The following is a 115,343-nucleotide window of genomic DNA, read 5'->3' as shown; positions in this document are numbered from 1 at the left end:
TTTGCCCCCGCTTTGCCAATGGCAACTGTTGCAGTCGGGACGCCGCCGGGCATTTGAACAATCGATAAGAGTGAATCGACTCCTTGCAGGGCTTTGCTTTCAACAGGGACGCCAATAACCGGCAGCGTTGTCTGTGAAGCAACCATTCCTGGCAGATGTGCTGCCCCGCCTGCACCGGCAATAATGACCTTCAGCCCTTTTTCCCGCGCGCCTTGAGCGTAGGTAAACATATCACCTGGCGTACGGTGGGCGGAAATAACTTCTTTTTCATAGCTGATATTTAGCGTTTCAAGTTCTTTGCAGGTATGCTGCATGGTTTCCCAATCGGATATACTTCCCATAATGACACCAACTTGAGCCATCAAATCCCTCTTTCTTAATTTTTATTGTTTTTACGGATTTTAAAAGATAGTTTTTAAGATAATGTTCGGATTTTGGTTGAAATAATGAAATATTGAGTTATAATTTCCCGCTGCAGAAATACACTACGCTTTCCCGCAGGAGTCTCCGTGAATTTCTTCTGCTAGCTATGCTTTTACATCTCAAACTCCCTAAAACTTCTGAAAAACAAACTAAAATATGCTCTTAAAAACCTTACTGCATCAATAAAATATAAACCATTAAAAAAGTCCATTCACCTTCCATAAGGGAAGATGAATAGACTTAGGTTAAAAGTTGTTCAAAGCGTAGTTAACTGGACTTTTGAACACCCTTATTATAAGCATCATTCAACGTCCGCTGTTTTTTAAACAACGGCTCATCCTCCCTCATAGTCCGGTCATTTACGGTGCCGGGTAGAAACTTTTGAGCCATATTCTCAAGTATATATGAGGCATTTTTCAATTGTTGGCTTTAGCATACCAAAAAAAAATGAAAAATGCAAGATAATGTCGAACAATTTTAGCTTTACATGAAATTAATGTTCGGTTTTTGAAGATTGTTCTTTTGACTGGCTTTCATTTTGTGTCTGTTCTTTATTTTTATTATTATTCTCTTTACGCATTAATTTTCCTTTACGAACCTGCTTTACCCAGAATCCGCCGTGAATTCGTTTTGGTTCATAAGAAATAATAAATGCTTTCGGATCAATTTCGTGAATGGTTTCATATAATCTCAATTCATACTTTCTCGGTGTTAAAATTTGAACGGAAAGTCTGTCTCCATCCATTCCATAGGAGGACCAGCTTGTTACGCCATATCCCTTTTCACGAAGACGCTGTGTGAAATTTAAATCTGGATTAGCAGAGACGACATTTACGGTAATGTAGCCGAGGGCAAGCTTTTCTTCAATTTTGGAACCAATGATTAACCCTGTTGCGAAACCTACTGCATAAGCAATCACATTTTGAAATTGGTTGAGATTATCTAATACGAGCATCAGCCCAACAACATACATAACCATTTCAAATATACTCACAAATGCGGCAATATAGGTTCTTCCCTTTAGTGTTAAAATCATACGAACCGTCATAATTGATACGTATAGCACATTCACTATAAATATAATGGCCACCATAATAAGCGCATTCTCTAACATATTGATTCCCCCTCTTTACCTCATATTAAGTGAAAATTTATTCAGTGAAGGTTGAGTATATCCCTCCCTAAATAAGGAACAAAGATTACGATCACAGCTTTCTGGTCGTCATCTCTTTGTGAATTACAGCCAGTTACACTGTGGTAGAATATCCTTACAAACAGAAGAAAATACATTCAAATAAATTACAGACCTTGTGAATATTTCCCTTTATTTCCTAAAATAAAACACATTGATTTTAAGTGAAACAGGGTTACTTTAATTTACCATAATTATAAATCATTACGCTACAGATTTTTGATAAAATAAAACTTTGATCAACGGGAATTTTATGAGCGCTTCTCCGTGATAAAAGTTCTTACTCATATTATGATATTTTATAAATACGTAGACCAAGTTCATCCTTTCTTTCAAAAGTTTCTTTTTGTATATTTGGAAGTAGCTTATCCCACAATCTCCATACAAGGGAAGTGTGTTATTTTGTTAAAAAATATAGCGTATCTGGAATTCGGAAACGAAAAACAGAAAAGAGCGTATAACGTGATTCATCAATTAAATATAATGAAAGATTTAAAATCATACTCTCCAATATTATGCGGAACTATACCGCATGGGAATCGACACAGCAAGCTCTGATTTAGATATGATTATGGAAGTGCACCACCTGCAGGACTTTGCAAAGATTATACATAATTATTATGGCTCTTACTCAGGGTTCCGGTTAAAGAATAAAACAATCCGGGGAAAACCCATCGTAAAAGCAAATTTCACTTATCAGGAATTTGAATTTGAACTATTTGGTCAACCCCAGCCTGTCGCAGAGCAGTATGCTTATCTGCATATGATTATTGAAAAATACCTGCTGGATGAACATCCATTGTGGAAAAGTAAGATTTTTGCGTTAAAAGAAGAAGGGCTTAAAACGGAGCAGGCATTTTGCGCTATGCTTGGGTTAACTGGAGATCCTTATGAAGCCTTAATAGATTACGGGCGTAAAAGACAGATAATCTGAAGTATTTTGATTTCCCCTTCTCAATAAGCATGAAAAAAAGGAGATTTCCCTCCTTTTTTTCATTACATAGCTATTCTTTTACGCACTAATCTTGTAAGACCAAAAGTAACTGCCAATGATGTTACAGCAATAATGAATGGGGAAGCAGCACTTGCTTTTATAAGTGCCGTCTCCGAAGATAAAGCACCTGCCTGCTGCCAGGCCGCACTGATATCAGGAGTATAAAGCAGCGTCCATATCATCCCTGCAGCAACTTGAAGTACTAAAAAAGAAACACAGAAAATCCCTGCAAAAACCAGATATTTTTTCATGAATATTTTCCTCCCTTTATCTGCCTTACGATTTAACAAGGCTTAAAGATTCAAATTTTCATTAGAAATCTATCTTCCTAGAATCCTCTCAATCTCTTTCGCAATGTCTTCCTCCAAATAATTCCTAAATCTGTACAATGAAATAGTTTATCCGCACTCCATAAATTTTCACGGTCTAAATACATGACCTCATTACAAGCTGCAATTGACCACTGGGGATTGGGACGTTCTATCAGTTGTAAATCTTTCTTCGGCTGGATTTTACCTGCTTCCAGCACGCGAAAATACCATCCTGTTTTTAAGCCGTTTTCCATTTCCTTCTGCGATACGATGCCAGGCTGAGATACTTGAATCGTTGCTTCCCCTAACTGATAAATATCGCCAATAAAAACCGTATGCTCATCCATTTCCAGCACAGAGAAATTTTCTTTCTTCTCGCCTGCACGTTCTGTAAATAATTTCTTTATACCCGGTTCATTATAATGCTTCACTGGAAAAGCAAAAATACTTTTATCAAAGATAGCTTTCTTTTTTTCCGGATTCTCTTTGGCAAATCCTAATCTAGATAAATACATAATATTTATTATCTCTTTCTGTTTACTAGTAAGAATCCTATGTACAAATGGTTCTTCCATGATGTCACCTTATTTCTAAAAATACTTAAATTATGTTATATTAATTCCATTCTACAAATTATCGTGACTTTTGAAAAGCCTCAAGGAGGAAGGTAACATGACAATACAAAAAGCAACGTTTGGCGGAGGCTGCTTCTGGTGTATGGTGAAGCCCTTCGACCAATGGGACGGCGTACACCAAGTGATATCCGGTTACACAGGGGGACATATCGATAACCCTTCTTATGAGCAAGTCAAGCAGGGAAATACGGGACATTATGAAGCGGTAGAGATTACGTATGATGATTCCTTCATCGATTATCAAACAATCCTCGATCTATACTGGCCGCAAATCGACCCGACTGATCCGGACGGGCAATTTCAGGATAGAGGCGAGCAATATCGAACAGCTATCTTTTATCATAATGAAGTCCAAAAAGAATTGGCTGAAAAATCAAAGCAGCAGCTTGCTGAGAGCGGCAGGTTTGCCAAGCCGATTGTAACAGAAATCAAAGCAGCAGCACCCTTTTATCCTGCAGAAGATTACCATCAGGATTTTTATAAAAAAAGTAAAAAAGAATATGAAGAAGACCGCGCTAAATCAGGCAGGGATGAATTTATCGCTAAAAATTGGCAAGCATCATCCTGAACAAACTTATTTGGAGGAATTTCAGTGGAAAAACAACTTATTGTCACCGAAGAAATAACCATTCATGCATCCTTAGAGAAGGTTTGGGAAGTATTAACACTTCCAAAATATGTAGCACAATGGGATGAGCTGCCAGAGGACTATCCTTCTGAACCAATGACGGAAGGCAGCAAAGTAGTCTGGGACCTGCCAAATGGAGAACAGTCTATTACTACGATTATAAAAGCAGAAAAAGAAAGAGAGCTTATCATCGATTTACACGGAACTGGCTGGAAATTCAAGCCCGAACCAGGAGAGGTTGCTTACCGTTATTTATTAGAACCTGCGGGCAACCACACAAAATTAGTTATCGAAATTGGTGACTTCTCTCTTTTAGATCAAGGGAAGGATTATTATGACGCTTCCGTTGATTTTGCAAAAGAATCCTCTAACGTGATAAAAGCTTTAGCCGAAAATGAATCGAAATAGCATGGATGAAGAGACTTGATAACGAATAGGTTAGATGGTCTCTTTTTGCATGTAATCCATCAACCTACCTTTCTTTACACGCTTCAATAAACCCCTTATAAATTGACAGAGACGGGTCATTCTCAAGATGAATCATGCCTTCTGGATGCCACTGCACCCCTAAAACAAAGCGATGTATTTTACTTTCAAAGGCTTCCATCACACCATCTCCTGCCACAGCCGAAATCATAAAATCCTTCCCCAGAGAGCGGTTTGCCTGATGATGATAGCTGTTCACCTTGATTTCCGATGCCTGCACCAGCTTTTCCAATAAAGAAGCTGGAGTTATCTTGACAGCATGCGACCGGTGATGAAAATCTGCTTTTTGAGTATGCTGTATCAACTGTTTTGGATATTGCGAATCTAAATCCTGATACATGCTTCCGCCAGTAACAACATTTAAAATTTGGCATCCTCTGCAAACGCCCAATACCGGCTTATCCTTCTCTAAAAAATAAGGGATAATCTTCCTTTCCACGCGGTCTCTTTCAGGAATGATCGTACCCAGTGCAGGATTCGGCTCCTCTTGAAATAAAGAAGGATCAATATCATAGCCCCCAGGAAGATAGAGTCCGTCTAATTTATCAAGCAATGCTGCAATCTCCTGATAATCGCTGTAATACGGCAGAATAACAGGGATACCGCCGGCTTTTTCGATAGCTCTTACATTTCGCAGGTTCATTTTATATTCCATGCCGTCTATTTCCATCGATGCGGTTAACCCAATGATTGGTTTCATTTGTACATTACCTCCTTGTATATTTTATATGATTTGCATTTGGTGTATTCTATACATGCGAAGTGTATTCTGTGAATCTATTGAATACTATTTTTCTCAATGGATTAATTTCCAGTATACAACAAAGGGAGAGTGCTATCATAACGCACTCTCCCTATATATTTCAGTTTTATTTTTACGTCAAAAAGATAAAATACAATGCAAAAATAACAAACAAGACATACATAATCGGATGAATTTCTTTCGCCCGTCCTTTAACAAGCATGGTGATCGGATAGAATATGAATCCAATCGCAATCCCCGATGCGATGCTGGCCGTCACCGGCATCATCAGTACAGTAAAGAAAGCCGGTACAGCAATCTCAAATTTATCCCAAGGGATATCCTTCAAGCTGCTTGCCATTAACACACCGACAATAATTAATGCCGGAGCAGTCACTTCATTCGTTACCACACTTAATAATGGAGAGAAAAATAAAGCTAACAGGAAGAACAAGCCTGTGACAACCGCTGTAAAACCGGAACGTCCGCCTACGCTTACGCCGGATGTAGACTCTACAAAAGAAGTAGTTGTAGATGTACCGACAGCAGCCCCAACAACACTTGCAGACGCATCTGCAAAAAGTGCTTTCCCTGCTCTTGGCAGCTTATTGTCCTTCATCAATCCTGCTTTTGTTGCAACGGCAACAAGCGTCCCTGCCGTATCAAAGAAATTAACAAACAAAAACGTTAAAATAACAATCAGCATTTGCATGGTAAAAATCTGATCAAAATGAATGAATGCCTGTCCAAATGTCGGCGCTAGGCTTGGCGCACTGCTGACGATTCCGCTGAGACCAGAAGGCACGGGAATCAATCCAAAAATCATCCCAACAATCGAGCTGATAATCATCCCGTAAAAAATACCTGCTTTAACACCAACCGTAATTAAAATAACTGAAACAGCAATCCCAAAGATAGCTAATAATACCGTCGGCGAGGATAAATCACCGAGTGCAATAATGGTTGACGGATCAGCCTGAACAATTTCTGCATTCTTTAAGCCGATAAATGCAATAAACAAGCCAATCCCAGCTCCTACCGCCTGTTTTAAACTTGGCGGGATAGCATTAATAATAATTTCACGAATTCCGGTTAAGGTTAAACCAATAAATATAATTCCTGAAGCTAACACACCTGCAAGTGCTGTTTCCCAAGGGACACCAAAGCCAATTACGACGGTATACGTAAAAAATGCGTTCAGTCCCATCCCAGGCGCAAGTGCTACTGGATATTTAGCGAGAACTCCCATAACAATGGAACCAAATGCAGCCGCGATTGCTGTTGCAGCAAACACTGCTTCATGGTCCATTCCCGCTTCTCCTAAAATACTCGGATTAACAAATAAAATATAAGCCATTGCTAAAAAGGTCGTTAAACCCGCGATAAACTCTGTTCGAAAATTCGTACCCAGTTTTTCAAACTCAAAAAATTTACTCATGAACTTTTTTCCTCCATTTTTTATCGGAATTTATATTCATCCCTTAGATAGAAAAGTTCCAAAAATGCTATGTATTCAGCACGATCATGTTTTGTAAACAGTGCTTATTAAAAAAACTCTTAATCAAATTAAGAGTTTCCATAGGAACAGCAGATAATAATCTAAAATAAAATTATTTCCGCTGCGTAGTCAGACCATTTACGGCAGTCTGGTAGAAACTCTGGGCCATATCCCCGAAATTATACGCATTTCTATTAAGTTCACATCATTATATTACTAATGCACCTCCTATTTGTCAATAAAACACGAACAAAAACATTCTTTTTCATCTTAACATTCGTCGATAGACTTTCCCACGTAACATAAAGCCGCTATTTTATACATTAAAAACATAGAAATGCTGTAATGACAGCTTTTCTATGTTTTTTCTAACACGTCTAATTAATCGCACGATACATTTTACGTATATTGTCGTATTTCAGGCGGTACGTAACTGGAAATAAACGCTTCAATTTCTTCCAGAGAATCAGAGAATAAAATGCGTTCTCTGTCCTGCATGGATAAAAAGCCGTTTTCCACCATTTCATCGTAAACCCTTGCTAAACTGTCATAATACCCATTCTGGTTAAAGAGAATGCACGGGTTATTATTCTGCCCCACTCTTGACCAGGATATCACTTCAGCTATTTCTTCCAGCGTTCCCGGCCCGCCTGGAAGGGCTATGTAGCAATCACCCAATGATATCATTTTATTCTTTCGTACAGTCATTGAATCAACAATTTCTAATGTCGTTAACTTTGGATGACTTAGCTCTCTTTCCACTAAGAAGTCAGGAATAACTCCAATCGCTTCTCCTTTGTTCGCCAATACCTCATCCGCAACGACACCCATTAAACCAGCTTTTCCGCCGCCGTAAACCAACGTGTGCTTCTTTTCAGCAATCCACTTTCCAACCCGCTTAGCCGCTTTCTGATAGGCTGGATCTGTACCAAGACTTGCCCCGCAATACACAGCAATATGCATATAAATCCCCCTTTTAATCCATCTCTTTTTTCTAGTAAACATAACTTATTTTACAATGTAACCCTGACTTGATTCAATATGCTGTATACTAATAATCAAAATCATTAGAAGGGTGATAAAAACATGAACTGTATATTCGTCCATGGTCTTGGTCAAAATGCTGCCAGCTGGCAAAGAATTATTGATTATATAGAAACAGGCTCTCACCAAATAGCTTCTCCTGACCTATTTCTATCTCTTGAAGAAGGGAAAGTCGATTATCATCATCTATACCAGCGTTTTTACGATTATTGTGAACGTCTTAAGGGCCCGGTTCACCTGTGCGGTCTTTCCTTAGGGGCCATCCTTTCTTTAAATTATGCAATCGATCGCCCGGAGAAGGTCCAATCTCTTATTTTAATAAATGCACAGTATAAAATGCCCCGCTTTCTTCTCTCACTTCAAAATGTCGTTTTTCGGATGCTCCCCAGCCCGGTTTTTCAAAAAATGGGGCTGCCTAAAAAGGATGTGATTCAATTAACTACATCCATGAAGCAATTAGATTTCAGCAGGGAATTAGCAGATATATCATGTCCAACGCTTATTCTGTGCGGGGAAAAAGATAAGCCCAATAAAAAAGCTGCGGAACAGCTAAGCAGCCTGATAAATGGTGCAAGCTTAAAAATAATCAGGAAAGCCGGACATGAAGCTAACACAGATAATCCGAAAGAGCTTGCAGAAATAATAAATGATTTCTGGAATACCTCCGTATCATATCCGTCTAAACATGAAAGTGTGTAAAAAACTGCATACAGCAGAAGCGCCCAAGCTTCCTGTTGTATGCAGTCTTTTATTTTGAAACATGTCATTATCGCAAGGCCTGCTTCACCTGCCGGATATAGTAGAAACGAACAATAAAGAAATACACGATTTGAATAGCTAAAAACATTCCGAGTACCATTGCCGATTCCTTTACCAGACTGTAGAAGAACATATTGGAAAGCGCCGTTAATGCGACAGCTCCATGAACCAGCGCAACAGCAATCGGCGCAAAGAAAAGAAGCGCGGTTTGTCTGTTCAATACTTTTTTCAATTCCTTCTCGGTTAATCCCATTTTCGTGATTGCCTGGAATTTCTTTTTATCTTCATCTAAATCAGAGTAGAGTCGGAAATAGAGAAAGCTTCCAGCCGATACGAAAAAGACGATTCCGATAAATAAGCCGACGAACAGGATGGGTCCATACATTTTATTGATAACATATTCTTCATACTCACCAATCCGGATTCCCTCTGTAGATAACGCATCATCTAATTTTTCTGCTACGCCTAAAGGAATTTCTTTATCCTCTGTCTCCTGCCAAGCATAGTAGTTTTCCTCCATAGCAGGCTCAGGCAGGCTCTCGAAATCATGATCGGAAACAACATAATATTTTTGGGTAGCAGGCAGTATACTAGATTCTACCAGCTGTACTGGCTCTAAAACAGTGTTTCCCAGCTCCAGCTCCGCATCCTTTAATATTTCCGCTTCCTCTTTATTCGAATTATCCCCGCCGATATTAAGAAAAATAACTTCAGGTCCCATCAAAGCCGGAGCACCGTCTTCTATCTGAACCGTTTCATTATCACTTAATTCCGCAATTCGGTTATAATCTGACTCCTTTGTAACCATAACCTGCGATTCATCAGGCAGCTCATAATAATGGAGCGTTACCTGCTCTTTATCCACGTCAACATTTGCTTCCCGCAGCGTTTCATCAATATACGAAACATTCGCTTCCTCATTTCCTGTATCATAGTCCTGATAAGAAATCGTAGTTTGGTTCATCTGCTTGATTCCTGCAGTGATATACGATTGAAACCCATACAGCGATCCAATCGCACTAAAAGCGACGGTTGAAATAATCGCTACTAAGAAAAATGATCTTGCATTGTCCTTCATCCTAAACGATAGATCGGATAAAAGAATCATATTTGTTTTATACCAGAATACATTCTCTTTCTTTTTTAACCGCCGGATGATAAATACACTTAATTGGGTGAACAGAAGATAGGTGCCAATAATCACGACAATAACAACTGGAACCAGTGCGGCAATCACCTTTAATCCATCGACTGTTACAGCAACCACATATCCTGTTCCGAGCAAAAGCACTGCCAGAATGGTTAAAAATAAGTTTGCTTTCGGCTCCCCTTTTGACTTTTTATCGCCCTTGATTAAATCAATCAATTTCCGGCTTCGTAAAATATATGATACAAATAAAGAAATCAGGAAAAATAGCACCATAAAGCAGCCAAAGGTAATCAAAATAGGCTGTGTTGGAAAATAAAATGGCAGTTCATTATCAATAATGAGTACATTTTCAGCAATCAATAAGATACCTTTAGAAAAAACCAGTCCTAATCCAATACCGCCAATCGTAGCCAGCAAACCGATAAACATATTTTCCAGGAAAACCATCGAGCGGATTTGTTTCATGCTCATTCCTTGAATCATCAATAAGCCGAATTCTCTTTTCCTTGATTGCAGGAAAGAACTCATCGAGTAAAGCACAAAGAAAAAAGAAAATACATAGATAATCCCTGCGGCAACATTCATTCCAAAGCTGACATAGGAATCCATATTATTTCCTGTCAGCTGCGGATGAGAAGCAAAAATAGAAAAGGTAAAGAAAACCATCACGGTAAAAAGGCTGGTTAGAAAATACGCAGCATAAAGCCGTTTATTCCGGACGACATTATTAAACGCGAACTGACGAAAAGTCATTGGAATCCCCTCCCATTAATGAGAGTGTGTCGATAATCTTTTGGAAAAACGCCTGCCGGTTATCGCCGCGGTGAATTTCGGAATAAAACTTTCCGTCCCGGATAAATACCACACGATTACAATAACTCGCAGCCTGCGGATCATGCGTAACCAAAAGCATTGTTGTCTTTTCCTTTTCATTAATGGATTCCAGCAATTCCATCACATCTTTAGAGGACTTGGAATCCAGGTTTCCCGTCGGTTCATCTGCCAAGAGCAGCTTTGGCGTATGAATCATTGCCCGGGCAACAGCTGCCCTCTGCGCCTGCCCGCCGGAAATTTCATAGGTTCGTTTATTCATGATTTCCGTTATCCCCAGCTTCGCAGCAATTTCCTTTGCCTTTTTCTTCATTTCACTTACCTTTTTGCCATCAAGAGTTAACGGCAGCACCATATTCTCTTCCACGGTCAGTGTGTGGAGCAGGTTAAAATCCTGAAAGACAAACCCTAATTCCCGTCTGCGGAATTGAGCAAGCTTTTCTTTTTTGAGACGATGCGGGTCCTTCCCGTTAATTAAGATTTCCCCTGTCGTCGGTTCGTCAATCGTAGCAATCATATTTAACAACGTTGTCTTACCGCTTCCAGACGGCCCCATAATTCCTACAAATTCATTATCCTCTACGGTCAAATCAATATCTGACAAAGCACGGTAGGAGACTTTGCCTTCATAAACTTTACTGACTTGTCTTACTTTCAACATATAAATCCTTCCTTCCTTATCATTTCATTTAACCATAGTATATCGCTGCTCTTAAGGAAGAAACTATCGAAATTTCTTTCAATTACCTTACAGCATTGTAAGATAAGTATCTATTGTTTTAAAGAGATTTTCCTCCGTGCATCATCTTAATTCGTCTTTTCAATTACCAAAATCTATTTTTTACCTTTTGATTTCCCAATCTTCTGATTATTTTTTACTAATAATGCATATTGAAACAAGCAATATTCATAACATTATTAAGGTAGATTATATTTTCACAAGGAGGAACTAATGAGCGATAACAATCATAATCCGCAACAAGGAAAACGTCATCCTGTTCCAAAAACAGAAGCAGCAGATAACAAGCACGCGACACGCCAACATAACTCATCCAACACTTCCGGCCCGATGCACTCCCAAACGGTTGGTAAAGATGGTCCGATATTGGAACAGGATAACATTTTGCATGAAACACTGGAAACCTTCATTCACGAGAAGATTATCGAACGTCCTTTACATGTGAAAGGGTATGGTGCATTTGGGTATTTCGAAACACTGAACAGCATGAGTAAATACACAAAGCTTCCTTTTCTTCAGCATGCTGGCCAAACCGTTCCTGTCGCGGTTCGTTTTTCACTTGGAGCGAGCAATAAAGGCACCCCGGATACCTCGCGAAACATACGTGGATTTTCAACGAAGTTCTATACAGACGACGGGATTTTTGACCTTATTTGTAATGATATCCCCGTCTTTTTATTGCGTGATCCGATGCGTTTCCCAGAAAGTATCAAAGCTCTTTCCCCATCACCTAAGAACAACCTGATGGATCCGAATTCGCTTTGGGAATTTGTCGCCAGGCACCCGGAGTCCACCCATTTTATCGTCCGTCTCTTTTCTAACCAGGGCACAGCTAAAAGTTTTCGGCGAATCCCCGCTAACAGCGTCAGTACGTACGTGTGGCGAAACGCAGAAGGAAAACGGCATTATATTAAATACCAGTGGATTCCATTTGAGGGTGTACAATTCATTACAAGCAGCGAGGCAGATAAAATTGCAGCGGCCAATCCGGATTATTCCGGAGAAGATCTCTACAACACGATTGCAGACGGGAGCTTAGTAGAATACGGACTGTATGTACAAATGATGAATCCTAAAGATGCGGGGCAGCTTCCGTTCGATCCGCTTGATGATACGAAAGTATGGGATCCAAAGATGTTTCCTTTTCACCCTGTCGGAAAGATGGTGCTTAATCGCAATCCAGACGATTATATGGAGCAGGTGGAAAAGCTTGCGTTCTCCCCGTCAAACTTGCTGGACGGAGCAGAATTGTCCGATGATAAAATCGTACAAGGGCGGGCGAATGTATATTGGGATTCGCAGCGCTATCGTATCGGACCGCGGTTCCGAGATGTGCCGGTAAATGATCAGAAGCATTGGAAGCCAAGCAATTTACAGACGAGCGGAGAAGACAGGTATGTGGAAGGCGAGCTCATACGCTCGGATATTGTAAAGCAGGATGATTTTACCCAGGCAGGGGAATACTATCAATCTTTATCGCAAACAGGAAAAACGCAGCTTGTCTCGAATCTGGTTACTGGACTGACAGGAGTACGGCGAGACTTGCAGGCAAAGGCAATAGAGTATTTTTCGCTTGCTTCTCCTCAGCTTGGCGAACGCGTAGAGGATGGATTACGATCCTAACACATAGCATGACATCTGCCACAGCAGCATCATTGCGGCAGATGTCATTTCTTTTATATACTATTTTACTTTATATTCATCGCTTTTGCGTTTCCGAAAAAAGAATCCGGAACGTGGTGCCCTCTCCCACCCTTGACTCAAATTCAATCCGATGATGGAGATACTCCACGGATTCTTTGATTAAATACAATCCCATTCCGGTAGATTCTCTAAATTTCCTGCCGTTCTCACCAGTATAAAAAGCATCAAAAATACGTCTCTTATCCGCTTCCGGAATCCCGACACCAAAATCCTTCACTTCCAACACAGCTTCTTTCTCCCTTTCATAAATAGAGATAAGAATGGAATTGCTTTTGTCTGCGGAGTACTTTACAGCATTTAAAACAAGCTGGGTCAGGATAAAGTAAAGCCACTTTTCATCTGACTGTACTGTCAACCCTTCCGTTCGTTCTTCCACTTTAGGATAAACCTTATTGCGTATGTAGAATCGTTTGTTTTCACCGTTTACCTCATGGACCAATGATTTCAAATGTATCGGCTTGATATGAAAATCCTGCTCAATTGTCCGCAGCCTTGCCATATAAAGAATTGTATTTAATCCCGATTTCATCCGCTCCGTTTCCTCTCGAATACTGGAGGAGTCTGGCTCATCCAGATTCTGTGCGGTAAGCTCAATGACAGAGATAGGTGTTTTCATTTGATGCACCCACTGATCCATCAGCTTAAGATGCTCCTCCCTTTCCTTTTCAATGGTATTGATCTGCTGCTGATACTGTTTATACTGACTTCTCAACAAATCGTTCATTGCTTCGGAAACAGGATGCGGACTGCTTTTCTGCAAGGATTCATCTAAGGTTTCCATCGGATGGCTTAAACGGTGATAAAATGTCCGGCGGCTGAAATACTGATAAAAAAGATAGCAGACAAGAAAAAAGAATCCAATAAAAATCGCGTACAATGCCGGCAGTAAATTCCGGTAGCCATCCAGCCAGTAAATAAGCAGGATAGCCGTAAACTGCACGATATTAAGTAAAATCAATAAAGCATGTTCCTTTAAAAATAACTTCATTTTCAACCTCCTTTAAGAGGATGTTCAAAATGCCCAATGAAAATGACTTTTTGAACACGCATGGTAAACATCTGCTTCAAACTTCACGACTGAGAAAAACAAGCCTTTCTATTTCTTTAAAGCCATTTCTTTTATAAAATGCTTCTGCCGGTATTCCCCGGTCCGTCAAAAGAGAAATAGCAGTAATTTCATTTGAATCTATCACTTTCTCCAAATGAGTAAGGAGCTCCTTCCCTATTCCTTTATTTTGTCTGTCCGTATCTACACACATTTCATTGATAAAAAACTCATCGCCATTCCACCAAGCCCGGCGTGTCCCAAAAATAAATCCAATAATCTCTTCATTTTCTATCGCTGACACACCAAAAAATCCAGGAGTCCGGTAAAAATCTGCCAGATACTGTTTGGCTTTTTCTAACGTCCATTTATCATTCCATGGTTCCCCATTAAAAACGGTTAAAAATAATTTACTGCATGAAATCAAATCTGCTTCCACAACGGATTTAAATTGCATAGGAATCCTCCCCATTTACATTATTCTTCTTTCAACAGGCTTTTTAAGCGGTAGCCGACTCCTCTAACCGTCTCCACTCCATCTGCAATCCCGACAGACTGCAGCTTTTTCCGCACTCTTGTTATATTGACGTTCAATGTGTTTTCATCCACATAGGTCTGGTCGTCCCAAAGCTTCTCCAGCAAATCTTCCCTGCCGGCAACACGCGGATAACGATTCATTAAGGTTTCCATAATATCCGCTTCTTTTTTTGATAAAAACGTATCCTCTCCGGCGAAGGTTAATTCCAGCCGTTCCGGGGAAAGCTTTAACCCTTCCACCTCTAAGAAACGCTCCTTTGCGTCCTGAGCATACGCTCCATATGCCCGGCGCAGCTGACTGCGTATTTTTGCCATCACGATTTCCGCACTGAACGGTTTTGTGATAAAATCATCGCCTCCGTTTTCCAGCGCCATTACCTGGTCCATCTCTCCTGTGCGGGCAGAAATAAAAATGACCGGACAGGTAGACAGCTGGCGAATTTGCCTGCACCAATAAAAACCATCATAGCTTGGTAAATTAATATCCAGAAGCACTAAGTCAGGCTTTTCCTCTTGAAATACTTCCATGATCCGTTCAAAATCCATGATAAAAGACACCCGATAACCATATTTTTCAATATAATCCTGCAGATGCTTTGCAATCTTCGGGTCATCTTCTACAATCATAATGGTTTGCATCCGTATCCCCCCTCCCCGTTTTTAACTAATTATGGCACAGATTGGATGGAACCACAAAAATAGAGAAAGCATTTTCACCTTACAATTCTGTAAGCTAATTGTAAGAGAAAGCGATTTTTTCAATCTGCCTCCTTCTTTACAATAAAGATTAGAATAAAGCACGTAAAAAAGGAGTGTCATGATATGAAAAAAGCAGTACAAAGTATTGATTGGAATACTCATTCTCTTCACCCTCGCCGCTGTTGCCATCCAAAAGACGACAGCCGGCATCATTCCATTAACAGACTGGTTGTTACAGCATCCGGTAGAAACCTATTATGCAGAAACAGCTGATGATAATTACGAAAAGCTGTGGACCGGCAATTACAAGTATGTCTTTTCAGGGTATAACGCGGATGGCAAAGAACAGCAAATCACAAAAGTAATCGATAGAGAGCTCCGGCCAGGTGCTTTTCTGCGCATTGATGCATCGGGCAGCTATGGAAAAGGCTGGACAGAGGTAAGAGAAGAGGATGTTTCAGAAGAAGCGCTGCTGCAGTTAAATTAAGAACTGGAAGTTTCCAATGCTATATCGGAATATTTTACTTTCAAAAAACAGGAGTAGTTCCATGACAATTGGAAATTACTCCTGTTTCGATATCATATTTATTTGTGTTTATTACTCTTCCGTTTCCTCCAATGAATCCGGAGACTCATCTGCACCAAGCTCTGGTTCAAGTTCTTCCAGTCCATCAGCTCCGCCTGCTCCGGGCTCCGGATAAATATCTTCCGGTCCTTCATCAAATGCCGGCGGATTTGGCGGTGCAGAAGCATTATTGCTAATTCGGACCTCCACCGTATACGTCATGGGCACAAATTCATTAAATACCCCCATATCCACGACGGTTCCCTTTACTTCCGGGGAATCAACATACTTTACAATATAGTTGATGTCCGCACCCTTTGATTGATATTCCTCATAAAACAGTCTTGGCAAATCCCCTTCTGTCTGTCCTCGGAAATCATGCAAATATGGTCTGCCCTGAGAGTACGTTACGGTAACATCCTTGTCATCTTTATTTGTCAGCTTTGTATCTGCTTCAACAGATTGTGAAATCAGCGTTCCATAGGCAACGTCTGCATGAAAAGCATGTTTTACGGTGACATTTAAATCTGGATAATTCATCGCTGCTTCTTCCGCAGTTACCCCTCCAAAATTCGGAACGACCACTGCTTTACCGGCTGATACAACCACTTCCATCTCGTCTCTTTTCGCGATTTTCTCATCCGCCGGTTCACTTTGACTGATAATATTTCCTTCTTCGACGCTGTCCGAATCAGCCTCTTCATAGGTCATCTCAATTTCATTGGTCTCTGCCCATTTTTCCACTTCTTCTTTGGCAGCTCCGGTAAAATCAGGGATAGTAATATTCTTTTCGAAAACTTCTTCCCCTCTTGAATAATAGACAGCAGCACTATCCTTCCGTTTGTATTCCGATTCATCAATACTGCTATCCTTGATGGAAAACTGAATAAAGCCCCCCGCTTCGATATCATCACTATATTCTGTGACCAGCTGCAGGTTTTCTGCTTTATTTTCTTCAATCCAGATTTGTGCTTCTTCTTGGGACATCTCTGAAAAATCAACCAGCGGAATAACTTCTTCTGGATCAGCACCTAAACTGCTGGTTAATTGCAGCGTTTTTCCTTTTTTAATCTTGTCCCCTTCAGAAACACTTTGTGAAATAACATGGTTCGCATCATGCTCCATGCTGTATTCCTGTTCTAATTCGATTTCCACATCGTTCTCCTCAGCCCAGGCCCGCACATCTGCCACAGGCTGACCCTCAAAATTTTCTACCTTCACATGAACAAGCAGATAATAAATGAAGAAAATCAGGATACAAGCCAAAACGGCTCCAGAAATAAGCAGCCACATCCGGCGTTTTTTCTTCCTCCGGTAATCTAAGTCAATTTCCACTTCTTCTTCTGCATCTTGACGGCGGCCGCTTCTGGAGGAAAGAGAGGAAGAAGCAGGGACGGGCTCATGCTTTTTATATACGGGCTCTTCCTTTTCCACAGCAGAAGCCTGTTCCTCGTGCTTCTGCTGCGGTACTTTTTCTTCCTGTTTCTGTTCTTTCTTATTGTCACTGCTCTTTATTTCCTTGTCTTCTTTTTCATTTACCAGATCATCATATTTATCTTTATTAAACTTGGATAAAAAATCACTCATAGGAAGACAGAACACCCTTCCTTAATTGGAAAGCCTGATCAGACTGTTCGGCAATTTCATTGGAGTGAGTTACCACAATGACACATTTCCCATGCTCATCAATTTTTTAAAGATATCAATGATTTCCTGCTCCATCTCTTCATCAAGATTTCCAGTAGGTTCATCGGCAAGAATTAATTCCACGTTCGTTGCCAGCGCACGGGCAATGGCAACACGCTGCTGCTCTCCCCCGGACAGCTGATTAACCAGACGGTCTGCTTTATTTTTTACAATCCCGATATAATCCAGCAAATTATACGCTACGGTTTTGGTATCATCCGGAATTTCATTTTCCGTGATTGACATCGGGACCAGTACGTTTTCAATAGCTGTAAAAGTCGGAATTAAATTATAGCTTTGAAAAATAATCCCTACATTATTGCGGCGGTATTTTTCATATCCAATTTTCTTAATATTCTCCTCGTTAAATAACACTTCTCCGCTATGCGGTGAATCCAACGCACTGAGCAAGGATAACAAGGTTGTCTTTCCTGAGCCGGACTGCCCTAAAATCGTATAAAACTTCCCCTTCTCAAAAGAGATAGATGTATCCTTTAAAATATAACGGCGCTGTTCGCCGTCCTGATAATAATAATTTAAATCCTTTGCTTCTAATATCATCTTCTCACCTCACCATCACATCAGTATTTTCTTTGGATTCAACCGGACAATATAAATCAGCGGGATAATCGTTGAAATCAAAATCGTTAACAGACCGATTCCATAAAAACCGAGCACATAGCTGGAATTAAGACTGACCTCATATGAATCTATCACATCTTCTGCCGTCAAATTGGTTTCTATCCCTTCATAATAAATAACACCTTCATAGCTTTCTTCTTGCGTATCATCTGCTTTCATCATCGTATCTGATACTTGCCCTGCTAAGAGATTTCCAGTAAATAATGATAATGTAATACCAACAAAGGCAACGACGATTACTTCAATTAAAATCTGTCCGACAACCTTACCCCGCTTCTCACCTAAGGATAAGTAAATCCCTAATTCACGCTTGCGGTCCCGCAAAAATAGTAAAACGACTAATCCAGTAATGAGTACGGTCGCAATCACAGCCACTAATAAAACATATTTTGACAGCGTGGACATGGATTCCATCGGTCCTGAAATATCATCATATTGGTCACTTGCGCTAATTACCGTATAAAGCTCCGGCAATAACGGCGCCACCTCTTCTTCAAATGGCTCTATGTCCTCTGGATTATTTAAGTAATAGATTGGCGTATAGTATTCCATCGACTCTTCTTCCAGCATTTCAGCAATTTCTGGATCGTCTTCAGCATATACCTCCCAGTAATACTGTTCTTCGGCAGATATAATGGCATTAGGAACATATACGGTATTCTGATAGTCGATATCCTCCATCAGGAACATATCGCTATCTTCCTCTTTACTCTCTGTCTCTTCCTTTCCAGATTGCGGATCGAATAATCCAATCACTTCTAAAACAATATCTCTGGAATCCAATACGGTCTCTTCACCCGTCTCTTCCGAGTAATCATACACAGCACTTAATAATGTAAATGTATCTCCTACCTCTAAATTATTTTGCTCTGCCAGTTTTTGAGAAATGATTGCCACGGACGTGCCATTCTTAATCTCTTCCTCTGTAAACACCCGTCCGTCTGCTAACTCCCCTTTTCCTTCTTCAAAATCAATAACTGGAGCGTAATTGATCCCTTTCAGGCTAAAAGGGATATTATCTTCATCCCCATACATAACATCCTCTTCCAGTTCTTCTTGATAAGGTTCTATACTCTCTGACCCCATCCAGGTGGTCATGCTGTAATCATAGTATTTCACATAAGGAAGCTCGCCAATCTGCTTAATCAGATCAACGCCCAGCTCTTCCATCTCCAAGGTTTCCAGTTCTTCCTCAGACATGGACTCCCATGCTTTATAATCCATGTCAACCGTTGCTGCAGTACCCAGTCTCTCTTTAATGGTGGTCTCTACATTGCCGGTTGCCTGCTGAATCGCAATAGCTCCAGAAATCAAATTTCCTAAAATAAAAATAACTGCAAGTAAAATTAAAGACTTTCCTTTTTTTCTAGTAATCCCTAAAAAAGCCCGTTTCATAAAATTCATAACTAACCCCCTCAACAACTTCTAACAATAAATTCTTTTTAAGTATAAATATTACAATTATACTAAAGTAACTATCCAAGCTACTACTTGAATATAACCCCTCACCTCGTTCTAATGATGTATTTTTGTCATACTGTATTAATACACTAAGACACATATTTAAATGTATTATATTCTTAATACAGAAGAAAAACAATAACTTTTTTTAAAATATACAAAATTTTCTTTTCCTTAGGATGGAACGGAAATGATTTTTCGTAAATACGCGTACAATGATTTTTCGTAAATACGCGTACATCGGAAATTAACATGTGCTTTTGCATTAATAGAGTGGGCTCTTTAACGTAAGAAAACTTTTTGGTAGAGTTAAAGAATGAATATAAACGAAATTGATTAAATCATTTAAAGGAGAGAAAGATTTTGAAGAAGGTTCTAGTATTTATACTTTGTGCTTTTTTTCTTTTGGCAGCCTTATCCGCTTGTCAAAAAGAATATACCGGCGAATACACCGAGTGGGGAGAAAAGACAAACAGCAATGCTACGGAATTGTTAGAAAACCATGATATACCTTACGAAATAAGAAATGAAATCATCTATATTCCGGAAGATGCTTTTGATGCAGCTATTTATTGTTGTTCTTAGAAAAAATGAAACTAATCATATTGAGGTGATAAAGTTGTTTATAAAGGGAGTAAATCATTTTTTATTTTCTGTTTCTGATTTGGAAAAGTCCATACGTTTTTACCAGAATGTGTTTGATGCTAAATTACTGGTCAAGGGAAGAAGCACAGCTTATTTTGATTTAAATGGCATGTGGCTGGCTCTTAATTTGGAGAAGGACATACCCCGGAATGAAATAAGCCAATCCTATACACATATTGCTTTTTCCATTGAAGAAGCTGATTTTGACAGCATATATAACAAATTAGAGGAATTAGACGTAAATATGTTAACGGGCCGTCCCAGGGATGAAAAAGATAAGAAATCGATCTATTTTACAGACCCTGATGGTCATAAGTTTGAATTTCATACTGGCACGTTACAGGACAGAATGAATTATTATAAGCAGGAAAAGCCTCATATGGAGTTTTATATTTAAACGGATAGCGTTGTTTGTTTCGCTGCTTCTCCTATTCGAAACATGTTCATCTATGGATCTTTTTCACTATTAGCACGAACAGCCACGTTATGATAATTTTAAAGCCCAGCATTCTAAATAACAAAAAAACAAGCTATCTCAGATATTCCCACCCGAGATAGCTTGTTATGTTGCTCTAAATATTTTCCTGTCTTAACGTCTCCACAATACTATCCTTCTTCAATTTCGACATCGAGTATAGCATGGCTGCTCCAACAATCAGGAATACAGCTAGAATCGCTATTCCAATATACATCCATGGAATGTTGAAGCTGTAATCAAAGGCGTATTGCGTCTGCCAGTAAATAATATACATTACCACGAAACTGATTGGCAGCCCATACAGCAAGGATTTTATTCCATAAAACAGGCTCTCAAAATAAATCATTTTACGAAAAGCTTTTGGCGTCATGCCGATCGATTTCATCGTTGCAAATTCTCTTCTCCGCAGAGCAATACTTGTTGAAATGGTATTAAAGATATTAGCAACGGAAATCAATGTAATCAGGATGATAAACCCGTAAACAAAAATAGACAGCACCCGTGCGAATTGTTCATTATCCTGCCTGACTTCATACTGATTGTAAATAGATACCTCATCCGCAATCCCCAGCGCTTCTATATCCTCTTGCGCCTGGTCCGGATCATCAGAGGTGACATATATCTCGGATAAACTTGTTCTTTCATTTGGAAATGATTCCATTGTATTCTCAAGCACTTGCTCCGGTACAATAAGATAAATAGTGTTCGAATCGGCATAGGAATTTCCAACGGGATATTGATTCGTCAGACCAAGCAGCTCGATGTCTTCTCCCTGTTCGAAGTTCCAATCGTCTCTTTCTTCATTGTAGCTGTTCACTTGAAGCGGCAGCATATCACCCGTATCCACTTTTAACATATCTGTTTCGATGTATTGCGTGCCATCATTATAGGTGACATGGTTTACTAAAACACCGCGAAAATCACTTTCTGTCCTATCTGTTATATCATTATCGGCTAGATATTGTTCCCAATCCGCATCAGATAAGCCCACTAATTCCAGGTAATACGGGAGACCTTCTGCTGTTTCAGGAGTTCCATCCCTATTTTCATAGTTCTCTCCAGCCATTTGCTCTGGAAAATACGCCTGAAGCTGGGCTGTTTTGTAAATGAAACTTTCCTCCACACTATCTAAATCTTGTATGTCTTGATAGATTTCCCACAAAGGATTGGAATCATCTATTTCTCCCGTGCCGCTAATGGAAATATCATATTCCAGTTCCTCCGACAGTACTTCATATGATTTTGTCAGCGAATTGGTATAGAACCCTACAGTTAAGAACAGAATAACGCTGATCATGAGTGAAAAAACAGTCACCTGGTAACGTTTCTTATGTCTCTTTAAATTCTTCAAAGCAATTTCCGCTTCATAGCCAAAGAGTTTACGGACGATACGGTTTGTTTTCACTTTCTTTTTCGTTAATTTGACATCCTTCGCCTGACGGATAGCATCTATTGCAGTTACTTTAGATGCTCTGACTGCAGGTATCCATGCAGAAATCAAAATGGTCATCAAAGAAACACCGACAGCTATCCCGATTAAAGGAAGAGTAACAGCCAACCGGAAATCTGTCTCAAGCCCTACATTTTGTAAAATCTGATTCACATAATGCAACGTGATGCCAATGCCGGCAAAACCAGCTCCAATTCCAATAGGGATACTGATCAATCCGATTAAGAGCCCTTCAAATAATACGGAATTTCTCTTTTGCCGTTTCGTTGCACCAGTACTGGAAAGCATCCCTAAATACCGTGATCTTTCTGATACAGAGATAGCAAATGCATTATAAATTAAAGCCATTGAACCAATCACGATAATCAGCATAATAACCGTTAATAATCCGGACAAAGTAGAAACCGTCCCACTGTTCAAGGAAACAAGGTACGTATTCAATAAAGTCGTGTTAAAATTATACGCATCGGACGCTACATCCAATTCTTGCGCCAGCAAATCTACATCATCGAAAAGGGTTATCCCTAAATCATTCACTTTTACAAAAGCACGGTCCACCACAGATGACGCTTGTGCATCCGTATAAGCTAACACGGTATATCCTGGAGACCACGGCTCGTCCCATATCGGTTCTTCGATTTCACCAACAATGGTAAAGCTGTATTCGGTTTGCTCACGTAATTCTTCATCTAATTGTCCTTCAATAACCAAAAGAGAATCATTTTGGTCTAACGCACGATTTTCCATACCTTCCGTTCCTGTATAACGTCTTTCTCCTATGTCTAACTCAATCGTATCTCCAATTTGGTAATCAAAATCCTGTCTCTTTAATTCCTCAGAGATCACTACCTCCTTTTCACTTGCCGGGAGCCGGCCTTTCGTCAGATTCACTTGCATCTGCTCCAGAGCCGCTTCATCCATGCCCCGGACATACAGGTATCTTTTCAATAATTGGTCATTCAACGGTGCATACCCATATTCCTTCATCACACCGACAGAATCAGTATTGGCATCGGTTTGAATTTTTTCCAGCTGCTCTGAATCAAGCTGATCCATGCTGTAATGCCAATTCCCCTCATTAGCAATCGCATCCCGCTGCTGCATATCTATAAAAGAAATTCCCAGGGAAGCTACTCCTGTAATCATCGCAACAGAAATAATGACACCAATGATAGTAATAAGCGTTCTTCGTTTATTTTCTTTTAAATGCCTTAACGTAACTTTATTGACAATATTCATTGGCGAATCACCTCGTCCTTGGCGATCACACCATCCTCAATGGAAATAATCCGATCAGCCTGAAGGGCAATTCGTTCATCATGGGTAATGACGACCAATGTCTGGTGATATGATTTATTAAATAGTTTTAATAAATCAATGATTTCTTTACTATTCTTACTGTCTAAATTCCCCGTCGGCTCATCCGCAAGAATAATAGACGGATTACTGATTAGAGCTCTGCCAATGGATACACGCTGCTGCTGGCCCCCAGATAGCTGATTCGGTAAATAATCTAATCGGTCTTTAAGCCCAAGAATCTCTATCAATTCCTTAAAGTGCTTTTTTTCCACCTGATGAGAATCTAACAGCATTGGCAACGTAATATTTTCCTCAACAGTTAAAATTGGCAGGAGATTGTAAAACTGATAAATTAAGCCAATCTGTCTCCTGCGAAAAACAGCTAACTGTGTTTCATTTAATTCATAGATATCTGTATTCTCTATAAATACCTTGCCATCCGTCGGCCGGTCCACACCACCCAGCAAATGAAGCAGTGTCGATTTCCCGGAACCAGACGGTCCAATAATTGCTACAAACTCCCCCTGCTCCACGGAAAATGATACATTATCCAATGCTTTTACTGCCGTGTCACCTTTTCCGTACACTTTAGACAAATTTTCAACCCGCATTAATTCCACTACAATTTCCTCCTTATTTTCCTTTATTCCCAACTTTACCTGTCTAAGGTGACGGGATGGTGACAATAACAGTGACAATATTGTCACTTATGATGACATAACCTGCTGATAAAGTGAAACTTCATTTAGCGAGCTGCTTCTCCCTGATAGAATTTAATTAAAAAAGTGGTTCCTTTTCCAGATTCACTTATTACTTCAATATCTCCCTGCTGATTAGCAACAATCGAATAAGCCATCGCCAAACCAATACCAACACTGCCATCAGCCGCCTGACTTCCTTTATAAAAACGTTTAAAAATATGTGGAAGCTCTGCTTTCTCGATACCTTTGCCATTATCATTAATTCGTATTTCTGTAAAAATAGCATTTTCCTCATAAGAGATGGAGACTTTTCCGCCATGCGGGGTGTGTTCTATTGCATTCTTTAAAATATTAATACAAGCCTCTTTCGTCCAATTTTTATCGCCTATAAAAGTCACCCCCGGCTTTTCTTCTATCTCCAGCTCTATCTCCTTCAGCTCCACAGGAATCTCCATTGGTGCAACAACTTCTTGTATAAGCTGGTCCACTTCAACCTTTTCCTTGCTGAATAAAGTAGTTCCCGCATCGATTTTGGAAAGCTTTAATAACGAGGATACAAGCCATTCCATCCGTTCTAATTGCCTGCGAATATGATATGTAAATTCATGCCGCTTTTCCGTCTCGATATTCGGATTGCTTAATAAATCAGCCATTACGGTCATCGAAGTCAGCGGCGTTTTGATTTGATGAGAAATATCGGAGATTGCATCCGTGAGTTTTTCTTTATCCTTCTGCAGCCCTTCCTGCTGTTCAGATAGCATCCGGGTCATTTTATAGATTTCATTTTTTAATATACTGAGGTCCCCTTCTCTATTATCCCGGACATCGAGCGCGGTATCTCCTGCCATAATTTTTCGTAAATAACCGGATAACTGGATAATCCGCTGATAGCGCCAGGCCATCCATACCATATAGCAACTCGCCAGGCTCCCGCCCACAATCACAATATAGACAGCTGTGACAGGAGAATGCATATATCCTAATAGCATGCCGATTCCTAAAATCAATACCGTGGAAGTGAGAAAAAAACAGATTTCTTTATTTCGTAACATCTTCTGCCGCCATTCTGTATCCCAGCCCTCTGACTGTTTCTATGATTGCCGGCTGCTGCGGATTATCTTCAATTTTCTTTCGAAGCCGTTTAATATACACCGTAAGCGTATTATCGTTGACAAACTCGCCAGCCACATCCCATATCTGTTCCAGCAGCTGTTCCCGAGACAATATCTGCCCGCGGTGGTTGATAAAAATCATCAACAGCCTATATTCCAGTGCGGTTAATGCAAGTTCTATATTTGCTTTATATACTTTTCCTTCTAACGGAAATACCTCCAGCGAATCAAGGTGGACAGAATCCTTCTCCTGCGTGTTATTTTTTTGATAACGCCTGAGCACGGTTTTAATCCGTGCACTTAATTCACGTATACGAAATGGCTTGGTAATATAATCATCTGCCCCTATATCCAGTCCCATTACCACGTTCACTTCATCATCGGCAACGGTTAGAAATATAACCGGGACATCTGCACTTTCTTTGACACGCCGGCATAAATCATAGCCGCTGCCATCAGGCAAAGATAAATCAAATAAGCATAGAGAAATGCTGTCTATCTCTGTGTCTATCCTTTCCTCTGCTCCTTGCGCATGATGACAGACGATTACTTCATAGCCTTCTTGGCTTAGGGAATACTCCAAGCCGGAAGCAATTGTTTTATCGTCTTCTACAATGAGTAATTTCATAGCTGTCCCTCCATTTATCTGTTTCATTGCTGTTAACTGATATCTATGGTCATTATACAAATGAATTTCAAGAATTTATAGGATTAATATATATTTTCCACTTTTCTTTTAATATGTTCTATGAACGATGAGACTGTTTTTGATTCGTTTGTTTATCATTTAGAGACCTATTATTCTCCCGATACAGCTGTGTTCCCTCTATTTAGACCTGCTGCTCATTGTTTACAGAAGAAGGTAAATAGCAGAAAATAATAGAGTTGGAAAAAAATATTGTAACGAATCAGTAAATTCTTGGATATATAGATGATTAAACATTTAACAATCATTAATCAGATTACCATTGAGAGGAGGTAAAACGTGAACACAGAGGAGGTTTATCAGGAATATGGAGACTTTATTTTTAAATACTTATTAACACTGACCAATAATAGTCAGACGGCTGAAGAACTGACGCAAGAAACATTCTATCAGGCTATTAAATCCATCGATAACTTTCATAACAATGGAAGAGCTAAATTTTCTACCTGGCTGTGTGCTATAGCAAAAAATGTCTGGTTACAAGAACTGCATAAGGAAAAGAAAAGGAAACAATTAGAAGAATCGCTCCAGAATGAGGATACGCTATCTTATCATTTGGAGGAAGAATATTTTAAGAAGGAAAATAAAATCAATTTTTTCAAGCAAGCCCATCAGCTTGATGAGAAAAAGCGTGAAATTATTTATCTCAGGCTGCTGGGGGATTTATCTTTCAAAGAAATAGGATTGATTTTCGGAGAATCAGAAAACTGGGCCCGGGTAACATTTTATCGAGCTAAACAACAATTACGAAAGGGTGGCCAAAAGGAATGAACCATAGTGTCTTCAAAGATTTAGTACCTAGTTATATTGAAAACCTGACAAGTGATGAAACAAATAAACAGATGGAAGAACATATGGAACAATGTGCGGAGTGCCGGGAATACTTTAAAGAAATGCAAGAGGATTTGATAGCAGAACACACCCATGAGCAAAAAGATGAGAAAAGAAATATTGATTATCTGAAAAAGGTTCGGTCAAAAAACAGAAGAAAGATTTTCATGATAACAGGATCGCTGCTGGCACTATTTCTTCTTCTATCTATTGGTTATTATTTCCTTTTTGTCCATATGTGGATAGCAGATGAAAATAATGTGGAAACAACCATTCAGCAGCAGAATCAAACAACTACGCTGACTTTTCAATCAAAAAATGATAACCGCTACCTTTTAGCCATGCTGCAGCCAGGAGATAAAGAGTATATTGATACAATTATTATCTATGAAAATTGGAATATCCTTGCAGATACGAAATTAAATTATTTTTCAGAAGTGGCAAGTGATCACCAAAATGGAAGTGAGATTACGTATACATTTTTAGATGAAAATACGTTATTGCTACCTGATGGAACAGAAAAGAAATTGACAGAGGAAGATATAATACACATTCAATATAAAGACCGTACGAAAGAAATACAATTAAAGGATTTATACAACGCAGAAAATAATAATTAATTGGAGAGAATCGTCATCAGATAACCTTTCACCTAAAAATAATAAAATTTCAAAATATCATTTTTAAAATTATTTTAAAACTCTGGTTGTTTTTCATTTTAAAGGGACTTATGATGTTCATAGACGCCGGCGTACTTATATTTTTAGGAGAATGTTTATTATGAAATTAGAACAAATTTCAGATCTGCCAATTGTCTATATGCGGAGAACTGGTGCATACGGAGAGGAAAATAATCAGCTAATGGCTAGATTTAAGCATTGGATGACCTATAACAATGTTTCAAAGGGTAATTTATTGACAGATAATGCAGTTGTATTAGGTATTATTTGGGACAATCCAGCACATGTTCCTCCCGAGGCGTGCAGATACGATACAGCGCTTGTATTGTCTGCCCAACAGGAAATAACTGATGAATGTGTCCAACAGGCTATTTTACAAGGCGGCAGCTATGCTGTTTTCACTATTGAACATACTCAGGAAGCAATGAACAGAGCATGGCAGGTTATTTTTTCTGAATTAGCTGGTGCTGGCTATCAGTTAGATGAGACAAGACCGATTTTGGAGCGGTATATGCCTTTCATGCTTGAAAAACATGTTTGTGAAATTTGCTTGCCTATCCAGAATAGAATCTAAAAGAAGAGGCTTTTTAATGTGTGAATACTGGCTTTACTATAACTAAATTTGATATAGAAGTATAATTATTCTCTAGAATTAAGGATTAAATTAAATTTCATTCCTCAGTAGTTTCCCTCTGTCCTTATACATAGCCTTGTTACTGCTTTTGAATATAAGGAGAGGTTCTCCTGAGGATTTATTACATTTCCACATTTCATTGTCACCCATTTTAAAATAATGGTTGACAATTAAGTATATATTCCCTTATTCTATTAATATCAAAACTAGAAAGCGTGGGAATAAAATTGAAATTAAGAGATATGATGTTTATGTCGCTATTCGCAGCAATCGTGGGGGTTCTGGCTATTTTCCCTCCTATTCCCGTTCCTTTTATTCCTGTACCGATTGTGGTACAGACGCTTGGCATCATGCTTGCAGGCGGAATATTAGGAGCAAAACGAGGCGGACTCAGTGTCTTGCTTTTTGTTTTTCTCGTTGCGGTAGGAGTCCCCTTATTAACCGGCGGACGCGGCGGTTTAGGCGTGCTTATCGGGCCGACGGGAGGATATATTATATCCTGGCCGATCGCAGCATGGATTATCGGGTACTTAACAGAAAAAAGTTTTCGTCACCTGACCTATTGGAAGCTCGTATTAATTACAACCTTTGGCGGGGTTATCATTGTAAATATTATCGGTGTTACCTATTTATCTATTTTATCTGACCTTCCATGGGGACCGACCGCTATTTCTGCCTTGGTCTTTTTACCAGGAGACATTTTAAAAGCACTGATTGCCAGCGCCGTTATTATAAAAATCACTCAGGTGTATCCTCTGATTGATAGGAAAAAGCGTGTTACATATTAAGGTGAAAAATACTTGGACAATAAACGATTAGAAATAGCATCTTTTAGGCAGAAAACAAAATTAAATTAGAAAACCTGACGCAGGAAGATATTGGACTAGAAGAACCTCATCTGCAAATATCAATAGATAGCTCCAATATCTTCCCAAATCAATTTTCCCCTTCAAATGATTCCAAATAACGATAAAGCGTTGACTTACTTATCCCTGTTTCATTTTTAATATCAAATAATTTAAAGCCATCCTGATACATCGCAATCGCCTTTTTAATATTTTCATCCGATTTCTTAGGACGCCCAATGGTTTTCCCCTGCTGCTTCGCCTCATACATCCCTTGCGTTGTAGATTGTTTAATACTGTCTGATTGGAATTGCAGAATATATGCCATCATGTCCTGTAAATGAATGTTTAGCAGCGTATCACTTTGAATATCCTCATTCAGAAAATGGATTTTCACATTATCTTTTTCACATACTTTTAATACTTCCATCAAGTGGTGAAAGGTATCCGCTAAGGCAATCATTTTTTCTACAAGGATACTGTCTCCTGATTGCATCTCCATCAATAGATTCTCCAGCTGGATTCGTTTTTTCGGCGTTCCATGTGCTTCTTGAAAAATCCGGTCACATTTTCCCTTTAAAGATACTAGTTGATTTTGAGAATGTTTATCGTTATATAACGGTCTTGTATAGCCATATATCATATTATCCGCTCCTATTTATTTCCCTGAAGGGTTCCTTTTTGGGAAAGTTAGTGCTACAATGTGAAAAGAATTTTAGAAAAGGAGTTTATCATGCAAACTTTAAAACAACAATGGTTCGGTAATATCCGGGCTGACATCTTATCCGGCATTGTCGTTGCGCTCGCTCTTATTCCGGAAGCAATAGCTTTCTCCATCATAGCAGGTGTTGATCCAATGGTCGGATTATATACCTCATTTATTATTGCTGTAGTCATTTCTTTTGCCGGCGGCCGGCCGGGAATGATTTCCGCAGCTACCGGAGCAATGGCATTACTTATGGTTCCACTGGTCAGAGATTATGGTCTCGACTATCTTTTGGCAGCCACCATTTTAACAGGTATTATTCAGCTTATCTTTGGTATTTGCAAGGTTGCTAAAGTCATGAAATTTGTTCCAAATGCCGTCATGATTGGCTTTGTCAATGCATTAGCTATTTTGATTTTTATGGCCCAGCTGGAGCATTTTATCGGTATATCGACCATGACTTATCTATTTGTGGGGATTACGTTAATCCTAGTATATACTTTACCACGGTTTATCAAAGTAATTCCAGCTCCATTGATTGCTATTGTCGCATTAACATCCATTGCCATATTCAGCGGCGTCAACCTTAATACAGTAGGGGATCTTGGAACAATCACTCAGACACTTCCGTCTTTTTTTATTCCGAATGTACCGTGGACATTTGAAACGCTGCAAATTATATTTCCATATGCGTTATCCATGGCGATTGTCGGGTTGCTGGAAACCCTGCTTACCTCACAGATTGTCGATGATATGACTGGAACGGAAAGCAATAAAAACGGGGAAGCGCGCGGGCAAGGAATAGCCAATTTTATTACCGGATTCTTTGGCGGAATGGCCGGCTGTGCGATGATCGGCCAGTCGGTGATTAATGTAAAATCTGGCGGGCGCGGACGTTTATCTACGTTCATTGCCGGTATTTTTTTAATGTTTCTCATTATTGTACTGGGTGATCTGGTTGTTCAAATCCCCATGCCTGTTTTAGTCGGCATTATGATTATGGTAAGTATCGGAACATTTGATTGGAGCTCCTTTAACTATTTAATAAAGGCTCCACGTACAGATGCCATCGTGATGTTAACTACTGTTATCATCGTCGTCTACACCCATGATTTATCCAAAGGAGTTCTTGCCGGAGTGCTGTTAAGTGCTATTTTCTTTGTAATAAAAATTTCAACTGTTAAAATTTCCAAAGACGGTAATCGTTACAGCATTCATGGGCAGCTCTTTTTCGCTTCCATCGATGGATTTGTTGATTACTTTAAAAAAGCGAATATCCAGAGTAAAAAAATCCAGATTGATTTCTCTGACAGCCGCGTTTGGGATGATTCTGGTGTCGGCGCCATTTTAAAAGTATCGGAACTGTTAAAATCCAAAGGAATTCAGGTGGAGCTTGTCGAACTGGATAGTTCAAGTAAAAAAATAATGGATAAATTAAATGGGGTTCTATCCTCACATTAAAAGGAGAGATATTTCATGTATAAACATATCTTACTTGCTTCAGATGGTTCAGAAAACGCGGTGCGTGCTGCTCAAGAAGCGGTTAAAGTGGCTTCATTTGATAAAGAATCCGTTATTGACGTGGTGTATGTCATTGATATTGAAAAATCAAAGTCAGATGTTCTCCATGCAAATTCCAGTGAAGCCGTTGACTTAGAACGCCGTAAAAAGAATTCGAAAGTCATCCAGGTTCTAAACCAGGCAAATGCAGCCTATCAAACAACGATTCTGCGTGGAAAGCCCGGTCCCGAAATTGTTCAGTACGCCAATCAGCAAAAAGTAGATATGGTTATCATCGGCAGCCGCGGTTTAAATACGCTTCAGGAGATGGTTTTAGGAAGTGTCAGCCATAAAGTGATGAAGCGGGTGAACTGCCCGGCGCTGATAGTAAAGTAATCTAATACAGCAGCTGATGTTTTCAACTATGCCACTATGACCAAGGGTTAACAAATAATGAATTGTAGGATATAGTTATTTTTCGATATTTAATTAGCAAAAGAATTAATTTTCAAACAAAGGATGGAATTGGATGAAAAAAAGATTTTTTTACGGTCTGATAATTATTTTATTTGTTATCCTTGCCGGGTGCAGCGATTCAGAGGAGCAGTCGGATAAAACTGCTGACAAAGCTTCTGATGACGAAATAAAAGAAACCACAGAAGACAATAGTGAATTAACAGAACAACTGAAGAAAGAACTGGATGAATTAGATGATGGGCTGCCGAGGGACGCAGCGGAATTCTTACTGGAGGAATTCGGAGAAACTGCCAACGTGGATTCCACACTCGTTTCAGATGATTTTTATATACTGGATAAACGAGAAGCTGATGGTAAGTTAATGCGATTTTATGAGGAACCGCGTCATTTAGTGTCTGAGATTGCCCAATATGATGATGACGGAGGAGAGACAAACGGGCTGTCTGTAAACATGCTGGGAGATATCGAAGCAGATTCGGAAACAACTTATATAGAACGTTTAAAGGATACGAAAAAAATACTTGATTTTTTATTTGCCTATAGTGATCAGGAATATGATATTCATACAGTGATATGGTCCTATCCGATAAAAGGTCATGCCGCTATGGAGCAATATGGAAGTATCAGCAGCACCATCATAGCCGAGAGAATAACAAGAGAGCAATATGAAAATGAATGGGAATCCGTTGATTTTGATCATATAACGATGGATGAGATACGTGATATGGAAAATACACCGATTGTCGATAATAGTCTGCTCTACCCTTTTACAGACCGGCTTGACCGGCACGATGTTCTCGGGCAGACATATGAAGTTAATGATTTAAGTGTTACGCTGGAAGAAGCAGAAAGATTAGATGAATATGACGGTGTATCTATTGATGAATTTTGTGCTGCAGAAGATGAAGATCGTAGCTGCAATTCTTTTATAAAAGCAAACTTTGTCATTAAAAATGACCGTGATTATGATATGGCTGGTTTTTCAACATTTTTGTTTGGTTTGAGCTGGACAATGGATGATGGTCAGATCCAAGAGACCTCTCCCTTAACTGATACAGCGAATGGATTTGATTTCCCCAATTTGGAGTATGATATTTTTCTACCTTCCGGTGAGGAGAGAGCGTTTGAGGTAGTCTTTGCTGACTATAATGATGTTGAGCACGTAACCATCAACTTTAACAACTATGTATTTGATGAGGTTAATAACACCAGCAATGATTCGATGGGGCCGATGGATCAAGACCTTAATTTGTCCTGGCTGCTGGAAGAAATTTTATAAAACATATAAGGATAGGTTTCACTTTTCTCCTCGTTTAAGTGTAAATCTATCCTTTTTTTGATAAAATGAAAGTCTGTATTTTTAATAGTTTGTATAAGTTACATTTCAGTTAATTAAAATAAAGGAGATCACCATGACACCTACGCTTATACTTGCACTTATTATTTTTTTCATCACACTTATTTTCGTCATTTGGCAGCCTAAAGATTTAAATATTGGCTGGTCTGCAACAGGCGGAGCAATTCTTGCCATTGTATTTGGAGTTGTCGAATGGAAGGATGTTCTGGAAGTAGTTGGCATTACCTGGAATGCTACCTTAGCCTTTGTGGCCATTATTTTAATCTCCTTAGTTTTAGATGAGATTGGCTTATTTGAATGGGCTGCACTGCATATGGCGAAAGCAGCCAAAGGAAACGGCCTGAAAATGTTTATTTACGTCGGTACATTAGGCGCAATCGTAGCCGCGTTATTTGCCAACGACGGAGCAGCCCTTATCCTGACACCAATCGTACTGGCTATGGTTCAGCACCTGCATTTTAAAGCACATATGATTTTTCCGTTTATTATCGCCGGAGGATTTATTGCTGATACAACCTCCCTCCCTTTTATCATTAGCAATCTGCTGACAACTCCCACAGCTAAAGCAGTGGGGTTCTAAGGTACTCATACACTTCTTAACAGTGCCCTGATCTTTCTATAAAAAAGAGTTTCCACTGAAATACTGATGTATATTCTCTTAAAACATTTACGGACGTATTGCGAGGTTGCAAGGCACTTCACCAAGTCAGCCTGAAAAGACCTCTTGTGTGCTTGTCGTTCCGCTTCTCTTGGACGTTGTCATGACCAATCAGGTTTGTTTTTTAAGCGATAAACGAAAGTATTGTTTTACTTCCCTTCTGTTTTAACCGTTCTATTTCAGAATGATGCAGTTCTATAAAACGATTCCATTTAGCATGGCATAAATCGATATCAACAGCATCAAGGGTTTCATTTGTATTAGCTATTAAAAAGGCGCTATATAAATCACGTTGTATACGAAATTCTCCAAAATCATTCCAACGTTCTGAAAGTTGTTTCTTCTCGTATTTTCCTGTTACATGATTAAACTGACTAGCTTTGATCGCATAAGTATCTACCTTCTTCATCTCAATTTTCCGATAATTCAATTTTCGTTCTATAATAGTGAGCAGCATTGCGGGGGCGCGCTTAGCAATGGATTTTCCAAACCGTTTTTTTTGATTAATCTTTCCGTTCGTGTTATTTCGTGTCGTATTTTTCGCGCGTTTTTGTAATGATTGAAATCGCATGGTTTCTACTCGAATATCGGAACCAAGAGAAAGTATATCGTTTGCTAGTTTCTCATGAGACATTTTTCGCCTGCCAGCAGCTTTGCGATAGTGTTCTTTCTGTTTTTCACGCAGCCTTTCATATCTTTTGGAGTAATTCCAAGTTAATCTGCCTTTTTTGATGGTTCCATTTTCATGAAAGTTGTTCGGATTGGTGCTTCGTTTAGACCTATCCATTTTGCGTTGGATTCTTCTTAGTTCTTTTTCATCATGGTGACACGCTGGAGCAAGTTCACGAAGTTCGACTTGGTTGTCACTGCTAATCGCAATCGTAGATGTACCAATGTCTAATCCAATACGTTTTGTTTCGTCATTAGCAACTTTTCTATTTCTTTTGGCTGGTGGATAACCTTCTTGAATAAGTTGAACAAAATAGCGTGTTTTTCCACGGATTTCTCTTTTTAGAATACGCACATATTTTGTTCTGTCCTTAAGAGCTAAATGGGCATATTCATCATCATCCTTAGGAGAAACCGGCATGCACAGCCAATTTTTTGGTTTAGGTATTCTCTTGGTTGGTTTATCGCCCCAAAGAATTTCTCCTTCTCTATATCTCAATCCAGTTTGGTTTGATTTGTTTTCTATAGAAATATCATCGTTTGCATGTTTGAAATGTACTTTTTTGGCTTTTCCAAAATGAAGCTTTTCAACAGTTTGAAAAGCCCTTGTTGCTAGTTTCTGAGCCTCCAAACTGCCAATGTGTTCTTTGAATTTATGTTGGGCTTTCTTTATAAAATGATGGATTCCATATGCAGAAAAGCCATATTCTAAACGGATATCCGCTAATTTCTTTTGACGTTCTTTCGATTTAGGTTCATTCAGCAATGCGCGATAACGCTTATCACTTTTCACTGTTTTATGTCGTTTCAGAGCTTCCCCCAGACAAGCATTATAGAGCATTCTTGCGATGTTGAATTTCTTTTCCAATCGATGCTGTTGCCAAAGGGGTATATGCAAAGGAAATTCAATCGTATAACTTGGTGTATGCTTTCTTGTCATAGGTCCCACTCCCCTCTCGTTTCGTTATTTCGGTTTCGTCTTCATACGAACTGTCGTTCCGTTCATTGTATCAAACAAACGTTCTTATTAAAAGCTATTTTCTATAAAAAAGGAATTCATTTTATTTAAATTTTAAGATCATCTCTCTATCATCCCACCTCTAAAGTAAAAAGATATGATTTATCCAAATTAAAGGAACCAGCGGAAGCAATCAAGGATAGGTAGCTCTTTCGTTTATCCTGGTATGTTCTTGGCTTATTAATTATTGGATACTTTACAAGTGAATGGATACATATTCCTGTTTCCATCATTGCCGGCTTGATTGCAATGATTTTTATACTTTTAGCAAGACGCAGTCCGGCTGTCCATGCAAAGAATGTAATTACAAACGCTCCATGGAATATCGTTATCTTTTCTATTGGTATGTATGTCAATCTTAAAGTACTCTCCCCATAGTATTTTTATCCCTTTTTGTGACAGCACATGCAGCCAGACCAAGGTAGCGAGCGAGCCTATCGGCGTAATTTTCGGCCCTAAATCAGATCCGATGACATTTGCATAAATAAGTGCCTCTCTTAGAATCCCCGTTGTATTTGTTTCCGCTATAGCAAGCGCATCAATCATCACCGTAGGCAAATTATTCATTACAGATGACAGGACTGCTGCGAGAAAGCCCATGGCAAACGTGGCAGCGAATAATCCTTGATCAGCAGCAGCCTGAATCAGGACGGCAAGGGCGGAGGTGAGGCCAGCGTTTCCCAATCCATATACATTGGTATTATTTTAACTTTCCCTATTCTCTTTATTACGCTGCTCGGACTGTATCTGACTCTGGTTATTTTTTAAAAAATCCGCTAATAAGAAATCCAAACACCTTCAAAAAAGTGTTTGGATTTCTTATTAGATTCAACAATTTCTTTTCAAAAGAGCAGCTTTTTTGATGAATCAATTTCATATTTTCATTTACACTACAATTTAAAAATAATCCCCATCAACGAATAAATAATCACGGTTGAAAAAACAACCGTCATATGAATCAAGGAATAAATAAACATTGATTTTGCCCATTTTTCTGAGTCCATTCGCTGATAGCCAAAAACACTCAACATAAGCCAGCCGAGACTCATTATAAGAGATACAAGCATCAGCCCGACACTTAATGAGCTCAATAAAAAGCTGATACCAAACATCACGATTAAATAAATATTCGTCTGGATATAAGTCCGTCTGACTCCTTTTACAACAGGAAGCATCGGAATTCCAGCTGCTTGATACTCCTCATGTCTTCGAATTGCGATCGAATAAAAATGCGGCATTTGCCAAATAACTGCAATAACAAAAAGACCTAAAATCGCCGGATGCGTAATATCCGGATACATCGCAGCCCACCCGATTAAAGGAGGCATCGCTCCAGAGATACTGCCGATTTCTGTATTATATACGGTTCTCCGCTTACTCCACATCGTATATGGGAAAACATAAAAAAACAGTCCCAGAAAGCCTAATAGCCCTGCCAGCGGTGTTGTCAAACAAAGCAGGATAATTCCAGCTACAGCCATGATGATACCGAGCCATAGCACTGTTCCAGGCTTGATTTCCCCTGTAACTGTCGGCCGGCCTTGTGTTCTTTTCATAATTGCATCGATTTCCCGATCGTATAAATTATTGAAAGCTCCAGCTGCTCCTATCACGAAAATAGAACCTAAAAACGCAAATAAGATTTCCAAGAGCTTGTCTGTAATACTAATCTGGTACGTGTATAAAGACAATGTTAATCCTGCAAACATCGGAACCAGGTTGGAGCGTATAATACCTGTCTTCACTGTTTGCGAAAGTATCTTTAATAATGGCGTTTTTTGATTTTGTCCATTGATTGTTTCTGCCATTTCGAATCTAATCCCCTTTTAACTATCTATCTGAAATGAATACCTTTGCTTTAAATAAGGATAAAGCAAGAAGTAATAAATTTTAAGCACTATGAAAAATATATACCATACACCATTTTAATTCCAGTGAATTTGTTTGTATAGCAGGTTTTATTAAACAAATTTGTGAACATTAGACGAACGCGTTTTTATAATGTTCTCATTTTTGTTAATGAAATCCTGCCATAGTGGGTTTTATTATTTCCGGAAATACATTAAGAAGAGCAAATACCACTATCTGATATTTGCCCTTCTTTACTCTTCACCCTATAACATTCCCTGCTTTTCGATGCTTTACCACCGTGACTATACCAGCAATAAGATAACCAATACTGCCTAAGATTCCAATAATTCCTAGAACTAACGTCAAAAGAACACTTAATCCTCCTAGCACAATCAGCAGAATCCCTGTAAGCTTGACTCTTATTTTTTTCGTTAAAAAAACGGCAGCGACAATGCCTAACAAGGCATAGATAATCGAAATAATAATCACAAATGTTATGATGCTGCTAAAAATTTCTATCTGTTCTTCCAGTGTTATTCCTCCAAGATCATCTCCAGCCGCTTGCAGATTTTCCTCAATATATTCCCGGAATTCTCCGTCAGATTCTATGTTGCCAAGCATACTGTAGGAATTCATTGCCAAAAGAGCATATGATAGAATAGCAATGATAATAAACACAATACTGACATTATATTTTACTTCTCCAGTTCTCAAAATTTGCACCCCCTGTTTGTACATATTATAAATTATGTAAGTTTCATTTCAGCTCCTTCCTCTATATTAAATCATATACTGGAGGTTTGAAAAGAATGTAGCGAGGGTTATGTGTTTTTTCTTCCTTTAGATTATTCGGGTGTGAAAATGAAAAACCTTATACGAATGAATCTGCGAATTAGCCGATTCTTTTCGTATAAGGCTTTCCTCTTTTATTGAATTATTTTTAGTTTGCCTCTAAATCCTCAATCGAATCAATATCCATGTATTCAGGAACGACAAGACCAATTTTAGCGCCTTCTAAATTAGGTCCTAAATCTTCAAAGTTGTCCTGATTCGCTTCATAGAATTCACTATGTGTTAATGGTAACCAGGCAGCTAAAGTAGCATCGACATCGCCAGAAGCAACCGATTCAAAAACAACCGCTACATCTACCTCCGTTACGGTCACTTCAAAACCATGCTGTTCCATTGCCGCTTTTACGACGTTGGAAGAAGCACGCTCTGAATCCCATGGTGTAGACGCAAGCTCTATTTCAGCACCGTTTCCTTCATTGACTCCTTCTGCCCATGCATCTACTCTGTCTTGATTATCCTCTACCCATTGTACCGCTACATCTTCAATATCTTCACCAGTTTCTTCTGCTTCATACATAATTTCTTCCATATCCTCTACTTCCCATTCAAACTGGTCAATAAATTGATAAGCATCTGGATTATCGTCTTCCAATCCCAGTCTTGCTAAAGAATTAAGCGTTTCTTCTCCCCCATAAATCTCTTGAGGATCTTCCAGGTACTTCATATCTGGATAAAGCGCAAACATCCAATGCGGATTCCATCCAGTAATAACGATTGGTTCTTCATTCTCAATAGCTGTTCCTAACTCAGACATCATTGCTCCGGTAGATGACATCTCCACGTCCCAGCCATCTAAATTCTCATATTCTTCTAGAGCATTTTCCGTAGCTACAGAAATCCCGGCTCCGGGTTCAATACCAATAATCGTATAATCTACCGCTTCACTGTAATTTGTTTCGCCGTCCTCTCCAGTAGATTCATCATCAGAACCTCCACAAGCCGCAAGTAAGAATACAGCTAAAATAGAAAGAATAAATCCAAGTCCCTTTACTTTCTTCATCATAACCATTGCTCCCCTTTCTAAAGTATGTAAAATAAGCCTATATCCTCTTTTAAAAGGAATTTTTTCATGACAAATTACATTCTACCTTTCTATCACAACTCCTTCAAATGGCGTAAGCCGGCAAATAATCGGATAAATCAGCAAATAGTTGAATCTTTTATACCTCATCATACAAAAGCATACGTTTAGTACTTATATCTTATATTTGAATCTTTTTATTTAACTCACAAAAAATTCAGCCTTTTAATCATTTCAAGAGTGCAGCGCTTATTTCTTAAAATCTCTTAGAAACCTTAGCTTACATTATTCCTCTGGACGAAAGCCTTTGTTGTATTTATTAGGAAACTAGGAAAATCTAATAACTATCCTAGCTAACTAAAAACAGCAGATAACTCATCTGCTGTTTTAATGGATTTACTTTCCTAGTTAAAATGCTGCTTTTTATACCAGGTTATAAACACTACTATTCCCACTGCCATCCAAATCACTGGTACCGTTAAATAACAAAGAAACGGCTCCTTGTTATAGATCTGGTCAATTCCATAATGAATATGATAATTTGGAAAAATAGCTAACCAGGGCATCCCCTCCCGGCTGCTATTCATCAAAAGACCTTCCAAGAAAAAATAGAATATCATGATTGGCGATCCATAAAGACTGACTTCAATTGTGTTCTTTGTTTTTATTCCTAAAAAAGTACCTGCGACTAACATTATCATTATAATAGGCAAAACAAGTATAAATAGTTGCAAATGAAACAGCATATGATTTCCATAAAGTACAAAGAAAAGAATCAATATGAGGACCGTTGTCATAAATGTTATCATCATTTTAGAAAACAGAATTTCTTTTAGCGAGAATCCAGCCTGCTTCAAACGCCGGATGGTTCCTTGCTCCTTTTCTTCTACTACTAAATTCCCCTGCATCAGCAATGTCAGCATCCCAAAAACAAATGCAAACACAAACGAAATCGGAATTTCCCCGTGTGGGAGCAAGGCAAACAACGAAATCAAAATAGCACCTGTAATCAGGTTAAAGAGCACCTGCCCATTCCAGCGCAAATCACAAATGTCCTTATAAAGCAATGCTCTGAAGCGATACAAATACCCCATTTTTTCATTTTTCATCATAAATGGATCAACTCTTTCAGCTTACTATAGTTTCCTTTTGATAATGGAATGGTGCTTTTCGATGGATTATCCAGACTGAGACTATAGCTGTTTTTGCTCCAAATAATAATTTCCCGTACCCGCTGCAGGTTAACCAGATAGGATCGGTGACAGCGAAAAAATCCCAAAGGCTGCAGCCGATCTTCTAAACTTTTTATTGTATTGGACGAAGCAAATTCCTCATTATTCACAAAAAGATATGTCTGCCCATCACGTGCCTCTATATAATCAATTTCAAGCGGATTAAAGAGAATAATTTTATCCTCTATTTTTGCACTGATTTTATCCAATTGCACCTGCATTCTTGTTGTTTCTTCCTCAGGTTCTTCTTCCGCCGTATTTTCAGCATCTTCTATATCCTGCTCCAGCTGCTGAACGCCCCGTTCGGAATATCGATAAACCGAGCTGCCAAGTCGAATGGCTTCTTCCAAGGTCGGCGTAAACAATACTACTGCTGCACCTTTATCCGCTAAATGAAACAGCAGATTATGAAGCACATGCTTGGATTGAAGGTCCAATCCAAGAGAAGGATCTTCAAAAATATATACTTCCGCCCGCTGAATCAATGCGGAAGCAAATAACAAACGCTGCTGTTCAGACAATGTCAGCTGTTTTGTTTTCTTCGCTGCACAATGCTGCAATTCACATACATTTAAAACGAATTCTAAATCTGCCTGATGCTGATATAATTTGCACCAAAATAGAAGCATCTGCTTCACGCTTAACCGTTTATATAAACCGTCCGTCTGCTGAAACAAATACACATTTTGAAATCCGCCTTCCGGTAAGGTAACCGCTTCTTTTTTGATATGATCCGGATGATTTAATACAGAAAACAAGCGTCCAATATATTCGTTTTCACACTGAACAGCAATGATATCCCCTTGTTGAACAGTCAAGCTCAACTCCGGCAGCAGGACTGTATTTTGTTCAATTTTTCTTAGCTTGTTAAAAGACATTACCATCCAAACGACTCCTTTGTTCGATCCGTTATCTTAGTTTCAATATTATAGGAAACATCCTCATTTAACCATTATTTTAATACTTGCCCGAATCTCCGTTTGAGCTTAAAGAGGCTAACAAAAACGAAAGAGCAACAATCAGAGCAATGCTGATAAAGCCGGCAGGAATAAACCACCCGGGAGCTTCATACTTTGGCAAGGCGGGAATAGCCTGGGACAAAGGCTCATAGATAACCAGAAATGGAATAACCGCAAACAAAATCATCAGTACAGCTACACCTGTCTGTTTTATTTTTTTCATCATGTATCTTCTCCTTTTTAAAATTTGAAATAGATGAAGGAATATCTAAATATTTCTGTTTCTAACCAAATTCAACGGTCTTTCCACTTTAACTTTAAGAAAATGGATTCAAGTTAGGAAGATATTCCAAAAGATTGACACCATAATGAAAAGCTGCCCCCAATGCAACAGACCATGCTCCTATACCGATTGTCTGCCAAATACTCACATATGATTTTTTTGCTCCTGACGCAATAGATATTGCTGCACATACGTGATAACAAATAATCGGACCAGCAAAGGATAAACCTGCAACTCCATATTTATTGAATATATTTTGTGCACGGTTTTTCCGTTTACTTCCTTTATTTTTCTTTCCAGCTATTTTCTTCCGCAAACCAGAAATAAGCCAAATAAACACCATGACAGACAACCAATTGCCAAATGCACCAATCAGGACAACCTGCATACTTGGAAAACCAAATACAATCCCAATTGGAATGGCTACATAGGATTCAAAAAAAGGCACAATAGAGATAAGAAACACACTTACATACTGCACCCATGTTTCTGCTTCCATCAGCTTAACTAGTAAGTCTTGAAAAAACTCCATAAAATAATTCACTCCTCATTTGTTTGTTGTTTCAAGCATATGGGAGAAGTAGTGTTGCAGCATTAAATTCCGGATGAAGAGAGGGAAAACAGGACGGAGCGGAAGCTGGATTAAGATGAATGGTACTCGTTTTTTTATGAAAGGCGGTTGGGTGACTCCATTCTCTGTAAGAAGGCAGTACAAAATAAAATACTAATAAAGCTAAATCAAATAGGATTAGCAATCCCTTTATGAAATATGTAATAAGTGCCGTTCTGGTAAATTTCAAATTCATCCAATAAATTCACAAAAATAAAAGAGAGACTGATATCAATCATCAATCTCCCTTTATATAATAATTAAGATATTTCTTTTTGCAGCAATTCTACTTCACTTTTAGGAACTTTTAAGAAGATGCTTAAACCGACACATAACATAAAGTTAACAGCTAATCCCCATAAGCCGCTAGCAATACCTAAAGGCTGCTGACCAGTAAATGCCATAACCGATGCGATAATCGTCCCTGCAAGCATACCTATAAACAATGCATGACGATGAAGCTGTTTCCAGTAAAGCCCTAAAAGGAAGGCAGGAGCAATTTGAATCAACAATTCAAATTTCAGAATAAAGATACGATACAAGGTTGCCGGCGGATACCAGGCAATCAAAAGTAAAATAATAACAAGGACAACGCCCGTTAATTTACCGACTAAAATTTGTTTCTTATCACTGGCACTTTTATTGATATAGCGTGCATAAATATCTTTAGAAATAACCGATGACAAGGTAAGTAATACCGAATCCGCAGTAGAAATAATCGCAGCTACAATTCCGCCAAATAACAGAACCATCGCCCAATAAAAGAAAGGATTTTGCATCGCGATATGGTTAGCCATCATTCCCACTAATTGTTCCGAATCTCCCTCACTCAAGCCCGGAAAAGCTTGAATACCGATAATTCCAATGATAAAAACAAAACCGGAAGTAACAAAAGGCATCCACGCCATCCAGGATAATGATTTCTTTAATGATTTTTCACTTTTGGCAGCAAAAATTCTCTGGATTGCATGGGGATAAATGGCCGCTCCGATCATAACGAGAATCAGCATACTGAACCAGCTTACAAGCCCATTGCTATCCGGCACACCAAGTTTCTCCGGTGAAATCGTTGCAGCATATTCTGTTGCAGAAGGCAAACCGCCAAAGTAAATCATGGAGCCAATCAGCAGCACGGCCACCCCAAATAGCAAGGCAATTCCCTGCATCGTATCCGTATAAGCTACAGAGCGCATTCCCCCAAGCCAGCCATAGATAATCATTACAGTAACGAAAAATACCACAGCAGCCTGATAGGGAATGGTTCCTCCGGTCAATCCGCTGACGCCATGTCCAATAGCAATAATCTGCTCTAATAAATAATTGCATAATCCATATAGCATTAATAAGGAGGCGAGCAGTGTAACTGCTTTTGATTTAAATCGCTTATCAATATAATCTGACGGAGTAATAAATTGATGTTTTTTACTCAGTGCATAGAGCCTCGGAGCAAACATTAAATACCCCACTACGATTAAAATAAAAAAAGTAATGGACTGCATCCACATAAAACCCATCCGATAGGCAGTCGGCGCATAGCCAACCACTGTATTTCCGCTATACTGCGTTGCAAAAAATGTAAAAAACAATACAAAGACGCTAAGGTTCCCGCCGCCTAAATAAAACTCTTTATTCGATTGATGAAGCCCTCTGTTTCTCCAATATGTAATAAAACCGATAAAAAGCATGAGAAAACCATAGAAAAGCATAATAATAATACCAGAAGTTCCTGAAAATGCGAGATCGCTCATTGTTTCTCTTCCTCCTCCTGCATTTCTTCCTCATCGGTCATGTACCAGCAGTGCTTTAAAATAAGCGTTAAAACAATGGATATGATAAGAGAAACTCCCAATATAATCCAAGCCCAATAAGGCAACCCTAAAATAAACGGTTCATAAGACCCTGTTGGCAAATACCATGGCACACTAAAAATAAGCAAAACAATTAAAATAACCCAAATTTTCCAATTTTTAATCGGTTCCTTTTTTTGCGTCATTCTTTTCCCTCCTATTCTTCTAATTTAGCAAAATAAATTTTTTCACAATTAGAACATTTCAAAGATAGTTAAATTTAACTTTATAAAAATCCATTCATTATGTCAATCTGAATCGAGTATTTTTTATGAATTATGAAAATTTATTTTCCAGTTAATTCCTTGGACATTCTTTTTACTAGAATTAACTTCTAGCACACTACCTAAATAATCTTTGGCTAAATGATTTAAATCGGCTCTTTCGGAACTATACAATCGTATTATGTATAAATTGTTCAAGAAGACCCGGCTATTCACTAAAAAAGGAACCCCCTCACAGAGATTCCTTTTGTATTTTATCCATCAAAAACCGCATCCCCCTGCTAAACGCAGCAGGCACAATAGACATATGGTTCTCCCCTTCCGGTGCAAAAAAAGCTGTTTTTAAATCTTTATTGTACTCAGAAAGATTTTCATACATGGCAAGACCGTTTGCATACATTTGCTTGTTTTCAACAGGCTCTGCAGCAATAAACAATCCCTTGACATATTTATCATTGATATTTGTTTCATAGGGTAGAATCGCCTGCTTATTCCACCATATGGAAGGACTGCAAGCGAAATAATGGCTGAAAAGGCGGGAACGCTGAAATAATGTATATAAAACAAATAAACCGCCAAGTGAATGTCCAAAGATTGTTTGCTTCTGCTGATTGGTTTTATATTTTTTATCGATAAATGGGATTAATTCCGCTTCTAGAAAATCCATGAATTTCTCTGCTCCGCCATGCTCCGGCCAAGAAGACCCGTCTGGCCTTGCCGGCAGCTCTAACTCTGCAGCAGGTGGAGTAAAATCATATACCCGATTAGAATGAAACGGCTCCCCGCCCTCATATTCTATACTAACTAACAGCATCGGCTCGATCCCTGTCTTCTCTGAGCGCCTGCTTTGCAGCTTTATCATTTCACTGAAAAGCGTGCCATAAGCATTTCCATCCAAAATATACAACACAGAAAATCCGTTGTTTGGAACCGGCTGCTCCGGGATGAAAACATTTATAATATAAGGGTAATGCTTTCCAGAAAACTGAAATCTTTCGTTGCGATACATGGAATGACTACCTCCTGTGATGAGTTAGTAAAGCTTTCTTATTGAAGAAATCCTTCTTCAAAAATGTCCAATAAATACTCCAGTGTTGCCGGGTCGCTGTAGCTTGCCTCTTGTGTATCAATTTCGATTACCTGATTATTTTCCACTGCCGGAATTGACTGCCATGTTTCACTTTTTGTAAATTCATTCTCTCCGCCCATACTGCTTAAAACGATAAAATCTCCAGCATATTCTGGCAGTGTCTCCTGCGATAAGTTGTAATAGCCATCAGCAAGCGCATCCTCCTGCACTTTTTCAGGCATCTCCAGCTCCATTGTCTGGTATAATATTTCTGTCCCGCGGGCCCAATTATCTCCAAAGACAGCGAAATTTTTAGAATCTGTTTCAAATACAGATACGGAAACATCTTCCCCGTGCTTTTCCTTTATCTTGTCACCGACTGCTTTCGCACGTTTAGTGAAGTCATCCACCCATTCCTGTGCTTCTTCCTCTTTATTTAGAAGCTTACCAATCTCTATTTGCTGCTCCAGATAATCCAGCTTTCCCCATGTATAAATAACAGTCGGAGCAATCTTTTCTAACTCATCCAGATTCTCCATATGTGATCCAGCGATAATTAAATCCGGTTCCAGCGCCAAAATACCTTCTGGATCATTTTCCGAAACTATTTCTATATTTGCCATCTCTTCTTCAAAAAGCGGACTCGCTTTTGTCCATTCATCGACCCCTACTAAATTTCCGTCTAAAGCGAAGATATTCGGTCCATTTGAAAGTGCAACAATTCGCTGCGGTTCAGCAGGTATTTCCACCGGACCTGTTTCTGATTCATACGTAACGGTTTCATTTGATGCTTCTTCTTTCCCGTCATTTTGTTTACCGTCTGACTGATTGCTGCAGCCTGTAATAACTAGACAAAGTAAACATCCAAAAAGAAATAGTAACTTTTTCATTTGTTTTCCCTCATTCTATTTTTATTATTTTAAATTATTAATCTTTCAGTCTCGCTAATAAATATAAAAAGTATGGTGCTCCAATTACAGCGACGATAATCCCAGCCGGTACTTCCGGCTGTTTAATGAATCCGCCGATCATATCTGCTAAGAGCAGTAGCAATGCCCCCATGAATCCTGACACCGGAATTACATACTCATGCTTGTCTCCAACCAGCTGTCTGCTGAGATGCGGAGCAATTAGTCCAATAAATCCGATGCCACCGCTGACAGAAACGCTCGCTGCTGCAAGACCGACAGCGGAAGCCAGTAACACACGCCGCTCTTTTTCTAAATTTGCTCCTAACCCAATGGACGTTTCTTCCCCTAAGTGGAGAATATTCAGAACCGTTGCTTTGGAATAAACAAACGGTATCAGGATAACAAGCCACGGAAGTAATGCTAGAACAAACTGCCAATTAGAGCCCCATATGCTTCCCGCAAGCCAGGTTGCTAGAAATTGATAGGTTTCTGGGTTCAATCGCAGTGTTAATACAATCATTAACGCATTGATACCGGCTGCAACTGCAATTCCTGTCAATACCAGCCGCATCGGCGAAATTCCCTCAGACCGCTTGTAAGAAAGCAAGTAGATGATAAGGGCAGCACCTGCTGCTCCAAAGAAAGCTAAAAACGGCATCAGAAAGACAGATATTGTTGTTGTTACTGCAAAGAAGGATAAAAAAAGCATAATGGATAAACCTGCTCCAGCATTAATCCCAATAATTCCGGGATCTGCCAATGGGTTCCGAACAATCCCCTGCAGCACGGTTCCTGAGATTGCAAGTCCCATTCCTACCAGCAAAGCAATAATCATACGCGGCAAGCGAAAATCAAATAAAATAAGCGCCTGCTGCTCTGTACCTTGTCCAAATAAAGTAAAAATAACCTCTTTCGGTGTTAAGTAAATGCTCCCTGTATTTAAGCTGATAAAAAATATGATAATAATCAGAAAGACTAAGATAACACTGACCAGCCCTGCTCTTCTCGCTTTTCTGACTTGGCTATGCTGTTTGTTTTTCTGTGATGTCATACCAATCCCCCGCCCTTTCTTGCTAAGTATAAAAAGAAAGGTACGCCCAATAAGGCAATTAAGGCACCAACCGGCATTTCATGAGGAGGGCTGATGATACGTGCTGCTAAATCCGCTAACACAACCAGTAACGCACCATAAATGACCGTTCCGGGAATAATCCAGCGGTAATCGTACCCAAACAGCCAGCGGACCATATGCGGTACAATCAATCCCACAAAACTCACCGCGCCGACGACAGAAACAGCCAGACCAGCTAATACAACAATAATCAAGGCAGCAGTTAATTTAATGCGTCCAGTTTTCGTACCCAGCCCAACCGCAACTTCTTCTCCCAGGCTCAATAATGTAATTGAGCGGGATATTATCACTGCAGCGATAACTGCCAGCAGCAGCCAAGGTGTAATGATTTGCAAATGGCCCCAGCTTGTACCGGAAATACCGCCTGCATACCAGAATGCTAAATCCTGCCCAATTTCATAATAAAGCGCGATTCCTTCACTTAATGCTCCCAAAAGGGCACTGACTGCTGCACCAGCCAACACTAAACGGATTGGTGTCAGACCATTTTTTGATAAAGAACCGATGCCATATACAATTCCAGCACCAAGTGCAGCACCGAGGAATGAAAATAAAATTATATATACATACGAAAGATGCGGAAAAAATGCAAAACAGCATGCGAGCATAAATACGGCTCCGGCATTTAGTCCGAGCAATCCGGAATCAGCAAGCGGGTTACGAGTCATCCCTTGCATTAATGCTCCAGAAACGGCAAAACAGCTGCCGACAATAGCTGCTCCAAGAATACGCGGAAAGCGTATTTCCCTGATAATTTGATGCTGCTGCAAGTCCGGATCAAATTGAAATATGGCCTGCCAGACTGTTTTCAATGGCATATCCGCAGCGCCAAGGGATACAGCCAGCAGCAAAGATAATAGTAAAAGGAAGCTCCCCGCCGCTAAAACAAGCACATTCCGGACAGGCCGCACGGTTTCTTTGACTTTTTTTAAATCTTCTAGTTCATTCATTGTTTAGTACCTTTCATTGTTTACTTTTACTATTTATCATAAATGCTTAACCTGACACCTTTTGATGGCATGGTTTAGATGAAGCGCATGCCGATTCCGCCTGACATAACTGATACGATAAGCAAATCGGATTCGCACTATGCGGACACCTTGCTATATGTGCATCAATTTGAAAAACCTGCTGCAGATTACCACAGGTCATCACATTCTCTGGCGTACCGTCTGTCACAACCTCTCCATCACGCATCGCAATCATATAATGCGAGAAGCGGGAAGCATGGTTTAAATCGTGCAGAACCATAATAATGGTACGTCCTTCTTCTTTATTAAGGCGCTCCAATAATAGTAAAATATCTAATTGATGTGCCAAATCTAAATAAGTAGTCGGTTCATCCAGCACAAGGATATCAGTTCCCTGCGCCAAAGCCATTGCAATCCACACCCGCTGTCTCTGACCGCCGGATAAAGCACTGATTGCCCGCTCCTGAACTTCCGCTAACCCTGTCACCTCAATTGCCCAGTCAATATATTCGTAATCTTCCTTTCTTAGAGAACCCATCCCTTTTTTATAAGGAAAGCGCCCATAAGAAATTAATTCATATACAGTCAATCCGCCAGGCGCTTCAGCAGTTTGAGGCAGGATAGCCATGCGTTTTGCAATCTCTCTTGTATCGACCTTATGAATCGCCTCGCCCTCTAAAAATACCGCACCGCTTTTCACACTTAAAATGCGGGCAATTGTTTTGATGAGCGTTGACTTCCCACACCCATTCGGGCCGATAATCGTTGTGATTTTATTGGCCGGGATCGAAATGCTGAGGTCTTTGATAATTAACTCATTCGCATAACCGACATCAATTTCATTTATTTCAATTGCTTTCATTGATTCGCCTCCTTTTTTATGACATTTTATTTTCTGATAATGATAATCATTATCATTGATAACGATTATCATTATTGATTAAAAAGATGAACTTGTCAAGATAAATTTTTAATACTCTAACAGCCTTGAATTATCTCTAAACCATCTAAAGCTATTATTATCAATAATTTACACCTAGATTTTATAGAAGGTCCTGAATAAATATGGTAAAATCGTTATAGATTATATGAAAATTGTATTTAAATTAACGGGTAAAAACAATTAGGAATGGATGAGATGGTGATGCAATATGAAAAAACATACGAAGCTTGGGAAGTCAATTTTTTGGTTAGGTTTTCTATTCTTTATGACAGGAATGATGTTTAATGAAAGGATAGGTACGATAACGGACGGTCCAGAGGTCTTCTCTACTTTTTTCTTGCCATTACTTATAACAGGAATAATTATAGTCCTCTTTTCTAATTTCTTTACAAACAAGAAGGTGTAGCTTCTTATTATTGGTTTCATTCCAAACAATCTATTATAAATTTAAGAAAACGAATTGTTCGCACCTTCAGCGAATAATTCGTTTTCTATGTATTAAATGCTCATCGTCTATACACAGGATATCTCGTCAACTGTCAGGCATCATTCATATCTTGACTATTTTTAATAGACAGGTTTCCTTTCCAATATAAAATTATGTCTACCTATCCATTGACACTTTGTCAGTCATCTGTATATACTATCTTCAAAGGAGGTATATAACATGAGAGATGTGAAATTGCCTGAAGTTCGAAAAGCAGAAATCCTGGATGCTTCGATGAAGCTGTTTACAGAAAAAGGCTACCTGCAGACAACTACACAGGATATTATCAACCAAGTAGGAATTTCACGCGGACTGCTTTACTATCACTTTAAAAATAAAGAAGAAATTCTTTATATCCTGGTTGAAAAATCTGTTAAGCCGCTTATCCTGCAGATGGAAAAAATCGTTAACGAGACTTCATTGAGCCCGGCAGAGAAATTAAAACAATTTTTACAAACAACGATTATTCAAGAAGATTCGGTTACAGAGGAAAAAGTCACCCTGCAGGAAACCGTTCAGCTGGAGGAAAACAGATATATGATGGACCGTTTTTATCATAAATTTATTGAAAAGCTGCTCCCTTTATTTACAAAAGTGATAGAGGAAGGAAAAGAACAGAATGTTTTTCAAGTAGCTTACCCTTATGAGACTGCCCATTTTTTAGTAACAGGATATGTTTTTGTTTCGAATGATATCAAGCTAAAAAAACTGGGAATAGAAGAAATGGAAATTTATTTAGAAGCTTTTAAAGGGGTTTTAGCAAAAACGCTGGGGATTGAAGAATCGATTTTAAATTGGTAACCAATGTACCTTACTTCATTGGTTTCTTTTATCACTACGACTGACACTTTGTCAATAGGAGGGAATTTATGTTAAAAGCGAATCACGTCTCAAAAATATACGAAGATGGCACGAAGGCGATTACGGATATCAACCTTCACGTTCAAAGCGGCGATATTTACGGATTTATTGGAGCGAATGGAGCCGGCAAATCCACGTTGATCAAATCAATTGTTGGCATTCACCCATTTAACGAGGGAGAAATCTCGATTGATGGCTATTCTATGAAAAATGACCCTGTTCTTTGTAAGAAAAGAATGGCTTATATCCCAGATACTCCAGACCTTTATGAGCATTTAACCGGCATGCAGTATATCAACTTTATAGCCGACATTTTTGAGGTTAATCTTACGGAAAGAGAATCATCTATCGAAAAATACAGCAGTCTGTTCGAAATGACTGGCAAGCTCCATCACAGCATCGCTTCCTACTCTCATGGAATGAAGCAGCGGATTGCAATCATTGCTGCTCTGGTACATCAGCCATCCCTGTTTATCTTGGATGAACCATTTGTCGGCCTGGATCCAACTGCTTCCTTTCAGTTAAAAAGTCTGATGCAGAAGCATGCAGATAATGGCGGTGCCGTGTTCTTTTCTACGCACGTCTTAGAAGTTGCCCAGAAGCTTTGTAATAAGGTAGCCATTATTCACAATGGAAAGCTTGTCAAAAACGGCTTAATGGAAGAGGTAGCCGGCTCAAAAACCTTAGAAGACATTTTCATGGAGGTTCGCAATGAATCAAAAAATATGGATATTATTTAAAAATAACCTTGCCAACAGCATTCATTTCCATGATTTATTTCGTTCCGGCAAGCAAGGAAATGGAGGAAAAATAACAGCTGTTATTCTGCTGCTTATGGGAATACTGCTGCTTACGTATAATATACTGACAGCCAAAACATTGGTCAGTATTGGCCAGACAGCTATGATTCCGGGATACATGCTTTCCGTTTCCAGCATGATGATGGTTTTCTTATCATTGTTACGAGCGAATGGAACAATCTTTGGCAGCAGCGACTTTAAACAGCTGGCTGCTTATCCCGTCAGTGAAAAAGAAATTTTTATCAGCAAGCTGCTTCACCTCTATTTTTTCAATTTACTGATTGGTCTGTTATTCAACCTGCCAGCTTTACTCGTCTGGGCAGCAAATACTCTTGTCTCACCGGTTTTAATTATGCTGTTTTGCATCACAGCGCTGGCCTCCCCTGTGATTCCAATTTGTATCGGTGTCATTTTTGGAAGTCTCGTTTATCGGATGGCGGCTTATTTTCGGCAAATGAATCTGATTGCTGTCTGTTTATCTCTTTTTCTACTCGGTGCTTTCGGCTATTTTATCATGACGCAATCTAACCAAACAGATAGCATGCAAGATATCGGAACTGCTGTATATAGTCAGATGACAACTATGTATCTGCCTTCCGTCTTATTTCAATTTAACAGTTTGGCAGACAGCTTTTTTATTCTAATTTTTCTCTTTATCAGCGGTTTATTATTTTTAGTGCTTACCTTTTTCGGCAGCAGATACTATCGCAGATTGAACCTGCGCCTTCTTGCTTTAAAAAGCACAAATCATATGAAACCGCGAACCATCAAACAGCGACGTATCTTCGTTGCTTTATGGAAAAAAGAAATAACTGCTTTATTCAGCTCTTACAACTACTTGCTGAACTCGATATTAGGCACCGTGCTGTTAGTTTTTATTAGTATGGCATTACTTCTGTTTGGATTTGAAAAATTAACAACGTTTATTCCGCTTCCTGTTTCTATAGAAACCGTTACCAATCTATTTCCCATGGTTGTTGCAGCAATGCTGTTAATCAGTAATCCGGCAGCTGCTGCACTCTCCATGGAAGGGAATAAAGTTTGGATTTTAAAAACACTGCCCATTGAGCAAAAAAGGGTGGTTCATGCTAAATTAGCCTGTACCTTTTCCCTGCATTTTATTGGTTTTGCTATTAGCATCCTAGCTTATATTATCCGTTTATCTCCAACGATAGAGCAGCTGATCTGGGCCATCCTTATTCCAGTAAGCTATTCCGCTTTTATCACGACATTTGGATTGATGCTGAATTATTTCTATCCACATTTCAGCTGGAAAAACGATATGTATATTGTTAAACAAAGCCCGCCTGTTTTGATAGCAGCATTTACCGGGATGGCATTGATGATCGTGCCGCTAGTGCTTATTTTATTTCAGATACTTCCTTTATTTGTGATTTATCTGGCTCTTGCAGTTTTATTGATTGGTCTTGCTATGCTTTTTTATCAGCGGACCTGCAGGATAAAATTTATCTAAGGAGAATGATGATGAAAAAGGATATCACTGTATTTTTAATCATGTTCGTTATTTTGTTTGGCATTATTCTATTTTTGCCTGATTCCATTCCAATTCATTTTAATTGGCGGGGAGAAGCAGATATTGTAGTTCATAAATTTTTTCTTTTGATCGGGGTGATTATTCCTTACTCTGTTTACTGGCAATTTTTTAGAGAAAAGAGAGATTAATATCTCTATACGAAAAAAGTCTTTCCCTAAAAAATCGGAAAAGACTTTTTTCGTATAGCTATGCTTTCTCATTAGCAGTATTGTTATCTGGCGATGTAAAACTCTCTTCATCCGCCTGCTTCTTATAATAGCGGCGTTCCAGTTTCTTGCTTCGGAAGGTCTTCTGCCCAGGGTGATGAGCTTCTGCAAAGCTGCCGCCGGTCACGTCCTTCACCGTATGCACAACCGTGAATGCATTTTCGTCAATGCTGCTGACCAGCTTTTTCAGGTAGAATAACCGCTGCTTCGGGATGGCGACGTAAATCAGATTTTCCTCGACGCCATCTGCATTTTTCTCTGCTTTTAATACGGTCGTATGCGTACCCAGACTTGTTTGCAATGCATTTTCCACTTCTTTTGTTTTATTGGAAAAAATATGCACCACTCTTTTTGCTTCAAAACCTTCTAATACATAGTCCGTTACCCTTTTTCCAATAAATAGTGCAAGCACCGTATACATGGTGTACACGGGTCCAATCACAAAAATCCCGGCAACGACAACAGACGCATCCAAAACAAAATTGGTTCCTGTCAATTCCCAGCCGAATTTATAGTTTAACATGCGGGCGATGGTCGATGTCCCTCCGGTCGTGCTCCCTGAACGGAAAATAAGTCCAAAGCCGACACCGGTAAATACGCCTGCAAAGATTGCTGCCAGAAGGGGGTCTGGTATACCTGTAGCCAGGTCTTCGAGGATATAAATAAATAATGAAAATAGCGGGATGGTCACAAGCGATTTGATAATCATGTCCTTTGGCAAGTAACGAAAGCCGATCAGAAGAATAACTGCATTCAGAATAAATGTCGTCATGGCAGGCGATATATCTGTTTCATGGTAGATCAGCAGAGCCAGCCCCGGCACGCCTCCCTCTGCTAAAGAATTCGGCATCGCAAAGACTGCTACGGAAGCAGCAAAGAAAAATGTACCGGCAATTAAAAATACATAGTTCTTCATCGTATATTCCTCCTCTTATTTAGTTGTGTGAAGTTCATTTTGAACGGTTATCCTATTTTTATCCTTTAAAAACAGTATCATACCTCAAAAAGATATACCTCTATCGTATCGATAAATGAATTATCTCAGTTAAACAAAATAACCACCCGAAAAAAACCTTTCCCTAAATGCATTAGGAAAAGATTTAAAAAAATGGGCAGAACCCACTCATCAATTAAAACAGACGGCACGTAATTCTGCACTTTAACTGAGATAATCTTCTTATACTGGTTACTTTAACGTACTAAACACTTCTTTTCAACAGCTAAATGGAATTATTTCATTACTTCAGCATGTCTTAAAAAATAGTACTAAACAAAAAAGGAAGGAGAACGCCATTTCTACGCCCTCCTTCTGCATGGTACATATATTAATCGCCTAAATTCACGAGCACTCTTCCCAAATGATTACTTTCTAATACAGACGGCAGCAGCTCTGTTAATTCCTCTAATCCAGCTTCCTTATATACCATATCTTCAAGGTTATCTAATTTTAAATCAGAGGCTAAACGCTCCCAGATATGCTTCCGTTCTGCCATCGGGCAATATACCGAATCAATCCCAAGAAGGGAAACACCCCGTAAAATAAATGGAAAAACAGATGACGGTACATTGACACCAGCTGCCATTCCGCTGACGGCAACACTGCCCCGGTACTGAATTTGCGCCAATAATGCTGCTAACGGCTTCCCGCCTGCTGCATCGATTGCTCCTGCCCATTTCTGCTTATCCATCTTTTTCAGTTCTCCATTATAAACTTCTTTTCTGTTAATAACTTCATCTGCACCTAATTGTTTCAGATAAGCAGCCTCCTCGGTTTTTCCTGTACTGGCTGCTACCTGATACCCTTTCTTTTTCAAGAGGGAAATAGCAATACTTCCGACGCCGCCTGTTGCTCCAGTGACAAGAACAGGGCCATTTTCCGGCTTCAGTCCATTCTCTTCTAATCGCTGGACAGATAAAGCAGCTGTAAAACCGGCTGTTCCTAATATCATGCTTTCTTTTAAGCTCAACCCTTTTGGAAGAGGCACAACCCATTCTGCGGGAACACGTGCATATTCACTATAGCCGCCAAAATGGGAGACACCTAATTCGTAGCTGGTAACAATAACTTTATCGCCTGCTTTATAGCGTTCATCCTTGGAATCAATTACTTCACCGGCTAAATCAATTCCCGGAATAAACGGATATTCCTTTACAATATTTCCATTTGGATGAGCAGCAAGCCCGTCTTTATAGTTGATCCCGCTGTACTTTACATCGACTAGAACATCGCCCTCAGGCAAATCAGAAGGTTCGATTTCTTTTACATTCAAATTTAACTTTTCATTTTCTTTTTCTACGACGAGTGCTTTAAATGTGTTTGCCATGATATAACCTCCATCTAACTATATATTCTAATTGATTTTTCCCTGAATTTAGGTGCTTCAATCCTGTATTGATTTGCTATTTTTATGTGACAGCTTTTCATCTTCACAATGGTATAAAATAGCTTGATGAATAAATTCATTCAATGTATCGTTTCCGAATTGATTGATATATGCTTTAAAGCTTTTATCTTCCTTATACGTATAAGCAATACATTGCAGGATTTCTGTATCACCTATCATAAACTGTTCGAGATAACTTTTCCATTCTAGAACGATTTGCTGTACTTTTTCAGAAGCAGGTGATTCCTCTGAGAGCTTGGCAAACTGCATGAATACATCCTGCATATTCTGATCAAAAGCTTCAAATACAGCAGCTCTTTCTTCTTCGGGAATTTGTTTGATATTTTTTTCATATTCTTGATACTTATCTGTATCCCCATATACATATTTAGCTTCCATTTGATACTGTTCTTTTAATGGCAGCACGCTGCCTTCCTGAAAAATATCCAAGTTAGAGATATCTTTTCCAGAAATAAAATCATTTAAATTGGCTAATGTCCGCTCGAGGTTTTGCTTTTTTATTTGCATCGCTTCATAATGTCCGGCTAAAATCGTCCTTTGCTCTTGTTTTGGCAACTGTATAATCGCCGCTATTTCTTTCAAGGGCAAATCTAGTTCCTTTAACAGCAAAATGGTCCGCAATTTTTTGAGATCCTCCTGGTTATACAGCCGGTAGCCTTTATCTGAATAGCTATAAGGCTTTAATAAATGGATTTCATCATAATAATGCAGTGTTCTTTTCGTTACACCTGTAATGGTAATCATATCTTTAACGGTGTAGTATGGTTTCTTCATCCCAATATGCTTCCACCTCGCTTAATATCTCCTGAGCCGGGAGTGTCGTTGCTTCCACAATGGATTTCCCTGTTTTTTGCAGATAATACTTCACTAAATAATAACCGCATGCATACCCGGCACTATGTGGCACTCCTCCAGCAACCGGTAACCCCTGTAATTTAGCAACTTCATCTCCATAAAGATACGCCATGATTTGCTGTAATCCTGTGATTTCTAAATGCTCTCTCAATACCGGTTTGATAATATGATTCAATGTATCAGCATCTGTTTTGCTGACCCAAGGTCCGATTAAATCTTCCCCATATAAAGAAGTCGCAAAGTTTTCTGCCAGTCCTTCACTGACAATCAATTCCCCAAGATTAATTTTATCATCCCATTTAATAAATTGATAACGGACATTATGATTACATTCATGTGCTAAAGCAGGTTTTAATCTTTTTAACGTATACTCATTTGGAAGCAAGCTTAGAATAATATAGCCGGGAATCCCTCCTTCCCCACTATATCCTTCACTTAGCTGCAAGATTTTGCTGTCCGGACTGCCTAACAAAATCGTAAATAAATATTCAGACACAGGTAAATGGATCTCATGCTGTGTAAATTGGTTTAAGCAGTGTTCCAATGTTTGCTTTAATTCACCCCATAACGCATCAGAGGAAATCTGTTTCATGTCTGATTCAACTTCAGTTGTTATCATCTCCGGTGACAGATGTGCCATATTATTTATTGTCATCACATCAAATCCATTTTCCTCCTCCGCATGGAATGGAATCTGCTGTATTTCCCACTTTTTCTTGTAAGGACCAAGCATCTCCCGTCGATACAACTCTGTTTTTTCTTCTGGTGGACTAGCTATGACCTTCTTATAAATCTTATCCGAACGTAATATGTTGATATTCATTTTATCACACCTTTTCAAAGTTTATTTTTAACTTACAGTATGACGTAACGTGAAGGTCAATATGAAAAGATGAAATAATCTGCTGCATACACATGAAAAATCTCAGCAATAGAAATTACTGAGATTTTTCTTAATTTATAAGACCAAAGTTATTACTTTTGCTATAGGAGCATTTTTTTAAACATCACTTCATCTGCTGCTCCAGCTTACTTATTTTTTCTTCCAGCATTGCAGCTCTTTCATCCAAGCGTTTCACATCGATCAGCCGCTGCACTTTCTCCTCCAGACGGTCTATCTTTGCCTCTAACCTGCTGATGCTGTCCGTTTCATATGAAAATGATTCTAAACGGGTAGTAGAAAAAATAGAGTCAGCATCCTTCTCCTCTACTGCAAAGCAGATAATATAATCTTATCCCGTTACTTCTTTTACAGCCTCCCCAATCCGTTCACTATATTGAGTCTCCAGCCAATCAATCGTAAATTCATTCGCTGCAAATACTGTTAATTCATCTTCGTCCCATTCCACTGTTGTGTTTTTCAGCCATGTATCAAAACTTGGTTTAGATAAGTCACTGCTTAATTTTTCTAAAACTTTTCCCCATATATCCATATTGTCTTCCTCCCTCTATATAATTAAAATAAGACAACTTCTTTCTTTTCATTGCGCTGGTTATAATAGAACTCTGAAATCCTCTCATCTACAAATACCTTATACATCTCCATAAAATCAGGCGCTAATGGATAATCCGGCAATGCAGCTTTATCAATCCAAAAAACCTCTCCTTCATCCGAACTCTTTAATTCACCGGAAAAAGAATTTGTTTTATAAAGTAAAACGACATACCTTTCATCCTGGTTCGTCTGGAATTGCTTCGTTCCGCACAGCACTGGTTGTTTTATATGTAGGCCTGTCTCTTCCTCTACCTCCCGGACTACTGCATCATGGAATGACTCCTTTTTTTCAATATGCCCTCCGGGGAAAGTGATTCCCGGCCAGTTTTTATTTTGTCTGTCTTGAACCAGAATCTGTCCCTTTCCATTTTCAATCATGCACATATTGGTGAAAATTGCTGCTTCCGATCGCCCCATGCTGACTCCCCTTTTTCGTCTATATTTCCTTACTGTCTAGTATACCATTCTACAAATATCGTGAAAGAAAAATATGTTATGATGGAAAAAATGCAACAATAGAACGATAATGTAAAAGAGGCTAAGGAAAGAAGGTATAAAATGAAAATAGACATTCCAAAAATTTCTCCTGTATTAACTGAAAAAAGATTTACCGATATTTTTTTCGAAGAGGATCCGTTACTGGAAATGTGCGAAATCACTGGAGCAGAGTTTACCAATGAAGTGGTGGAGCGTGTACGGATTTATGATGCGGTCATCAAAAATTGCCAATTCAATCAGACAGACTTTGAAAATATAGAGCTGACAGATGTCCGATTTGAAAATTGTGATCTATCCAATGTAAATTTGACGAAATCTTCTATCCACCGCGTGGAGTTTATTCATTGCAAATTAGTCGGCTGTGAATTCCCGGAGTCATCCATCGGCAATGTCCGCTTTGATGATTCCACCTTAAATCTGGCTGCTTTTGGAAATGCCAAGCTCGAAAAGGTTATATTTAACGAATCCGTATTAACCAATGTCGATTTCTACAATTGTAAATTCAAAAAAATTGAATTTAACCGCTGCGATTTAAATGAAGCGAATTTTGAACAGACTACGCTGAAAGGAATCGATATCAGCTCTTCCAGCTTTGAAACATTGACCGTTTCATTAGAAAGTTTAAAAGGCTGTAAAGTTTCCTCTTATCAAGCGATTCAATTTGCTTCTCTGATTGGATTAGTTGTTAAAGAGTAAAAGAAAAAAGATACATTTGTTAGGATCAACACCGAAATCTATGGTTGGAAAATATAATTAAATATGATAAAAGCAACTAGCTAGCGGAGGAAATACACGGAGACTCCTGGTCGGCTAAGAACGGTCACGTCCTGTGACCAACGACCGACACTAGGACGTCCTGTCCGTCGTGGGAAAGCGCCATGGTCTTCGGCGGGGCGAGTAATCGCAGTCCCAGTCCCAGGGTGAAGACCCCGCAGAAAAAAAGCGTACTTCTTTTTTTCTACCCGCGGGGCATAAGTGCGACTTTGCTTCTGTCTGCGCCTGTCGGCTTGCCAATCAGCAAGTCTTCTTTTCACCCGCAGGGCATAAGTGCGACTATGCTTCTGTCTGCGCCTGTCGGCTTGCCAATCAGCAAGTCTTCTTTAAAGGAGATGAGCTCGGGGCCCATGGAAAGCGTAGTGTATTTCCGTAGTGGTCGCTTACAGCAACTTTATATCTACTATGTCACCCATAGATTTTGGTGAAGAGCCATTTGTTAATCTATGTTTAACTATCCTATTTTGTGGTATATTCATAATAGAGTAAATCAATCGGAAAAGGAGTTTTATAATGGTTAAACATGTAAATTTAGGTAAATCAGATGTTTCTGTACATCCTATCGGCTTAGGAACCAATGCAGTAGGAGGCCATAACATTTATCCGGATATGCTGGATGAAGAACAAGGAAAAGACGTTGTCCGCACAGCACTGGATAATGGGATTAATATGCTGGATACAGCATTTATTTATGGACCGAAGCGCTCGGAAGAATTAGTTGGAGAGGTTATTCAAGAATATAAGCGTGAGAATATCGTGCTGGCAACGAAGGCAGCGCATAAATTTGTCGGCAACGATACGGTAATGGACAATTCACCGGCATTTTTAAAGCAATCTGTTGACGACGCGTTGAAGCGTACACAGACAGATTATATTGATTTGTTTTATATCCATTTCCCTGATGAAGACACGCCGAAAGCAGAAGCTGTCGGTGCTTTAAAAGAGTTAAAAGATCAAGGAAAAATCCGCTCCATCGGTGTTTCCAATTTTACGCCAGAGCAATTGAAGGACGCAAACCAGGACGGTTATGTAGACGTGTTGCAGGCAGAATATAACCTGTTAAATCGTGATGCTGAAAAAGACTTTTTCCCTTATACTGCGGAAAATAACATCACATTTATTCCTTACTTCCCATTAGAATCTGGTTTATTAGCTGGGAAATATGATAAGAACACCACTTTTTCTGATTTACGGGCAGAAAAACCAAATTTCCAAGGGCAGCAGTTCTTAGATAACCTGGAAAAAGTAGATCAGGTAAGAAAAATTGCGGATAAATACGGAGAAGAGGTTGCTCATATTGTTCTGGCCTGGTATTTCTCTCAAGACTCCGTTGATGTGATTATTCCTGGCGCAAAACGCCCAGAACAGGTATTAAGCAACAAAAGAGCAGCTGAGATTTCATTATCTGAAGATGATATTCAAAAAATCAGCAATATCTTTGCTTAATCGTTTAAAAGGAAAAAAACCGCGTATTGTTTACCATTTATAACAATACGCGGGTTTTTGATTACAAATATTTACTAACAAAACGATTCATCCGCTTCGTAGCTTCCTGCAGGTTTTCCATCGAAGTCGCATAGGAGCAACGGATGTGCCCCTCTCCGCCAGCACCAAAGATATCCCCCGGCACCACAGCAACATGCTCTTCATATAATAATTTCTCCGCAAATTCTTCAGAGGATAATCCCGTCGCTTTAATAGACGGAAATGCATAAAACGCGCCTCCAGGCATATGGCAGGCTAAGCCCATCTCTGCGAAAGACTCTACAAAAAATCCGCGTCTCTGTTTATAGGACTGCGTCATTCTTTCCACATCGTCCATCCCGCTCTTCAAAGCCTCTAACGCTCCATACTGCGCCATTGTCGGTGCGCACATTAAGCTGTATTGATGCAGCTTCAGCATTGCCGCCAATAAATCAGGTGGTGCCATCACAAAGCCTAAGCGCCAGCCTGTCATTGCAAAAGCTTTAGAAAATCCGGAAATTAAAATCGTTCTCTCCTTCATCCCATCCAGCGCCGCAAAGCTGACATGCTTGTGATCATAGCTTAATTCTGCATAAATCTCATCAGAAAAGACAATCAAATCATGCTCTTCTGCTAACGTTGCTATTTCCTGTAAATCTTCTTTTAACATCACTGCACCAGTAGGGTTATTCGGGAAACTGATCATTAACGCCTTTGTTTTTTCTGTGAGCACCGCCCGAATCTGTTCCGCGGAGACTTTAAAATCATCTTCTATTTTTGTTCCTACCGAAACCGGCACACCTCCTGCCATGGATACAAGCGGCGCATAGGATACAAATCCAGGCTCGACAATAATGACTTCATCCCCCGGATCTAGAATAGCACGGCAGCCAATATCGATTGCTTCACTTGCCCCGACAGTTACAAGCACCTCTGTTTCCGGATTATAATCCACTTCAAAGCGCTGGTCCATATATTTTGTTATTTCCTGTCTTAATTCAAGTACACCGGCATTCGCTGAATAAGCAGTAAATCCCCTTTCCATCGATGAAATACTTGCCTCACGAATATTCCATGGTGTTGTAAAATCAGGCTCTCCGACACCTAAAGAAATAATATTATCCATCGAAGAAGCTAAGTCAAAAAATCTTCGGATGCCGGATGGCTTAATATCCTGGATACGTGATGATAAACGATTTTTCGTTTTTACACTTACTTGACTCATGGTGTCACCACAATTCTGCGATCTTCTTCGCCTTCTTCAAAAATAATTCCGTCGTGCTTATACTTCTTCAACTGAAAATGGGTTGTCGTTGAAATCACAGAATCGATGGATGAGAGTTTTTCTGAAACAAAGCGGGCAATCTCCTGCATCGTCTTTCCTTCAATCACTACCTGAAGATCGTATGCACCGGACATAAGGTATAAGGCCTGCACCTCAGAAAAGCGATAAATACGCTCTGCAACCTCATCAAATCCCACGCCGCGTTTTGGAGTTACCTTCACATCGATCATCGCTGTTACCTGTTCAGCCTGTGGCACCTTGCTCCAATCCACCACTGCAGAATAGTTTAAGATAACCTTCATTTTCTCTAATTTTTTTAAAATCGTTTGAATTTCTTCTTCACTTATATTTGTCATTTTCGCTAATGTATTGTAATCAATTCGCGCATCTTCTTCTATAATTCTCAAAATTTCTAATTCTTTTTCTGTCATTCTCCTTTGACTCCTTTACCATTTCTGTCCAATATCCAATCTCGTGTCTGGATTATATTCCATCATAACATATTCGACAGGATAAATTCATTTCTGTCCCCAAATATTTTAAATCTTTTGTTTTGTATATATCAAGCATTTCTATTTTTTGGAGATGAAATCGCAAACACATTAAAATCTGGAAGTCTATCAAAGGAAAATCTCTCTTTCTGCAGAAAAAGTTCTAAATAACCAGCTTTACGCCAAAACCCATTAATAGCAGTCCGGCACATTTTTGAAAAACCTTTTGAAATCCAGGCTTTTTCAGCCAACGCTTCATCGTATCTAAAAAATAAACCAGCATAAAAAACCAGCCTGACGCTATCAGCGTTAAGATACATCCAAGAAAAATCAGCTGCTGATTGACGTTCCCGCTTATATCTATAAATTGCGGCATAAAAGTGATGTATACTACAACCGTTTTCGGATTCAATATATTACTGATGGCCCCCTGAAAAAAAGAATCTTTATAATAAGGTTTTGCTGTTTTCCTATTATCATTTTTCTCTGATACAGCTTCCATAGAGAAAGTATCTCTTGAAAAGAAAGCACGGATACCCAAGTAAATGAGATAAGCAGCTCCAAGATATTTAATGATATTGAAAAGAAAAACTGACTGGGCAATCACAACAGACAGTCCAAAGACAGCAATCATGGTCCAGAAGGTGAGTCCAAATGCTATCCCGAGTATGGTAGCACAGCCAGCCTTTGCACCATAACGGAAGGTATTTTTCATCACCAATACCGTATCAGTCCCCGGCAGCATGGACATTATCAACGCCATCAGGATATATGCCAGTAAATTATCCATCCCGCATGCTCCTTTCAGCTATCTTAGTAACGCAAGACTGCCTGTTAATTGATTCACTTTTTTCTTTTCTCCATAGATCCCCAGTCCATAATACAGATAATCTGATTTCGATTTCTCCTGAAGCTTTGCTATGTATTCCACATACGTTTTACAGCTTTGCGCTGCATTGGAAAAATCAACAACAGTCAGGTCAGCAAACGTCTCTGTCATTGTTTTATCTCTTAATTCATGAAGCAGTCCGGCATTTCCCTTTAAAATAGGAATAGGTGTTTTTACAATTCCTGCATGCTCCACACCAGATAAATCCGTTACATTCTCCCCTGCCATTTCAGGGGCTTCCTTTCCAAGTGTGACCCCGAGAATAGCTGCCGTATTGGCAATTAATCCTAAAGGCAGATTTTCATCGATAACAAGTACACATTTCGTTTCCATCGAATGCATTATATCTCTCCGTTCCGTTCAAAAATCTTCATATATTGCTTCGGTGTTAATCCAATCATGCTCTTAAAAAACCTGGTCAAATGGCTTTGATCACTGAACCCCGTCAGGAAAGCTACTTCAATCGGCTTCACTCCTTGTTCTAACAGCCTTTTTGCATGATTCACCCGAATTGTTTCCAAATAGCTGTAAGGAGAAATTCCCTTTTGTCTGGTAAAGGACCGCAATAAATAATATTTACTCCATCCTGTTAAACCGCTTAACGCTTGTAATGAAATTTTTTCAGCATAATGCTTTTCTAAATAATTGCTGATTTCCTGCACCTTTTGGGAGGATTCCACTTCTTTTTGCGGGATTGCCAGATCTGAATTTATCTCAATAAGCTCTTCCACTAAATAGAGAAACAGCTCTTCTTTTTGGAATGCATCCTCTCCCTCCGTCATTTTTAGATGAAGGTCTTTTAAAGCAGATGCTACTTCATTCTTATACAAAACATTTTCTTTAAAACGTGGAAGAACCTCCTCTCCCTTCATTTCAAACACAGCTTTCTTCATCACTTCCGCTTTTACATTAATACAGCGGTAATCCAATGTTCCTCCATCTACCTGCTCACAGCTGTGGGTATCGTACGGGTTGAAAATAAGTACATCGCCCGGCTGAATAACATATTCTTCTCCCTGGCAGATTAACTCCCGCTCTCCCTCCTCGATAAAGCCAATTACATAGTAATCATGAAAATGCGCCGGAAACTTTTGTGTGATTCCTTTAAAACGATATGCTTCCGCTTCTAAATCCGGATCTAAATAAATCGTTCGCGTTTCATCTGCCATGCTCACTGCTCCCTCCTTGCACCTCTTTACCTTCTTCTAAACTAACAAATCATCTCTGTATTTTCTTGTATGATATTGCGCTTTTTCACATAAAACAGCCGCCGAAAAATTTTCCGGCGGCTGTTTCTTACTTTTTATTCGATTTCATAAGCAGCATAAAAATAATAATTAGAGTGAAAGCAGTGAAAGCTAAAAATGGTATCGTCATAAAACCGAACCAATTAATATATTCTGCATTACAAGGCACACCGCCAACACATGGCTTTAACGGGGCAAACCCCGGTACTTTTTGCTGAAGATAATGATACAGCGAAATACACCAGCCGATAATGGCAATGGGCAGTACATACTTTTTGATTGTAAATTCCTGCTTGAACGTAGCTACTCCAAGGATAAATGCCAAAGGATACATTGCAATCCGCTGATACCAGCATAATTCACACGGTATAAACCCTTTTATTTCACTAAAATAAAGACTTCCTAAGGTGGCTACTAAAGAAACGACCCAGGAAAAATACATATAAAGCTGTCTCATATCCAGTTTATTCATCTTATTCACCTAACGCTTCGTCAATAGCTGCTTGGATAACCTCGTAATCAAACGTATCGTCATCCTCTATCTTAACATTATTAACCATAATCGTCGGCGTTGATTCCACTTCATACTGATTTCTTAAATTATCATCTATTACAAGTTCATCCATAAGTGGATTATTTTCTACATCCTCCGCCAACGCCTCTTCAATATCTTCCATTAATGCTTCCGTATCAATTCCCTCAACCCCATCAGCAATTTCCTCTATTTTATCGTTGGTTACCCATGTGGCTTGCTGATTTTCTGGCTGGTCATCAAACAGAGCATGATGGAAATCCCAATACGCATCAGGGTTCTGCACATAGACAGCTTCTGCAGCTAATGAAGCTAATCGTGACTCTTCTCCATGGAACAATATATTGACATATGAAAATTGCACGTCTCCATTATCTATATAGTCCGCTTCCAATTGTGGAAAAATAGTTTCGTCCCATGCTTTACACCCAGGGCATTTATAATCTCCAAATTCGACGACAGTTACTGGAGCGTCTGAGTCTCCATAGATTGGCTGTCCTTCTGTGGAAGGTGCTTCATCAAATTCCCTTCCAAAAGATTCTGAGTCCCGGTTTACGAGCACAACCAGTAACACCAACAGCGCAACAACAATTAATGTTATCGTTACGATTACTTTTAATGGCGATTTTTTCATATAAACATCTCTCCTATCTAGGTAAATATAACATAAAAATGTCATTTTGCTCAGCCTGAAATTACAAAAAGTAACTTTGTAACAAAAATTTAAATACAGTACCAATATACATTATTTTTTGCAGTCGTACACCTATTTGATTGTCACTTTTATGACAATATCAAATCATCTTCGTTTTGTCTAACCTTGCAATTAAAATGTTTATAAAAAAAGTACTCTATACGAGGCAAGAAGATCAAGCATCCTGTCATTTGCTAGAATTTTGAACTCCCTCTTAAAAGATAGAAAATCGATACATAAAGTAAAACTATATCAGCACGAACAAATAAGCTGTTTTATTGCAATAAAGACACATTAAAAATGTGAAGTTGACTTCTCATTTTTCTTTTGATAACATAAAATGAGAAGTCAACTTCACATCACTAAAGAGAAGAGAGATGGCATGATCGTTATCAATAAGGTGCAGACATTTAGAAAGCAAAAAAAGATGACACAGGAAGCGTTGGCAAATAAGGTCAATGTATCCAGAAAAACGATTGTTTCTTTGGAAAAGGGCAATTATACGCCTTCTTTATTGTTGGCATTACAGATAGCAAAAGTACTGGAAACAGATATTAACGTTATTTTTTATTTAGATGAGGAGTGATCCTGCTATGAAGAAAATTATATTTGAACAAACGGGGAATATCATTATGATATTGCTCCTGACCTTGGGAATGATACAAACGGTTCTAACTGCTACTGTAAATAAAGGCCCTTTTTCTTTTTCCTTTGAATTCGGCATTTTTTGGTTTTTATTTTTAGGCTGGCTAGTTATTTTTGGCATTGCCCGATTTTGGTACGGGAAGAAAAAGCATAATGAAGGCTATAGCACTCGAAAAGGAGAATTCAGCACGCAAGATGAACGGGAGGAGTTAATCTCCAAAAAAGCCAGTCTGATTACCTTTAAAATGCTGATCTCCTTATGGATTGTTCTTCTTTTTCTGTGCTTCGGAGTCGGTTTGTTCGTTACAGATATCAAAACCTTTCAAACCATGGTTATCGGCATGCTGGGAGGCAGTCTTATTATAGGGTTTCTCTCGTATCTGACTGTCTGGATAATACTTGATTCAAAGGATTAATCTGCAAGCCACATGCAATGTCATAAGATAACTATTGTTATAAGCGTTTTTATACAATTGGCAGACCTGTAATTTTGAAATCCTAAGAAAAACCGAGAATACTGCTTGGTCTTTAAAACATCTGTGTTCTCGCCGAAGAGATGTCCGCTCCGGGAAGTGGCTTTCCGTGGGCAACGGCTTAGCCTCCTCGAAAGAAAAGCCCTTTCTGCGGGATCTTCACCTGTTGCTTTTCCCGCAGGAGTCGACTTCCCTCCGCTTCCATCTAAGAAGAAATATGTATCATTTGATTTCTTACAAAAAATTGAAGCTAATTCTAGAGACGGTTTTGATGGGCGAGTAATCGCTATCCCAGGGGGAAGACCCCGCAGAAAAAAGCGTACTTCTTTTTATACCCTCGGGGCATAAGTGCGACTATGCTTCTGTCTGCGCCTGTCGGCAAGTCTTCTTTAAAGGAGATGATCTCGGGGTCCATGGAAAGTGGAATATATTTTTACTCACCCCCATGAACCCCGTTGGAGCGGCTATATTCAGCATTTTTATATACTTTCCTATTCTTAAAAAAAGAAAGCCTGTGAATCAAAAATGACTTTCTTTACGATGCAATTCAGCTTTAAGTACAATAATTCCGCTATCTATATAGTTTAATTAGGTCAGCCGCTGACTTAAATCCTATCGGTTATAACCTTAAAAAATTCATAAACAAAATACCCGGAAAAACCAATTAGTACGATACCGGCAATAATAGAAAATCCTTTGATCATTGCCCGGTTCATTACTTTCCGCGTTGTAGCTACAATCGCCAGCAAACCGATATCATGCAGTAAAATTCCTGTTAAAATCCCAGCAGCAATAAGTAAGAAATTGGATGGCTGCTCTGGATTATATGTGTTACTTAAAACAGCTCCAAAAACACTCAGCCAAAATACAACGTTTCCTGGCGAAATAGCCACAAGGAATCCATTTCGGAGGAGCGTATGGATTTAGCCGGTTTTTCCCCTGCCAATGTAATATCATTATCAGCATTTTTAATCGATTCATAACCAATCAGAAATAAAAAGACTGCGCCAATCAGCCACATAGGGATTTGTATAAAAGGTAATTGCAGAATAGATGCTAAACCTAAATAAAGCGCAGCAATCAAAACAAAATCGATTGTCATTCCGCCTAACCCCACAGCCCAGCCATGCATAAACCCATTTTTAAGCCCCTGCTTTATCATTTCAACGGTAATCGCTCCCACTGGCATTGCAATAGCAAGTCCTGCTATCACATATGTAAAAAATAATGCCATATCATTCGTTCCTCCCAAAAAGAAAATATTTTCTATCATACTATAAAACACAATAAATGTATATCTATACATTTCCTTTTATATTTATTCTTTCCGAAAAGGCGAAAAACTGCTTTCTGATGGTAAATATAAGTTAACACTCTCTGAATATCCTTTTAAAGAAAAAAAGATATAATTTATTAACACCCACCTTCTGATTGCCCGAATAAACCTCACTTTTAAAATACATAAAACGAATATGATGAATTACTCATTGCGCATATAAAAAAGAGGTTCAATATATGAACCTCTTTTTCTATCATTTTATTCCTCAGCTTCAGAAGTGTCCGTATTGTTATCTTCATTTTGCTCATCATCTTGTTCTTCTTCATTTTGCTCTTCATCATTTTCGTCATTATTTGCGTTGGCAACGTTATTTTCAGCCTGTTCTTCTTCCGGAGCATCAGCAGACTCGGAATCTGCCGCTTCAGCATCCGCAACATAATTTCGAATTTGATATCGTTCTGTGTCAGACAGGTCGTCCCATTGTTTGTAATTGGTCATGAATGTTAAAGCAAGAACAAGCAGCAAAATTGGCGTAATGCCAGTTATTATTTTCTTCACTTTTCCTTCCTCCTGTTAGATTAATCATTGACTTGCACTATACCGTTTCTCCGGTTATCTGCCACACCATAAATAGAATTAGATTCATCATCGATAACAAGTGCCTGAATTCCTCCATAAAAATCGTGTTCCGTTTGATTGTAGATTTCATAGCCTCGGGCCCTCAGACCTGATTGAATATCGGTATCTAACTCGCCTTCTGTGAAAATATCATTATCTTCAATATAGAATCTATCATCCTCGACGGCATCTTCAAGTGTTTCATCAAACATCAAATATTTTACGAGCACTTGTGTCATTACCATCGGTATCCTTTTACCGCCTGGCGAGCCAATACCAATCATCCGGTCACCATTTGTCAAAATGGTTGGACTCGTGAAGCTTCTTGGTGTTTTTCCTGGCTCAATACTATTTAATGATTCATCCCTTTGACTGAAGTTTTCCATTTGATTATTCATGAAAAACCCGCCTACATCGTCACCGGAGCCAAAGAAATTCCCTAAGGTATGCGTTGCTGATACCATTGTACCATCTCGATCGACAATGACAAAATGTGTCGTATTATCGTGGTCTTCTTCATCGGATACCGAATCATTCACTTCATAGTCCTCGGATAATTCATCGAGTGAAATCGTGTCGGCCATCTGCTGTGTATGCTCAGGTGATGTCAGTTCATCAGCAGACATGGCGTCCGTAAAGAATCTGTCCCCCACATTTTCAACACGGTCATCATAGGACCGTTTGGAAATTTCTCCAATCAGATGCATATAATCTCTTTGATTATTCTCCGTCGACCCGATATTTAACTGCTCTGCCATTTGCAGAGACTGAATCAATGTAACCCCTGCTAACGGAGGCGGCGCAGAATATACATCATATCCGGCAAAGGTGCCATGCGCAGCTTCGGTTGTTTCTGCAGTATAACTGCTTAAATCTTCTGCTGTTAATGTTTCCTCATGTTCTAAGATTTGATCTGCAATTGGTCCATTATAAAAAGCATCTGCTCCGCCTTCCTGAATTTGCTGTAATGTTTCCGCTAATTCAGGCTGTACCAATGTATCGCCTGCTTCTAATATGTCATTATCCGGGAAAAATTGTTCCAGCTCTGGAACATTCATCCGGTAAGAGCCTTTACTAAGCCTGTCTACCAAATGGCCGTCAACTTGAAATCCTTCCTCCGCATAGTCAATTGCCGGCTGGATCAAGTCCTGCATGTCCATCGTACCTAAATCCTTATTGAGATCCTCCATTCCCCTTACTAAACCTGGAATAGCAAAGGTTTCCGGTTCTGCACCTGATTCTGGTGCCGTTTCACGGTACTCATAAACGGTAGGCTCCTCTGCATCATGCGGGTAGACCAGCATCTCTCCGCCGCCGCCGATGCCTGAACCATAGGGCTCTACAACGCCAAGCACGTAGGAAACGACTACTGCCGCATCTGCTGCGTTCCCGCCTTCTTCCAATACTTTATTCCCTGCTTCTACTGCTAATGGATGCGAAGCGCTCACACCATATCCTTCTGACGAATTGATTGTCTCCGATTGTTCGACACCATAATCAGTCGTTGTCGTATCCGATTCAAACATTCCTTGCTGAGCATAAACAAATACCAGCCCTGCTACGACAATAACTCCCAGTATAATCATAAGTTTTTTATTGCCCATTATCAGAACTCCTTCCTTCTAAAACATCAGAATGATCCACTTCCAGAATTAGCTTCCCATCTTCTTTTTCAAAATTCTCTTCCGGCTGATTATTCATTAATTGCATATGAATTTTCATTTGATTGTATTTGTTTTCTGTTACATAAGGCTGTGCTCCATCTATACGCAGCGGCGTAATCTCAAACCTGCCTGTCCCGTCGCTTAATAGATCATACTGTACAATCGCACTATCCTTTGTCCTGGACCAGCCCTGGTCAAAAACAAAGTTGCCCAGCCCGTAAAAAATAACACCATCTTTATATTTTTCCACTTCTGATAACACGTGCGAGTGATGTCCAATAATAGCATCTGCGCCGGCATCAATCATTGCCCTTGCTAACTCGGTCTGTCTCGGGTGCGGCTGATTATCATATTCAACCCCCCAATGCATGTTCACAAAAACAAGGTCTGCTTCCTGCTTCGCTTCTTCAATCATTGGGAAAATATTATCCGGCAACGAACGGGCTACGCCTGCCCGGTAACCGAGCGCTGAGAAGCCCTCTACAAGCGCATCTGTATAACCAAGTGTTGCAATTCTTATTCCATTCACGTCCTGATAATCAACAGCAGTTGCTTCTTCTACATTTTCCCCGGCACCAACATGGGCTAAACCTGCACTATCAAGTGCCGAAATCGTATCAGTCAGTCCTTCTGCGCCATAATCCATCATATGGTTATTAGCCAGATTGAGCATGGTAAAATTCATTTCTGCTAAAGCTTGAGCTGCCTCTTCACCCGTATGTAGATGAATTCGTTTATCTATTTGCTCATAATTATCTTCATCTTGCAATAAAATCGGATTCTCAAAATTACCAGACACATAATCCGCATTGTCAAAGAAAGGCTTCACTTTTTCAAATGGATAGGTTACTCCGTATCTCTCTGTCACATCTTCCACGTGACGGCCAAACATGATGTCACCGACAAAAGTAGCTGTCAGCTCTGAATCATCTCTGCTGTCAACCTGTGCTACATCTGGTGAAAAGAAGATTTTATGTCCGATAATGAAGACAACAACAATAGCTAAACCGATGGCTACATGTTTACCGGCAGATTTTTTATGACGTTTCCCCATCCGTAATATTTTTTCTTGATATGTTAATTTTTTAGACATATTAACCCTTCCTATATGATGTAATAAACGCTTAAAATAACAAAAGTAAGTCCACCTAATAGAAGCGAACTTCCGATAGTAATAATGGCTCCTTGTTTTTGAATGGTATTGGCGATAAGACCGGGTACAATAACCCCAATCCCTCTAAACTCCAATATTTCAAACGGGAGCACCGGATAGGTATAATCGAGGAGCAGCTTCAACACAATCCCTACGGATAACATAGCAGCAAATTTTCTGCGTCCATAGAGCAGGACAATGCGTGAAAGTCCGTATGTCACAATAACATATGTTAAAAGACTGATACCAAAAATAACGGCAATAAAGATAGGCTGGTCAAAAACCAGTGCTAAATATCCAGGCACAACCAGTCCAGCCGGGACAATGCCGGTTTTCTCTGAAAAAAGTAAGCTTAGAATAACTCCAAGCACGAGTGCAATATATAAATCTGAGCCAAACATTCTATGATCCTCCTATTTCTCTGTTTCTGTGCCGGCATGGAATTTTTCAACTAATGGTTCGGCAGCACCGTGGATATTCCCTATTCCATAAATCATATTATCTGAAGATATCTCGATTAATGTTTCATAGATTTCATCCGTTGATTTCCCTTGAAGATCCATTACTTGATTAACTTCCAGTTTGCCAGATTTCACAGCATTCTTAATCGGGTCGGCCTTCTCCCCAATCAATACAAGCACATTCATCGGCAGGTGCGGCAATACATCATCCACAAATTGAATGGTCCGGTCCACACGGTCTGCCCGGCAGTTCATTACGATAATCGGGTTCTTCGCCGGATACCCTAATGACGCTACATTCTTCCAAATGTTAATGGTAGAAACAGAGTCATTGGCCGCAAAACCGTTAACGAAATAAGTTTCGGAACCTTCATGGCTCACCTGCTTAATCCACATCGCGCCCGGATCCGGCTGCGCCTTAAGCATTCCGCGAAATGCTGTTTCTTCATCAATATCCAATGCTTCCGCAACTGCTAAAGCGAGCGAAGCATTTTCCGGGAAAATCATATAATCGAATTTGCGTAAATATGCATCCGGAATTTTGCTGTTATCGGCCACAATCACTTTCGTGTTTCTTTTCGCTGCTTCTTGTTTAAAATACTCTACATAAGGACCTTCAGAGATAATTAAATGCCCATTATGCGGAATCGTCGCTGTAAAGGCTTCGGCAATCTCATCTAATGTCGGTCCCATCACGTCCATATGGTCTTCCAGCACATTAACAATTACACCAATATTCGCTTGGAGCAGCTTCTCCTGAAAAACAATTTGATAATCCGGGTTAACCGCCATACACTCACTTACCAACGCCTCGGCGCCCAAATCGGCTGCTTTTTTCACAACGATTTTCTGTTCACGGATATTCGGACCCTCAGGACGTCGGACAATAGGCTCTTCCTCCGGCGTATTCCAGTAAATCATCCTTGCTGAAGTACCAGTCGTTTTCCCGATGGTCTTATACCCCGCTTCTTTAATAATACCTGTAATCAGCCGCGTTACTGTTGATTTCCCACGGATTCCATTCACATTCACCCGAATCGGCAAAGCATTCACATGCTTTTTATGCGAATTCCACTCCATGATACCGATAACCAGTACAATAACGAGCACAATTGGAATCAATAACATAACTATACCCTTCCTTTATCATTCATCAAATCATGAAAATCGCAGAATTTCATTTCGCAATCATCAGCTGTCATGTTTAGACACACTTTGACAACACGTTAGACATTTTAACAAAAAAAATAAGTGTTACTAGGAAAAATCCTTTTTTTTATTCTATTTGTAATCTGCGTGACTAAACTGACTTTCAAATGTAATGTATTGTAATTTTATAAAATTTATGTCGATTACTCCTGCTATTTTTCAAGACTTTCTAATCTATTATATCAATTTTTATAGCATTGTCGTTTTTCAAATCCCTTCTTACACTTTATTCGCAGAAAAAAGTAATACAGGAGAATTTATCCAGTTGATGCACTGACCATAAGATGACCTTGATGAAAGCACACGCACGAAAACCGATATCGAATCATTCACATAATCAAAACCGTTATATAGCAGGAGTCTGCCGGTCTATAGTTTTCAATTCCAACAAAATTAATATTCCGATAATCAGCAAGTCGATAATTGTAAAAGAAGGGGTACTAAAAAATCAAAAAATGACGCATCAAAGTTAAGAAAATTCCGCCAAAAATGACAGCGTACAAAATGAATTGGTTTAATATACCACGTTCGAGCGAATTCTAAACCAACTGAATCACAATAAAAGAAACACTTTGACTGAGACAAATAAGCTGTACTTGTTATGAAATATACCGAGTTACTGCATAAACACTAGGATTAGAGAGCAAAATACAGTTATTAATAAAGGCGAACTTCATTGAGCAGGAGATTTTTTCTGATGAATGAGACTCTGATAATAAAAATGGAAAGGAAGGTGATTAGATGAAATACGTTTTAGCATTCTTCATTAAATTAGTTCTGACAACAGGAATATTATGGGTCACTTTAGGTTTGCTTTTTCAAATTTCTTTCAGCAGCTTGATGATAACCAGTTTGATTTTAACTGCCGTTGCATTTGCAGGTGATATGCTGATTCTTCCCAGAATAGGGAGCATAGCAGCTGCAGTAGGTGATTTTGCACTTGCTTATATCGGCATCTGGGGAATTGGCGCTTTACTGTATGACAATGCACTTTCTGTGGATGGAGCGGCATTAATAGCTGCTTTTCTAATTACAATAAGTGAACTTTTTTATCATCGATATTTGCGTAATTTTGTGTTTGATCATGTAGATGGAGAGGAGAACCACATTAATTCGGATAGCTTGCAAACAGAAGTAAGTGAAGAATTTTATGCTAAAAAAGACAAAAACAAATAAAAAACTATTTCGGCCTTATCATTTTTGCAAGTTTTTCCCGTCAACGCCTGAAAGTATAAATTAAGTCTAACGGCAAAGCATAAGAGAAATAGGAAAATAATAAGGAGTGATTCCCATGAAGTTAGCCTCTCATGAATTACATGAGCTAAGCGAGCTGATTGCAGGGTGTTATAATACAATATCTTGCATGGCAGGCTTTATTAATCAAGCCCAAGACCCTGAATTGAAGGAATTATTACAAAGGCACTTCCCGTTACATGTACAAGACTATAATCTAAAAGTAGAATTTGTTCAAAGCGAAACAACACCGGATATTACAAAATTTCAGCCTGCTCAAATAAATCCGATGTTAGCATCCTACACGCAGGCTCCCATTTCAGAATTTCCTGCTGCAACGCCGCGAACAGAAGTACAGCAGCATACCGACCGTGAAATTGCTACAGCTTATCTGCTTAATCAGAAGAGTTGTGCAAAAAATTATGGTAATGCTTCTGTAGAATGCGCTAACCCGGATTTAAGAACGTTTTTGGAACATGCCTTTTTGAACAGCAATCACCATGCTTACGAGGTTTGGCAGTATATGACAAAAAAAGGCTATTACCCATTAATGGCCGCACCGGATTATGCTATTCAGACGATAGCTTCTATCTACCAGCCAGTTGAGCAGCCGCCTCAATTATAAAAACAATTAAAAACCAGGAGCAGACTTCCAGTTTCTCGCTCCTGATTTTTTAACGAACGGCTACACTATCTTTTTTCTCTCAAAATACTCTCTTTGCAAAATTCCCATATGAATCATATCGTACCACTTCCCGTCCCGAAATAGAGCCTCTCTGCTTTTCCCTTCCAATTCAAAACCAAGCTTCTTATATAGATGAATTGCCCGCTGATTAAAGGAAAACACCCGTAAGGATATCCGGTGCAGATTCAGTTCAAGAAAAGCATAATCAAGCAGCAATTCCATCCCTTCTGCCCCGTAGCCCTTTCCCCAATATGCTTTCTCACCAATATCAATAATACATTCTGCGTTCCGGTTTTTATGATCCATGTGAATGAGAGAGACAATCCCAATAGCCGTATCCTTTTGCTTATCAACCATCATATACCCTTTTGACGTGTCCGATTTTAAAATAGCATACTCTACAAAATCCTCAGTAGCTTTTATTGGATATACATCTAAAGCAGGACTGGTTGAATGCATGACCTCTACATCATTTCTCCATTTATGATAAAGCTCTGTATCCTCTTTGGTCATCTTTCTCAATCTAAGCCTTGCAGATTCAAATAACATGCAATCACTCCTTATATAGTAATTTTTCCAAAGTAAAGCACAGAATGGATAATTGTTCCTGTACTTTTGTTTGTTTCATCCCCAGCTGAAAAGTATCGAGCATCAGTCCATTCAAAAAAGAAATCATATATCTGGAAATTCGCTCTGGTGACTGCTGCAGCTGAAATTCTTTCTTTTGTTCGCCAAGCATCAGTACTTCTTCTATCGCTTCTGTTATTTCATCGTAACGCTGGGATACATAAGAAAAATCATCTTTATGCTGTTGCGAGGTTAAAAAGAATTCGGCTTTTGCCTGAAGCAAAGACTGATTGATATTTTCAATAACCTGCTGCTGCATTTCCAGCCATCGCTGAATCTGCGGCCAAATCTGTTCGTCATTTGAGACTTCAAAAAACGCCACATCTTTTTGGTCGTCTTCTCTCAACACTTCCAAAAAAACATGCTCCAGATTATTAAAATAACGGTACATTGCTCCCCTTGATATACCTGCTTCATCCATGATATCCTGCATCGATGTTTGCACATAACCTTTCTTGATAAAGACCTTTTTCGCAGCTTGAACCAAGTTCCTTATCTTTTCTTCCTTATAAGCCTCACTTACTTTAGGCATCGAATCACCTCGGTTACAATCATTAAAATATACAACAGTGTCGTTTATTTTATTATAACGACACTGTTGTATATTTTCAAATTCGAGCTATACTGCTTTTTGTTCAGCCAGAAAGATGGCGTGATCATATAAAAAGATTGCTGAATTATATAATCCAGCAACCTTTTTTTAATAACCGTATTTCATTCTCTAATTAGCCCTCTGCGCTATTACTGTTCATCGTCCACATATCTCCCGAAATCAGGAACAGCTGTCTGATCAAATGTTTTTACTAATTTCTTCAGTCCTTCAGACAGTTCCTCCTCGTACATCGGTTCTCCGTGCCCCGTTATTGCTATTGCTGGTTTTAAGGCTTCCAGCGTTTGAACCGATTTCTTTGCTGCTTCCCAATCTGTTGTAAAATATCTCGGCGGTCCGTGTATTTCTCTGTCCTGTACCATTACTTTATATAAGGAATCCTGTTTCACAGTAATAAAAGCATCTCCAGCAATCAGTATTCGATCGGATTCTCTATATAAGGAAATATGTCCCGGAGAGTGTCCTGGGGTGTGTATCCATTTCCAGCCAGGCATCTCCGGCACACTTTCATCAGCCGGAAGCTCCGCTATACTGCTTCCAATGTCAATGGGCTCATTAGGAAACATGGAAGAAGCTTTAGCAACCAGCCCACCCTCCACACTCGGATCCGGCTCGGGATAACTCTTTTTTCCAGTCAGGAATGGAAGCTCCAGCTTATGGGCGTAGACAGGGACATTCCAATGCTTCACTAAATTAACCAGTCCCCCTACATGATCAAAATGACCATGTGTTAAAATAATTGCTTTTGGCCTGCTGTTCTTGCCGAAGCGTTCCTCTGTCACAGCCATAATTTTATCCGCTGATTTCGGCATACCCGCGTCAATCAACACAAAGCTTTTTGTTTCTGGATCTTGCACGAAACAAATATTAACAATTTGGATAGTATGACAATAGATGTCTGACAAAACTTCTGTACCTGCACCGCTGTTCACAGACGTGGCCGGAATATATTTATAATCCGCTCCGTAAGAAAGGTTCTGATCCATTTTTTATCTCCTCCTAATATGTCATCATTTGAATGAATATATAGATACCTTTCCTTTGCATTACATTTTTATCCCTTTTGGTGAAAGATTTTTACATTTTTTCTGGATAAAGGTTTATAGCAGTCCTGCTGGGCAATGCGTTTTAATAATTATTTTCTCTGCTAAGATTTTCCATTATTTAACTAAAAATCAACCGAGGCTGAACCATCGAATTTTTAAAAAATATGTTATATTAAAACAGAGAAAGGAGTTTTACCATGTCTAAAAAGATTTTGATGATTGCTCTGACATTATTGAGTGCAATCGTCTGTATTTTATTAGCTGCGCGGCAGCCGACAGGTCCCAATACCATTTCCTATGATGATCTTGGCGGTTTATTTATTTCCATAGGGATGGTCGTCGTGTTATTTTTACCGCCCCTTCTTTTATCATTCTTCCATCATGTGGTGGTAAGAACTATTTCAGCAATTTATCAAGCCTTGATTGCCATTTCTTTTACCGGGCTTATTTTGGGAAGCTTTTTTGCATCGACGGGTGCGGCCGTTACGATTACAGCAATCATCGGAACGATTTTAAGTATTACAAGTATTTTTGTAACCCTTTATGCAGGAAAAACAAAAAATACATATAGCTTCTAAAATGGATTGGATAATTATCTTATCCATTTTTTTATGACGAAAATTCTTTTATATTAAGAAACATTTTTTCCTAAATAAAACCAGGGTGCTGTTCATTTTTCGAACAGCACCCTGGTTTTATTTAGATTATGCTTTTTCCTGTACAAGATTATCCTGTTGCAACTCTGGATTTTCCTCCTGCGTTGTTCTGCCGCGTTTAATAAAGAATGATAAAATCAACCCGATAACTGCAAATACCGTAGATACCATAAAGGCATCATTGATTCCCTGAACTTGCGCAAGGTTAGCTGCATGCAGCATATCCTGCTGGTTTGCAGGATTAAAATGGTTATCTGCAATAATACCTTCTATACTGTTTTTAGCCTGGTTCGTCATAACTGTTACTAAAAATGCCGTACCTATGGCTCCTGCTACAGAACGGACTGTGTTAACCATAGCCGTGCCATGCGGATGAAGCCTTTGTGGCAGCTGATTTAATCCAGCCGTCATAATAGGCATCATAATCATAGACATGCCGAACATACGAATGGTGTAAATGACAATCAGGTACGAATAGCTTGTTGTATCGGTAAGCTGTGTAAATAAATAGGTTGTTACGACAGTTATCGCTAAACCGAAAACAGCAAGCGGACGTGCACCAATTCGATCAAACACCTTACCAGTGATCGGCGACATAATCCCCATTACTACCGCTCCCGGCATCAACATCAAACCGGAGTTCATCGGGCTGACACCTAAGACATTTTGTAAATATAGCGGAATCAGCAGCATTGGAGCAAACATAGCTACCGTAATTGCTATATTAATCACCGTGGTCAGAGAAAAAATACGGTCCTTGAACACTCGGAAATCCAACATAGGGACATCTGCCTTTAATTCACGTAACACAAATAAAATTAATCCAACAAAGCCGACAACTAATCCTGTGATTACTGTTGCATCTGTCCATCCGTTTGTACCCGCTGTACTGAAGCCGTATAAAATACCGCCAAACCCAAGGGTAGATAGAATAACTGCTATCACATCAATATCCGGGAAGGTCTGTTTTGTAACATTTTTCAAGAAAATAGCTCCAAGAATAATTGTTAAAACAGCAATTGGGAAAATGATATAGAATAGTAATCTCCATGAGTAATGTTCTACTACAAAGCCGGATAACGTCGGACCGACCGCTGGCGCGAAGATAATCGCAATACCAATAATCCCCATCGCTCCTCCGCGTTTTTCAACCGGAAACAGTGCCAGAACCACGGTTGTTAATAGCGGCATTATAATCCCTGCGCCGACTGCCTGAATAATACGTCCCGCCATCAATATAGGGAAATCTGGTGCAATCCCGCAAATTAATGTTCCCAGCGCAAATAAGCTAATTGCTGTTAAAAACAGCTGTCTTGTTGAAAATTTCTCCATTAAAAATGCCGTAATCGGAATAAGCACCCCATTAACCAGCATAAACCCTGTCGTAATCCATTGTGCTGTACTTTCTACAATATCTAAATCCTCCATTATTGAAGGCAATGCTACATTCATCAATGTCTGATTCAAGAGCGATACAAATGCGCCCAAAATGATAACAGCAAGAATGGGCCCCTTTTTTATATTGTTCATTGTTGATTCAGCCATAATACTTTCTCATCTCCTATTTCTTTTACAATTCTTTTTTCAACTAATTCCAGTCATTGATCTGGAAGATACAGCTTCACTTATTCCGCATCACAAAAGAAAAAGAATGTTAAAAAAATCACATTCCAATCCTTTCTTCTTATCTACTTCGTTTTTAAAAACGGCTACACGGTCTGCAATGTTTTTAAAAATACTTCTATCCGGTGCACAAGCGGCTGACATTCTTCTATCTCAGCTAAAAACAAAAGTAATGATTTAACCAAAAACGTTCTGGGTTTATTTTCATGGATTTCTGCTTGTAAAGATTGTACGGCTGCAGCATACTCTTCTTTTTCCTCATCATACAGCGCCGATTTCTTTATTTTCTTCTCCAGTTCTTCCAAAAGCTGATTGATTTGCTGTTCTGGAGATTTCGGTTCCAGGTCTGCTTGAAAAGCCTCGTATTCTTTCATTTCCAAAGGTGTCAACACAGGTTCTGCCTCTGTTGTATGCTGCACAATCGTATCAAACCGCTCCACAACAAAACGGGCAACATCTTCAAAATCAAGCTCCTTGTGATCTCGAAAAATCAAGGTAGTATACTCTTTTAATGTCCCCTGAAACATCAGTGCCAGGTCCCAGATGTACGGCTCTACTTGGCTTCCATAAGCCTCCATAAAGCAATCCTTATACCAATTCATCATCGTGATTCGGATTCGTTTCATAAGCAAAGAAATTTTCGGATTGTCATGTGGAGGCAATGCAGTCAGTAACATACTCAAGTAATCTTTATTTTCACGAATCCCGTCAAACTGTACAACCACCTTTTGAATCAGCTTTTCTTTTGGAGGCAGGGAGGCATCCAGATTGAGATTTTCAGCCTGCTCCAGCATTTTCCGGTGATTGTGACGGATTACCTGTATCAATAAATCTTCTTTTGAATCAAAAAAATTATATAATGTCCCTTTGGAAATTCTGCAGTCATTAGCAATTTCCTGAACCGATGTAGCAGCATATCCTTTTTTAGAAAAAAGATGAATTGCGGATTGCATAATTTCTTCTTTTTTATCCATTATTTATCCCCTTTTTAAAATACATCTCTTCCACTTTTTGCTTTCTGATATCCCTGTTTCCTAAAATCAACTAGATTATATTACCGTTAGCTTTCTTTCATCCATATGACCACTAAGTCAAATTAGTACTATTAAGTCACTGACATATTATAATTGACCAATTGGTTTTTTGTCAACTACTCAGTTCTATCATAATTAGACGAGAGGATCCCCAACCTCAAGGCAGGCTAACGTCGCAACGTCCTGGGGTTGCGATTACTCACCCCATCGAAAAGAGTTGTTGCAACGCCTGCACTAGTACATCCTGGGACTGCGATTACTCGTCCCATCGAAAACATTTGTACGTTGGAATATGCAGGGTGAACCCCAATGAGTAGATGGGAGGTGAATTGCTTTTTTGTATTTACGAACATAAGTTTGCATGGTATAATGTTCTTGAAAGACGCTCTTTGAAAACGGAACATAGCAGGTTGTGGCGAGAATCGTTGCTTTGCCACGTAAAATGTTCAAGCCAAACATGGCAGCCAGGACACACAAACGTGTGAACCTCATATAGGCTGAAACGTAATCTCAGGAGGCAGGACCAATAGGCTAGCGGGGTTGGGTGTTTTTAGCACACCGATGTGTCAACTCCACTGGCGGTTAATCGTCATCTTGAAAGTCGACACCCCAGAAACCCACACTTCAAATTTCTTTAGAAATGAAGTCGCGGGAGTATTCATAAGTGAATAATTTATTTAAAAAGAGCCATACTTTTGTCAGTATGACTCCTTAATATGCAGCGTTAATCAACGGGAGGTTTTGTATCTCTCATTGAATATTTAGTTGAATGAATCGATTTAAATATATCCGCAAGAAACTAAAATATCCGCAGCAGTTTACTGCTTCGCAACCGCTCTATAAAAATCTCCAAGGTTTTTGTTTGGAATGGCGATTTCGTAATAATGGAAAACGCACGTGTAAAAGGAAAACCTTCCATAGGCACTATCTTCAAATCACCATATTTTATTTCTTTTTGAATCGCCCATTTCGAAAGCAGTGTAATACCTAATCCAGACGCAACGGATTCTTTGATTGATTGGGTACTGCTAAATTGCATCAATCGGACAGGCTGAATATCCGCCTTTTGAAAAAAGTTTTCCGTCGCCGCTCTCGTACCTGAACCATGTTCGCGCACAACCCATGTTTCATTTGCTAAGTCACTTAGCTCTATTTTCGCTTTTTGATGGAACAGCTTATTTTCTGTCGAAGCAACGATAACCATTTCATCTTCTGCTAATTCCTCAATCATCATGTCCTTCCTGTTAAATTCTCCTTCTATTATTCCTACATCCAGCTGATGCATTGCAACCAAATCCGCTATTTCAGCTGTATTCCCAATCGTCACAGCTGGTTCGATATCCGGATGTATTTCCAGCAGGTCAGCAATAATCCTTGGTAAAACATATTCCCCAAAAGTGTAGCTTGCTCCAATGGCCAAGGGTCCATTCGCTCTATTCATCAAATCATCCACTAAATGCTGCATGGTTGTATATAAGCCCAGTATTTCCTTCCCGTAATGATAAACAATTTCTCCAGCTTTATTTAAACGAACATATTTGTTGCTGCGTTCCAATAACCGTATGCCTGCACTCTCCTCCAATGTACGAATATATTGACTGACCGCCGGCTGGGTCATGTAATGCTCCTCCGCCGCTTTGGAAAAACTCTGCTTTTCTGCAACGGTTATAAATATTTGCAAATGCTTATCCATCCCTTCACCCTCTTTCCTCTCATTTCTATTATAACAATTTACTTATCCTATTTATTATAATAAATTATTTTCCTTATTCATTTATGTTGGCTATGCTATAAGAAGGAGGTGCTTTTATGACTTCACAAGCATCACATCGAATAAAACGACAGCGCTTAAATTCTGCAAAAAACTGGATTGGCGGTATTGTATTTACCTTTTTTATTGCCTTGCTCGGGTTCTTCTTAGCAAAAGTTCCTGGCTTTAACCATGCTGGGCAGCTCGCTTGTGCTATCATTATCGCCATCATTTACAGACAATTTTTTGGTTATCCGGAAGCGCTGCGTTCTGGAATTACGTTTTCATCTAAAAATCTGCTCCGCTTCGCTATCATTTTGTATGGATTAAAACTAAACATCGATACCATATTGCATGATGGGCTCGGACTCCTTGTACGTGATGCGTTTATTATTCTGTTTGCAATCAGTGTGATGATCTGGCTTGGCAAGGTATGCAAAGCAGATAAAAATATTTCGCTTCTGCTCGGAATCGGGACAGGAGTTTGCGGTGCTGCCGCCATTGCAGCTGCAGCACCAATTATGAAGACAAAGGATGAAGATACTGCCATCAGCGTCGGGATTATTGCAATGATGGGCACTGTCTTCGCACTTGGATATTCATTATTGCGTCCTGTCTTACCATTAACCGCTTTGGATTATGGAATTTGGTCGGGAATCAGCCTGCATGAGCTTGCTCATGTTGCTATTGCAGCAGAACCGGCTGGAGAAGATGCATTAGCCATTGCATTACTTGCTAAATTAGGACGTGTATTTTTACTTATTCCTCTTTGTTTTATTCTTATTTATATAATGAAAATCAAAACAAGCGGTTCTCAAACACAAAATAAGGTTGATTTTCCATGGTTTCTGCTTGGTTTTATCCTGATGAGCCTTATTGGCAGCTATGTGCTTGGACACACCATCCCTATATCTGAAAATATGATGGAAGGAATCTCCGCAGCAACCACATGGATATTGACAGCAGCTATGGTCGGGCTTGGATTGAATGTCAACCTGAAAGACTTGCGGTCAAAGGCTTTAAAACCGTTGCTGGCAGTGACTGTTACATCTGTTTTTCTTTCTATTATTGCTTATTTTATTATTTGAATACGTGTAATAAAAACGACTCTATCATAGATTATATGAGCCGTTTTTATTGCAATCAGGAGACCACCTTTTTCACAACATATTCCAGCTCATTTTCTTCACACCAATTAATGGATATTTGCCTGTATTCATTATCCCCATAGAATAAAGCTTTCCATGATATCGTAATCACTCACTTCAAACTGATTAGGGAATCTAACGTATTTTCCCGGATTTATTTCTAATTCGTCTTTAAATGTTCTTTGCTCTTTCCCCATATAATTATTGCCTATTTTATAATGATTTCTATAGAACGTTAACTAAATGCTTACTATGAATTATGGATTATAATGATTCATGTTATGATAAATGAATAAAACAAAGCCATAGGAGGTAAAGACACATGTCCACGGAATTTATTCTAATTGTTGTTATTGGTCTTGCACTTATTTACCTGTCAACGTTGCGAAACAGAAATAAACCCGCTGACAGACAAGGAAGAGAGCTGAAGTCTCCAGAAGAGATTCTCCCAGAAGTTCAGCAGAGGTTGGAATCAGGAGAAAATAAAATTAAATTGATTAAGCATGTACGTATCGAAACCGGGCTTGGACTGGAGGATGCGAAAAATTTAGTTGAGGGGAACTATAAAATGAAGAGCCCCATTGCAGATTCCGACCTTAAGGAAAAAGTCCAAGAAATGCTTCAATCTGGCACCGGGGAAATCAAAACAATAAAATACGTTCGTGAACAGACTGGATTGGGCTTAAAAGAAGCAAAGGATTTTGTAGACAATGTCAAAAAGAATGAAGAGATGTAAATCCGCAGAGAGACTCTGTTTTCTGCTGTCAAAATAGAAACGCAGCCAGTTATACGGAGGTAAGGGAGCTGTGATTGTGATTCCAATCCAAAAAGTATACGGTTATATAACAAGACGGAAAGAAGACAAAATACAAGTCCTTGTTTTCCGGCATTCTAATCCAGCAGCCGGCGTACAAATTCCTAAAGGAACCGTGAAAGACGGAGAAGAAACAGAAGAAGCGGTCATTCGGGAAATCAAAGAAGAGACAGGATTAAAAAATTTCAAAGTCGAAACATTGATTGCAGAAGATTTTTGGAAAAATGATGATGGGGCTGTTCATCAGAGATTTTTTTATGATATATATGTAACAGAGTCTCTTGATGAATGGGAGTATCAGCCAACAGGTGGCGGGGAAGAAAAAGGACTGACCTTCCGCTACTTTTGGATTTCTTCTCCAAACGAAACAGAGCTCGTCCGAGGGCATGGGGATTACTTAGATTATATCTTTTAGCAGAAGACTTTTTTAAAGATACATGTTGATATGATTTCTTAGGGACTGTGATTTATAATAATGACCTTATAGACTATCTGACTTGTTCCTGCTGTTTTTCTTTGCATAATACGTCCATGTATAATACACAATCCAAAATAAAGCGATGACTACAAACGCATAGAGCATTCCTTTATTTTCTGGTATAAAGATGATTAAAGAAATAGAAATGAGTAAAGACGGCGGCATAAGTATCCAATAACGTTTATTTTTAAAAGTATTCATAGCAGTCCACCTCCATTAAATCAGAAATCCATCCCGGAAAATATGATAGCCTTTCCATCATTACCTCTTTCTTAACAAATCTAGTTTTTTAAAAGAAGCCGCTTATTCAGAACATATGAATCAAGCGGCTTTCTCTGTAAACTTATTCTGCATCAGCAACTTTTACCAGCTGCTTCCCTATATTATCTCCGGAAAATAGTCCTAAAAACGCATCTGGAATCGAATGGAACCCTTCTTGAATGGTCTCTTCAAACTTCAATTCACCATTAGAAACTGCTTCTTCCAGTGCCTGATAGGCTTCATCATAGTGGTCGGCAAAGTCGCCTACCAGCAAGCCCTGCATTTTCACACGTGATTTAATCAAGAATTGCTGCACACGCAGACCAATATCTTTTTCTCCTTCTTCTAAATTATAGGCTGAAATCGCGCCGCATACAGGTACACGGGCAAACACATTTAATAACGGCCAGACAGCATCTGAAATTTCACCGCCGACATTTTCATAATAGACGTCAATTCCATCTGGACATGTTTCTTTCAGCTGCTCACTGACATTTCCTTTTTTATATTCAACAGCTGCATCAAGCCCGAGTGTTTCTGTAATATAAGCAGCTTTTTTCTCTGATCCGACAATGCCTACCACTCGTGCTCCTTCTTTCTTAGCCAGCTGTCCCGCGATTTGTCCGACAGCTCCTGCTGCCCCCGATACAACAACGGTCTCTCCCTTTTTTGGCTCGCCAATATGCATCATGCCGAAATAGGCGGTGAGTGCAGGCATTCCCAACACGCTTAGAGCGCTTGATGGACTCATTCCTTTTGTAGTTACCTTTCTCACCTTATCATTTTTGACCACATTGTATTCCTGAAAATCGAGCGTACCAGTTACCAGGTCGCCCTTTTCAAAATTACTGCTGTTGGATTCGACCACCTGGCTTACTGCTGCGCCCTTTAATGGTTCCCCTACTTCAAAAGGAGCTGCGTAGGATGGACCATCAGACATTCTCCCGCGCATATAGGGGTCTACCGATACATACAACGTTTTAAGCAGCAGCTCTTCTTCTGAAGGTTTACCGATTTCTGCCTTTTTAAATTGAAATGTATTTTCATCCGGCAGCCCATTTGGACGCTCTTGTAGTATTAATTGTTCTTGTGTCATCCTTATTTCCTCCTTCATCTTTACTGTTAACAAAATAAAAATTAACCTTTATGTATCTTTTCCTTTCTCTCTAAAAGATTAAACATAACTTTTTGTTTATTTCCATGCAAAAAAGCTTGTTATTATGTACAATGAAAATTTGACAATTAATTTAAATAGGGAATTGTAAATAGAGAGAGAAAGAAGGGTAGCGTTTTGAAGTCTCAAAGATTAACTCCTGCTTCTTTTTTATTGGCAGGGATTATATTTCTATTATTATTCGGCGTCATCGCCTGGGGTGTATATTTTGAAAGCAATTGGATCCGTTCCTTTGATTTATCATGGATTGAGCGGATTCAGGGAACAATTTCTGAAGGAAAAACAGCTTTTATTATGTTTATGACAGAGCTGGGAAGCATGAAAGCTGTTATCGCCATGACAATTATTATTTGTATTGTCCTCTTTTTCAAGCATAAATTTGCAGAAGGATTATGGTTCGGCGGTACGATTCTTTTCTGCGCAGCAATCGGCGGAAAAGTATTAAAGAAAATCGTTGAACGTGATCGCCCTAACTTCTTACAACTTATTGAAAAAACAAACGAAAGCTTCCCGAGCGGACATGCCACAGCTACAACGATTTTTTATGGTTTTATCGGGATGGTACTTATTCTTTCAGTTTATCAAATATGGAAAAAAGTAATTATCAGCTTTATCACACTTGTTTGGATTGGTTTTATATTATTTACGAGAATTTATTTAGGAGTACATTTCCCTACAGATGTGCTTGCCGGATTTTTATATGGTTTAGCTGCTGTATTTATTTCCATAGGCGTCTATTTACTTATTCGGGAGCCGCTTCGTCAGCTTCTCCAAAAACTTCATTTAGCTGATCAAAGTCAGGCTTTTAAAAGAGCGAGATAGTACGAAGAAAGGCATCCGTATGAGATACGGATGCCTTTCTTTTCGAAATTTGCGGCGAAAGAACATGCAGTTCACATCTGCATATCGTACGTTGTCTCTCGGCTTACGCAAATCAGCTCATCGCAAAATAAAGTATAGCATGGTTTTAGTTAAAATACCACGCTTATTTTTTTTCCTTCCGGCTAGAAAAGCTTTCATCCCTTCATCAGCTGAGCTGTTAATTATTCCTTTTCTGCCATTCCTTCACATAATTCAATCTTTCTTTAAATTTTTTCTCATTTCCTTGCTCTGTCGGGTAATAGTACTGCTGTCCCTCCAACGAAGGCGGCATCGTTCGCATCGCAGTTAATTTATCTTTTTCATCATGCGCATACTGATAACCCTTTCCATAATCCAGTTCTTTCATTAATTTTGTCGGTGCATTTCTGATTTGCAGAGGTACGGGTTCATTAATCGATTCCTTTACATCCTTTTTCGCTTTTTGCCGCGCTAGGTACACGGCATTTGATTTGGGCGCCAGTGACAAATAGATAACCGCCTCTGTAAGATGGACATCACATTCCGGCATTCCGATATAACGGCAGGCTTGAAATACATCCGTGGTAATTGTCAGTGCACGTGTATCAGCTAAGCCGATATCTTCACTCGCAAAGCGAATCAGCCTTCTGGCAATATAGATTGGATCCTCTCCTGATTCAAGCATTCTGGACATCCAATAAATCGCGGCATCCACATCACTGTTCCGCATCGATTTATGAAGGGCAGAAATGATATTATAATGCTCTTCGCCACTTTTATCATACAGAAAGGAAGTCCGGTTAATCAGCTGTTCCAGATTCGACTCATTGATATAGAAGTCTCCAGCATTTGTGCCGCTATTTAACACCGCCATCTCTAACGTATTTAAGGCACTCCTTGCATCTCCATTTGCAAACTTTGCAATCGCCTCTAAGCTTTGTTCGGTTATATGAATATCCTTATCTCCAAATCCATACGGATGGATTATTGCATTCCTTAAAAGATTTACAACATCAGCTATTTCCAATTGGTTTAAAACAAACACCTTACTTCTCGACAGCAATGCCGCATTTACTTCAAAGGAAGGGTTCTCCGTTGTTGCCCCGATTAAAATAATACTGCCATTTTCGACATAAGGCAGAAAAGCATCCTGCTGCGCCTTGTTGAACCGGTGTATTTCATCAATAAAAATAATGGTTTTTTCACCGAAATCGTGTCTTGTTTCCGCTTCCTTCATTATATTTTTGATATCCTTGATGCTGCTGTTTACTGCAGACAGGTTAATAAATTTTGATTCTGTCTTATGAGCAATAATTTCAGCCAGCGTTGTTTTGCCAACGCCAGGCGGTCCCCAAAAAATAATCGAAGTCACCTGGTCATTTTCGATAAATTCACGCAACACCTTCCCCCGCGCCAATAAGTGCTGCTGACCGACAAATTCATCCAGTGTTCTGGGACGGACACGGCTGGCAAGCGGGGAATTTCTTTTATTATCCTCACCAAAAAGCGATTCCTGTTTCATTGGACTCACCTCTCATTTCAGCAAATTGATTGTTACGGAGTAATTATATTTATTTCAAACGTCTAAACTTTAAAGCTTTCGTCTTCGTTATTTGAAGTGATCAAAACCACCAAAGGAACGTTTGTTCTATTATAACAAACGTTCTTTGATTTGCAAAGCTTTTAAAAACAAGGAAGAAATATTCGTTACAGCCGCAAACAGCCCGATTAACCTAACTGCCAGCGGTTTTAACAAAATGCGTAAGCGCCTCCTGCAGTTCTCACTTTATCTCCGATTAGAAGCTAATTGCCTTTATGCTATAATAAAACAAAGTATTTGCTGAAGGAGGATGACATATGCTTTTTATACAAATCTTTTTGATTATTGTGATCGTTGCTGGAATAATCTATTTATTATTTTTACGTAAAAGAAATAAATTCAATCCATCCCAATCACAAAGAGATCCTTTCGAGGTTATTCTAGAAGCTACAGAGATGATTGAAGATAATAAAAATAACGCATCGCCTTTAAAATTTATACGAATTATGAAATATGTACGGCAAGAAACCGGTATGGGCTTCTTCGAATTAAAAAGATATGTAAATAATTCGGCCTCCCCCTATCTGAAATTAGAAGACCCGGAGGTTGTAAGCCATTTAAAAGATATGCTTGAAAATAATAAGGATGACCATCAGGCTGTAAAGTACGTGCAGGATTGCAGCGGGTTAAATTTCGAAAAAGCAAAGGATTATGTTGATAAATTTAAAAAGGCGGATATATAAAATAAAAAAACACTTGACCTGAAAACGATATCAGAAAGTAAACTCAAGTTAGAGAACAATCCGGCGGCATGCGGCATAGATTTTGGATATTGATATGAGTGTAACTGAAAAGGCATGATCGTATCATATACCACGATTTTTGCCGGGCCCGGATTGTTTTTTTATATTCATGAAAAGCAGCAAATATCCTCAAGACCTTGCTGCTTTTCATATATTTTCGTCAAACTGTTGACCTTTCCATTAACTCCGTTGAAACTTCTTTATGGGAAATCTCTACAGCTATGGCCTGTTCAAACAAAATCTGCCCGATAGAATATAGCGGGATATTAACGGAAGTAATTTGCATAGCACGTGCTATCGGCTGATCATCAAAGCCAATAACCGCTAAATCACGCGGAACCTTGAGTTCATAGTTTGAACTGGAAGTAATTATACCCGCTGCTACTTGATCACTTGTCGCTAGAATAGCTGTAGGACGTTCCTGAAATGCAGCGATTTCTCGTAAAATACGTTCCCCATCTTCTATATTGAGACATTTTTTAAAGATATAATCTTTGTGAAAAGGGAGTCCTTTTAGCTTTAAAAAATCACGGTAGGCACGTTCACGCTGACTGCTGTTTGCCCCCTCCAGCCGATTGACAGAAAAACCAATTTTCCGGTGTCCATGCTCATACAGGTACTCCAGGGCCCTCATAAAACATGCATAATGATCGATAAACGTATAGCTCAACGGCGTATCTTCCCCATTTTCAAATAGAACAATGCTGCCATATTGCTGATAATGTTCCACTGTTTCTAAAGATATTTTTCTGGAACAAATGATCAAACTGTCTATTTGCTTTAGCTTTAACATTTCTAAAGCTTCTTTCTCCTGATGCTCGTCATACCCAGTCTGATACAGCACCAGCTTATATTGATGAACAGAAGCTGCCTGTGATATCCCTTGAACCAGCTGTGAAAAATACGGCACGTCTAAAAATGGCAAAACGATGCCTATAAGATGCGTCTTTCCTTTCTTTAAATTAACCGCATTAATATTCGGAATATAACCTGTTTCTATAATTGCTTTTTTCACAGCCTCCACTTTTTCCTTTTTGACATAAGGGTGATTATTCAGCACGCGCGAAACCGTACTGACAGATACACCTGCAGCTTTCGAAACATCATGAATATTTGCCATCTCCCTGCCCCCTGCCTGCTACAGATTTACGCTTCGATATGATTGATATACGTTGTTTCGTATGAATCTCCCGTTATTATTAAACAATTTAACCTTCCACCATAAGCACATGCTCCGTCGATATCAATTTTTTTATTCCCAAAAAATATGCTATTATCATTTTTTCCGCGAAGATACTGTGTCGGTGTATGACCATGCACAACGGTAAAATCGTGGGGATGATCAAAGCCTAAAAATTCTTGACGAATCCAGATTTTATCAAAATCGGGCGTCTCCTTCCAATCATCCAATGCAGGATCAATACCTGCATGAATAAAGAGATGGTTTTCCGTTTCATAATAATACGGCAGGTTAGATAAAAATTCTAAATGCTCGCTATCATCTTCTTTGATTTTTTCCTTGGCAGCCTGCAAATGCTCCCCTGCAGCATTACCTGGAAAAAAGTCTTCTCCCACATATGATTCTATCGTATCCATCCCGCCATTGATTAAATAACGCCGTTCCTTATCTGGATTGTTGCTGAATATACACTCCAAAAACATCTGATCATGATTTCCCCGCAAAGCAATAGCTCCCTCTTCTACCAGTTTCATAATATAAGCAACCGTCCGCTTTGGCTCAGGTCCTCTGTCGATATAGTCTCCCAGAAGGATAAGCTGGTCTTCTTTTGGGTTATAATGATTTAATTGCAATAGCTGCTCAAGCTCATGATAACAGCCATGAATGTCGCTGATGGCAAGGATTCTTTTGTTTGACATAATAAATCACTCCTCTTTTCGTTTGACATTTTTTCCATGGTGTTTGAATAGCTGTTATTACAAATCTGCCTCCTGGTAAACATTATATTATGCAGAAGGCTCGTTTACATGGCCTTATAATAAATGATCCAATTCACCTTTTTTAAATATGGCTTGAGCGTTATATTCATCCGTGAAATTCTATTCCTCCCAGCTCATACCTATTCTTTCTGACTATTTTATACTTTTTTTGAGGCAGCTTCTAGAATAAATTCTCCATTCTCTACAAATACAAAATATCTCATTCTATTATACCCTTATTTAACTCCAGATAAATCTGTAATAACAAAGTGAATAGCACCTTTTTTACTGCGCAAGTGTAAATAATGTGATCTCTCTTTATTTTAATACCGTTTACGTTAAGCGGAATTATCTTCCTCCAAATAATATCGAATCAATCGGGGTAATCTATAGCTATCCAGATATAGAAAAACGGAGGGACTTTGATGAATAAGTTATTTATGATACTCGTGTTGATTGGACTGCCGCTTTCCATCATCGGCTCCATCTTTCATTGGTCTGCTATCATCATGTTTATCATCTATTGCTTGACGATTATTGCTTTAGCGGGCTTTATCGGCAGAGCTACGGAAAGTTTAGCAATCGTTTTAGGGCCGAGAGCTGGAGGATTGCTAAATGCAACCTTCGGAAATGCGGTTGAACTTATTATTTCTATCTTTGCATTAAAAGCCGGACTCATCGGAATCGTACTGGCTTCATTAACGGGCTCTGTATTAGGGAACTTACTGCTTGTCGGCGGCTTATCCTTTTTTGTCGGGGGACTAAAATATAAAAGACAATCCTTTAGCGTACACGATGCGCGCCATAATGCCGGTATGCTGATTTTTGCTGTGATTGTTGCCTTTGTAATTCCAGAAGTATTCACCCAGTCGCTGAACGAACGTGATACGATGATTGTCAGTGTTGGAATAGCTGTTATTTTAATTGTGTTATATTTGGCAGCATTACTATTTAAATTCGTTACCCACCGTGGCGTGTATCATTCAGATAACGAACAAAATGAATCGAAACAGGAGGAGGAACCTGAATGGGGGAAAGGCAAAGCAATTGTTATCCTGGCACTTGCAACAGCTGCTGTTGCTTATGTTTCGGAGCATTTGGTATCGACATTTGATACTGTCGGCGCTGCCTTTGGATGGTCTGAATTATTTATCGGAATCATTATTGTAGCAATTGTCGGAAATGCAGCAGAGCACGCATCAGCGATTGTCATGGCTTATAAAAATAAAATGGACGTCGCTGTTGAAATTGCCGTTGGTTCCACCCTGCAGATTACGATGTTTGTTCTGCCGATTCTTGTTTTGTTATCCCTCTTCTTTTCCACATCCATGCCGCTTGTCTTTACATGGCCGGAGCTGATTAGCATGGTGACAGCTGTATTTTTAATGATTACCATTTCGAATGATGGGGATTCCAATTGGTTTGAAGGGCTTACTTTATTAGCTGCATATGTGATTATGGGCATCGGATTTTACTTCATCTAAGATTTATAATAGAATATACGCATTTTATAGCCAGTGGCCTTATTATATAAGAACACTGGCTATTTTATATAGAGAATACCTGTTTTCCAAGCAATCCATTCTTTTAACAATAATGTAAATCGGAATCTATATGGTAAATGGCGGGATATAACGCCCGTCTATATCTGTAAATCCATACTCCTTCGCTAACCCTCCAGCTCGGAACACCTGCCCGCTTTTCTCCATCACATTTGGATCAGCTGCTAATGCCCCTATTCCCCGTCCGACATAATAGGGTGTTTCTGTTTGCTGTAAATCATCCGCTTCCCTCCAGTTTTCTTCATCGGCGCCGTGATATTTCAATACAAGCTCAGTCCGCATAAATCCTGGCGAAACAGCAAGAACAGCAATATTATCCGCTTTTAATTCGATAGATAGCCCATATGCCATTCGCACCAACGCATTTTTTGCTAAATCATAATAAAATTGGCCAGTGTACTTGCCATAATCCCAGAATGTTGTATGAATTATCAAAGCCTGTTTATTTTCTCGAAGCAGGGGAACAGCAAAGTGATTGACAGCCAGCTGTGCTCTTACACCTGCTGTAAACATTGTATCCCAATTTTGCAAGGTCAGCTCCCAAAAAGGTTTTCCTTCCACACCTAAGTCATGTGCGCCCCACACATTATTTATCAAAATATCCAGCTTTCCCTGCTCTTTGCGAATTTGAGAAATAACAGCCTCTGTTTCTGCGTCCTTGGTATGGTCGCACTGTATTGCAATGGCTTTTCCACCGGCAGCTTCTATTTCTGAAACCGTGTCGTCCACAGTTCCCGGCCAATGATTCGTAGATGCTCCCCGAACACTGCGGCCTGTGACATATACAATTGCACCGGCTTTCCCCAGCTCTGCCGCAATGCCGCGTCCAGCTCCTCTGCTCCCGCCTGTGACAAGAGCTACTTTTCCATTCAATGGTTTCATTCTTTTCCATCCTTTCTTCCTCAGATATTTTCATTATACAAACTAATTCTTGACATCTATTGTCATATTTCATTTAATTAATATAATTCATTAGAAAAAAGGTGATGTTCATGCGAGGGGACCGTCTCATATCCATTCTTTTATTGCTGCAGTCTCAAGGTCGAATGACTGCTAAAGAATTATCTGAAAAACTGGAAGTCTCCGAACGGACGATTTACAGAGATATGGAGGTTTTAAGCGGATCTGGTATTCCCGTTTTTGCTGATCGCGGCAAAAATGGCGGCTGGTCTTTAGTTGATGGCTATCAGACTGATTTGACCGGCTTAAAGGAATCGGAAATACGCGCTTTATTCGTGCCTGCAGCTCCTCAATTACTGGATGATTTAGGATTAACCCGCACTTCTGAAGACGCCAGAAACAAAGTTATCGCATCCCTGCCTGCAGCTTACCGTGAAAGTGCAAAGGATGTATGGAGCCGCATTCATATTGATACCAGCTCCTGGAGGGGCACAAAAGAAAAAATCGCATCCTTTGAGGTTCTGAAAAATGCAATATGGAAAAATAATAAATTGAATATCCTCTATCAGCGTGGAGACGGACAAACAAATCATTATATCGTACAGCCGCTGGGACTAGTTGCGAAAGGAAGCAGCTGGTACGTGATTGCCGTAAAGGAAAATGGAGATATCCGGAATTATCGCGCTTCACGAATCCAGTCTGCTGTGTCAAGCAAAGAAACCTTTGAAAGACCGGTTGATTTTGATATTGCAGCATACTGGAAAAACTCGAAACAAGCATTTATCAAGGCCTTGCCGACTTATGAGGTATGGGTAAAGACTTCCAGAGAAGTGCTGCCAAGACTTTCCTTTTCTACTTTTTTTGTACGGATAATAGAGACTGCATCTACTGACGAAAAAGGATGGACACGCGTTAAATTAGCTTTTGATACAAAAGAAGAAGCAAAAAGATTTCTTCTTGGATTTACAGACCAAATGACCGTTACCGAACCAGAAGAACTCCATGCAGAAATTCTTCGGATGGCAGAAGCCGCTGTTGCACATTATAAGAAATAAACGATATTCAGTAATATGATCTATTCACCTTCTGACAAAATATAAGACAAACTCTCCCAGAATTGATAAACTACTTTACATGAATCTAAAAGAACGGAGAAAATGCTATGGAAAATATTGCTCTAGTCAGTATCGTTGTTATTATTGTCGTTGGTATCTTCTCGCAATGGCTGGCTTGGCGAATTCAATGGCCTTCCATTGTCATCATGTCCATTGCCGGACTATTATTGGGACCTGTGCTTGGTTTGTTCAACCCGCAAGAAGCATTGGGCAGCCTGTACAGTCCATTGATTTCGCTTGCGGTCGCCATTATTTTATTTGAAGGCAGCTCCAGCCTCGATGTCCGGGAAATCAGAGGCGTATCTAAATCCGTATTCCGGATTGTTACGTTCGGTGCTTTCATTGCCTGGATCGGCGGAGCACTCGCTGCTCATTTTATCGCAGGCTTGAGCTTGGAGATATCTTTCATTATTGGCGGTTTATTTATTGTAACCGGACCGACTGTTATTCTGCCTTTGCTGCGGAATGCAAAATTAAAACCGCGTACGGCAGCTGTCCTTAAATGGGAAGGAATTATTGTTGATCCATTCGGTCCGCTGCTCGCATTATTTGCTTACGAAATTATTAAGGTACTTACAACAGAAAGTCTGCATGCGAATTATTTAATTCATTTCTTTCTCAGTGCCATTATTGCCGTTATTCTCGGCTATGTGATCGGCATGGTAGTCAGTTTAATGATCAGCAAGGGCGTATTTCCCGAGTACCTAAAAACACCGATTATTATATCCTTTCTCCTGCTTTGTTTTACCGTAGCCGAGGTTATTATGCATGAAACTGGCATGCTGGCTGTTACCGTTATGGGATTAACAATTGGCCGTACCAAACATTATATATCCTCTATCGGCCATGAAGTCAGTCACTTTGTTGAAAATATTTCTGTCCTGCTGACATCCACTATTTTCATTTTACTGACGGCTTCTTTAACGCGGGAAACAATCGCGGAGATGTTCACCTGGCCGATTATCGGCTTTGTTCTTGTCATGTTATTTATTGTACGCCCTTTATCGATTTGGCTCTCTACTATTGGCACAGAGCTTTCCAATTCTGAAAAGATGCTGATCGGCTGGATTGCACCGCGGGGAATTGTTGCCCTGTCTGTTTCCGGTTATTTTGCAACCATTCTGCTGAATGACGGGCATGAAGGGGCTGCTATGCTAACAGCTTTAACCTTTGCACTTGTATTTATTACCGTATGCGCGCATGGATTTTCATTGCGGCCAATTGCTAAGGCGCTCCATCTTGCCAATGATACCGCACCAGGCGTCCTATTAGTGGGAGCAAACAGCTTTTCCATTGCATTGGCTTCCTATTTACAAAAGATGGATTTACCTGTATTAATCAGTGATTCTTCCGCTACACAGCTGCAGCCGGCTGTAAATAAGAAAATCCCTGTTTATCACGGTCAAATCCTGGCAGAGCACAGCGAATATGAAGTAGACCTGACGCCATATGAGACCATTCTTTCTTTGACCGGAGATGACGCAATCAACATATTGGTCAGCCAGTCCTATGCACCTAAATTTGGTCACCATCATACATTTACCCTTACCAGCAACAACTATAAACAAGAGGGGTCGAACAAAATTCCGTTTGCAGGAAAAGGACATCTCCTGTTTCATGAAGATGCTGTATTTACCGAATTAAATAAGAAAATCAATACAGGCTACACGATACAAGAGTTCCCATTAAATCAAAAAGGAAAGCTTGAGAAGGAGCAATTGCCGGAAAATACGGTTCCACTGTTTATCAAAAAGAAGAACCATACCATTCAGCTGATTACGTTAAGAAGTAAAATAATGTTAGATGAAGAAGACCAGCTCGTTGTTTTGCAGAAAAATAAACTGACTTAAACATAAGAAAAACCAAGGAGAATACTTGGTCCTTAAAACACAGCTGTTCTTGCTAAAGAGATGTCCGCTGCGGGAAGTCGCTTTCCGCGGGCAACGGCTCAGTCTCCTCGGAAGAAAACCGCTTCCTGCGGGGCCTTCACCTGTTGCTTTTCCCGCAGGAGTCGACAACATCCGCTCCCATCTAAGAAGAAATATGTTTATTTGTTTTCTTCTTACAAAGAAATGACGCTAATTCTAGCGACGGTTTTGATGGGGCGAGTAATCGCAGTCCCAGAAGAAATACACGGAGACTCCTGTGGGAATGCGCAGAGCGAAGACCCCGCAGAAAAAAGCGAACTTCTTTTTTCGAGGAGGCTGAGCTCAAGCCCACGGAAAGCGGAGTGTATTTCTGGGGCCTAAGATTACTCACCCCATGAAACCCGTTGGAGCGGCTATCTTCAGCTTTTTTATATACTTTCCTATTCTTGAACAAAGCCTCGCTGAAATGATGACATTCCATCTATCAGCGAGGCTTTTGAAATACATTTTTCGTTTATATCGATTTATTTTTGATTGGAAATATTCATCTTAACAACTCTCGGTTACCCTCTAAATCAAATTATAGCTTCTCCCCATTCGAAGCAATCACCTGCTTATACCAATCAAAGCTTTTCTTTTTCGAACGTTTTAAGGTCCCTTTTCCTTCGTTATCACGGTCTACATAAATATAACCGTAACGTTTTTTCATTTCGCCGGTGGAGGCACTGACAATGTCAATCGGGCCCCAGCTGGTATAGCCGATGATATCCACACCATCTTCTATTGCTTCACCCATTTCAGCGATATGCTCCTTTAAATACTCTATACGATAGTCATCGTCAACGGTACCATCAGCGTTTAATTTGTCAATCGCGCCAAGTCCGTTTTCCACAACAAATAATGGCTTTTCATAGCGGTCATACAGCTGATTAGCCGTAATGCGGAAGCCTTTTGGATCAATTGTCCAACCCCATTCGGATGCTTTCAGATATGGATTGGCAACAGAAGCAAATACATTTCCATCTGTAATATCCTTTAATATTTCCGGATCAGTGCTTGTTGTTCTGCTGGAATAATAGCTGAATCCGATATAGTCCACTGTATGATTCTTCAATAGTTCTTCATCATTTTCTTCCATATGGATTTTCAAATCATTGTCCCGGAAAAAGCGTTTTGCATAACCCGGATAATGCCCGCGGGATTGCACATCAATAAAGAAGAAGGATTCCCGGTCTCTTTCCATGGCTTTGGCAACATCATCCGGATTAGAAGTGTACGGATAGGTTGTACCTGCTGCCAGCATACAGCCGATTTTTGCATCCGGGATAATTTCATGTCCTGCTTTTACAGCTAAGGCACTTGCGACGAGCTGATGATGCGCTGCCTGATATTTGATTTGCAACTCATTTTCACCTTCGTCAAACACTAATCTGGCACCGACAAATGGAAGATGCAGAAGCATATTGATTTCATTGAATGTCATCCAATATTTCACTTTATCCTGGTAACGTGTGAAAATCGTTTTTGCATAGGTTTCAAAGAAATTCACAAGCTTGCGATTTCTCCAGCTTCCATAGGCTTCAATTAAATGTACCGGCACATCAAAATGGGCAATGGTTACAACCGGTTCTATGTCATATTTCCGCATTTCATCAAATAAATCATCATAAAATTGAAGTCCTGCTTCATTTGGCTCTGCATCATCTCCATTCGGAAAAATACGCGCCCATGAAATCGAAACTCGTAATGCTTTAAATCCCATTTCCGCAAACAAAGCAATATCTTCTTTATAGCGATGGTAAAAATCAATGGCTTCATGCGATGGATAAAATTCGCCTTCAACGGGTTTTAATGAATCAACTTTTCCTGTCATGACCTGCCAGCGCTTTTCTCCCGTCGGCAATAAATCAACCGATGTTAATCCTTTTCCATCCTCTAAATAAGCACCTTCAACCTGGTTCGCAGCTACTGCTCCGCCCCATAAAAATCCTTTTGGAAATTGTGTCATCGTAAAAACTCCTTTGTTTAGTATGGAGAAGGAAAGACTGAATACCACCCTTTCCTTCTATCTATTTGGTATCCGTTACTTTTCTAATGAAAGCAGCGGGTCGCCAATCTTAATTTGTTTTGTTTCTGTAAACGCAATATCTTTATAATCACCTGAATTCGTGATAATAATCGGTGTGGTCAGAGGGAAGCCGGCTTTTTTAATTTCTGGTATATCAAATTCAATAAGCAGCTGTCCTTTGTCGACTTTTGCACCTTGTTCCACATGGCCTGTGAAGTGCTTGCCATCCAATTGTACTGTGTCCATCCCAATATGCATTAAAATCTCAGCGCCATTTTCCGTTGTAATTCCAATGGCGTGATTTGTAGGGAACATCGCCGAAACAGTTCCAGAAACAGGTGAAATCAATTTTCCTTCTGTCGGTTCCACTGCAATTCCTTTCCCAAGCGTTCCGGAAGCAAACGCCGTATCTTCTATTTTTTCGAGTGCAATGGTTTCTCCAGTTAACGGGCTGACAATATCTTCATTTTGTATCGTAATAACTGTTTCCTCTTTTGCGGAAGCTGCTTCGGCTGCTGGTGCAGCTGTCGCTTTTTGATTAATCCCTCCGAAGAAATAAGTCAGAACAAAGGATAGAACCATCCCGACCGCTGCTGCTATAATAGTACCGATAAATGCTGTGTTTAATCCTTCCTCTGGATGGATCATGGCAGGGAATTGGAAGATACCAAGTCCGCCGAGCAAGTGAATTTTCGTACCGAATAATCCAATGATTGCTCCACCGACAGCTGATGATATAAGCGAAATAATAAATGGTCGCTTCAATGGTAAAGCGATCCCGTATAAAGCAGGTTCCGTTACGCCGAATATGGAAGAAATAAATGCCGGCGGGCTGAGTGTTTTCGTAGTTTCATTTTTTGTTTTTATCCAAATGGCCAGTACTGCTGCTGCTAAAGCAAATGAATGCACGAAAATCAATGCCAGAATTGGATCTTCTCCGGAAACAGCAACGTTGTTAAACGCAATTGGAACAAGCCCCCAATGCAATCCAAACATAACAAATACCATCCAGAAACCGCCCAGGAAAGCACCTGCAATAATAGGGCTTAAATCATACACCCAGACAGTTACCTGTCCCAATAACTGACTTGCCCAGGTTGCAATTGGGCCAATCACAATAAAGGTTAATGGAATAATAATCAGTAACGTGAACATAGGTACAAAAAACATTTTGACAACATTAGGAGTAATTTTCGCTAAAGCCTTTTCAATTTTTGCTGCAAAAAATGTTGCTACAATAATTGGTATAACGGACATTGAATACGTCATTAAAATGACTGGGATACCAAAGAACTCTATATAGACAGGTGACTCGAACACCGTTCCTGCAAACAAGGTATACAGCGGTTCTGCCGCTCCAGGTATTCCTTCAAGCGCAGGATATACCAATGCCATGGCAATAACCATACCTATGAAAGGCGTCCCGCCGAACTTTTTCATTGCACTGTACCCTAATATAATCGGCAAGAAATAAAACAGGGCATCTCCGGTTGCATTTAAAATTTGATATGTTCCGCCTTCTTCATTAAGCCATCCAATCGCAACGAATAAAGCATTGAACCCTTTGATCATACCGGACGCTGCCAATACTCCAAGAATCGGCGTGAAGATACCTGAAATCATATCAATAAAACGGTTGAGCAAGCTGCCTTTATCTCCGCCATCCGCTTCATCAGCAGATCCTTTTGACTCCAAACCGCCGACTTCTACAACTGCCTTATACACATCTGGTACATGGTTGCCGATAACTACTTGGTATTGTCCGGCACTTTTCATGACGGTTACAACGCCATCCATTTCTTTTAAAACCTCTGTATTTGCCTTTTCCTCGTCTTTTAATTTAAAACGAAGACGCGTAATACAATGAACAACACTGTTAACGTTTTCTTTTCCGCCGACATTTTCAATGATATCTTTGGCTAATTGTTCATATTTCATTGTTTTCCCCTCTTTCTATTATAATAAAACAAATTAAATCTATTTTCTGATTTTCTTCAGAATTATTGCCTGCATGGGTTCTTTTACATATAGCGTTTGCTTAAAATATTTCCTGCGGTGCGATACTCTTCGGGATAGAGGTTACGCTTCTAAAAAATAATAAATAATTCCGACATACAGCCTGACAACATCTCATCCATTCGTTTTATGATAATTTATAATTTGATTCAACCACCTCCTCAAGGTAATAAAAAAAACCTAAATTACACACAGCATACAGAGCTCTCTTCTGTAAACTGCGGGTAACTTAGGTTTTGCCTGCTTCATCAGTAACAATCCTAAATATGATTATTCAATTACAGGTTTCTTTTATATCACGATGTAGAATCTATTTGGTGCCGATTGGTAATTCGGTGGATATGCAATGTTAAGTAAACTTTTTCATCATTGGAAATGTCCCAATCATAGTTTTTAGCAATATAGGCTGCAATTCTCTCTGTGCATTCAAATGCAGCTGTATATTTCTTTTTCACCTGTTCATACAGGAAATCATCATGCGTATTTTCTGCTTTTTCTTTCCGGATAAAACGGGTAGCAAAAAACCGCAGATGTGTCAGAAACCGTTCATAGTTGATAGAATCCTCATCCAATTCAATTTTGAAATAGTATCTGACAATATTCAGGATATTATTAACCAGTTCCGTTACTTTAATTGCGGTATCCATGTTTTCACCGGATAGTTGACTATTGACCAGATGCAGCGCAATAGAAGCCGCTTCATCTTCTACAAGCCTTACTCCAGTATCCTCTTCCACCATATCCAACGCTTTTAATGCAATCTGAAACTCCTGTTTATAATACCTGCGAATTTCCCACAACAGCGGATTTTTCAAGTCGATGCCGTTTTTATGCCTTGTAATTGCAAAGCTTAAATGATCCGTTAAGGCAACATATAAATAATTATCCAATTTATATGTCAATTGAGATTTAGCCAGTTCAAGGATTTTGTAAGAAAGATCCAAGTAGATCTCAGAAGTTTCTTTCATTAATTCCGCAAGCTTCTTAGCTACATTAGAATTCTCCAGCACAAAGGTTTTCTCCACTTTCGATGATTCAATCGCATCTCCAGTCTTTTTTTGAAAAGCCAAACCCTTGCCCATGACAACGATTTCCTGATTGGATTCATCTTTTGACATAACTACATTATTATTTAATACTTTTGTAATTTTCAATTGCATTCACACCTGAAATGAGTATTTTTTAAATTCTTCTGATACCTGTTTGTCCAGAAAAAAACCTGGATTAATCCAAAATTGTAGACAAAAAGCCATACAATCCACTGTGATTAACCCAGGTTTTGCCTGCCGAACAGTAACAATCCTTTAGTTAACTTCATTATAGATGATTACGGTTTCAAATGCAACAGGAAAGTAGATTTTTTACCTAACTGTTTAAGCACTTCCTGATATAGGTAGTAAAATATATTTATTTTTATATTCTCCATTCGTTCTTATCCATTCTATCTTACGCTATGCTTCTATCTTAGTTAGGCGAGAGGGCTCCCAACCTCAAGGGATGTGCAGGGTGAAACCCAATGAGTAGGTGGGAGGTGAATTGCCTTTTCGCATTTACGAACATAGGTTTGCATGGTATAATATTCTTGAAAGACGTTCTTTGAAAACTGAACATAGCAGGTTGTGGCAAGAATCGTTGCTTTGCCATGTAAAATGTTCAAGCCAAACATGTCAGCCAAGGCACATAAATGTGTGAACCTTAATTAGGCTGAAAAGTAGTCCCAAAGGCAGGACCAATGGGATAGCGGGGTTGGGTGTTTTTAGCACACCGATGTGTCAACTCCACTGGTGGTTAATCGTCATCTTGAAAGTCGACACCCCAGAAACCCACACTTCAAATTTCGGTAGAAATTAAGTGGTGGGAGTATTCATTATCTCCGTTAGCTGAACCTGAGTTTTGAATATAATATAAAAATGGCCTTGGCTTCATTGAAACAAAGGATATTAATCAGAAATAACGTGTCGTATAGGATAAATTTCACAGTATAAACATTTAGGATAAATCATACTGGTCAACATTCGAAATATGTGTCATCTAAAGTTCTGTTCGCAGATCCCACAATTCCGGGAAAAAATATTGATCGAGTACTTTTTTCAAGTAGCTCACGCCGCCAGAACCGCCTGTTCCTTTTTTAAAGCCAATAATTCTTTCTACCGTTTTCATATGCCTGAAGCGCCATTGCTGAAATAAGCCTTCTATGTCCACCAATTTTTCAGCAAGCTCATATAACTCCCAATACTGCTCTACATTTTTATAGACTATCATCCAGGCTCTTTTCACGCTCTCATTCGTCTGATGCGTGATACGGGCATCCCTGTTTAATACTTCTTTATCAATGGAAAACCCTGCTCTGGAGAGAGCTTGAATCGACACATCATAAAGACTTGGCGCATCGTATGCTTCTTGTAAAATTGGATGAAGCTCCGTATCATTTTCATATATTTTGAGAACATATTCTGTTTTATATCCCAGAGCAAATTCTACTAATCTATTTTGATAGGATTGAAATCCAGAAGCACTTCCCAATTTATCTCTAAACTCGATATACTCGCTTGGCGTCAGCGTAGAAAGGACGTCCCATACACTTTTTAGCTGCTCTTGTATTTGAGATACGCGTGCGAGCTTTTTAAAGGAAGACCTTAGATTATCTGCCTGTATATCTCGGGTGGCAGAATGAATTTCATGCAGAATCTGCTTCATCCACAGCTCGCTTACATGATGAACAATGATAAATAACATTTCGTCATGATGGCCGCTCAAACGATGCTGGCTCGATAATAACGTATCCAGGCTTAAATAATCACTGTATGTCATCTTCTCTTTAAAATCAGTTTGGATACTCTTTTCATTTTCAAAAGCTTGGTGTTGATTGACCGATTTCATTTTTAACGCTCCTCTATTGGTTTTATGACGGCACGAACAGGACACCCATCCCCTTCTTCCAACGCTAATGGCAAGGCAATCAGTTCATAATCACCTTCTTCAACCTGGTCCAGCATCACATTCTCCAAAATATAAATATCTTGCTTATACAATGCATGATGCCCGGCCAGGTCTTTACTTGAAATCGAATCCACAGATGGAGTGTCTACACCTACAAGCTTTACACCGAGCTCTTTCATATAAGCTGCTCCGTCTGCTGTTATCGGAGACACTTCTTCTGGAAAACGATCCGGTTTATTTGGAAGCGCTGTTTTAATCAGCAAACGCTCCGCATGCGAAATTCCTTTTGTCTTTAAAGCTTTTTCGCTAATTTCATTAAAATCACTTAAATCAATCACTTTACAGAGACCAATATAGCGCTCAATATCTAAATCCAGTATCCGTTTGCCCTCATTTGAAAAATGAAACGGTGCATCAACATGTGTTCCGATATGTACACTTGTTGTGATTTTGCCGATATTAACAACTCCCGACACCTCTTTTGTTACGGGCGTATCATAGTGAAATGGTTCATCCCCCGGCCAGTGTGCCAGATGGTTATTTAACGGTTGGGAAATATCGATCCATTTAGACATTAGGAAACAACCTCTCTTTCATTGGAAAATTGCTCGTAAGCTTTTTCTTCCATAATATTCTTTAGTGTTTGTATACATTCATAAACATCCGTAAACGAATTATATAAAGCCACCGGCGCAAGCCGAATACCAGATGGTTTTCTAAAATCAGGAATGACCTTCTTCCTCTTTAATGCTTTGCAAATTCTCGCAGCCTCCGGATGTTCAAGGTAAATATGCCCTCCACGCTGTTTTTCATTTACTGGATTACAAATCTCAAAATCAAATTCCTTTAATTCGTGTTCAATTAATTCCACCATATATGCGGTCAGCTGCAAGGACTTTTCGCGTATTTTTTCTATTCCGGCTTCATGAAACAGCTCTAATGCTCCAATTAGCGGAGCAGTACTTAACACATGTGGTGTCCCGATTTGAAAAGCTCCGGCATTCCCGGCGGCCGTCAACGTATGCTCCATATCAAACTGCTTTTCTTTATTGGAGCTAAACCAGCCCGCAAGTCCAGGCACAGCCCCGAAATGCTTTTCATTCACATAAAGCGCCGCCACACTGCCCGGCCCGCCATTCAAATGTTTATAGGTACACCAAAACGCAAAGTCAACGTCCCAATCATGCAGTTGATGCGGGACAGCCCCAATCGAATGACATAAATCAAAACCAATTTTTATACCGCGCTCATGCGCTGCTGTTGTCAGCTTTTCCATATCTAAGATTTGTCCGCTCCGGTACAGGACGCTCGGCAATACAATTAATGCAATCTCTTCTGTCATTGCATCTATAATGGTCTCTTCATCCAGTATGTGCCCATCCTCACTCTGTACTTGAATAAGGTGGGATTCATCATACCCTTTTAACTTCAGCTGTGCTTTTAAAGCATAAATATCACTGGGAAAGTTTAATGCATCTGCTAAAATTTTTGTTTTGCTTCCTTTTGGTTTATAAAATGTGGACACAAGCTGATGCAGATTTACGGTTGTTGAACCAGTTACGACAACCTCCTCTTTTTGGGCACCAACAAGCACGGCCATTTTTTCACCAAGCGATTCCGATAAGTAGTACCAGGCGTTCTCTCCTTGCGTCCATCCATCAATCGCATGCTTTTTCCAGGAAGCAAGCAAATCATAGACGGACTGCTCTGCTCTTTTGCTCATCAAACCTAAGGAATTCCCATCCATGTAAACGTATTCATTTTCGAGATAAAATTCATTTCGGAAGGACCTTAATGTATCCTCCGCATCTAGCTTTTCAGCATAGGTTCTTGTATATCTTTCTTCCATTTTGTCACTTCCTTTGCCATTATGCTATGGTTGAAACGTATTAAGGGATTTTTAGACTGTTTTGCTAATTATCTTCTGTTAACAGCTTACCAATAACTCGACATGAATGGAACCAATAACATAACTATTGTTAAAAATAGAAAATACTTCCCCTATCAGATGGAGCAGCCCTAAAAATAAGCCCAAGAGATTATGTTGATAATTTCTTGGGCTTCTTTCTGTTCCATTCTTACAATTCCAAAGTATATCATCACGTACCACAAAACGTCTGAAAATCCTGTTCCGGCGGATCAACAGCATATTTCTCCTGCTCCTCTGTATACGCATAAGGATCTTCCAATGCTGTTAATAAAGCATGAAAAGGTTCGTAATCGCCTTCTGTCACAGCCGCAGCCAACACCTCTTCCACCAAATAATTTCGGGGAATAATCGATGGATTATGCCGTTTCATTAATTGATAAGCTTCTTCTAAAGATGCCGTCTGACTTTCAAGCTTATCCTGCCATGCCTGATGCCACTCTTTAAAAGCAGTGGATTGGAAAAGAACGGAATCAGCATCAAGCTGCTGCAGCGTTAAAGCACGGAAGGTATTGGTAAAGTCTGCATGATATTTCTCCATCAAATCCAACAAGCTTCGAATCAATGTTTTATCATCATCACTTTGACCGATAATCCCCAGCTTCTTCCTCATACCGTCTAACCAATAGGCTTCTACTGACTGCACATAGGTTTCCACAGCCTCTTTTGCCTTTGGAATCGCTTCTTCTTCATCCTCATCCATCAGAACTAACAAGGATTCTGCAAAGCGCGCCATATTCCAAGCACCAATTCCCGGCTGATTGCCGTAAGCATAACGCCCTTGCTGATCAATCGAACTAAAAACTGTTTTCCGATCATATTGATCCATAAAAGCACATGGACCATAATCAATCGTCTCTCCGCTGATAGCAACATTATCTGTATTCATCACACCATGGATAAAGCCTTTTAACTGCCAATCCGCAATCAGCTCGGCCTGCTTGTCTGCCACCTTATACAAGAATGTCAAATAACGATTTTCATCCTCTGCAATCTCTGGATAATGCCGCTTCATGCTATAGTCTGCCAACGCTTGTAAATCCTTTTTATTCCCCCACTGCCTTGCATATTGAAACGTTCCAACCCGAATATGGCTTTCTGCCACTCTTGTCAAAACAGCGCCGGGCAGCGGAGCTTCACGAAATACCGTTCCCCCGGTGGTTGCTACCGCTAAACTGCGGCTTGTCGGAATGCCCAATCCATGCATTGCTTCGCTGATTAGATATTCTCTCAGCATCGGTCCAAGGACCGCCCGTCCATCCCCGCCGCGGGAATAAGGCGTTCTGCCAGAGCCTTTCAGCTGAATATCATAGCGCTCACCCTTCGGAGTCACTTGCTCTCCAAATAATACAGCACGACCGTCTCCAAGCATCGTAAAAGAACCAAATTGATGTCCTGCATAAGCTTGAGCGATTGGATTACTTCCCTCTGGAAGCTTATTGCCTGCGAAGATTTCCGCTTCGTGCTTCAAGGCGGAACTATCCAACCCTAATTCTGCTGCGAGCTTTTCATTGTACACGGCTAGCACAGGGGCATCTGCTTTTGCTGGTTTTACATTCGTAAAGAAAAGCTTGGGCAATTGCTGGTAGGTATTTTCTAAGCTCCAGCCTTGATTCTGTTTATCTGTCATCGGATCGCCTCCTTTATTTAAACTGTTCGTTTTCTTTAGGATAACATATAAGTATATTTTACTTGAATGAATCACCTTTTTTTACTTTGCACTTTTATTTGTAAAAATATTTATTATCATTAATTTCTCCACTTAAACTTCTTGTTTTCCTATAGTATAAGAGGGGAAGAATACATAATTTATGCATTCTTCCCCTCTTATACTTGAATTTTAATATAATAAATTTCTTTAAACCACAGGAAAAGCAGGTAAATCATCCACAAAAGCAGAAATATCCTGTTCCGCTTCCTCCTCCGTCACTAAACAAGCATCCAATGACGCCGCAATCCCTTCCTTATCCATCTCACTGCCAATCAAAACAAGCTCTGTCATCCGATCCCCGGCCTGCTCATCCCAGTCCTCAAACAAAGAGGGGTCCTGCACTTTTAATGCTTCCTGTTCTGCTTCCGAATAGCTTGCCAGCCATCTGCCGGCTCCTTCCAGTGTCATCATTGAACCTGCCTGAGACAAAAACCCTGCTACATTATTTCTGGTGACTAACCAAAAGAAGCCTTTCGCCCGGAGGATTTCCTTCGGCCAATTTTCCAGCCAACCTTGAAAACGCTCGGGATGAAACGGTTTTCTGCTTCGATAGACAAAGGAGCTGATTCCATATTCTTCTGTTTCCGGAATATGCTCCTCATTCAATTCCTTTATCCAGCCGGCGCCATGCTTTGCTTCTTCAAAATCAAACTGACCGGTTTGAAGCACCTGTAACGGGTCTACTTTCCCGAAGGCCGCTGTGATAAATTTCGCATCCGGGTTTAATTTATAAAGTAAGCTCTTTAATGAAGTAATCTCTTCCTCCATCATCTGATCTGTTTTATTTAAAATAATCACATTGGCAAATTCAATCTGGTCTACCAGTAAATCGACAATGCCTCTTTCATCGTCCTCAGCGACTTCCATCCCGCGGTCCATCAATAAATCCTCTGATTGATAATCCTTCCAAAACTGATGTCCATCGATGACCGTTACCATCGTATCAAGCTGAAAAAAGGCATTTAAGTCGATTCCCAATTCATCATCCGCATAGACAAAGCTTTGCGCAACTGGAATAGGTTCCGACACACCGCTTGATTCAATCAACACATAATCGATATCAAGTTTTGCTAATTTTTCCAGCTCTACAATTAAGTCTTCTCTTAATGTGCAGCAAATACAGCCATTAGTCATTTCTACCATATTTTCTTCCGTACGGATAAAGCCGCCTTCTTTTACCAATTTGGCATCCACATTTATTTCACTCATATCATTCACGATAACGGCTATTTTCAATCCTTGCTGATTTTGAAGCAGATGATTCAGCAGAGTTGTTTTCCCTGCACCTAGAAATCCGCTTAACACCGTTACTGGTATTTTCTTGCTCACTTTATTTCACACCTTTCTTACAGATGAACTGGCTGTAACCGTCATTCTGGAAATGACAGCATTACAGCCAACTAAACGTCTTTATTCCTATATTTTTTTCTATATATAAAGAAGCTTCCTCTCCGCCAATGAAAGATTCACGTTCTTTCCTTGTCCAAATAAACACGGCTCGGTGTCGTCCCTTGCTGATACAAGTACTTTCCACTATACCCTTCCGTTTTTTGATCCACTTTGGCAATAACCAGCTGGCAAACTCGCATTCCGGCCTGCAGCTGAACAGGCACGCGATTTGCATTAAACAATTCCAGTGTAATTTGTCCAGAAAATCCCGGAACGATCCAGCCTGCATTTTGAATAAAAACACCGAGCCGACCGATCGAGCTTCTTCCTTCCACAAAGGCAGTTAACTGTTCTGGGAGACCAATTTGTTCCAATGTTGTTCCCAATAGAAAACTTTGCGGCGGAATCGTGATGATTTCTTGCTCTGCTATCTTGATTTTCCGATAATCTGCTGGTTGATCAACCGATAAATAAGGCGTAGACAAGTCATCAACAACTAAAAAATCTTTCCCCAGCCGCAAATCAATCGAAGCTGGCTGAACACTTAATTCCTGAAAAGGGGTAATTGTTAACTGCTTATCATCAACATACTGTTTTATCGTTTGTCCGGATAAAATCATGCCTTCGCACTTCCCGATAGCTGCCATGGAAATGGATTTCTAAACGCGGTCCAGTCCTCATCCATTTCTGTTTCACTCAACAAGCAGCGTTCTAAATCCTCCGTTATCTGCTCCTTATCCAAGTCCATGCCAATGAATACCAGCTTGGTATGGCGGTCTCCGAATTGCGGATCCCACAGCTCTCTGACCTCCGGATTATTCTCGAATATTTCCCTTTGCTGGGCTTTTGGCAGCGAATCGACCCAATAAGCTAACGGCTCCACCTCGACAGAAGGGCCTGCCTGCGATAGCAATAAGGCTAGATTATTATGTGTCGCACACCAGACAACGCCTTTCATGCGGACAATTTCTCTTGGCAAATCCTGATACCAGCTTACCAGCCGTTCCGTATGAAATGGCAATCTGGACCGGTATACAAAGGAACTGATCCCGTATTCTTCGGTTTCCGGCGTATGATTTTCCACGCCTGCATTTAATTCCTGTAACCAGCCGGCTGACTCACTTGCCTTCTCAAAATCAAACAAATTCGTATTGACAATTTCCTGTAAATCGACCTTACAATGCTGCGTGCGGATGATTTTTGCTTCCGGCTGTAAGGTACGAATCACCTTCTCCAGCTTTTCTAAATCCTCTGCTTTGACTAAATCCGTTTTATTGAGAATAAGCACATTACAGAATTCAATTTGGTCAATTAATAAATCAGCAATATTTCGTTCATCTACATCACTGACCGCCTGTTTCCGGTCAAGAAGCGAATCGCCTGAACCGAAATCGTGCCAGAAGCGGTTCGCGTCAACAACGGTAACCATGGTATCCAATCGGCAATATTGGGTTAAATCAATATCCATCGTTTCATCAATATAAGAGAAGGTTTGGGCTACAGGAATCGGTTCACTAATCCCGGAAGATTCAATTAGGATATGATCGAATTCTCCCTGTTTCACCAGTTTTTCCACTTCCACTAATAAATCCTCCCGCAGTGTGCAGCAGATGCAGCCATTAGACATTTCAACCAGCTTTTCCTCTGTCCGCGAAAATCCTCCTTGGGATTGGACCAGCTCACTATCAATATTGACTTCACTCATGTCATTGACGATGACCGCCACCTTTAACCCTTCCCGGTTATGTAAGACATGATTTAATAACGTTGTTTTTCCAGAACCTAAATACCCGCTTAATACCGTAACAGGAATCTTCTTCATGTATTCATCCTCCTCTTTTTAAAATATGAAATGTAATCCTCCAGCAAGAATTGCTGTACTGACAACACTGGTCAGCATTTGCTTTCCGCCAATAGACAGGGAAGTCCTCCAGCCGAGTTCCTTCCCAATTGTAAATAATGTAACCAGACAGGCGGAGAGTGTCGATGCCAGATAGACAAGAATAAAAATCTGGCTGAGCGGCATCTCCATTAATAAGCTGCCCTGCCCTTCATTTAAGATAAGCAGACCGTCTTTTCGAATGAAAGAAAATATCAGCCCCGGCGCCGCATCTACAGGTAAGGAAAATAAATAAAGTATCGGCATCGCAAGCCAATGGAGAAGAGATAATATATTCATAGCCTGGAGCACAGATGCCGCCAGACATATTATTAAAAATATCGGCATTGCCTGCAGTAAAAATTGTTTAACCGAACTGGCTACCTTCCATGCAAATGCCTGCCAGTTTATTTTTTGAATATAAGGAAGCGGAGCAATACGCGTTAAATTATCTGCCTCATTCCGATTCCAAATTCTTGTATGAATCGCTCCAACGATAAATAAGATAAATAGATATGGAATAAATAACAGCGGGACATGTGCCGCACTAAAGATAGACAGCGTTGCTCCGATTTGATAACTGCATGCCGAGCCGAATGCAATCAGTGAAACACAGCTCGTGCGGGTGCAGCTGCTGCAGCCCCGGCTTTGGAAAACCGCCACAACATTACACCCGAACCCCGTGATAACCGGAAGCAGGTCCCTTCCCGTCAAACCAATTTTACGAAGCCATGGATCCAGTGCACGTGTGACATGCTCCTGTATACCTGTCTCCTCGGTAAGACTTGTCATCACACTGATCAGCAGTACAACAGGAAAAGCCCACAGAAAGGAATAAGAGCCTAGCGTAATCAAGCCGTAATCACCTGTTAATACCTCCGCCAAAAAAGAAGGAGCCTGATTGATCCAGCCTGTAATCGGGTCAAGAACATATTGATCAGCTATCGGCTCAAGCCAGCTGACAAATAAATAAGCACCCATGACAGGGACAGCAAACATTCCTAAAATAAAGAAGCAAGCCAGGATTGGTCCGGCAATCGGCATACGGAATGCCGGAATTAATTGATTAGCTGTATCGCCCGAATCAGGAAGGAAGCTTAGAATACTTTTAGAAGCTCCCCAGACTTCAGCCTGTTTAACACCCGCAATCACTGCTTCCTGATCCTGCTCATCCATTTTTCTTGTATTTACCCAGATAACGGGAACCTGTACTAATTCCTTTATTCGATTTTGTTCAGACTCGGGTGGTAAATACTTATCTCGATGTGTTGCAACAACTGCAATCCTTTTGCCTTTCAAATTTAGTTCGTCCTGCAGCTCGGTCAATTCTTCCTTTAAATTAGTGGCTTTCACAACTAATAAAATCGTTTTATCATCCTGAAAATGGTTCAGGGTAAGCTGTGTATTCTGGCTGTCCATATCAAATTGCAGCCCGGGAAGATCTGTTAGACGGACATCGGGATGTAATTGACAGGAAGCTTTCAAAGCAGCAATCGTGGACCCTTTTACATTCCTGGCAACAGCACTTTTTTCACCTGTCAGCGCACGGAACAAACCCGACTTCCCAACCGATTCACTGCCAATCAGCACCACCTCCTCCTGCGTAAGGGAAAAGGCTTGAGCCTGCTCTAGCATTGGCACATCTCCCCGCACATGGAAAGGTCATCCAGATAGAAGTTTTCTTGTCTATACTCTTCCAAAATGGATAAATCCAAATCCAGCTGTCTTCCAATCGTTTCTGCGATTACCGCAAACCGCTGGCGGAATTTATAAATATAACAGAAGATATGACTGCCATGCCGCAATTCTGGACCTGCCAAAAACAGTCCGCTCACTGCTGTTGATTCATCCTGCTCATTCACAAGTACTTCGTTATGCTTCCCGCGTGACACTAAATTCTCTATTTGCTTCGTGCTGCCAGTAAAGCCTGTTGCCAGAATAGGTCTCGCCTTTGTAAAATATACTTTTCCATCCTTCGTATAGACATCGTAGCCTGAAGAATTTTCTTCTATCTTTGCGACAGTTGTATTACCTGTTACAGTTAATAAACCCGCATCGAATAAGGGGCGAACCCGATTGTAAGTATAGGTGGACAGCGCAATACTTGGATCACTGCTCTCCACTTCCCATGTATTCGTTCTGGCAATCACTCTCGTCTTTTTACCAAGCTGCCCTAATTGATAGGCAGCATCCATGCCGCTTTCATAACCGCCAATGATAAGAAAATCATCTCCATCGAGCTCCTGCCAGGATGAAATCATACTGTTGTGGATTCCCAAATCCGCACCGGGGAACGGCGTTACATCAGGAAATTGGTATTCTCCCCCAGCCCAGACAACATAGCGGCTTTGATAAATTCCGTCTGACGTATTTATAGAAAAAACGGTGTCTTTTTTATCTATGTGATTCACCTGAACCCCTTTTTTGATTGAAATGGCAAAATGATTTGCCACTACCTCCAAATATTTCGCATAAGCTGGTCCTGTGGGATGCTCCATATCAAGGGTATAAGCCGGTGACGTTTTCGGAACGATGGCGTTTAAATCGGTTTGACCAAATCCTTGCGCCGGGAATGATGGCGTAATAAAGCGCATTTCCTCCGGCCAGCTTTGAAAAGAAGCACCAACATCATCTTTTTCTAAAATCAGACAGGATGCATTCATTTGCTTGAGTATTGCCGCAACACCAATACCTGAAGGGCCTGCCCCTACAATAACGACATCATATATTCCTTTCATGGTTACCCTCCTCAAATCGTAATGATTACGGTTTTATATTCAAAAATTAAGCAAGGCAATATTGAAAGCCTTTTTCCAACTCTTGATGGTCAAGATGCTTTCCAATAATAACAACCTCGCTTTTGCGCTTTTCATCCTTTGTCCATACATCACCTTCTGTACCTGCAAACAGCATATGCACTCCTTGAAACACCACTTTTTGCTCCATTTGTTTAATGGAAAGCACTCCTTTATAACGGTAGAGGCTTTCTCCTTTGATACGAACTAAGTAAGCAAACCATTTATTCACTTTGTCCAAATCAAGCGGGCGTTCATCTTGAAATACAAAGGATGTCACGTGATGATGATGGTGATGCGGTTCTGTCAGCAGTTCGGGATTAATGTTTAAGGCATAATCTAAATCAAACGATTTTTTTCCGATTAATTCTTTGGTATCTACGTTTCCATATGTCGTATAAAACTGATGGGCATTTGGATTCATATGCGTTAACTGTGCTTCCAGCTGCTTTCTTTCGTCTTCTGTAATCAAATCGGTCTTGTTCACAAGCAAAATATCGGCAAATGCAATCTGCTGCTCCGGCTCCTCTTCCTGCAAATGCTGCTCGATATGCTTCGCATCGACCATCGTGATTACGCTGTCGATTTCAAAGGTATCAGCCATCTGCTCATCCATCAAAAACGTTTGAATAACTGGAGCCGGATTCGCCATGCCCGTTGTTTCTATGACAACCCGGTCCACCTTTTCTTTCTGCTTCATTAAATCAGTTAGCAAGCTGATCAAATCACCGCGTACATTACAACAGATACAGCCGCTGTTAATTTCAACGATTTCTTCCTTTGTTCGTATCACTAATTGGCTATCAATCGATGTATCACCAAACTCATTAATGATCACAGCAGCCTTCTCATTGGGCATATCGTGCAGCAGTTTATTTAACAATGTTGTTTTCCCGGCTCCTAAAAACCCAGTTAGAATCGTTACAGGGATGGGGCTTTCTTGTGACAATGCGTTTCCTCCTTATCCATGAAAGAAAAAACAGCTTTCCGCCAAGTATCCGTTAAAAGCTGTTTTCTTTCCTATCTTATATCGTGTGGTACATGAAAATACAGCGTCAGCTTAGATGATACTGCTGCTTAGATAACTGCATGATTTGATTACCAGCTGGCTTTCTTCACGCCAGGAACTTGTCCTTTATGCGCATATTCTCTAAAAGCAATACGGGACATGTTGAATTTACGCATATATCCGCGTGGTCTGCCTGTAACCTCACAACGGCTTTTCAAACGGGTTGGTGAAGAATCCCGAGGCAGTTTACGAAGCGCTTCATAATCTCCTTTTGCTTTTAGCTCTCTTCTTAGCTCTGCATATTGTGCAACCATTTGCTGGCGTTTTTTCTCTTTTGCAACTTTTGACTTTTTAGCCATTTTACACTTTCTCCTTTCAATAGTACTCTTTATTTTGTATTTCTTAATAAATTTAAATCGTAA

At 39.7% G+C, this 115,343-nt stretch carries 111 protein-coding genes, 6 pseudogenes and 2 riboswitches (1 of these 119 only partly in view); of the genes and pseudogenes, 36 read left to right on the top strand and 81 right to left on the bottom strand.

The genetic code is table 11. The annotated features are described in order from the left end of the window. A protein-coding gene (purE, locus tag BN997_RS13520) for a 5-(carboxyamino)imidazole ribonucleotide mutase (RefSeq protein WP_042533010.1) crosses the window boundary here: on the bottom strand, positions 1 to 362 show its 5' portion. 130 nt of this gene lie to the left of the window's left edge; only the first 362 of its 492 coding nucleotides appear in the window; it begins with the start codon at positions 360 to 362; its stop codon lies beyond the left edge, outside the window. Positions 363 to 750: 388 nt separating this feature from the next. Further along, a riboswitch (purine riboswitch) is annotated at positions 751 to 851 on the bottom strand. 65 nt (positions 852 to 916) lie between these two features. Continuing rightward, a complete protein-coding gene (locus BN997_RS13515; protein WP_042533008.1) occupies positions 917 to 1,537 on the bottom strand; it encodes a DUF2179 domain-containing protein in 621 nt (206 codons plus the stop codon). Positions 1,538 to 2,017: 480 nt separating this feature from the next. Here BN997_RS13515 and BN997_RS13510 point away from each other — a divergent pair. Beyond that, a pseudogene (locus BN997_RS13510) lies at positions 2,018 to 2,549 on the top strand (DUF4269 domain-containing protein). A gap of 62 nt (positions 2,550 to 2,611) precedes the next feature. Here BN997_RS13510 and BN997_RS13505 read toward each other — a convergent pair. Beyond that, positions 2,612 to 2,860 (bottom strand): hypothetical protein, encoded by a 249-nt coding sequence (locus BN997_RS13505; RefSeq protein ID WP_042533006.1) that lies wholly within the window; start codon positions 2,858 to 2,860, stop codon positions 2,612 to 2,614. Between the two features lie 77 nt (positions 2,861 to 2,937). Continuing rightward, positions 2,938 to 3,495: an MOSC domain-containing protein gene (locus BN997_RS13500; protein WP_042533004.1), complete on the bottom strand. Its 558-nt coding sequence runs from the start codon at positions 3,493 to 3,495 to the stop codon at positions 2,938 to 2,940. A 97-nt stretch (positions 3,496 to 3,592) separates the two neighbouring features. Between BN997_RS13500 and msrA the strand changes: the two genes are divergently transcribed. After that, on the top strand, positions 3,593 to 4,123 hold the full coding sequence (gene msrA / locus BN997_RS13495) for a peptide-methionine (S)-S-oxide reductase MsrA (protein WP_042533002.1): 531 nt from the start codon (positions 3,593 to 3,595) through the stop codon (positions 4,121 to 4,123). 24 nt (positions 4,124 to 4,147) lie between these two features. Further along, positions 4,148 to 4,591, top strand: a complete 444-nt coding sequence (locus BN997_RS13490; RefSeq protein ID WP_042533000.1) for an SRPBCC family protein — start codon at positions 4,148 to 4,150, stop codon at positions 4,589 to 4,591. 64 nt (positions 4,592 to 4,655) lie between these two features. Here BN997_RS13490 and BN997_RS13485 read toward each other — a convergent pair whose 3' ends face one another. From BN997_RS13485 to BN997_RS13475, 3 genes are all read right to left on the bottom strand, one after another. Then, positions 4,656 to 5,369 (bottom strand): gamma-glutamyl-gamma-aminobutyrate hydrolase family protein, encoded by a 714-nt coding sequence (locus BN997_RS13485; protein WP_042532998.1) that lies wholly within the window; start codon positions 5,367 to 5,369, stop codon positions 4,656 to 4,658. Positions 5,370 to 5,544: 175 nt separating this feature from the next. Continuing rightward, positions 5,545 to 6,849 carry an NCS2 family permease gene (locus tag BN997_RS13480; protein WP_042532997.1) on the bottom strand — a complete coding sequence of 435 codons (1,305 nt, stop codon included), beginning with the start codon at positions 6,847 to 6,849 and terminating at the stop codon, positions 5,545 to 5,547. 166 nt (positions 6,850 to 7,015) lie between these two features. Further along, positions 7,016 to 7,116: riboswitch (purine riboswitch) on the bottom strand. A gap of 192 nt (positions 7,117 to 7,308) precedes the next feature. Then, on the bottom strand, positions 7,309 to 7,872 hold the full coding sequence (locus BN997_RS13475; protein WP_042532995.1) for an LOG family protein: 564 nt from the start codon (positions 7,870 to 7,872) through the stop codon (positions 7,309 to 7,311). Between the two features lie 123 nt (positions 7,873 to 7,995). On the opposite strand from BN997_RS13475, the gene BN997_RS13470 reads away from it, so the two are divergent. Beyond that, positions 7,996 to 8,652 (top strand): alpha/beta fold hydrolase, encoded by a 657-nt coding sequence (locus BN997_RS13470; RefSeq protein WP_042532993.1) that lies wholly within the window; start codon positions 7,996 to 7,998, stop codon positions 8,650 to 8,652. 67 nt (positions 8,653 to 8,719) lie between these two features. On the opposite strand, the gene BN997_RS13465 is transcribed toward BN997_RS13470, so the two are convergent. Together BN997_RS13465 and BN997_RS13460 are read right to left on the bottom strand one after the other, a co-directional pair. After that, positions 8,720 to 10,615 (bottom strand): ABC transporter permease, encoded by a 1,896-nt coding sequence (locus BN997_RS13465; RefSeq protein ID WP_042532991.1) that lies wholly within the window; start codon positions 10,613 to 10,615, stop codon positions 8,720 to 8,722. Continuing rightward, positions 10,590 to 11,354, bottom strand: coding sequence for an ABC transporter ATP-binding protein (locus tag BN997_RS13460; RefSeq protein WP_042532989.1), 765 nt, complete (start codon positions 11,352 to 11,354; stop codon positions 10,590 to 10,592). Before BN997_RS13460 ends, BN997_RS13465 begins: the two co-directional genes overlap by 26 nt. A gap of 291 nt (positions 11,355 to 11,645) precedes the next feature. Between BN997_RS13460 and BN997_RS13455 the strand changes: the two genes are divergently transcribed. Beyond that, complete coding sequence (locus tag BN997_RS13455; RefSeq protein WP_052485014.1) at positions 11,646 to 13,055, top strand: catalase; 1,410 nt, start codon at positions 11,646 to 11,648, stop codon at positions 13,053 to 13,055. A gap of 76 nt (positions 13,056 to 13,131) precedes the next feature. Here the strand turns inward: BN997_RS13455 and BN997_RS13450 are convergent, their stop codons facing one another. The 3 genes from BN997_RS13450 to BN997_RS13440 form a co-directional block, all read right to left on the bottom strand. After that, positions 13,132 to 14,124 (bottom strand): sensor histidine kinase, encoded by a 993-nt coding sequence (locus BN997_RS13450; protein ID WP_042532987.1) that lies wholly within the window; start codon positions 14,122 to 14,124, stop codon positions 13,132 to 13,134. 76 nt (positions 14,125 to 14,200) lie between these two features. Further along, complete coding sequence (locus tag BN997_RS13445) at positions 14,201 to 14,638, bottom strand: GNAT family N-acetyltransferase (RefSeq protein WP_042532985.1); 438 nt, start codon at positions 14,636 to 14,638, stop codon at positions 14,201 to 14,203. A gap of 20 nt (positions 14,639 to 14,658) precedes the next feature. Further along, positions 14,659 to 15,357, bottom strand: coding sequence for a response regulator transcription factor (locus BN997_RS13440; protein ID WP_042532982.1), 699 nt, complete (start codon positions 15,355 to 15,357; stop codon positions 14,659 to 14,661). A 205-nt stretch (positions 15,358 to 15,562) separates the two neighbouring features. Here BN997_RS13440 and BN997_RS13435 point away from each other — a divergent pair, with 205 nt between their 5' ends. Next, positions 15,563 to 15,904, top strand: a complete 342-nt coding sequence (locus tag BN997_RS13435) for a DUF1093 domain-containing protein (protein WP_042532980.1) — start codon at positions 15,563 to 15,565, stop codon at positions 15,902 to 15,904. 111 nt (positions 15,905 to 16,015) lie between these two features. Here the strand turns inward: BN997_RS13435 and BN997_RS13430 are convergent, their stop codons facing one another. The 3 genes and pseudogenes from BN997_RS13430 to BN997_RS13420 all read right to left on the bottom strand — a co-directional run bounded on the left by BN997_RS13430 (position 16,016) and on the right by BN997_RS13420 (position 19,714). Further along, complete coding sequence (locus BN997_RS13430; RefSeq protein WP_042532978.1) at positions 16,016 to 17,569, bottom strand: PASTA domain-containing protein; 1,554 nt, start codon at positions 17,567 to 17,569, stop codon at positions 16,016 to 16,018. Continuing rightward, positions 17,562 to 18,229, bottom strand: a pseudogene (locus BN997_RS13425) (ABC transporter ATP-binding protein). Before BN997_RS13425 ends, BN997_RS13430 begins: the two are co-directional and overlap by 8 nt. Before the next feature lie 15 nt (positions 18,230 to 18,244). Further along, positions 18,245 to 19,714 (bottom strand): ABC transporter permease, encoded by a 1,470-nt coding sequence (locus tag BN997_RS13420; RefSeq protein WP_042532976.1) that lies wholly within the window; start codon positions 19,712 to 19,714, stop codon positions 18,245 to 18,247. A 420-nt stretch (positions 19,715 to 20,134) separates the two neighbouring features. Here BN997_RS13420 and BN997_RS13415 point away from each other — a divergent pair, with 420 nt between their 5' ends. Beyond that, entirely contained in the window at positions 20,135 to 20,356 is a 222-nt protein-coding gene (locus BN997_RS13415) for a hypothetical protein (RefSeq protein ID WP_042532974.1), read from the top strand. Between the two features lie 34 nt (positions 20,357 to 20,390). After that, the gene (gene fosM / locus BN997_RS13410) at positions 20,391 to 20,813 is read left to right on the top strand and encodes a FosM family fosfomycin resistance protein (protein ID WP_042536117.1); all 423 of its coding nucleotides are present in this window, start codon (positions 20,391 to 20,393) and stop codon (positions 20,811 to 20,813) included. Positions 20,814 to 20,988: 175 nt separating this feature from the next. Here the strand turns inward: fosM and BN997_RS13405 are convergent, their stop codons facing one another. The 4 genes from BN997_RS13405 to BN997_RS13390 all read right to left on the bottom strand — a co-directional run bounded on the left by BN997_RS13405 (position 20,989) and on the right by BN997_RS13390 (position 26,084). Further along, a complete protein-coding gene (locus tag BN997_RS13405) occupies positions 20,989 to 23,583 on the bottom strand; it encodes an ABC transporter permease (RefSeq protein ID WP_042532972.1) in 2,595 nt (864 codons plus the stop codon). Next, positions 23,580 to 24,254: an ABC transporter ATP-binding protein gene (locus BN997_RS13400; protein WP_374705725.1), complete on the bottom strand. Its 675-nt coding sequence runs from the start codon at positions 24,252 to 24,254 to the stop codon at positions 23,580 to 23,582. Before BN997_RS13400 ends, BN997_RS13405 begins: the two co-directional genes overlap by 4 nt. Positions 24,255 to 24,388: 134 nt before the next feature. Continuing rightward, positions 24,389 to 25,396, bottom strand: coding sequence for a sensor histidine kinase (locus BN997_RS13395; protein ID WP_042532968.1), 1,008 nt, complete (start codon positions 25,394 to 25,396; stop codon positions 24,389 to 24,391). Further along, complete coding sequence (locus tag BN997_RS13390) at positions 25,383 to 26,084, bottom strand: response regulator transcription factor (protein WP_042532966.1); 702 nt, start codon at positions 26,082 to 26,084, stop codon at positions 25,383 to 25,385. Before BN997_RS13390 ends, BN997_RS13395 begins: the two co-directional genes overlap by 14 nt. Before the next feature lie 357 nt (positions 26,085 to 26,441). On the opposite strand from BN997_RS13390, the gene BN997_RS13385 reads away from it, so the two are divergent. From BN997_RS13385 to BN997_RS13370, 4 genes are all read left to right on the top strand, one after another. After that, positions 26,442 to 26,933, top strand: coding sequence for an RNA polymerase sigma factor (locus tag BN997_RS13385; RefSeq protein WP_042532962.1), 492 nt, complete (start codon positions 26,442 to 26,444; stop codon positions 26,931 to 26,933). Further along, positions 26,930 to 27,613 carry a zf-HC2 domain-containing protein gene (locus BN997_RS13380; protein ID WP_042532960.1) on the top strand — a complete coding sequence of 228 codons (684 nt, stop codon included), beginning with the start codon at positions 26,930 to 26,932 and terminating at the stop codon, positions 27,611 to 27,613. The genes BN997_RS13385 and BN997_RS13380 overlap by 4 nt, the downstream gene beginning before the upstream one ends. 160 nt (positions 27,614 to 27,773) lie before the next feature. Continuing rightward, positions 27,774 to 28,247 carry an AraC family transcriptional regulator gene (locus BN997_RS13375; RefSeq protein WP_042532958.1) on the top strand — a complete coding sequence of 158 codons (474 nt, stop codon included), beginning with the start codon at positions 27,774 to 27,776 and terminating at the stop codon, positions 28,245 to 28,247. A 287-nt stretch (positions 28,248 to 28,534) separates the two neighbouring features. Beyond that, positions 28,535 to 29,095: a biotin transporter BioY gene (locus BN997_RS13370; protein ID WP_042532956.1), complete on the top strand. Its 561-nt coding sequence runs from the start codon at positions 28,535 to 28,537 to the stop codon at positions 29,093 to 29,095. Between the two features lie 148 nt (positions 29,096 to 29,243). On the opposite strand, the gene BN997_RS13365 is transcribed toward BN997_RS13370, so the two are convergent. Further along, on the bottom strand, positions 29,244 to 29,795 hold the full coding sequence (locus tag BN997_RS13365; RefSeq protein WP_042532954.1) for a recombinase family protein: 552 nt from the start codon (positions 29,793 to 29,795) through the stop codon (positions 29,244 to 29,246). Between the two features lie 87 nt (positions 29,796 to 29,882). On the opposite strand from BN997_RS13365, the gene BN997_RS13360 reads away from it, so the two are divergent. The 4 genes and pseudogenes from BN997_RS13360 to BN997_RS13345 form a co-directional block, all read left to right on the top strand. Then, positions 29,883 to 31,319: a SulP family inorganic anion transporter gene (locus tag BN997_RS13360; RefSeq protein ID WP_084613033.1), complete on the top strand. Its 1,437-nt coding sequence runs from the start codon at positions 29,883 to 29,885 to the stop codon at positions 31,317 to 31,319. 15 nt (positions 31,320 to 31,334) lie between these two features. Beyond that, a complete protein-coding gene (locus BN997_RS13355) occupies positions 31,335 to 31,754 on the top strand; it encodes a universal stress protein (protein WP_042532950.1) in 420 nt (139 codons plus the stop codon). Positions 31,755 to 31,887: 133 nt separating this feature from the next. Further along, the gene (locus tag BN997_RS13350; RefSeq protein WP_042532948.1) at positions 31,888 to 33,114 is read left to right on the top strand and encodes a hypothetical protein; all 1,227 of its coding nucleotides are present in this window, start codon (positions 31,888 to 31,890) and stop codon (positions 33,112 to 33,114) included. 133 nt (positions 33,115 to 33,247) lie between these two features. Continuing rightward, positions 33,248 to 33,754: pseudogene (locus tag BN997_RS13345) on the top strand (ArsB/NhaD family transporter); the annotation flags it as partial. A gap of 220 nt (positions 33,755 to 33,974) precedes the next feature. On the opposite strand, the gene BN997_RS13340 reads toward BN997_RS13345, so the two are convergent. Continuing rightward, the gene (locus tag BN997_RS13340) at positions 33,975 to 35,459 is read right to left on the bottom strand and encodes a hypothetical protein (RefSeq protein ID WP_042532946.1); all 1,485 of its coding nucleotides are present in this window, start codon (positions 35,457 to 35,459) and stop codon (positions 33,975 to 33,977) included. 195 nt (positions 35,460 to 35,654) lie between these two features. On the opposite strand from BN997_RS13340, the pseudogene BN997_RS22600 reads away from it, so the two are divergent. After that, positions 35,655 to 35,891: pseudogene (locus BN997_RS22600) on the top strand (ArsB/NhaD family transporter); the annotation flags it as partial. Here BN997_RS22600 and BN997_RS13335 read toward each other — a convergent pair. The 15 genes and pseudogenes from BN997_RS13335 to BN997_RS13265 form a co-directional block, all read right to left on the bottom strand. Next, a pseudogene (locus tag BN997_RS13335) lies at positions 35,886 to 36,230 on the bottom strand (ArsB/NhaD family transporter); the annotation flags it as partial. The pseudogenes BN997_RS22600 and BN997_RS13335 overlap by 6 nt on opposite strands. A 197-nt stretch (positions 36,231 to 36,427) precedes the next feature. Beyond that, positions 36,428 to 37,345: a heme o synthase gene (gene cyoE / locus BN997_RS13330; protein WP_042532942.1), complete on the bottom strand. Its 918-nt coding sequence runs from the start codon at positions 37,343 to 37,345 to the stop codon at positions 36,428 to 36,430. Between the two features lie 301 nt (positions 37,346 to 37,646). Further along, a complete protein-coding gene (locus BN997_RS13325) occupies positions 37,647 to 38,102 on the bottom strand; it encodes a DUF4064 domain-containing protein (RefSeq protein ID WP_042532940.1) in 456 nt (151 codons plus the stop codon). Between the two features lie 226 nt (positions 38,103 to 38,328). Then, on the bottom strand, positions 38,329 to 39,243 hold the full coding sequence (locus tag BN997_RS13320) for a glycine betaine ABC transporter substrate-binding protein (protein ID WP_244882380.1): 915 nt from the start codon (positions 39,241 to 39,243) through the stop codon (positions 38,329 to 38,331). Positions 39,244 to 39,665: 422 nt separating this feature from the next. Continuing rightward, positions 39,666 to 40,373: an ABC transporter permease gene (locus BN997_RS13315; RefSeq protein ID WP_042532939.1), complete on the bottom strand. Its 708-nt coding sequence runs from the start codon at positions 40,371 to 40,373 to the stop codon at positions 39,666 to 39,668. Further along, on the bottom strand, positions 40,370 to 41,377 hold the full coding sequence (locus BN997_RS13310) for a LytTR family transcriptional regulator DNA-binding domain-containing protein (RefSeq protein ID WP_042532938.1): 1,008 nt from the start codon (positions 41,375 to 41,377) through the stop codon (positions 40,370 to 40,372). Before BN997_RS13310 ends, BN997_RS13315 begins: the two co-directional genes overlap by 4 nt. A gap of 73 nt (positions 41,378 to 41,450) precedes the next feature. Further along, complete coding sequence (locus BN997_RS13305) at positions 41,451 to 41,678, bottom strand: hypothetical protein (RefSeq protein ID WP_042532936.1); 228 nt, start codon at positions 41,676 to 41,678, stop codon at positions 41,451 to 41,453. Positions 41,679 to 41,769: 91 nt separating this feature from the next. Then, positions 41,770 to 42,267 (bottom strand): small multi-drug export protein, encoded by a 498-nt coding sequence (locus BN997_RS13300; protein ID WP_040984393.1) that lies wholly within the window; start codon positions 42,265 to 42,267, stop codon positions 41,770 to 41,772. A 338-nt stretch (positions 42,268 to 42,605) separates the two neighbouring features. After that, positions 42,606 to 44,093: a sodium:solute symporter family protein gene (locus BN997_RS13295; protein ID WP_042532934.1), complete on the bottom strand. Its 1,488-nt coding sequence runs from the start codon at positions 44,091 to 44,093 to the stop codon at positions 42,606 to 42,608. After that, positions 44,090 to 44,338: a hypothetical protein gene (locus BN997_RS13290; protein ID WP_042532932.1), complete on the bottom strand. Its 249-nt coding sequence runs from the start codon at positions 44,336 to 44,338 to the stop codon at positions 44,090 to 44,092. Before BN997_RS13290 ends, BN997_RS13295 begins: the two co-directional genes overlap by 4 nt. Positions 44,339 to 44,648: 310 nt before the next feature. Continuing rightward, positions 44,649 to 45,425 carry an alpha/beta hydrolase gene (locus BN997_RS13285; RefSeq protein WP_042532931.1) on the bottom strand — a complete coding sequence of 259 codons (777 nt, stop codon included), beginning with the start codon at positions 45,423 to 45,425 and terminating at the stop codon, positions 44,649 to 44,651. 38 nt (positions 45,426 to 45,463) lie between these two features. After that, complete coding sequence (locus BN997_RS13280; RefSeq protein ID WP_042532928.1) at positions 45,464 to 46,375, bottom strand: iron-hydroxamate ABC transporter substrate-binding protein; 912 nt, start codon at positions 46,373 to 46,375, stop codon at positions 45,464 to 45,466. 37 nt (positions 46,376 to 46,412) lie between these two features. Next, positions 46,413 to 47,447, bottom strand: a complete 1,035-nt coding sequence (locus BN997_RS13275) for a FecCD family ABC transporter permease (RefSeq protein ID WP_042532926.1) — start codon at positions 47,445 to 47,447, stop codon at positions 46,413 to 46,415. Continuing rightward, positions 47,444 to 48,478 (bottom strand): FecCD family ABC transporter permease, encoded by a 1,035-nt coding sequence (locus BN997_RS13270; RefSeq protein ID WP_042532925.1) that lies wholly within the window; start codon positions 48,476 to 48,478, stop codon positions 47,444 to 47,446. Before BN997_RS13270 ends, BN997_RS13275 begins: the two co-directional genes overlap by 4 nt. 46 nt (positions 48,479 to 48,524) lie before the next feature. Next, positions 48,525 to 49,361: an ABC transporter ATP-binding protein gene (locus BN997_RS13265; protein ID WP_042532923.1), complete on the bottom strand. Its 837-nt coding sequence runs from the start codon at positions 49,359 to 49,361 to the stop codon at positions 48,525 to 48,527. Between the two features lie 748 nt (positions 49,362 to 50,109). Here BN997_RS13265 and BN997_RS13255 point away from each other — a divergent pair. From BN997_RS13255 to BN997_RS13240, 4 genes are all read left to right on the top strand, one after another. Beyond that, positions 50,110 to 50,730 carry a TetR/AcrR family transcriptional regulator gene (locus tag BN997_RS13255; RefSeq protein ID WP_042532920.1) on the top strand — a complete coding sequence of 207 codons (621 nt, stop codon included), beginning with the start codon at positions 50,110 to 50,112 and terminating at the stop codon, positions 50,728 to 50,730. 68 nt (positions 50,731 to 50,798) lie between these two features. Beyond that, positions 50,799 to 51,530: an ABC transporter ATP-binding protein gene (locus tag BN997_RS13250; protein ID WP_042532918.1), complete on the top strand. Its 732-nt coding sequence runs from the start codon at positions 50,799 to 50,801 to the stop codon at positions 51,528 to 51,530. Beyond that, positions 51,502 to 53,064 carry a hypothetical protein gene (locus tag BN997_RS13245; protein ID WP_042532916.1) on the top strand — a complete coding sequence of 521 codons (1,563 nt, stop codon included), beginning with the start codon at positions 51,502 to 51,504 and terminating at the stop codon, positions 53,062 to 53,064. Before BN997_RS13250 ends, BN997_RS13245 begins: the two co-directional genes overlap by 29 nt. An 11-nt stretch (positions 53,065 to 53,075) precedes the next feature. Beyond that, on the top strand, positions 53,076 to 53,273 hold the full coding sequence (locus BN997_RS13240; RefSeq protein ID WP_244882379.1) for a DUF1648 domain-containing protein: 198 nt from the start codon (positions 53,076 to 53,078) through the stop codon (positions 53,271 to 53,273). A 58-nt stretch (positions 53,274 to 53,331) separates the two neighbouring features. On the opposite strand, the gene BN997_RS13235 is transcribed toward BN997_RS13240, so the two are convergent. The 6 genes from BN997_RS13235 to BN997_RS13210 form a co-directional block, all read right to left on the bottom strand. Next, positions 53,332 to 54,267, bottom strand: a complete 936-nt coding sequence (locus BN997_RS13235; RefSeq protein WP_042532911.1) for a YitT family protein — start codon at positions 54,265 to 54,267, stop codon at positions 53,332 to 53,334. A 409-nt stretch (positions 54,268 to 54,676) separates the two neighbouring features. Beyond that, positions 54,677 to 55,675 carry an acrylyl-CoA reductase family protein gene (locus BN997_RS13230; protein ID WP_042532909.1) on the bottom strand — a complete coding sequence of 333 codons (999 nt, stop codon included), beginning with the start codon at positions 55,673 to 55,675 and terminating at the stop codon, positions 54,677 to 54,679. Positions 55,676 to 55,732: 57 nt separating this feature from the next. After that, positions 55,733 to 56,530 carry a MerR family transcriptional regulator gene (locus BN997_RS13225; protein WP_042532907.1) on the bottom strand — a complete coding sequence of 266 codons (798 nt, stop codon included), beginning with the start codon at positions 56,528 to 56,530 and terminating at the stop codon, positions 55,733 to 55,735. Further along, entirely contained in the window at positions 56,505 to 57,434 is a 930-nt protein-coding gene (locus tag BN997_RS13220) for a DUF2268 domain-containing putative Zn-dependent protease (RefSeq protein ID WP_042532905.1), read from the bottom strand. Before BN997_RS13220 ends, BN997_RS13225 begins: the two co-directional genes overlap by 26 nt. A 409-nt stretch (positions 57,435 to 57,843) precedes the next feature. Continuing rightward, positions 57,844 to 58,044, bottom strand: a complete 201-nt coding sequence (locus BN997_RS13215) for a DnaA N-terminal domain-containing protein (protein WP_042532903.1) — start codon at positions 58,042 to 58,044, stop codon at positions 57,844 to 57,846. Between the two features lie 23 nt (positions 58,045 to 58,067). Beyond that, positions 58,068 to 58,523: an 8-oxo-dGTP diphosphatase gene (locus BN997_RS13210; protein WP_042532902.1), complete on the bottom strand. Its 456-nt coding sequence runs from the start codon at positions 58,521 to 58,523 to the stop codon at positions 58,068 to 58,070. 141 nt (positions 58,524 to 58,664) lie between these two features. Between BN997_RS13210 and BN997_RS13205 the strand changes: the two genes are divergently transcribed. Both BN997_RS13205 and BN997_RS13200 read left to right on the top strand, forming a co-directional pair. Beyond that, on the top strand, positions 58,665 to 59,300 hold the full coding sequence (locus BN997_RS13205; protein WP_042532900.1) for a pentapeptide repeat-containing protein: 636 nt from the start codon (positions 58,665 to 58,667) through the stop codon (positions 59,298 to 59,300). Positions 59,301 to 59,891: 591 nt separating this feature from the next. After that, positions 59,892 to 60,824, top strand: a complete 933-nt coding sequence (locus tag BN997_RS13200; RefSeq protein WP_042532898.1) for an aldo/keto reductase — start codon at positions 59,892 to 59,894, stop codon at positions 60,822 to 60,824. Positions 60,825 to 60,885: 61 nt separating this feature from the next. Here BN997_RS13200 and BN997_RS13195 read toward each other — a convergent pair whose 3' ends face one another. The 7 genes from BN997_RS13195 to BN997_RS13165 form a co-directional block, all read right to left on the bottom strand. Continuing rightward, complete coding sequence (locus BN997_RS13195; RefSeq protein ID WP_042532896.1) at positions 60,886 to 62,067, bottom strand: aminotransferase; 1,182 nt, start codon at positions 62,065 to 62,067, stop codon at positions 60,886 to 60,888. Then, entirely contained in the window at positions 62,064 to 62,558 is a 495-nt protein-coding gene (locus BN997_RS13190) for an Lrp/AsnC family transcriptional regulator (RefSeq protein WP_042532894.1), read from the bottom strand. The genes BN997_RS13195 and BN997_RS13190 overlap by 4 nt, the downstream gene beginning before the upstream one ends. A gap of 223 nt (positions 62,559 to 62,781) precedes the next feature. Then, a complete protein-coding gene (locus BN997_RS13185; protein ID WP_042532892.1) occupies positions 62,782 to 63,408 on the bottom strand; it encodes a LysE family translocator in 627 nt (208 codons plus the stop codon). A gap of 18 nt (positions 63,409 to 63,426) precedes the next feature. Continuing rightward, positions 63,427 to 63,849 carry a DUF2000 domain-containing protein gene (locus BN997_RS13180; RefSeq protein ID WP_042532890.1) on the bottom strand — a complete coding sequence of 141 codons (423 nt, stop codon included), beginning with the start codon at positions 63,847 to 63,849 and terminating at the stop codon, positions 63,427 to 63,429. Beyond that, on the bottom strand, positions 63,849 to 64,676 hold the full coding sequence (locus tag BN997_RS13175; protein WP_042532888.1) for an AraC family ligand binding domain-containing protein: 828 nt from the start codon (positions 64,674 to 64,676) through the stop codon (positions 63,849 to 63,851). The genes BN997_RS13180 and BN997_RS13175 overlap by 1 nt, the downstream gene beginning before the upstream one ends. A gap of 127 nt (positions 64,677 to 64,803) precedes the next feature. Next, the gene (locus BN997_RS13170; RefSeq protein WP_042532886.1) at positions 64,804 to 65,226 is read right to left on the bottom strand and encodes a disulfide oxidoreductase; all 423 of its coding nucleotides are present in this window, start codon (positions 65,224 to 65,226) and stop codon (positions 64,804 to 64,806) included. A 1-nt stretch (position 65,227) separates the two neighbouring features. After that, entirely contained in the window at positions 65,228 to 65,920 is a 693-nt protein-coding gene (locus tag BN997_RS13165) for a thioredoxin domain-containing protein (RefSeq protein WP_042532884.1), read from the bottom strand. A gap of 442 nt (positions 65,921 to 66,362) precedes the next feature. Here BN997_RS13165 and BN997_RS13160 point away from each other — a divergent pair, with 442 nt between their 5' ends. Further along, entirely contained in the window at positions 66,363 to 66,566 is a 204-nt protein-coding gene (locus BN997_RS13160; protein ID WP_042532882.1) for a helix-turn-helix transcriptional regulator, read from the top strand. A gap of 7 nt (positions 66,567 to 66,573) precedes the next feature. Then, the gene (locus tag BN997_RS13155; protein ID WP_052485013.1) at positions 66,574 to 67,041 is read left to right on the top strand and encodes a DUF2178 domain-containing protein; all 468 of its coding nucleotides are present in this window, start codon (positions 66,574 to 66,576) and stop codon (positions 67,039 to 67,041) included. 662 nt (positions 67,042 to 67,703) lie between these two features. On the opposite strand, the pseudogene BN997_RS13150 reads toward BN997_RS13155, so the two are convergent. The 6 genes and pseudogenes from BN997_RS13150 to pgsB all read right to left on the bottom strand — a co-directional run bounded on the left by BN997_RS13150 (position 67,704) and on the right by pgsB (position 73,401). Beyond that, positions 67,704 to 68,332 (bottom strand): annotated as a pseudogene (locus BN997_RS13150) (LysE family translocator). Positions 68,333 to 68,635: 303 nt separating this feature from the next. Next, entirely contained in the window at positions 68,636 to 68,935 is a 300-nt protein-coding gene (locus tag BN997_RS13145; protein ID WP_042532880.1) for a hypothetical protein, read from the bottom strand. 20 nt (positions 68,936 to 68,955) lie between these two features. Continuing rightward, positions 68,956 to 70,599 carry a gamma-glutamyltransferase family protein gene (locus BN997_RS13140; RefSeq protein WP_042532879.1) on the bottom strand — a complete coding sequence of 548 codons (1,644 nt, stop codon included), beginning with the start codon at positions 70,597 to 70,599 and terminating at the stop codon, positions 68,956 to 68,958. Further along, positions 70,589 to 71,752, bottom strand: coding sequence for a CapA family protein (locus BN997_RS13135; RefSeq protein ID WP_042532877.1), 1,164 nt, complete (start codon positions 71,750 to 71,752; stop codon positions 70,589 to 70,591). The genes BN997_RS13140 and BN997_RS13135 overlap by 11 nt, the downstream gene beginning before the upstream one ends. Before the next feature lie 11 nt (positions 71,753 to 71,763). Then, a complete protein-coding gene (gene pgsC, locus BN997_RS13130; protein ID WP_042532875.1) occupies positions 71,764 to 72,213 on the bottom strand; it encodes a poly-gamma-glutamate biosynthesis protein PgsC in 450 nt (149 codons plus the stop codon). A 12-nt stretch (positions 72,214 to 72,225) separates the two neighbouring features. Then, a complete protein-coding gene (pgsB, locus tag BN997_RS13125; protein ID WP_042532873.1) occupies positions 72,226 to 73,401 on the bottom strand; it encodes a poly-gamma-glutamate synthase PgsB in 1,176 nt (391 codons plus the stop codon). 822 nt (positions 73,402 to 74,223) lie between these two features. Here pgsB and BN997_RS13120 point away from each other — a divergent pair. Together BN997_RS13120 and BN997_RS13115 are read left to right on the top strand one after the other, a co-directional pair. After that, the gene (locus BN997_RS13120) at positions 74,224 to 74,658 is read left to right on the top strand and encodes a YndM family protein (RefSeq protein WP_042532871.1); all 435 of its coding nucleotides are present in this window, start codon (positions 74,224 to 74,226) and stop codon (positions 74,656 to 74,658) included. 115 nt (positions 74,659 to 74,773) lie between these two features. Further along, complete coding sequence (locus tag BN997_RS13115; protein ID WP_042532869.1) at positions 74,774 to 75,340, top strand: spore coat protein; 567 nt, start codon at positions 74,774 to 74,776, stop codon at positions 75,338 to 75,340. Between the two features lie 60 nt (positions 75,341 to 75,400). Here BN997_RS13115 and BN997_RS13110 read toward each other — a convergent pair whose 3' ends face one another. The 3 genes from BN997_RS13110 to BN997_RS13100 form a co-directional block, all read right to left on the bottom strand. Then, complete coding sequence (locus tag BN997_RS13110) at positions 75,401 to 75,949, bottom strand: GNAT family N-acetyltransferase (RefSeq protein ID WP_042532867.1); 549 nt, start codon at positions 75,947 to 75,949, stop codon at positions 75,401 to 75,403. Positions 75,950 to 75,953: 4 nt separating this feature from the next. Further along, entirely contained in the window at positions 75,954 to 76,559 is a 606-nt protein-coding gene (locus BN997_RS13105; protein WP_042532866.1) for a TetR/AcrR family transcriptional regulator, read from the bottom strand. 209 nt (positions 76,560 to 76,768) lie between these two features. Beyond that, positions 76,769 to 77,623 (bottom strand): MBL fold metallo-hydrolase, encoded by an 855-nt coding sequence (locus BN997_RS13100; protein WP_042532864.1) that lies wholly within the window; start codon positions 77,621 to 77,623, stop codon positions 76,769 to 76,771. Positions 77,624 to 77,880: 257 nt separating this feature from the next. Here BN997_RS13100 and BN997_RS13095 point away from each other — a divergent pair, with 257 nt between their 5' ends. After that, a complete protein-coding gene (locus BN997_RS13095; protein WP_042532863.1) occupies positions 77,881 to 78,261 on the top strand; it encodes a hypothetical protein in 381 nt (126 codons plus the stop codon). Between the two features lie 126 nt (positions 78,262 to 78,387). On the opposite strand, the gene BN997_RS13090 is transcribed toward BN997_RS13095, so the two are convergent. The 3 genes from BN997_RS13090 to BN997_RS13080 all read right to left on the bottom strand — a co-directional run bounded on the left by BN997_RS13090 (position 78,388) and on the right by BN997_RS13080 (position 82,689). Beyond that, a complete protein-coding gene (locus BN997_RS13090; protein WP_042532862.1) occupies positions 78,388 to 79,884 on the bottom strand; it encodes a DHA2 family efflux MFS transporter permease subunit in 1,497 nt (498 codons plus the stop codon). A 164-nt stretch (positions 79,885 to 80,048) separates the two neighbouring features. After that, positions 80,049 to 80,936, bottom strand: coding sequence for a TetR/AcrR family transcriptional regulator (locus BN997_RS13085; RefSeq protein ID WP_042532860.1), 888 nt, complete (start codon positions 80,934 to 80,936; stop codon positions 80,049 to 80,051). A gap of 859 nt (positions 80,937 to 81,795) precedes the next feature. Beyond that, positions 81,796 to 82,689, bottom strand: a complete 894-nt coding sequence (locus tag BN997_RS13080) for a LysR family transcriptional regulator (RefSeq protein ID WP_042532858.1) — start codon at positions 82,687 to 82,689, stop codon at positions 81,796 to 81,798. A 116-nt stretch (positions 82,690 to 82,805) separates the two neighbouring features. On the opposite strand from BN997_RS13080, the gene BN997_RS13075 reads away from it, so the two are divergent. The 3 genes from BN997_RS13075 to BN997_RS13065 all read left to right on the top strand — a co-directional run bounded on the left by BN997_RS13075 (position 82,806) and on the right by BN997_RS13065 (position 85,123). Continuing rightward, a complete protein-coding gene (locus BN997_RS13075) occupies positions 82,806 to 83,834 on the top strand; it encodes a YeiH family protein (RefSeq protein WP_042532856.1) in 1,029 nt (342 codons plus the stop codon). 382 nt (positions 83,835 to 84,216) lie between these two features. Continuing rightward, positions 84,217 to 84,630 (top strand): ribosomal protein L7/L12, encoded by a 414-nt coding sequence (locus BN997_RS23850; RefSeq protein ID WP_042532854.1) that lies wholly within the window; start codon positions 84,217 to 84,219, stop codon positions 84,628 to 84,630. Positions 84,631 to 84,700: 70 nt separating this feature from the next. Further along, positions 84,701 to 85,123, top strand: coding sequence for an NUDIX hydrolase (locus BN997_RS13065; RefSeq protein ID WP_052485012.1), 423 nt, complete (start codon positions 84,701 to 84,703; stop codon positions 85,121 to 85,123). A gap of 66 nt (positions 85,124 to 85,189) precedes the next feature. Here the strand turns inward: BN997_RS13065 and BN997_RS13060 are convergent, their stop codons facing one another. Both BN997_RS13060 and BN997_RS13055 read right to left on the bottom strand, forming a co-directional pair. After that, entirely contained in the window at positions 85,190 to 85,387 is a 198-nt protein-coding gene (locus BN997_RS13060; protein ID WP_042532852.1) for a hypothetical protein, read from the bottom strand. Between the two features lie 142 nt (positions 85,388 to 85,529). After that, positions 85,530 to 86,543: an NADP-dependent oxidoreductase gene (locus BN997_RS13055; protein ID WP_042532850.1), complete on the bottom strand. Its 1,014-nt coding sequence runs from the start codon at positions 86,541 to 86,543 to the stop codon at positions 85,530 to 85,532. A gap of 195 nt (positions 86,544 to 86,738) precedes the next feature. Between BN997_RS13055 and BN997_RS13050 the strand changes: the two genes are divergently transcribed. After that, complete coding sequence (locus BN997_RS13050; RefSeq protein ID WP_042532848.1) at positions 86,739 to 87,443, top strand: phosphatase PAP2 family protein; 705 nt, start codon at positions 86,739 to 86,741, stop codon at positions 87,441 to 87,443. Positions 87,444 to 87,660: 217 nt separating this feature from the next. Here BN997_RS13050 and BN997_RS13045 read toward each other — a convergent pair whose 3' ends face one another. Further along, a complete protein-coding gene (locus BN997_RS13045) occupies positions 87,661 to 88,983 on the bottom strand; it encodes a replication-associated recombination protein A (RefSeq protein ID WP_042532846.1) in 1,323 nt (440 codons plus the stop codon). A gap of 335 nt (positions 88,984 to 89,318) precedes the next feature. Here BN997_RS13045 and BN997_RS13040 point away from each other — a divergent pair, with 335 nt between their 5' ends. After that, positions 89,319 to 89,744: a hypothetical protein gene (locus BN997_RS13040; RefSeq protein ID WP_042532845.1), complete on the top strand. Its 426-nt coding sequence runs from the start codon at positions 89,319 to 89,321 to the stop codon at positions 89,742 to 89,744. 220 nt (positions 89,745 to 89,964) lie between these two features. On the opposite strand, the gene BN997_RS13035 is transcribed toward BN997_RS13040, so the two are convergent. Together BN997_RS13035 and BN997_RS13030 are read right to left on the bottom strand one after the other, a co-directional pair. Beyond that, the gene (locus BN997_RS13035; protein ID WP_042532843.1) at positions 89,965 to 90,924 is read right to left on the bottom strand and encodes a substrate-binding domain-containing protein; all 960 of its coding nucleotides are present in this window, start codon (positions 90,922 to 90,924) and stop codon (positions 89,965 to 89,967) included. 26 nt (positions 90,925 to 90,950) lie between these two features. After that, positions 90,951 to 91,682 (bottom strand): metallophosphoesterase family protein, encoded by a 732-nt coding sequence (locus BN997_RS13030; RefSeq protein WP_042532841.1) that lies wholly within the window; start codon positions 91,680 to 91,682, stop codon positions 90,951 to 90,953. Positions 91,683 to 92,167: 485 nt separating this feature from the next. On the opposite strand from BN997_RS13030, the gene cax reads away from it, so the two are divergent. Then, the gene (cax, locus tag BN997_RS13025; RefSeq protein WP_175297043.1) at positions 92,168 to 93,226 is read left to right on the top strand and encodes a calcium/proton exchanger; all 1,059 of its coding nucleotides are present in this window, start codon (positions 92,168 to 92,170) and stop codon (positions 93,224 to 93,226) included. A 126-nt stretch (positions 93,227 to 93,352) separates the two neighbouring features. Here the strand turns inward: cax and BN997_RS13020 are convergent, their stop codons facing one another. After that, positions 93,353 to 94,186, bottom strand: a complete 834-nt coding sequence (locus BN997_RS13020; RefSeq protein ID WP_042532837.1) for an SDR family NAD(P)-dependent oxidoreductase — start codon at positions 94,184 to 94,186, stop codon at positions 93,353 to 93,355. A gap of 110 nt (positions 94,187 to 94,296) precedes the next feature. Here BN997_RS13020 and BN997_RS13015 point away from each other — a divergent pair, with 110 nt between their 5' ends. After that, positions 94,297 to 95,259 (top strand): helix-turn-helix transcriptional regulator, encoded by a 963-nt coding sequence (locus BN997_RS13015; protein WP_042532835.1) that lies wholly within the window; start codon positions 94,297 to 94,299, stop codon positions 95,257 to 95,259. Between the two features lie 107 nt (positions 95,260 to 95,366). Then, positions 95,367 to 97,169 carry a cation:proton antiporter gene (locus BN997_RS13010; protein ID WP_042532833.1) on the top strand — a complete coding sequence of 601 codons (1,803 nt, stop codon included), beginning with the start codon at positions 95,367 to 95,369 and terminating at the stop codon, positions 97,167 to 97,169. 598 nt (positions 97,170 to 97,767) lie between these two features. Here the strand turns inward: BN997_RS13010 and BN997_RS13005 are convergent. The 14 genes from BN997_RS13005 to rpsN form a co-directional block, all read right to left on the bottom strand. Next, entirely contained in the window at positions 97,768 to 99,195 is a 1,428-nt protein-coding gene (locus tag BN997_RS13005; protein ID WP_042532831.1) for a 6-phospho-beta-glucosidase, read from the bottom strand. A 75-nt stretch (positions 99,196 to 99,270) separates the two neighbouring features. After that, positions 99,271 to 101,193 (bottom strand): beta-glucoside-specific PTS transporter subunit IIABC, encoded by a 1,923-nt coding sequence (locus tag BN997_RS13000; RefSeq protein ID WP_042532829.1) that lies wholly within the window; start codon positions 101,191 to 101,193, stop codon positions 99,271 to 99,273. 374 nt (positions 101,194 to 101,567) lie between these two features. Further along, complete coding sequence (gene licT, locus BN997_RS12995; protein WP_042532827.1) at positions 101,568 to 102,425, bottom strand: BglG family transcription antiterminator LicT; 858 nt, start codon at positions 102,423 to 102,425, stop codon at positions 101,568 to 101,570. 877 nt (positions 102,426 to 103,302) lie between these two features. After that, entirely contained in the window at positions 103,303 to 104,151 is an 849-nt protein-coding gene (kynA, locus tag BN997_RS12990) for a tryptophan 2,3-dioxygenase (RefSeq protein ID WP_042532825.1), read from the bottom strand. Between the two features lie 2 nt (positions 104,152 to 104,153). Beyond that, positions 104,154 to 104,786, bottom strand: a complete 633-nt coding sequence (gene kynB, locus BN997_RS12985) for an arylformamidase (RefSeq protein WP_042532824.1) — start codon at positions 104,784 to 104,786, stop codon at positions 104,154 to 104,156. Next, positions 104,786 to 106,060 carry a kynureninase gene (gene kynU / locus BN997_RS12980; protein ID WP_042532822.1) on the bottom strand — a complete coding sequence of 425 codons (1,275 nt, stop codon included), beginning with the start codon at positions 106,058 to 106,060 and terminating at the stop codon, positions 104,786 to 104,788. The genes kynB and kynU overlap by 1 nt, the downstream gene beginning before the upstream one ends. 250 nt (positions 106,061 to 106,310) lie before the next feature. Then, positions 106,311 to 107,768 carry a protein adenylyltransferase SelO gene (locus BN997_RS12975; RefSeq protein ID WP_042532820.1) on the bottom strand — a complete coding sequence of 486 codons (1,458 nt, stop codon included), beginning with the start codon at positions 107,766 to 107,768 and terminating at the stop codon, positions 106,311 to 106,313. Positions 107,769 to 107,996: 228 nt separating this feature from the next. Continuing rightward, entirely contained in the window at positions 107,997 to 109,178 is a 1,182-nt protein-coding gene (locus BN997_RS12970; protein ID WP_042532818.1) for a GTP-binding protein, read from the bottom strand. A gap of 137 nt (positions 109,179 to 109,315) precedes the next feature. Then, positions 109,316 to 109,858 (bottom strand): dCTP deaminase, encoded by a 543-nt coding sequence (dcd, locus tag BN997_RS12965; protein WP_042532816.1) that lies wholly within the window; start codon positions 109,856 to 109,858, stop codon positions 109,316 to 109,318. After that, positions 109,855 to 111,060: a GTP-binding protein gene (locus BN997_RS12960; protein WP_042532814.1), complete on the bottom strand. Its 1,206-nt coding sequence runs from the start codon at positions 111,058 to 111,060 to the stop codon at positions 109,855 to 109,857. Before BN997_RS12960 ends, dcd begins: the two co-directional genes overlap by 4 nt. 18 nt (positions 111,061 to 111,078) lie before the next feature. Beyond that, on the bottom strand, positions 111,079 to 112,752 hold the full coding sequence (locus tag BN997_RS22595) for a nucleoside recognition domain-containing protein (protein ID WP_042532811.1): 1,674 nt from the start codon (positions 112,750 to 112,752) through the stop codon (positions 111,079 to 111,081). Beyond that, entirely contained in the window at positions 112,746 to 113,855 is a 1,110-nt protein-coding gene (locus BN997_RS12950) for an NAD(P)/FAD-dependent oxidoreductase (RefSeq protein ID WP_042532809.1), read from the bottom strand. Before BN997_RS12950 ends, BN997_RS22595 begins: the two co-directional genes overlap by 7 nt. A gap of 46 nt (positions 113,856 to 113,901) precedes the next feature. Further along, positions 113,902 to 114,861, bottom strand: coding sequence for a CobW family GTP-binding protein (locus BN997_RS12945; protein WP_042532808.1), 960 nt, complete (start codon positions 114,859 to 114,861; stop codon positions 113,902 to 113,904). Between the two features lie 149 nt (positions 114,862 to 115,010). After that, positions 115,011 to 115,280, bottom strand: coding sequence for a 30S ribosomal protein S14 (gene rpsN, locus BN997_RS12940; protein ID WP_040984215.1), 270 nt, complete (start codon positions 115,278 to 115,280; stop codon positions 115,011 to 115,013). Between the last annotated feature and the right edge of the window lie 63 nt (positions 115,281 to 115,343).

Source organism: Oceanobacillus oncorhynchi, from assembly GCF_000821065.1.
GTDB lineage: Bacteria > Bacillota > Bacilli > Bacillales > Amphibacillaceae > Oceanobacillus > Oceanobacillus oncorhynchi.
The sequence above is the reverse complement of the archived record's forward strand: the minus strand, read 5'-3'. Positions and strand labels throughout refer to the sequence as shown.

Coding starts and splice junctions, on each gene's coding strand:
- BN997_RS12960 (WP_042532814.1), bottom strand. CDS start 111,060: ATGAAGAAGATTCCTGTTACGGTATTAAGCGGGTATTTAGGTTCTGGA.
- kynB (WP_042532824.1), bottom strand. CDS start 104,786: ATGTCTAAATGGATCGATATTTCCCAACCGTTAAATAACCATCTGGCA.
- BN997_RS13380 (WP_042532960.1), top strand. CDS start 26,930: ATGAACCATAGTGTCTTCAAAGATTTAGTACCTAGTTATATTGAAAAC.
- BN997_RS13175 (WP_042532888.1), bottom strand. CDS start 64,676: ATGGCAGATGAAACGCGAACGATTTATTTAGATCCGGATTTAGAAGCG.
- BN997_RS13250 (WP_042532918.1), top strand. CDS start 50,799: ATGTTAAAAGCGAATCACGTCTCAAAAATATACGAAGATGGCACGAAG.
- BN997_RS13020 (WP_042532837.1), bottom strand. CDS start 94,186: ATGAAACCATTGAATGGAAAAGTAGCTCTTGTCACAGGCGGGAGCAGA.
- cax (WP_175297043.1), top strand. CDS start 92,168: ATGAATAAGTTATTTATGATACTCGTGTTGATTGGACTGCCGCTTTCC.
- BN997_RS12950 (WP_042532809.1), bottom strand. CDS start 113,855: ATGAAAGGAATATATGATGTCGTTATTGTAGGGGCAGGCCCTTCAGGT.
- BN997_RS13180 (WP_042532890.1), bottom strand. CDS start 63,849: ATGCATTCGATGGAAACGAAATGTGTACTTGTTATCGATGAAAATCTG.
- BN997_RS13485 (WP_042532998.1), bottom strand. CDS start 5,369: ATGAAACCAATCATTGGGTTAACCGCATCGATGGAAATAGACGGCATG.
- BN997_RS13455 (WP_052485014.1), top strand. CDS start 11,646: ATGAGCGATAACAATCATAATCCGCAACAAGGAAAACGTCATCCTGTT.
- BN997_RS13105 (WP_042532866.1), bottom strand. CDS start 76,559: ATGCCTAAAGTAAGTGAGGCTTATAAGGAAGAAAAGATAAGGAACTTG.
- BN997_RS13450 (WP_042532987.1), bottom strand. CDS start 14,124: ATGAAGTTATTTTTAAAGGAACATGCTTTATTGATTTTACTTAATATC.
- BN997_RS13405 (WP_042532972.1), bottom strand. CDS start 23,583: ATGAATATTGTCAATAAAGTTACGTTAAGGCATTTAAAAGAAAATAAA.
- BN997_RS13010 (WP_042532833.1), top strand. CDS start 95,367: ATGGAAAATATTGCTCTAGTCAGTATCGTTGTTATTATTGTCGTTGGT.
- BN997_RS13465 (WP_042532991.1), bottom strand. CDS start 10,615: ATGACTTTTCGTCAGTTCGCGTTTAATAATGTCGTCCGGAATAAACGG.
- BN997_RS13300 (WP_040984393.1), bottom strand. CDS start 42,267: ATGGAGTTTTTTCAAGACTTACTAGTTAAGCTGATGGAAGCAGAAACA.
- BN997_RS13320 (WP_244882380.1), bottom strand. CDS start 39,243: ATGATGAAGAAAGTAAAGGGACTTGGATTTATTCTTTCTATTTTAGCT.
- BN997_RS13140 (WP_042532879.1), bottom strand. CDS start 70,599: ATGGGCAATAAAAAACTTATGATTATACTGGGAGTTATTGTCGTAGCA.
- BN997_RS13285 (WP_042532931.1), bottom strand. CDS start 45,425: ATGTATCGCAACGAAAGATTTCAGTTTTCTGGAAAGCATTACCCTTAT.
- BN997_RS13100 (WP_042532864.1), bottom strand. CDS start 77,623: ATGGATCAGAACCTTTCTTACGGAGCGGATTATAAATATATTCCGGCC.
- BN997_RS13460 (WP_042532989.1), bottom strand. CDS start 11,354: ATGTTGAAAGTAAGACAAGTCAGTAAAGTTTATGAAGGCAAAGTCTCC.
- BN997_RS13000 (WP_042532829.1), bottom strand. CDS start 101,193: ATGAAATATGAACAATTAGCCAAAGATATCATTGAAAATGTCGGCGGA.
- BN997_RS13225 (WP_042532907.1), bottom strand. CDS start 56,530: ATGAAGAAACCATACTACACCGTTAAAGATATGATTACCATTACAGGT.
- BN997_RS13390 (WP_042532966.1), bottom strand. CDS start 26,084: ATGAAATTACTCATTGTAGAAGACGATAAAACAATTGCTTCCGGCTTG.
- BN997_RS13035 (WP_042532843.1), bottom strand. CDS start 90,924: ATGGCAAATATTCATGATGTTTCGAAAGCTGCAGGTGTATCTGTCAGT.
- BN997_RS13095 (WP_042532863.1), top strand. CDS start 77,881: ATGTCTAAAAAGATTTTGATGATTGCTCTGACATTATTGAGTGCAATC.
- BN997_RS13375 (WP_042532958.1), top strand. CDS start 27,774: ATGAAATTAGAACAAATTTCAGATCTGCCAATTGTCTATATGCGGAGA.
- BN997_RS13505 (WP_042533006.1), bottom strand. CDS start 2,860: ATGAAAAAATATCTGGTTTTTGCAGGGATTTTCTGTGTTTCTTTTTTA.
- BN997_RS13185 (WP_042532892.1), bottom strand. CDS start 63,408: ATGGATAATTTACTGGCATATATCCTGATGGCGTTGATAATGTCCATG.
- BN997_RS13110 (WP_042532867.1), bottom strand. CDS start 75,949: ATGTTATTTGAATCTGCAAGGCTTAGATTGAGAAAGATGACCAAAGAG.
- BN997_RS13480 (WP_042532997.1), bottom strand. CDS start 6,849: ATGAGTAAATTTTTTGAGTTTGAAAAACTGGGTACGAATTTTCGAACA.
- BN997_RS13365 (WP_042532954.1), bottom strand. CDS start 29,795: ATGATATATGGCTATACAAGACCGTTATATAACGATAAACATTCTCAA.
- BN997_RS13280 (WP_042532928.1), bottom strand. CDS start 46,375: ATGAAAAAGTTACTATTTCTTTTTGGATGTTTACTTTGTCTAGTTATT.
- BN997_RS13115 (WP_042532869.1), top strand. CDS start 74,774: ATGAAGTTAGCCTCTCATGAATTACATGAGCTAAGCGAGCTGATTGCA.
- BN997_RS13420 (WP_042532976.1), bottom strand. CDS start 19,714: ATGAATTTTATGAAACGGGCTTTTTTAGGGATTACTAGAAAAAAAGGA.
- BN997_RS13045 (WP_042532846.1), bottom strand. CDS start 88,983: ATGAAACAGGAATCGCTTTTTGGTGAGGATAATAAAAGAAATTCCCCG.
- BN997_RS13265 (WP_042532923.1), bottom strand. CDS start 49,361: ATGAAAGCAATTGAAATAAATGAAATTGATGTCGGTTATGCGAATGAG.
- BN997_RS13430 (WP_042532978.1), bottom strand. CDS start 17,569: ATGAGTGATTTTTTATCCAAGTTTAATAAAGATAAATATGATGATCTG.
- BN997_RS13355 (WP_042532950.1), top strand. CDS start 31,335: ATGTATAAACATATCTTACTTGCTTCAGATGGTTCAGAAAACGCGGTG.
- BN997_RS13205 (WP_042532900.1), top strand. CDS start 58,665: ATGAAAATAGACATTCCAAAAATTTCTCCTGTATTAACTGAAAAAAGA.
- kynU (WP_042532822.1), bottom strand. CDS start 106,060: ATGGAAGAAAGATATACAAGAACCTATGCTGAAAAGCTAGATGCGGAG.
- BN997_RS13290 (WP_042532932.1), bottom strand. CDS start 44,338: ATGACGCAAAAAAAGGAACCGATTAAAAATTGGAAAATTTGGGTTATT.
- BN997_RS13255 (WP_042532920.1), top strand. CDS start 50,110: ATGAGAGATGTGAAATTGCCTGAAGTTCGAAAAGCAGAAATCCTGGAT.
- BN997_RS13135 (WP_042532877.1), bottom strand. CDS start 71,752: ATGTCTAAAAAATTAACATATCAAGAAAAAATATTACGGATGGGGAAA.
- BN997_RS13080 (WP_042532858.1), bottom strand. CDS start 82,689: ATGGATAAGCATTTGCAAATATTTATAACCGTTGCAGAAAAGCAGAGT.
- BN997_RS13220 (WP_042532905.1), bottom strand. CDS start 57,434: ATGAATATCAACATATTACGTTCGGATAAGATTTATAAGAAGGTCATA.
- BN997_RS13190 (WP_042532894.1), bottom strand. CDS start 62,558: ATGACAGAAAAAGAATTAGAAATTTTGAGAATTATAGAAGAAGATGCG.
- BN997_RS13120 (WP_042532871.1), top strand. CDS start 74,224: ATGAAATACGTTTTAGCATTCTTCATTAAATTAGTTCTGACAACAGGA.
- cyoE (WP_042532942.1), bottom strand. CDS start 37,345: ATGGCAGAAACAATCAATGGACAAAATCAAAAAACGCCATTATTAAAG.
- BN997_RS13005 (WP_042532831.1), bottom strand. CDS start 99,195: ATGACACAATTTCCAAAAGGATTTTTATGGGGCGGAGCAGTAGCTGCG.
- BN997_RS13340 (WP_042532946.1), bottom strand. CDS start 35,459: ATGACAAGAAAGCATACACCAAGTTATACGATTGAATTTCCTTTGCAT.
- BN997_RS13270 (WP_042532925.1), bottom strand. CDS start 48,478: ATGAATGAACTAGAAGATTTAAAAAAAGTCAAAGAAACCGTGCGGCCT.
- BN997_RS13310 (WP_042532938.1), bottom strand. CDS start 41,377: ATGGTAATGTCTTTTAACAAGCTAAGAAAAATTGAACAAAATACAGTC.
- BN997_RS13240 (WP_244882379.1), top strand. CDS start 53,076: ATGAAAAAGGATATCACTGTATTTTTAATCATGTTCGTTATTTTGTTT.
- BN997_RS13235 (WP_042532911.1), bottom strand. CDS start 54,267: ATGAAGAACTATGTATTTTTAATTGCCGGTACATTTTTCTTTGCTGCT.
- BN997_RS13155 (WP_052485013.1), top strand. CDS start 66,574: ATGAAGAAAATTATATTTGAACAAACGGGGAATATCATTATGATATTG.
- pgsB (WP_042532873.1), bottom strand. CDS start 73,401: ATGTTATTGATTCCAATTGTGCTCGTTATTGTACTGGTTATCGGTATC.
- BN997_RS13245 (WP_042532916.1), top strand. CDS start 51,502: ATGAATCAAAAAATATGGATATTATTTAAAAATAACCTTGCCAACAGC.
- BN997_RS13515 (WP_042533008.1), bottom strand. CDS start 1,537: ATGTTAGAGAATGCGCTTATTATGGTGGCCATTATATTTATAGTGAAT.
- BN997_RS13015 (WP_042532835.1), top strand. CDS start 94,297: ATGCGAGGGGACCGTCTCATATCCATTCTTTTATTGCTGCAGTCTCAA.
- rpsN (WP_040984215.1), bottom strand. CDS start 115,280: ATGGCTAAAAAGTCAAAAGTTGCAAAAGAGAAAAAACGCCAGCAAATG.
- BN997_RS12975 (WP_042532820.1), bottom strand. CDS start 107,768: ATGACAGATAAACAGAATCAAGGCTGGAGCTTAGAAAATACCTACCAG.
- BN997_RS13165 (WP_042532884.1), bottom strand. CDS start 65,920: ATGAAAAAATCGCCATTAAAAGTAATCGTAACGATAACATTAATTGTT.
- BN997_RS13395 (WP_042532968.1), bottom strand. CDS start 25,396: ATGTTACGAAATAAAGAAATCTGTTTTTTTCTCACTTCCACGGTATTG.
- BN997_RS13350 (WP_042532948.1), top strand. CDS start 31,888: ATGAAAAAAAGATTTTTTTACGGTCTGATAATTATTTTATTTGTTATC.
- BN997_RS23850 (WP_042532854.1), top strand. CDS start 84,217: ATGTCCACGGAATTTATTCTAATTGTTGTTATTGGTCTTGCACTTATT.
- BN997_RS13470 (WP_042532993.1), top strand. CDS start 7,996: ATGAACTGTATATTCGTCCATGGTCTTGGTCAAAATGCTGCCAGCTGG.
- BN997_RS13315 (WP_042532939.1), bottom strand. CDS start 40,373: ATGATGAAAAATGAAAAAATGGGGTATTTGTATCGCTTCAGAGCATTG.
- BN997_RS13475 (WP_042532995.1), bottom strand. CDS start 7,872: ATGCATATTGCTGTGTATTGCGGGGCAAGTCTTGGTACAGATCCAGCC.
- BN997_RS13060 (WP_042532852.1), bottom strand. CDS start 85,387: ATGAATACTTTTAAAAATAAACGTTATTGGATACTTATGCCGCCGTCT.
- BN997_RS13030 (WP_042532841.1), bottom strand. CDS start 91,682: ATGTCAAACAAAAGAATCCTTGCCATCAGCGACATTCATGGCTGTTAT.
- pgsC (WP_042532875.1), bottom strand. CDS start 72,213: ATGTTTGGCTCAGATTTATATATTGCACTCGTGCTTGGAGTTATTCTA.
- BN997_RS13305 (WP_042532936.1), bottom strand. CDS start 41,678: ATGATGAAAAAAATAAAACAGACAGGTGTAGCTGTACTGATGATTTTG.
- BN997_RS13195 (WP_042532896.1), bottom strand. CDS start 62,067: ATGAGTCAAGTAAGTGTAAAAACGAAAAATCGTTTATCATCACGTATC.
- BN997_RS13400 (WP_374705725.1), bottom strand. CDS start 24,254: ATGCGGGTTGAAAATTTGTCTAAAGTGTACGGAAAAGGTGACACGGCA.
- BN997_RS13295 (WP_042532934.1), bottom strand. CDS start 44,093: ATGAGCGATCTCGCATTTTCAGGAACTTCTGGTATTATTATTATGCTT.
- BN997_RS13445 (WP_042532985.1), bottom strand. CDS start 14,638: ATGCAATTTAAATCCGTTGTGGAAGCAGATTTGATTTCATGCAGTAAA.
- BN997_RS13055 (WP_042532850.1), bottom strand. CDS start 86,543: ATGACACAAGAACAATTAATACTACAAGAGCGTCCAAATGGGCTGCCG.
- BN997_RS13075 (WP_042532856.1), top strand. CDS start 82,806: ATGACTTCACAAGCATCACATCGAATAAAACGACAGCGCTTAAATTCT.
- BN997_RS13200 (WP_042532898.1), top strand. CDS start 59,892: ATGGTTAAACATGTAAATTTAGGTAAATCAGATGTTTCTGTACATCCT.
- BN997_RS13500 (WP_042533004.1), bottom strand. CDS start 3,495: ATGGAAGAACCATTTGTACATAGGATTCTTACTAGTAAACAGAAAGAG.
- BN997_RS13275 (WP_042532926.1), bottom strand. CDS start 47,447: ATGACATCACAGAAAAACAAACAGCATAGCCAAGTCAGAAAAGCGAGA.
- BN997_RS13210 (WP_042532902.1), bottom strand. CDS start 58,523: ATGGGGCGATCGGAAGCAGCAATTTTCACCAATATGTGCATGATTGAA.
- kynA (WP_042532825.1), bottom strand. CDS start 104,151: ATGAAATCGGTCAATCAACACCAAGCTTTTGAAAATGAAAAGAGTATC.
- BN997_RS13090 (WP_042532862.1), bottom strand. CDS start 79,884: ATGGCTGAATCAACAATGAACAATATAAAAAAGGGGCCCATTCTTGCT.
- dcd (WP_042532816.1), bottom strand. CDS start 109,858: ATGATTTTATCCGGACAAACGATAAAACAGTATGTTGATGATAAGCAG.
- BN997_RS13085 (WP_042532860.1), bottom strand. CDS start 80,936: ATGGATAAAAAAGAAGAAATTATGCAATCCGCAATTCATCTTTTTTCT.
- BN997_RS13040 (WP_042532845.1), top strand. CDS start 89,319: ATGCTTTTTATACAAATCTTTTTGATTATTGTGATCGTTGCTGGAATA.
- BN997_RS13440 (WP_042532982.1), bottom strand. CDS start 15,357: ATGCAAACCATTATGATTGTAGAAGATGACCCGAAGATTGCAAAGCAT.
- msrA (WP_042533002.1), top strand. CDS start 3,593: ATGACAATACAAAAAGCAACGTTTGGCGGAGGCTGCTTCTGGTGTATG.
- BN997_RS13160 (WP_042532882.1), top strand. CDS start 66,363: ATGATCGTTATCAATAAGGTGCAGACATTTAGAAAGCAAAAAAAGATG.
- BN997_RS22595 (WP_042532811.1), bottom strand. CDS start 112,752: ATGCTAGAGCAGGCTCAAGCCTTTTCCCTTACGCAGGAGGAGGTGGTG.
- BN997_RS13170 (WP_042532886.1), bottom strand. CDS start 65,226: ATGAATAAACTGGATATGAGACAGCTTTATATGTATTTTTCCTGGGTC.
- BN997_RS13215 (WP_042532903.1), bottom strand. CDS start 58,044: ATGGATATATGGGGAAAAGTTTTAGAAAAATTAAGCAGTGACTTATCT.
- BN997_RS13230 (WP_042532909.1), bottom strand. CDS start 55,675: ATGGCAAACACATTTAAAGCACTCGTCGTAGAAAAAGAAAATGAAAAG.